This window comes from Clostridium senegalense (assembly GCF_018916625.1).
Taxonomy (GTDB): Bacteria; Bacillota; Clostridia; order Clostridiales; family Clostridiaceae; genus Clostridium_J; species Clostridium_J senegalense.
The window spans coordinates 57672-173014 of record NZ_JAHLNC010000009.1 but is presented as its reverse complement, the minus strand read 5'-3'; the positions used below and the strand labels follow the sequence as shown (position 1 = coordinate 173014).

Here is a 115343-nt window from a genome sequence, read left to right as displayed (position 1 = left end):
TTTTACTACATATTTTTATGTTATATTATTGATTCCATTTTTGCATAATCACTCTACCATGATACCAATAAATAATAAATGTATCAATAAAACTTTATTTTTTTAACCTATATTTTACATTACCTATATAAACACAAAACTACTATAAAGCATGCCTTATAGTAGTTTTGTATATTAATTATCTATATTTATATAATTATTTTTAACTATCTTATCTATAAGATATACAGCAGTTATAAAAATCATTGCCACTATACCACTAAATATAAATGCTTTAGCTGGCCCAAAATTATTTGATATAGTACCTGTAAAAAGGCTCCCTATTGGCGCCACACCTGCAAACAACAAACTATATACACTCATAACCCTTCCTCTATATTCATCTTTTGAATTTAACTGTACTGTAGAATTTGCACTGGTTGAAAAAGTTATATTAAATATTCCTACCAAACTAAGTAGTAAAGCCATAACATATTGTCCTCTATTAATTCCTAAAATGATAAGTAAAAGTGATACTATATATGCTGCAAATAATATAAGCTTAAATTTAGGACCATTTTTACTTTTTGTAGCCATTGTAAGAGCTCCTATTAATGAACCTATTCCTAAAGACGACATTAAAAATCCATACCCCTTGCTTGAAAGTCCTAATATATCAACTGCAAATAATGGAATTAAAACATTATAATTAAAAGCGAATATTCCCATTATGGTTATTAATGAAAAAGTTTTCACAAGATTTCTATTACCTTTTATATATATAAGCCCATCTTTTATTTCTCTTAACATGTTTTTATTCTCATTAATTTTTACAGGTTTTGATTTTATCTTAAAAATACCATAAATAACTGGTATAAATGATACTGCATTTATAATATAACATACCTCTATCCCTGTATAAGCTATTATTATACCAGCTATAGATGGTCCTAAAATTCTAGCTGCATTAAAAACTGAAGAATTTAATGCTATACCATTCATAAGATCTTCCTTTCCAACAAGTTCTATTACAAAAGATTGCCTAGTTGGCATATCTATAGTATTTATACATCCAGTAATCAATGCTATAATAGCCAAATGCCAAAATCTTACTAATCCTGTAAGTACTAAAAATCCCTGTATCACTGCCATTAACATAAGACCTATTTGGGTAAATATAAGTAATTTTCTTTTGGAAAATCTGTCCACTATAACACCTGCAAAAAGTGAAAAAATCATCATTGGGGTAAATTGAAGTGCATTTATAAGACCTAATAAAAAAGAGGTATTTCTATTTGTTATTTCCAGCACCAACCATCCTTGTGTTGTGCTTTGCATCCATGTACCTATTAAAGATACACATTGACCAAACCAAAAATATCTAAAATATTTATGGGTTAAGGCTGGAAATGAGTTAGAAAATTTTAGCTTAATATTTTTTCCTGAATTCATTTTATTGCTCCTTATTAATAGATAAATTTTCAGTCCTTAGTTCCAAATCGTTGAATTTACCTTATATAGATTATAATTCAATAACTATTTTTTAAATCCTTCTTTTAAATTTACATTCTTTCTTAAAATGCACATAATAAAAATCTAGAGATTTACTACTCTAGATTTTTATTATAAAACCACTTATATTTTGTTTATTTTTATCAGTTCTTCACTACAAGTACCTTTTAAATCTATATTATATTCATAAGCCGCCTTTAATGCTGTTTTAAATATGCTACAATCTACTAATTCCTCTTTATTATATTTATGCCTTAGTAATAATTCTTCTAACAAATTGTCATAAAGCTTTCTATAAGCAGTCATTTTGTCAAACTCCATTATATTAATCATAAAATCCATTTTATTATATTTTAATATCTTTGTAGTACGATTTTCTTTATTTATAATAAATTCATATATGTCAGGTTTTCCATAATCCTTATCTGTAAAACATCTAAATTTTATTCCTTTATATTTTTTTTCACAGTATAGTATAAATTCTAGGGGTAGCATTCCATTATTTGTAGATTTTAACAAAATTCTATCTTCTTTTAAATCTTCATAGTATATATTTTTTCCTTCATCAACATTGTTACCCCAATGAATATATCTCCATGCATTAATATCAAACTCTATATTACCTGTTTTATTATTTATATATAAATAATAGTTTATTGGATTATCCTTTTTTATGCCTTTTGGAACTAACCCATTATTTTTACACACTTTTTTTACTAAATCATTACGTACTTTTTTATATACATCTCTTTGCTTTTTATTATATACAAGTCTTAAAACCCTATTATTTAAAAATTTTTTATCTACAATAATTCCTTTTTTATCTTCAATATCTTTTTTAAAAGGCTCTGATATTATATTAGCCAAACTAAATTTTCCATCCTTTTTAAAATCATTATAAAAGTTTTTTAATTTACTTTTATTGCCCGTTATAATTATAGTGTTATCATAACTCATAAAATTCCTCCTAAATATTAATGTATAATATCTATATATTAATGTTTAAATGTAAGTGTTACACACTGAAAAACTTTATATATTTTAAAAATTTAAATTGAAACAAAAAAGAATCTACTTTTAAAATTTTAATACCTGTAGATTCTTTTTTATAGCCTTTTGTAAAAATTATTCCATATTCCTCAACATCTAAATCTTCTATATAATATAAAAATTTTCAACAATAGTTATATCTAAACGCTCTTCGCTTTATTTCTTAAATTGTATAACAGTGCCATTTCACCATAATCTAAATAAACTTTGGTATCATACTCTTCCTTATTTTTTATTTAAAGGAACCGTAAATATATATTATATAAATTTAAGTTTACATATAATATATTAAAAATAAATTTATCTTATACTTATAATTATCTTATTAAACAAAATCTATTTGTGTTAATAAAATGCATTTATTTTGTCATTATATTAATTACTACAATTTCCATATATATTATTTAAAAATAATGACAAAATATATGTATATATACTTTTTAAAATTAACAAATCAAATATTATCTAATAAAGGAGACACATAATGAAAAAGTTTAATAAAATCTTTATAGCCTTCATGTTAACTTTATTTTTGTCTTTTTCAAACATTTTTTTAGTCTTTGCAAATCCATATTATTTTGTAGATGAAGATATGCACACCTTTGAACAATCACCAGATGCAAATGAGCAATTAAAAAATGAATTTCATGTACTTTTAAACGACTTATTTGATCAAAGAAACAAATCAATACTTTCTGGTGATAGCGAAGGCTTAAAAGTTTTTTATGACTTAAATAAAAAAGTTAGTTTATGGGCTTATGAAAGTGAGAATAAAAAAATTGATTATCTTAAAAATTGGTCTGAAAAACAAGCTGTAACATTTAACAATATTCAGTCTTTATTAAAAGTTAGAAAAGTTAAAGAAAAAGAACCTGGAATATACGGTATAGTTTGTTCTGCTACAACTGAATTTGATTATAGCTACATAACTTCTCCTGACATTCATAATAAATTTCGTTTAGGCACTTCACATTATATAAATCTAAAAAAAGAAAATGATAAATATGTTATAACAAAAGAGTGGTATACAGATCCATTTGCAGATTCATTAAATTTAGATAATATAAAGAAATCTGAAGAAATGAAGGAATATATACTTTCAAAAGATTGTCCAGAGATTAATTTAACAGAAAAACTAGAAAAAGCTATTGATTATGCTCATAAATACTGTGGAATAGCTTATGATGATGAGTATAACTTTAAATATAATAAAGAATATACAAACTTCAATCCTCAAGGTGGAGATTGTGCGAATTTTGCTTCTCAAATACTTTATGAAGGTGCTGGATTTAAGAAAAATAAACTTTGGAACTATGAAGGACGAGATGGCTCAAAAGCTTGGGTTAATGCTCAATCATTTAAAAACTATATGATAAATAGTGGGAGAGCTTCTTATATTGCTAAAGGTACTTATGAAGAAATTTATAAAAATGCATACAATCTAAGACCTGGGGATTTTGTAGCATATGAAAAAAACGGAAAAATAGTTCATGTATCAACGGTAACTGGTCTTGACTCTAAAGGCTATCCTCTTGTAACTTGCCATAATACTGATAGACTTCTTGTCCCTTATGACCTTGGTTTTAGTAACTCCAATATAAAATTCCATTTAATAAAAGTTCATTATTAATTGCTATATTTTATTAAAAATACTTAAAATAATAAAAACTAGAAAATTTATTTCTAGTTTTTATTATTTTCTTTATATTCATCTAATGATACTTTAACACATTCCATTAACTTTCTTTGATAGTTTATATCACAAAGCATTCTATCTTCATTCCAATTGCTCATGAAACCCATTTCTAGTATAACAACTGGAACTTGTGACCAATTGAAACCTGTTATATCATTTCTTTCAAAGACTCCATTAACTTTTATTCCTTCATCTTCTAGAGATGCTTTTAGAATATTTCCATAGTCATTACTTTTTTTATATATATTACCTGTATATTTATTAGATTTAGATGGTACTAGTATGGATGCTCCTGTTTTGCCTGAATCATTTAAGCTATCACAATGAATTCTTATAGTCATATCTGCTTCTGCCTTATTAGAAACTTCTGCTCTTTCTGCATTACTTATGTTTACATCATTGGTCTCTCTTGTCATAACCACTTCATACCCATTTTGCTGTAAAATATCTTTTAATATTAATGATGCTTCAAGGTTTACCATATATTCAGCTTTTTTTGTTCCAACCCCTGCAGTTCCAGAAGAAACTCGTGGTTTTTTTTGAGAAGCTCCAGGTCCGATAGATTCACCTTTACTATCGCCTTTTTCTTGGTGTCCTGGATCAATACATACCACAAATTTTTTATCCTTTTCTTCCTGTGCTAAGACTTTTGTATCTTGCTTAAAGTTAAAAGTCAAAACTAAACTAAATAAAATTATAAAACTTAATATTGCTTTAAATCTTCTTCTCATAGTGTCCTCCTTAAAATATTTATACCTTTAAGGTTACCTTAAACACCAATCTTTATTCTTCTTTTAAAGCATAATTATAATTTTAACTCCATTCTTATATTTCTTACAGTCATACCCATATGTTCATAAAACTTTATAGCACTTTCATTAAAATTCCATACTCCAAGTTCCAATGTTTCACCGTTTATTTTTTTTGCAAATTCTACAGCAACATTAAATAGAATTTTGCCTAAACCTTTACCTCTATACTCTTTTTTTATACATAAATCATTCATATAAACAAATTTTTTCTCAACAAGTTCTTTTCTCGATGGGCTTTCCTTAATTTCTAAAATAGTGTAACCCACTAAAATAGATTTATCTTTTTCTAATACGAAAATTTCATAAAGTCCACTTTCTAACAATATATTATAATAATCTTTAACTAAAGGACTATCAACTTTTACATATATATCTGGTCTACCATCTACATGTAAACTATTAAGTTCATTCATTAAAGCATTAACTTCTACATAATCATTTTTAGTTGCTTTTCTAATAACAAAACTCATGATTTTACCATTTAATCATTTTACATGTATATATATCAACTGTATTTCTTCTTATCAACATATAAAATTCCCTTTTTCATTAACATTTTATTGTTTTTTACTTTTTTCATAATTCAATGCTTTTTTAAATAAAAATGACTGTACTGCTGGATAAGTTAAATTCTTAGGTAAAGTGTCAAAAAATTCTATATCTTCAACTTCTAACTTTTCCATTTCATCTAATTCATCTATTTTAGCATAAAATAACTGACCTAAAAATTCATTTTCATCTTCCACTACTGAGCACATACATACTGGAGATATTTGAAATTTTTTAGCTCCAACTGTTTTCATTAACTCTTTTTCTGCATATTTTTCAATATGTTCATTACTTTCATGATATCCACATGGAATTCTCCATGTACTTTCATTTTTATCTTTTATAAAAACCCAGTGGTCTTTATACTTTGCAACTATTGCTGCAAAGGATATTTTTTTGTTGTCTATATGGTGTACATTATAAAATTTAACTTTTGTCATATTCAAAACTCCTTTTACATTAGTTTAAATAGTTTCTCAATATATAGCCTTAAATTTAAGACTATATTAAAGCTTGTCCAAAATAATAACAAACTTATAAGCTTGCTATACTAATTTATAAAACCACCTCTTTATTTTAAATTCTCTTATTTTTATTATTTTAACACAATATTAAGAATTTTAAAAATTTATTTTATAAAAAAAGATTGCTTTATTCAAAAATAAAGCAATCAAAATTAAAGTTATTTTGGGAATTTATATAAACCTTTTAAGGCTTTTTATATATTTAGTATACTACAAATATGCCTTAATAAACATATTTTAAAGAAAATATTCACAAATATTTAAATTTTAGATAATATTCTTTGAATAATATATGAAATTATCTATTTAAAAATTTAATTCATCAATAAATAATTCAAATAATACATTTTAATAATCCTATTGTATCATAATGATTTTAATTTAAAATATCAGCTATATATGTTTCTATAAATAGCCTATGACTTTTAACCATATCCTTTGGCAAGTCATTTATACTAAAAAACTCTAATGCACTTCCCTCATTTTCATTCAATATTAATTTTCCTTGAAAATCATATGTATAATATACTGCGTTAACTAAGTAAAATTCATCTTTATTGGGAAGCTTTAAATGAAATTCTTTTCCTGAAAATATTTTTAAAAACTTTAAATTATCAATCTTTAATCCTGTTTCTTCAAATACTTCTCGTTTACCTGTTTCTTCTAAAGATTCGCCAAGTTCCATTAATCCCCCTGGTAATCCCCATAATTTTTGGGGAGAAATTCTTTTTTGTAATAAAATACTATTATTTTTATCTATAATTAAAACAGAAACCCCATTTAATATAACAGGTTTATGACCAATTAAACTTCTTAACTCTTCTATATACCCCATTTTTACCTCCTGATTATATATTATCCACTTTTTCTTAATGTTTCTTTAAATATCAATATATCACATTACTTGTACATTTTAGACTATTATTTTAAAATAAAACTATAGAAAATGTAAAAACAGAAATTATTTAAATATTCAAAGTATATATTCTATAATATACAGTTTTTAATTAACTATTAAATGTATTTTAAATCTAAATAATAATGGTTGGAGATGATTTTATGGAAAAAGGATATATTCATATTTATACTGGAAATGGTAAAGGAAAAACAACAGCAGCATTAGGTGTTGCTGTAAGGGCAGTATGTGCAGGAAAAAAAGTTTTTTTCGGTCAATTTGTAAAAGGCATGAAATATAATGAAGTAAAATGTGAAGACTATTTACCTAATATAAAATTCAAACAATTTGGTCGCAGATGTTTTATAAATGAAGGTCCTGAAAAAGAGGATATAGATATAGCTATTAATGGTCTAAAAGAAATTGAAGCCATTATCTTAAGTAAAGAATATGATGTAATCGTTATGGATGAAATTACAATAGCATTGTATTTTAAACTATTAAACATAGAAGGTGTTTTAAAAGTACTAAAAAATAAACCCTATGAAACAGAATTAATTTTAACCGGTAGATATGCTCAAAAAGAATTACTAGATATAGCTGATCTTATTACAGAAATGAAAGAAGTTAAACACTATTATTATGATGGTGTTTTATCAAGAGATGGAATAGATAAATAAGTAATAAAAGGTGTCTTAAATTAGATAAGACACCTTTTTTATGTTAAAAATAAATTTAATTAATTGCTTTTTACAGGAAATTGAATTATCTTACATTTTTGTCGTGAAAAATAATTTTCATCATTTAACGAGAATAAGATTTCTTCCATATCTGACAAGTTGTTTATTTTGGTAATATTCTCACTGTCAATTAAGTCTAATTCATCTTCATCTTGAAGAATCTCTATAAGAGTATTTAAATCTAATATCTCTTCAAGACTTTCTCCTGATAATTCCTCATGAAAAAATTTTTCATCTTTTAAATCATCACAATTAGGAATGTAATCAAAAAGTTTTTTTTCTAATGCTTTTTCTTGTATGTTTTTTGAAGAATATCTAATATCTGTTATGAAACCATCTAAGTTTATTAACCATGTTAATGGATTTTTTTCAATATTACTTGGTAGAGTCCACTTAATATCCAACAATGTAATATTTAAAATTTCACAAATCTCATTATACCTTTTTGTTATTGATGAACTTGATACATTAAATATAGAAAATAAATCCTTTACTTTCATATACGGTTTTTCATTAGAATCAAATAAAAAATTAATTTTACCTATAACATATACAATAGCACAAGCCCATACATTAGATTTCCCTCTTAAAACTTTTTTCCAATTTTTTCTACATAAACTTTCCAATAATTTAGAAGAAAAGTTACTATATTCTTCATCTAAATATTTTATAGCAAATTCTTCTATAATTTTTTCTATTTCATAATATCTCTGTTCCGCTTCTTTCGGTATAACCGCCATAAAAATATCTCCTTTTAAAAATACTTCACTATAAAAATGTAAACTATTTATAAGAAAAAATCAAATGTTATATTTTAAATTTAACTTAGCTTACTAATTATTAATAAGTTAAAATATTTTTTAATAACTTTCTTACTCATTCTCTGTAACAAATATTATATTGAATAATTTTAAAGGACACCCCTTAATTTATTATATTATGGGATGCCCTTTTTATTAATACTTTAATATTTTTTTATAAAAATTAATCTTCTTTTGGTGCTTCTGCTACTAACTTTGCTAAATCAACTATTATCGACGGCAAGTTAGAATTAGCTGGATATGCTAAATACCTTCCACACCATACTGGATCAAACTTTTCTTTATATTTTCTTAATCCTTTAAAACTATAAACTTTATTTCCATAAGTAAATACATATCTACCCATTCTTTCTTTTACTTTTGAATACTTATTAACTCCTACATTTGAAAGTGGTGCCATACCTAAATTAAAATATTCATATCCTTCATTTATGGCCCAATTAATAAATGAGTAGAATACAGCATCCATAGTTCCATTAGGAGGATTTGGTATTAATCTCATAAGATCGATACCTACAGTTTTATCATCATAAACTGGCAACAATGTAGCAAAACCTATAATCTCTCCTTCATGTTTCACTACTCCTATTGGTGTTAAACTCATATATTCTTTATTAAACCACCCTAATGAAAATCCCTTTTCTTTTCTGTCTCCAAGCCATTTATCAGATATTTCTTTTAGTTTACTAAAAAACTCATCATCGAAAGGAGGGTTTATCATTTCAAATTCAAAAAGTCCTTTTTCTATCCTATTTTTTATATACCTTAAATCAGCTTTCTTTTTACCATTTAAATTAAAACCTTCTAATTTTACGAAAGCTTCTTCTCCTAACTTAAAGAAATTGTATCCATTTTCATGATATAACGGTAAATTCTCTTCATTTATTTCATAAAATACAGGTGTCATATTGTTTTTATCTGCAAAAGCTCTAAATTCACCAATAGCTTTTTTAAATAAAGATTTATCACCTATTGGATCACCTAATGCTATCATTTTATTATCGTATATTCTAAATCCAATAATAACCTTACTATCTGCAGCATAAAATAAACTCTTATCCTTTAAAAATAATAAATGTGTTTTACAATTTCCATCATATTTTTTTAAAAACTCTTTAAGTTTTTCTAAATCATCATCATTTGCATATTCAAATTCAATTTTCTTAACAGCTAAGAAATGTATTATAAGCACAATAACTAATAAAATTAAAAAATAACTAGTCATCATCTTAGGTGTATACATAAAGTTCTTTACCACTGGCTTATATGGTATAAATGCTAGTGAATTATTTATTACAAAATATATAAACCCATAAAATAAGCTCATTATTAAAACTATTGAAGTGTATAAAATAGCATTTTTAATTTCAAGCGGTGAATTCTCTCTATAAAATCTATCTTTAGATAAATATAATAAAAATGCTATAATTCCTAAAAGACTTGATGCTTCTATATTTAATCCTTTTATAAAAGATAACAATGAACCTAGTATTAAAAGAATTATTGTTACATTATACGCACCTTTTACCTTATCTAATATACCTTTTGATAGTATTATTAAAATAAATCCTATACCTATAACCGTAACTTCAGAGAATTGAAGCATTGGTACACTTAAAAACTTTCTAACTATCCTAACCCTAGCAGGAAAGTTTGGTAATATAGAAGAAAGTATTAAAACTATTCCACTAAAAAATATTAATCCTGATAAAGCTTTTATACCAAACTCATTTATAAGTGCTAAATTATTTTTATTTTTTTTTGACCTTTTAGCATTTAATAACTCACCTACTATTAAGAACATGGATAAAAGCCATGGAATCAAGTAATAAAATATTCTAAAAAGTAACATACCTACTATTATCCCTGAACTACTTATATTAAATAATTTAAAACCATAAATACAAGCTAAATCAAATGAACCTATACCTCCAGGTATAAAACTACAAACACCTATTGTAATTGCTAAGGAAAATACTGCTAAGCTTTCAAAATAAGATGCTTCAGGTGCAAAGTAATGTATTAGTCCTGCAAAAAATATTCCTGCAACTATCCATTCTAAAACTGCTACTAAAACCATTTTCACTTTACTTTTTAATGGCATAGTTATAGCTATGCTATCCTTAAACTTATCTCTTATATATGGAATTTTATCAATACTTAAATATAACGGTATATATAATGATATTAATATGGCTAAAATAACATAAAATTTATTATCTAATTTTACTATAAAATTAAAATTCAATAATATAAGACCTGAAAGTCCTGTAAGAGTTGTCATCCATATAGTGAAGGTCATATTAACAGCTTCTTTTGTTGATACACCTTCCTTTTTATAAAACGCAGTTCTTAACCCACCACCGGCTATTCCACCAGCTCCAATAAAATTATTAGTGGTATTTGACATCCAAGAAATTTTAAATATTTTCTTTTTGTTTACATCTATATTTAATTCTTTACATAAAACTAAATCATATAATGTAGTAACAACTACTGCTATCAGTCCCATTATAAATACTACTAAAATTGTTGAATTTTTTTCTTGCTTTAAAATATGTAACGCTTCAATAAGGTTTAAATTTTTCAGTTCTCCTTTTAATGCAAACAATACTAAAGCTAATACTAAAAAACCTATTACTGCTTTTAAAACAGTAATCTTAGATTTTTCCCAAGTTTCTCTATATTTGTCCAAAAAAATTTCACCCCTAATTCTAAAATATACATATTCATGTATATCAAATAATAATTTAAATTTAAAATATATTATTATAAATATATTATGATAATAAATATACTATCATATTCACATATACATTTAAGTTACAAAAGTGTAATATCTGTATCAAATTAGCTTACACTTCTGTAATTTATGTTTTCAAATTGGTAATTTAAAATATATTTTAATAAAAGTAAAAATTATATGCTTATCTATTGCAGATTTTAAATGTGTATTAATGCCTATATACAGTATATATATATTGTATATATTAGTCAACTTAACTTTTTCTTACATATTTCTTATAAAAACTTAAATTAATTTCCCTATTACCGTTAAATATTTAATTTTATTTATAAAAAAAGATTTTCTAATTAATTTTAGAAAATCCTTTCATAATATATGATTTTAATAAACTTTATTTAGTACTACTCTCATTGATTATGATTTTATTTATATTTAAACTAGTATCTTTTTTTAAATCTTTAAACCCATCTTTACATAATACTAAAGGCTTAGTAATATTATTTAAATCCATTTGAACTACTTTAGCAATTTCACCGCTACTAAGTTCTATATATTCTCCTATATAATAATTACTTATATTATTTATAAATATCTCACATAGACTATAATCAAGCTTTGCTATACTTTCCTCCTGTATTATTTTTAATGCCGTAAAAGGGTCTGTTCTTTTCTTATATGCTCTATTAGAGTTTATAGCATCAAAAACATCTGCTATAGCTATTATTTTTGCAAAACTATGAATTTTATTACCTTTTATGCCTAGAGGATACCCTGAACCATCTATTCTTTCATGATGCATTAATATTCCAAATTTTATATCATCCTTTAAATAAGGCATATCTTTTACTAAATTATAAGATACTATCGGATGGTTTTTAATAATTTTTATTTCTTTCCTTGTAAGATTACCTTTTTTTAAAAGAAGCTCCTGATTCAAGGCATATTTTCCATAATCATGAAGCATAGCAGCTCTCATAAGCAATATTAATTTAGTATCATTAAGATTCATCCACTTTCCTAAAAGTAGCGATAATAATGTTACATTTACAGAATGTGTAAATATACTATCTTCTCCACTTCCATTTAATAATATATTTTTAATCATAATCCGTGGTGAATTTAATTCTTCTAATATTTTTTTACAAAATATAGTTACATCGCTTATATTATTTTTATTAGTAAAATTTAAAGTATTAAATATATTGGTCAATCTATTAGAATATATTTTTATATTTCTTTCTGCCTCTTTCAAACTTTCATTTTCTTTTATGATATCTTTTTCATCTAATTTATAAAACTCTTTAATAAAACTCTTTTCTGTTTTAATTAATATAGGGTTTTCCATATAAACTTCTCTTAATTTTCTAGCTATTTCCTCTGTTATTTTAGTTCCCTTTTTAACTAAAACCATATCATCAACTATTATATCTTCTTTAGTAAAACCATCTAATTTAATTTTATTTTTGTTATCTTGCAAATCCGCAGTATTACTCATATTATCCCCCCATATCTATATTAACTTTATAGCATATTAAAGATATTTATACAATTATTTATATATATCAAATTCCAACAAAATATGAACATAATTATAATACTTATTTTCCATGAAAGTTATTATTATAGAATATAAAAAAACTGTATCAAAGCAAAAATACAACTTGCTTTTGATACAGTTTCTATTACTTAATTTACAAACTACATCCCAACAGAGATCTTAAATAATTCATTTTCCTTATCTTCAATGTATTTGCATAAATCTTTAAAATCTTGAAGCCAATGAATTTTTGAAAGCTCTCTTAAATCTATAACCACTCCTGTTGACTTATGTCTTATAAATTCCATATTATATATTGGCGTAACTACAAAGCCTCTTTTACAATCATATATGCAAGATTCAAATTTATCCCAATTATTTTCAAAATATTTCGTCTTAGCAAAACATAATCTATATAAATGAAAAACCATTCCTAATGTAGATGATTTTTTTGCAAACTTATGACTAAAGCATTCCTGTACAGGATATTTTTCTTGCACTCTCTCCCAATATAATTTTTTATTGGTACTCAACCCGTACTTATCTATTACTTTACACTTTTCTTCCCCTAATTCCTCTCTCATAATTTTTTCTCTTTCAGTGTCGTCTAATGTCCTTAATAAATCATTGTTCAAAGCGAAAACCTCCTAAAAGAAATTAAGAATATCTTTTCTTATCTTAATATTAATAATATTCTAACAATTTTTCCAATAGAAAGTATCTATAGTTATATATAAAACTATTCGATTATTAAATATATAAATCATTATCAACAAAATTTTCATTCTCAAATACATTTATATCATTTTTTGTATTATTATATAATTATTTGACTTTTTATAGTATTATAAACTTATATTACATAATTTAAACTCTTATTTTAACTTAATTATAATTAAACTTTAATATTGGAGGAGAACGTTATGAAATCTTTTTTCCCTAAATTTTTTAGGTATAAAAATAACGGTGATTTAAAAAAGAAAAGCATAAAAAATCAAATACTTTTATTACTTTTACCATTAACTATCGGTGCTATGATTGTTATGGTAGGTATATCTTATACTACAGCTCAAAAAATTTTATTTTCTGAAATTGATGAAAAAATGTCTTATCAAACTAATTCTACAATAGAATTTATTAGCAAACTTTTAGATAGACATGGCCAAATTGCAAGAACATTAGCAAGTTCTGCTAAATCATTTAATGGAGATATAAATGAAAACAATTCCCAAAATCTAGTCAAATCATTTATAGAAACTAATAATGAAACTTTTGGTTCAGGTATATTTTATGAACCGTATTTAATAGATAAAAATACTAAATTTTTATCACATTATGGTTATAAGAAAGATGGACAAGTTCTTTACACAAATGTATACTCCAAAGATGACTATACAAAAGACTACTGGTATAAACTAGGTGCTAGTTCTAAAGGGGATTTAATGTGGTGTGAGCCATATTTAGATGAATATACTAATGTTACTATGTTAACATCAGTATGTCCTATTTTACAAAACAATAAACTTTTAGGAGTTGCAACTGCTGACATTGACCTATCTACTATTCAAAAGACTATATCAGAAATTAAAGTAGGAAAGTTAGGAAGAGCATTCTTATTAACATCAAATGGTACTTATATAGCAGATAAAGATTCATCAAAGGTCTTAAAAATAAATATTAAAGAAGATTCTAACGATAGCCTTAAGACAATTAGTAATAACATATTATCTTCTGAATCTGGTAAATCTTCATTTAAAGATGATAATGGAACAAATATAACATTTTTCTCCACTATTCCTGAAACCAATTGGAAACTTGTTATGTGTATACCAGAATCAGAACTTCTAAATCCACTAAGAGTTTTAGCCTTTAAAATTTTTGTAGCTATGCTTTTTGTTATTATTTTAGTAACTATATGTATAACTAAATTAGCCAATAATCTAAAAGTAAGAATATCTAAGGTCAATTCTTTAGCCGAAGCTATTGCAAATGGTGATTTAACTTATAGAATAGATGTAACATATAATGATGAATTAGGCGATATGTCAAATCATCTTAATAAAATGGGTGATAACTTAAAAACTGTAATCGAAAAAGTATCTATTGGCCTTGAACAAGTTGTTTCTACTTCTGAAGAACTAACTGCTAGTGCTAATGAAACTAAAGAAGCAGCTAATCAAATTTCTATATCTATTCAAGATGTTGCTAATGGTGCTGAAATGCAATCTACATCTTTTATTGAAGCTTCTAAAGAAGGTGAAAAACTTCACCATAGAGTTTCTGATATATCTTCATCTATTTCTTCTGTAAGTGCTGCTTCTAACCTTGCCTATGATAAAGCATTAAGTGGTAATAATGTAGTTACTTCAACCATAACTCATATGAAAGACATTAATACCAAAGTATCTTCTTCAGCTCAAATTGTTAATTCTCTTAATGAAAAGTCAATTGAAATTGGTAATATATTATCTTTAATTTCTAACATAGCATCCCAAACTAATCTTTTGGCTTTAAATGCCGCTATTGAAGCTGCGAGAGCTGGAGAAAAAGGAAAGGGCTTTGCTGTAGTTGCTGATGAAATACGAAAACTTGCTGAACAATCTTCAGATGCAGCTAAAAATATTTCTGTTATAATAAATGAAGTTCAAAATGAAATACAAAATGCTTCATTATCAATGAATGACGGGTGCAAATTTGTAGATGAGGGTATGACTATGGTTTTTGAAGCTGGAAACTCATTTGAAAACATTCTACAGGAAGTTAAATCTATTTCTGAGAGCGTAAATGATTTATCTTTTGCTATGGATAAAGTTTTATCAAGTAGTACTATTATGGTACAATCTGTTATTAATTCTTCAGAAATTTCTACTACAACTTCTGCTAATACTCAGAATGTAGCTGCTTCTAGTGAAGAACAAACTGCTCTTATGAATGAAGTTTCTAATGCTTCAGAACATCTATCTCAAATGGCATGTGAACTTCAATTAGAACTTTCTAAATTTGTACTATAAATAAAAAAACTATATCAACACAAAAGACAGGTTTAATTTATTATCAAAACCTGTCTCTTATTTTAATCAAAATTAATATTATTTTAAAAGTATTCCACCATAATTACTTATAACTACTGCAAATACTACTGAAACTATTGTCATAAGTTTTATTAAAATATTCATAGATGGTCCAGAAGTATCTTTAAATGGATCTCCAACTGTATCCCCTACAACTGCTGCTTTATGCGAATCACTTCCTTTTCCGCCATAAGCTCCACCTTCAATATATTTTTTAGCATTATCCCATGCACCACCAGCATTAGACATAAACATTGCAACCATAACACCAGTTCCTAAAGCTCCTGCAATTGTCCCAGCAAGTGCTTCCGCTCCTAACAAGAATCCAACTGCTAGTGGTATAGCTATTGCTAAAATACCTGGTAGTAACATTTCCTTTAATGCTGCATCTGTTGAAATTTCAACACATTTTGCATAATCTGGCTTTTCAGTTCCTTCCATTATTCCTTTTTTCTCTTTAAATTGACGTCTAACTTCTTCAACCATTTTAGTTGCAGACTTTCCTACTGCCTCCATGGTTAATGCAGCAAATAAAAATGGTACCATACATCCTACTAAAAGTCCTGTAAGTGTCAATGGATTTAATAAATTTATACTTTCTAAATTAACAGCCTGAGCATAAGATGCAAATAAAGCTAATGCTGTTAGTGCTGCCGAACCAATAGCAAAACCTTTACCAATTGCTGCAGTAGTATTTCCAACTGAATCTAATTTATCAGTAATCTCTCTAACTTCCTTTGGCATATCAGCCATTTGTGCAATTCCACCAGCATTATCTGCAATTGGACCATATGCATCTACAGAAATGACCATACCTGATGTTGCAAGCATTCCTACTGCAGCTAACGCAATTCCATATAAACCTAAACTTGCATCTTTTGAACCACCTATTAAGAAATATGATAGTAATACTCCTAATGCAATTATCAAAATAGGTACAACTGTAGATTTCATTCCAATAGCAAGACCAGAAATTATATTTGTAGCTGCTCCTGTTTGAGACTCCTGTGCAATAATTTTTACTGGTTTATAATTATCTGATGTGTAATACTCTGTAATTTTACCTATGAAAACCCCAACTAATATTCCCACTAAAACAGATATAAATGGTTTTATAGTATTTAAAATAGTTTTGCTTAAAATCAACGAAAATATTATCATAAGTACTACAGATACATATAGTCCTAAATTCAATGTTTTCTGTGGATCTTTTCCTTTAGAATATCTAACTATAAATATAGCAATTATTGACGCTATTATACCAGCAACAGACACATATATTGGAAACATAACAGCATTTTTTCCTAGTGATACACTTGCTGCGACTCCAAGAGTTAATGCAGATATTAAAGAACCAACATAGGATTCAAAAAGATCTGCTCCCATTCCTGCTATATCACCTACATTATCCCCTACATTATCAGCTATAACAGCAGGATTTCTTGGGTCATCTTCCGGGATTCCAACTTCTACCTTTCCAACAAGGTCAGCACCTACATCTGCGGCTTTAGTATATATTCCTCCACCTACACGTGCAAAAAGAGCTATTGATGATGCACCTAATCCAAAACCTGTAATATATTCTATTTCTAAGTTGAAAATTAAAGATAACATTGCAATACCTAAAACTCCAAGTCCTACAACAGAAAGTCCCATAACTGTTCCCCCAGAAAAAGCTATGGATAAAGCATCTTCTTTTCCTTTAGTAGCAGCTTGTGCAGTTCGTACATTAGCTTTTACTCCTACTTTCATACCTGCATATCCAGCAGCAATTGAAAATATTGCACCTAATATAAAACTTATAGATGTTTTTATATGAAGAAATACTGCAATAGCAATAGCTACTACTAATATAAATATCCCCAAATATCTATATTCCTTCTTCAAAAATGCCATTGCACCTTCACTTATATGGCCTGCAATCTCCTGCATTTTTTTATTTCCCACTTCTTTTTTTGAAATTTCTTTTGATATAAACATTGCAAAAAGTAAAGTTAACACTGATACTATTATTGCAAAAAATAAAAAAGACATAAAATACCCCCTTTAAGTATCATTTTTCCGTAAAACTATTACTAATAGATTTCATAGTAACTATTACTATTTTCTATAAGTATATATTCTTCTTTTTAAAGTTTTCCCCTTTAACATTTATATAAACTTTTTGTAAACTTTTACACTAAATGTAATTACATTTTATAACATATTTTTCAAGATTAAGTTTAAATTTTCTGAATATTATCTTTTTCTATTTATTATGTTATAATCGTGTGGAGCTAATTGCTAAATTATTTTTAAAATTGAATATTTTTAACTTTTTGGTTTAAATGTGATTAATTTCAATTTATTAAAAGGGAAAAGAGTTTAAATCTCTTACGGTCCAGCCACTGTAATGAAGAGCAAATTTTTATTATACCACTGCAAATTATAAATTTAAGTTTGTGGGAAGGTGAACATTTGTGATGAATCTAAGTCAGGAGACCTGCCAATAAGTTCTAAAGTTGCTTACTAGGATAGGTTAATTTTAATTAAATTTAATACATTACATAATTAGTTGTATGTTTTAAAGTTATTTATTACAGTATCTTATTCTAGGATACTGTTTTTTGTTATAGATTTATTATAATTATTAAATTAAATAATAAAACAAATTTAAAATATTTTTATTATTCTAATTATTGCGTTTATAAATATTAAAATATTTATATATATTAATAAAAAGATTACTTAGGGGGATTTTTTATGAGAAAACAAAAAATTTATTCATTAATTCTAGCAGTATCACTAACTGCATCAATTCTTTCAGGCTGTGGTAATACAAATAAAGCTTCAAAAGAAGTTTCTTCAAATTCTGCTTCTGAGCAAAAAAATTATAAAGAAGTTACTGTAAACAATGATTTACCTTCTGGTAAAGAAGATGAAACTTTTTCTACTGCACCAAAAAAAGCTGTTACACTAAGTGGCTTTACAACAGAAATGCTACTTGCATTAGGGCTTGAGGATTCTATAGCAGGATATTCATTTCAAGACAACGAAGTACTACCTGAATATAAAGACGCACACTCCAAACTTAACAAATTGTCTGATTTAATGCCATCTAAAGAAACATTATTAGGTGTTGAACCTGATTTCATAACTGGATGGATGTCTACCTTTACTGAAAATAATTTTAATAATAAATTTTGCAAAGAAAACAATGTGAAAATTTATGTTCCAAAATGTGAAAGTCCTAATGCAACAATGGAAACTGTCTATGAAGACTTTACTAACCTTGGAAAAATATTTAATGTAGAAAAAAATTCAGAAGATGTTATATCTAAAATGAAAAAGGATATTGAAGCTATATCTTCTAAAATACCAAAAGATACAAAACCTGTTAAAGCATTTGTATATGATTCTGGCACAGATAGTCCTTTTACTGCATGTAACGGTTTGCCTACAGATTTAATAAAGCTTGCTGGTGGTGAAAATATATTTAAAGATGGAGAAAAACCTTGGGCTAAAGTAACTTGGGAAGAAGTTGTTAAACAAAACCCTGAGCAAATAATAGTAATGCAATATAATGCAGCTGATGATGTTGAAGAAAAAATAAACTTTTTAAAAAATCATGATGCATTAAAAGATGTAGATGCTATAAAAAACAATAAAATATTTGTATTAGAGCTTTCAGAAGTAGTTGCTGGTGTTAGAAATCCTGGTGCTATAAAAGCTATGGCGGAAAATTTCCATCCTGAAATATTCAAAAAATAAATTGGAGCGTTTTAAAATGAAAAAATTTAAAATAAACATATATATTATCTACACAGCATTAATATTATTTTTAGTATTTTCTATAATAGTTGCTATTAATGTTGGTTCAGTAGATGTGAGCAGTTCTGAACTTTTCAAAATTATAATTAATAAAACATCTGGAAATGATGTCTTTGATAAAACATGGTCCAATTCTGTAGAAAATATAATTTGGCAGTTAAGATTACCGCGAACTCTTCTTGCTGGAATTGTTGGTGCCGGTCTTGCTCTTTCTGGAGTATTAATGCAGGCTTTAACAAAAAATGTTCTTGCTGATCCATATATACTTGGTATTTCATCCGGTGCATCTACCGGTGCAGTTATAAGTATATTACTTGGAAGTAGTTTAGCTATACCTTTTATGTCTATCCATATAGGTGCATTCATAGGTGCATTATTTTCTTCAATATTAGTATTTGTACTTTCAAGTAAAAAAGGTAAATTTTCATCTTCAAGTTTAGTTCTAACAGGGGTTGCTGTGGCATCAGTATTCTCTGCAATAACAAATTTTATTATATTTAAAGCAGAAGATGTAAGAAAATTATATTCAGTTATGTTTTGGATGACCGGGTCTCTTGCTGGATCTAAATGGGATGATGTGCCTTTAGCATTTTTAGTGCTTATAATTTCATCTATTATATCTTTAGTTATTCATAAAACTCTTGATGCAATGCTTCTAGGCGAAGATGCTGCTATAACTTTAGGTGTTAATATTAAACTTTTTAAAAAAATAATAATTGTAACAAGTACATTACTTACTGGAATTATGGTTTCTTTAAGTGGAATTATAGGCTTTGTTGGTCTTATTATTCCTCATATTTGCAGAACAATTGCAGGTTCTGTACATAAAAAGCTTATTCCTTTAACAGTTCTTTTAGGTTCACTATTTTTAATATGGTCTGATATATTGGGTAGAATGATAGGTTCAACTGAGGAACTTCCTATAGGTGTTGTTACCGCAATCATCGGTGCTCCATTCTTCCTATGGTTATTAAGAAAAAGTAAGTATTCTTTTGGAGGTTAAAATGACTAAGCTACATGTTAAGAATTTAAATTATAAACACATATTAAAAGATATAAATCTTGAAATATCTAAGGGAGATTTTGTAGGAATCATAGGTCCAAATGGTAGTGGAAAATCAACTTTACTTAAAAATATATATAGAGTTTTCACTCCAGATAGTGGTGAGGTTTTACTTAATAATAAAAACATAAAAAAATTATCTCATAAAGATATTGCAAAAGATATGTCAGTAGTGGCACAAGAAAATAGACCAGAATTTGACTTTAATGTGCTTGACATGGTGCTTATCGGAAGATTTGCACATAAAGGCTTATTTCAAGATAATACAAAATCAGATATTTCTTTTGCAGAAAGCTGTCTTGAAAAAGTTGGAATGCTTAAATTTAAAGATAGAAGTTTTTCAAATCTATCCGGTGGTGAAAAGCAAAGAGTTTTAATTGCCAGAGCTCTTGCACAACAAAGTGATTTTATGATTCTAGATGAACCAACCAACCATTTAGATATTGGATACCAGCTGCAAATAATGGATATTATAAAAGCTCAAAATCTAACGGTATTTTCAGCAATACATGATTTAAATATAGCATGCTACTATTGTGATAAAATTTTTGTTATGAAAGATGGTGTTATATTAGATTTTGGAACTCCTGAAGACGTATTAAATGAAAAAATAGTTAAAGAACTTTTTGGACTTAATTGTAGTATTGAAAAAAGTTCTGCTACTAACAAATTAAATATAACCTATATTCCTAATTCTTTCAAAAATGAAGAATTAAAAGTTATTTAGTAAAAGCCTGTGATAATTGAAATCACAGGCTTTTTATATAATTAATACTTTCTTTTAGGATTTTTAGGAAACCAACCTTTTTTTACTCTCTCTTCTTGTTCAATTATTTCATGAATACTCCAAAGACATGAAAAACCTGTTACCCCTAATATAGATGCAATAATATTGTTTTTAACTATTAAAGATATTCCTATAAAAATTAATCCTAATATAAAAAACATTGGCCATATCTTCTTACCAAAATAGTATTCACCCTTAATTACTATTGGATGAAATACTCCAATGATAAAAAAAGCCATTAATCCAATCATAATACCTTGCAAGTTCAAAATCATACCACCTCATAAATTTTTAATACATACTTTTTAATTTTTAGTATGCTTTATAAGTAAATTTAATAAAACATTCTTTTAAAATACTTACATTTATTAATTATACTCCAAAAACAAGTGTTCCTATAATCCAATATATTGCCCACCAAAACAATAATATTGCATTAATTATTATTAGAAAAATTGCTAACTTAGTTTTATGTCTTATGAATCCTATTATTGAAATATTCCTCCAATAAATGCAAAAATACTTGGACCAATAAGAATTAAAATTCCTTCCAATATCGTGACATGAGTTGGTATAAGTTGAATAAATTCATTTACTAAAACTAAGAAAGATAATACTAAAATACCTAAAGACCACTTAGTAAATATACTTTCATACTTCATCTCAATCTCCCTTATTATACTTTAAATAATTTACTTCTAAATAATAATATAATTATATCATATTTACTTTTGCAAAATAAATCTCTGATTCTATTTAATTATATTTGTATTTCTAGAAAATATTATTAATATATTTTAAATTTATAATTTATTTTTAATTTAAAGTAAATTACATAAAAAACTCTATTTTTTATTATTTTTTTAATATATACTGCGCCTATTTTATTTCATGTTTTTTACTTATATGTTATAATCTTTTACAAATGTTGTTTTATTTACAATTTTAAACATGGGGGTTTTTATATTATGAACACAATTAATTTAAATTTTGACTGTAAAGTATTAGACGAAAATAATCCAGATTTAGTTTTTGGTGCAGCTGAATGTCTTGCTGAAACTTTTGCTGGAGTAAAGATAGGCAAATTTACTATCTGTGAGCCTATGGCTAAAATATGTAATTTATCTAAAGAAGATATGATGGAATTTACTACAAATTATATAAAAGACATTGTAAATGATGGTTTATGTGTGGTAGCAGTAGATAGTGATACTAATAAGGTTATTGGAGCTATGGCTTGTGAAAATTACACTCCTAGTAGGAAAGCTTCTTTTGAAATTAAAAATGAATCAATAAACAATATATTTGGTTTTCTTGGAGAATTAGATAAACAATTTTTCACAATTGTAGAAAAAAGATTTGGAAGAAAAATAAGAAAAAATGAATATGTTCGTGGTTCTATGCTAGGGGTTAGAACAGAATTTAACAAAAAATATGTTGCACAAAATATGCTTTCACTTGTAATGGACCAATGTGCAGAAAAAGGATTTAAAGCATTTTTTGTTGAAGCAACAAACTTTAAATCTCAAAAGTTTAATGATCTTTACGGCTTTTATACTGCTAAAGATTTACAAGGTAAACCTATATCTAAAAAATATTGTGACCATAAAATATTCCATCAAATTCCTGAAGATGTTGCTTTAGAATGTTTACTTATGATAAAACCTGTTGAAAATGCTGTTATCCAAGCATTGTGCGTATAGATTATACTAATTATTTTCTATTCTAATCATACATAAATAATATGACCCCTAGAAATACAGAAAGGGGTCATATTATTTTAGGTTATCAATTTTTATAATTAAATTATCATATCATAAATATTTTTATCTAATAGACTATTGACCAAAGTGCTAAAGTTGTTTCTGGTTCCCAACTAACTATAGCTCTATGAGCTTGACGACACTTATATTTATTTCCTCTATAAGTAACTAAATCACCTACTTTATATGTTGTTCCTGGCCTCCATTCACTAACTTTTTCAGTATCTGTACCACCAGTTTGTTTTTTAACTATTAGTGTTCCTTCTTTAAGAGTTGTTTTTTGACCATCCTCTTCTGTTGCGATTATTTTGTATGAGTAATTATAATCAGCCCAAGCTGAGCAATACAATTTAAGTTTAAATGCCCCTTGAGATAAATCATATCCTACATATTTGTTTTGATTATCATTTAAAACACTACGCTCAGCATCTATATATTTTCCACCATTTACGTATAATTCTATATTAGTTATCTTTTTACCACTTAAGCATTCACCTGTTATCTCCATGTCACCTGTTATTGTTTTAGTATCATCAAAATTAACTACATATTTAAGTGGTAACTTTTCTATTTCATCTTCTGAAGTCTTTTCAAGTCCAGTATTAGTGATTTTATAAGTTATACTACTGCCTTTTTCTAATTGTAATTTATTTTCTGTATTTGTTATTAGTAATCTATTATCCGGTTCTCTATGCTTAACTGTAATGTAATCACCTATTTGAATAGGAATATTTTCAACTAAGGCTTCATTTACTTTATTTCCAGTAAAATCTTTTGTATAAACAGTATTTCCTTCACTGTCCCTAATTAAAAGTGATGCATAACTATCTTCAAAATAGTAATGTGGCATAATTCCTTTAATATCAAATTTTGCATTTTTATTAGCTAAGTCTAAACCTAATTCTCCAAAAACGTTATCTGCATAACCTTTAAAAGTAAAATTAAATTTTTCACCTAAATAAGCAGTTTCTTTGTTATCTCCATCGCCAGTTTGTCCATTTATAACAACATTAAAGCTAGCAGTATCTCCTGATACATTTACATTTTGTAAACTTATTCCACTATCCATTCCATTAGATAAAAATAATTCATTGGAATTAATATTTGTCTTGGTATAACCTAAAGCTGCTTTAGATAAATCCCCAACTGCATTTAAAGTTCCATATGGTCTATATAAATATACTTCATCATTTCCACTTGCATTACCTCTTCCTTGGAAAGCTGTGTTTATTCTATATACTAATAAACCTTCGCCTGGTAAATTAGATTCATATAATCTTTCTTTTTTTCTATATTCTACTACAAAATATTCTTTATTTGAATTTGGTGATTTGATAATATAGCTGTTATTATTTGAGTTGCCTATTTTAGATACTGAATATTTTCCTGGTTTATTTATTTCTTGTATATTATCTATCCACTTACCATAATACATTTTCATGTATGTTCCCATTGATTGAGGAATAGATTTAGTTTGGTCCATTACATCCCATGGTCCAACAGCAACTTTACCATCATAATTATAATGATAAAGATCTGGTGCTCCTAATGTATGAAACATTTCATGACTTAAAACACCAATACCATTATCTCCAATAAAATCTTCTAATTGAAAATTGTAAGTATCTATTCTTTTACCATTTATTCTTGCATCTTGATAAAACATATTCCATTTATGAGGCCATAAAAGTGATGACCATCCAGTTGTTGCACCCTTTATAATAAAACAAACATTGTCAACCTTACCATCATTATCTGAATCCACATTTAAATCTTGTGGAATTTGATTTTTAACAGAGTCAACTGCATTTTTAAGTAATGTTTGTTCCCTTATTCCTCTTTCATTGTCTGGAACATTTGCATAATAACTTCTTGGATGACTATCAGTATAACTTAAAACTTTATCACCCTGAGGTTTGGGATAAAAAGTTGTATTAATATCTAATTTATTATAAGACGCTTCCTTATAATAATTATTTAAAGATGCTTGACCTTGCGAGTTAAATTGTCTATCATATGTGGAAAAATTTCTTGTTATTTCATATTGGTCACTAAATTTTATGAAAATAACTATATTATTAAGCTTTCCAATATTTTTTGTACTTTTAGTTGAAACATTTGCATTAAGCATTTCTCTTTGTTTTTCAATTTCATCTTTTGGATATTCTACATCATTTATATTAATTCTGCTATCATTTTCAATATTTTGTAAACTTTCAGTTTTTTCTTTAGTTACCCGTTCTCTTGATGGTAATATTTCATCCTTTACATATTTTCCATAAACATAATATCCTGTCTTTTCATCTTTAAGTATTGCTCTTCCCTTTGAATCATGCAAATAGTTATAAAACTCATCTCCTGATGCATAACACTGAATAACTTGTCCATCTGGTTGTGTTAAATTCACCTCTGCATCCTTCATTGGTGCAGCATTAACCGGTGAATTGCTTGTCCCTAAAACGCTAGCCATTGCAACTAAGGTTGCTAATCCTAGCTTAGATAAAAACCCTTTTTTCATTTTAATCCCCCTCTTTTAGTTCATCACATTTATAACCATACTAAACCTCTCATTTTTTAACGTGGTATAAATATGAATAATTTTTTATTAAAATATTATAACTAATCATTTGTAGTTGACTTGTTATAATAAATTAAACTAATTATATTAAAATCTTTCTTATATCGAAAAATCTGGATCAACTAAATTTTGATATATATTTTCTAGTAAGCTATAGCTTGATATATTATTTTTATCCAATCTTAAAAATTTTAGTTTTTTTAAGTCACTTATAGCTGATATATCACATATTTTGTTACTATCTAATCCTAAACTAATTATTCTACTTTTACCTGAAAGTATAGAAATGTCATTTAATTTATTATTGCTAGCCCAAAGCCCTGTGATTTCATTCATGTTCTCAATTCCTTCTAAAGAAGATATATCATTATTACAAATATTAAGTTCTTTAATCCCCTTAATAGTTGATAATGGTTTTATATTACTAATTTTATTATTGCTAACATCTAAATTAGTTAAATTAACTAATTTTGAAAGAGAATTTAAGTCAGTTATATTGTTGTTTGATACATAAAGTTCTTTTAGATTTAATAAATTTTCAATTCCTTCTAAAGTAGTTATTTCATTGTTACTTATATCTAATCTTTCTAACTTCTTTAAATCTTTAATTATTGATATATCTTTTAAACCACAATCTATAACTTCTAGATTTTTAAGATTTTTTAATGTTGATATAACTTTAAGATCATTTACATTGCAATGTACTATTTTTAAAACTGTGATATTATTTTTTTCATTTAACTGATCTATATCTTCTATACCACTATCAATTATTTCTAATGATGATATTTCATCTAAATTTTTTATATCATTTAAGCTCTTAATATTGTCATTTTTAATAACTGTACTATTTCCTTCTTCATTTACTTCTTCAGTATTTTGAAATTCATTTTCTGATTGTTTTTCTTTAGTTTCAGGCTTATTCTTAGAAAGCTCTTTTTCATTTTTTTTACTATTTTCACCTAAACTTTGTTCTAATTTTACATTTTCATTGCTCTCTGTTTTACTATCTTCTTTTCCTTGATTATATTTATATACTACAACTATAGAGATACTTATAATTGCACAAATTATTATAAAAATTGTACTCTTTTTCATAGCTTCACTTCCTATTTTTATATTTTTCTCCCTTTTATTTTTTGTTATCGTTAGAATCACCTAACACTTTACATTTTTTAAACATATTTTTGAAATAATGTATATTTTTATAGAATATTGTTGAATTTTATCTTTAACTTAATTCTAAATGTATGAATATTATTTTTATTATGAAAGTTATAGTATATTTTTATAAAAAAAATGCAGTGCTATATTTAAGCACTGCATTTTTTTAATCTACAGGTTTTCCATCAAAGTTTGTGTATTCTGTAGGATTTTTTTCATCGCCTCTATTATTTTGATTTTTATGTAGTCTCTGTCTTCTTTCTCCTTTTTGTGGAGAATTATTAGTTTTATTACTTTTAGACATATTATTCACTCCTTATTTTTATAATAAATTATAAAGTTTGAATTAAATAAAATCTACTTTAAAATGCTACATTAAATATTCTACCTAAAAAATTCAAAATAATTCCCTTTTAAGAGTTCCTTTATTTTCATATATAATTTTAATCATACTAAAACTATATTTAAATGCTATATTTGATTCTTTTTCTTCTTTATGCAATAATATTGTTAATTTTGTTTTTGTATGAGAGGTATATATATGGCTTTACTAAGAAAATTATTAGGCTTTTCTGTAGGAACTGCTATTGTTACTATCCTAGGTCTTATTTCAGCACCAATTATAACTAGAGTTATTGATACAACTAATATGGGGCATTTGGCTATGTTTAATACCGCCTTTAATTTAATTTTAGGTTTTGTATTATTAGGTTTAAATCATGCTTATGTTAGATATTATTCAGAAGAAGAACCATCACAAAGAGCTGACTTACTTAAAATTTGTTTAAAAAACCCACTAAAAATCAATTTGGTAATTAGTGTAATTCTTTTAATATTTTATAAACCAATTTCTTTATGGATGGTAAAAAAACAATCACTATTTATAATAGTTTTATTAATAATATACTTATTTTTCGGAATATTATCTACTTTTGCGTTACTAGAAGTAAGAATGAGGCAAAAATCTAAAGTATATTCATTTTTAACTGTAATTTTAAAAGTATCTTATTTATTACTTGTTATTATTTTTTTCTTTATATATAAAAACAATTATTTAACTGTTGTGCTTGCCACAGTATTTTCACAAGTAATACTTACTTTAATTACTTTATTCATTGAAAAAGATGTTTGGTTTAAGAAATCCATTGCTACAAATTCTATTAACAAAAATAAGTTAATTAAATATGGAGCTCCATTTATATTTTCTCAAACTGTTACATCACTTTTTCAATCAATAGATAAAATTTGCATTGACTCATTTACTAATTCAACACAGGTAGGTTTATATAGTGGCGCTACACTTCTTATTGTTCCTTTAACTTTAATTCAAGGTACATTTAATACTTTCTGGACTCCTGTTTCATATGAAAAATATAATAAAAATCCACATAATAAGGACTTTTTTTCGAATATGAATAAAGTAGTATCATTTTCCATGCTAGTTATTTCTATATTAATTATTGCATTTAAAGATTTGATAATATTATTTTTAGGAAAAGATTATAAAGATGCTGTTTTTATTTTTCCATTCTTAGTTTTTATGCCTATAATGAACTGTATTTCAGAGACTACAGTTGTAGGGATTAATTTTAAAAAGAAAACTAAAAATCATATATATATTTCATTAGTTGCAGCAATATCTAATACTATAGGGAATATTATATTAGTTCCTATATATGGAGCAAAAGGTGCTGCAATTTCAACTGGTTTATCCTATATAATATTTTTTATAGCAAGAACATATTTTTCAAATAAATATTATAAAGTAAACTATCATTTAAAAAGATTCTTTATCTCTATAGTATCTATTTATATATTAGCTATATATTCTAGCTTCTATAAATTTAATATAACTATAGCTATTCTTTCATTAATATCTTTATCTATAGTAACAATTTTATATAAAGATGTTGTTTATTTTTTAATTAAAAATATTAAGAAGATAAAAATAAGAAAGTAGCTTGAATTCTTATCAAACTACTTTCTTTTCATCTTTAAATACTTTGAAAAATTACATACATCTATCGCAAGGATCAAACTTTCCACTTTCTTGGATACTTCCTTCATATATAGTCTTACTTCGTGATAATGTTGGGCATCCTGGTGATGAGTGATATGATTTTCCTTTTGGTGTCCAATATACATGAGTTTCATCGCTAATATTATTACTAAGTACCTGTTGTGTTTCTTGTTCCTCTTTTACTTGCTCTTGTTTTGCTATCTCATCTTCTCTTGCTTTTTCTTTTTTTATTCTATCCTCTTCTTCTTTTTTAGCAATAGCAATTTGTTTTTGTTCTTCTTCATATGCAGTTTTTTTAGTATTTATACTGTTCTTAAAATCAAGTACTTGCTTATTCTTATCATCTATAGAGACAGCCTCATTTATTTTACTATATGCCTTATCAAATTCCTTACTATCTAAAAATTTTTTAGCCTCATTTATTTTTATTGGTATTAACTTTTGTTTACAAATTACAATTTTTTCATCCGCATTCTCTTTAATATCTTCTGCTTTTTCATCTATTTCACTTAATTTCTTTAATGCTGAATCAAAATCTTCTTTTTTTATTAAATCTAAACCTTCAGTGTAAATTTTAAATTGATCTTGATTAAACTTAATTATTTTTTGTTTTTCCTTTACTTCATCATTATCTTTTATATTTTTAGCACTATCCAACTGTTTTTTTGCCTCATCATATTTTTTCTCACTTATAAGTTTATCTACTTGAGACATATAATTATTAAATTGCTTTTCCTTATGGCTACTATTAATAATAGAACAACTTATTATTAAAATTATTATTATAGCTATAAGTCCTTTTTTATTCTTCAAAAACACTCTCCCCTTTGTCATAAATATTCCATAAAAATAGTACCTTTTTTTTATGAAATTGTATATAATTTCGACAAAAGTTTCATGTTTTTTTTAATTCTAAACCTTTTTTAATTATTATATTAACTATATTTATATTTTTCAATAAATATAAAATATACTTAGATTAAATTGCTAAATCTCCATATTAATATTTACTTTGAGAAATTTATACTTTTTTTTGCTATTCATAATAACATTTTTAATAAAATTACTTTTCCCATCAGTATAATTATTTCTATCATACTTATATTTTTCAGCCAACATTTTCTTTAAATTACAATATTTCTTTGCAACTTCGTCATGGTTTATTAAGTAGTCTCTAAACAGTATCTTATTATTCCATTCCTCACTATTCCACTGAACAATATGTATATGATGAGTTCTACTATTTTCAGTTCCTCTTACAAAAAAACATCTCTCATTATTAGAAGCCTCTGGTCTATAAATATATACACTTTCCTCTAAAATTTTAATAATATTAGGTAACTCCTTAAAATCTTTTATTCCTATAAGTATATCAATAATAGGTTTTGAGATAATATTGGATATAGCTGTACTTCCAATATGCTGTATATCTACAACATATTTTTTAATTTTTGATAATATTATTTTCTCTTCTATATCATATAATTGTTTCCATTCACTTTTATAATCACTTAACTCTACAGCTCCCCTTTTTAATCCAATCATTTTCTACTCCTTCTCCAAGGCCTATTTCCTTGTAACCATCCATTTTCTCTCCAATATTCTTTATCTGGATTACCATCTGGATAACTATTAATAAATCTTTTAAATATATTAAATAATATTTTTGTTTGTACTGGAATATACTTTTGTTTACACTTCATTGACTTATAAAAAGCATATGATTTCTTTTCTAAAACTTTTTCATACTTATTCTTCTTTTTAATAGACATTTCACTCCAATCTTTTGCCCAAAGATTAAATCCACATTTATATATTTTAGGGATTCCCCAAAATTTCAAACTCCTTGCTATTGGTCTTATCGAGTGTTTTGTCCCTGATCCAGCTGTTGTTGAAATTATAAAAGCTGACTTTGAAAACATTTCTTTTAAAGGCCTATGTGGCATAAAAATACATGCAAAATGATCTAAAAATCCTTTAACTTGTCCACTTTCACTAAGAGAATAAACTGGAGATGCTATAATAATTCCATCTGACTTTTTAAGGGCATATAAAATAGGATGTGTATATTTACTGTGAGGGCAAAATTCTCCACCAAAACTGCCTTCTTCAAAACATCTAAAGCATCCACAACAAAATAATGGTAAATCCTTTGGCAAATAAAAATGAAAAAACTCATTATTTTCAATAGAATTTAACTTTTTTTCTACTATTTCAATAGTCTTTTCAGTATTTCCTTTTCTTTGACTTCCATGTATTATAGTTATTTTCAAAACCTATTTCCTCCTATAGATAATTAATCTTATTCTAATGTATTAATCTTAAAATTTATAATAAGCTTAATTATACTATTTTAGTTATACATTTAATCCTATATAATTTTATAATTAATAAAAGATTTACATGCATCTTCATTTAAATTTAAAATTTTTAAGTAAATCATTTTAAATACTCTAATGCATCTACTAGCTCAAACTCATTATAATCTTCTATAAAATCTCTTAAAATTTTACAATGTCCTGCTCCATATATGATTAATATTTTATCATTTTCCTTAGCAATTTTTTGAAGATTACTAAAAATATATAGATTTCTTCTATACCATTGAACAAGAGAATCTACGCCGTAATAATTACTCCCTGAACCAACTTGATTAGGATACAAATATAAATCACTATGCACATTATTTATATTTGTAGGATCGTTCATTTTTTTAAACATTTCTAATATAGTTAAGTTTTCAAAGTCTTCTTTATCTTCATTACCTAATTTATCAATGACATTCATAAAGTTTTTATAAACTTTTGGTTCATTATTTTTGCAATATTCTAACCATTCCATCGGTAAATTTACCCCTTTATCTAGTGGATAAATCTTTTCATGATTTAAAGCCTTACCTATTCTAAATCCAATTTGAACTACTTCATTTCTCTCCTCTAAAATATTATTTTCTATAACCATTCCACTTTTTAAATATCTAGAGTATATGCTATTTAATTCTTTTTCCTTATCTTTATCTTTTTCAAGTGCTATTTTATTAGGCTTAAATTTTAACAATTTATCTATTAGCTCTTTCAACTCCTCTTGTTTTTTATCACTCATAATATCCCTTGGCTTATTTTCTATCATGTGCTCCCCACAACTACCAAAATGATATGTTCCTAACATAAGGATTTTAGTTTTCATGATACTTCCCCCTTTTTACTATTAGACATAAAATCTAAATTTGTATTAAACTTATTTTACCATATACTTGAATGAAATATATGGAATATTTTCAATATTGTTAACGGATTGTTATTATATAAAAAAACTGTGTAAGAGCTATAAATTTTCACAGTTCTAGTAAATTTTCATTTAGTCATATGAAAAGAAATAATAGACCAAAGATTCGAAGCATATTTTATCTATTATTTATTTGATTATGCCTTAGTTTAAATAATCTTAACTATATAGTTAAACGTATCTATTCTTTCATAACTCAAATTTTTATCAAATTTTCTAAATTCCTTTTTCAAAAAATCAATATTTGTATAATATTCATCTTCTACTTCCTCTATTTGCTCTTTTGTCAAACTTTTCAATACATATCTTTTATCATCTACATCTTTAAACATTAAATCTCCAATAATTATTTTTCCATTATCTTTTAATACCCTAATCATTTCTTCTATAGCTATAACCTTTTCATTTTCATTTAAATGATGAAAAGCATAAGTTGAAACTATAATATCAAAACTCTTATCGCTATATGGTATTTTTAAAAACTCTCCTAATCTTACTTTTAATTTAGGATACTTTTTCTTTGCTATGCTTAACATTTCTCTAGATTGATCTATTCCTACAATATCGCAATTATTTCTTAAAAACTTGCTACTTAAATTTCCTGTTCCTACACCTATTTCTAAAAACTTAAATCCCTTTTTACTATTTTCACTTGCCAAATTATATACCTTGTCTAATATTAAATTATAATTCTTATATACTTTAACTTCTCCTCTATCCTCTACTATAGTCTTATCATAGCTTTTAGCCCAATCATTAAAGTTCCATTTATCTTTCCAATTATTTTTAATATCACTTATTTTATTAGCTCTTTTTATAACATCTAATATATCACTATCTAATCCACATTCCTCCTTCATATAAAGCTTATCCAATATATTCTCTAGTGAATCTCTAACTATAGTCAACCTTTGAATTTCATCATTCACTATTTCCCATTGATCATTAAAATGATTTAAATAATTTTTATTGGTTTTATTTTCTATTATATCTTTTATATCACTAATTGATAAACCTATAGATCTATATAGTAATATCAATTGTAATGTCATTATATCCTCATCATTAAATTTTCTATATTCATTATTACTATCTCTTAATGGTTTTAATAGTCCCTTTTTCTCATAATATCTAATTTTGTTAGTAGTTATATTAAAAATATTTGCAACTTCACTTATACTATAACTATGATTCATAATATCAACACCTTTCATATATAATTTTAAACTTTCACCTTAGACTAAAGTCAACATAAAAAAGTAGGCTTAAGCCTACTTTTCATTCTAAAACAAATATTCTACTTTTATAATTAAAGCATAATCAAATAACACCTGAATCTAATATTGAAAATTCAACTTTATTACAATCAATCTCACCTATAGCTCCATAAGGGATAGTTATCATTGGAGCTGTATGACCAAAATTCATATTATATATTATAGGTAATTCTTTTAATTTTAGTTCTTCATTTATAACTTTTAAAATAATCTTTTTATATTCATCATAATATTTATTGTCATAAGGTTTTCCAAATATTATACCTTTTGCATTTTGAAAGATTCCCTGTGATCCATAATTTCTTAACCAATATTCTAAATATTTCGGCTTTGGCATATCTTCCGATGTTTCAAAAAATATAATTGCATCATTCCATAATTCTTTTTCTGGCCAAAGTTTTGTGCCTTTAATCATTTCTAAAACATCTATACATCCACCAATTAAATTTCCTTTAACTATACCTTCTCCTTGTAAGAGCTCATATCCTTCATTTTTATAAGTATTTCTTTGTTTATATTTATTGCTATGAACCCATGGTAAATAATCACTTGTCCAAATTAGAGATGAATTAATTTTGCCTATAGGTGAATTATCAAATAGCACTTTATAAATCCATTTCTTTGTATAATCAAACATTTTAACATTTTCAGCAAACTCTGCTAAAATTGATGGACCATAAAAACTAGCTATCCCTGCTTTTAAGCATATCATATGTGAGATAGTCGTATCAGAATATCCTATAAAAACCTTAGGATTATTTTTAATAATATCAAAATCTATATAAGGTAAAATCCTTACACTTTCTTCCCCTCCAATACAACTAAAAATCCCTTTTATAGATTTATCTTTAAATGCATTCATTAGGTCTTCTGCTCTTTTTTCAGGATGATTATATAAATATTCACTTCCTTTTAAAGTGCTTTCCATTTCTATAACTTTCAAACCAAATTCTTCTTCTAAACGTTTTTTCCCTTGTTCATATCTCCATAAAATATCACTATCACCTGCTCCACCCCAAGATAAGCTAATAGTTGCTACTTTATCTCCTTTTTTTAATGCTACTGGTTTTATTAATTTCATTTTTAGTCCCCCCATAATTTATATAAATATATAATAACGAATTTATAAGCTTATATAAACATATAAATTAAAATACCATTAACTTTAAATAAAATTATTAGTGTTTATTAAATATTTTTTATTTATTCAAAATAATTTAACTTATATACCACATATTTACATATAAATCAAATTATAATATATCAAAGGAGGATTGATTTAGTTTATTATGAAAAAATATAGTAAGACCACAATTTTAATTATAATTTTATTGATAATCTACTTCATTTTATACTTTTCAAACCCTAAAAATACATCCTTTAATTTGGATACATTCAAAAACCTTTCCACTTCTTCAATAACAAAAATAAGCACTTACTAATTAAAATAGTAAGTGCTATTTTAATTATATTAATATAATATTACTTCTTCTAATATTAATTAAACATTTAAAAGATTAGTTTTTTATCGACTTCAGTATATTTCTACACTTTTTTACCTTTAAATTTTAAACTGAAATATAAAAGTTAACCTATACTACTATACTCTTAATAATGCTTAAATTTAAACCTAAAACAATATTTATAAGCAAATATTATTTAAACTTCATTACATCACTGAATATATTTATATCTTTTAGCAAAACCTAAGTTGTATTTTGTAAATAAAGGAGAGTGTAAAATGAAAAAACTATTATCAATTTTTTTAACATGTATGATTTTAGTATCTTTTTCTTTAGTACCATCTGAAGTTAAAGCTACTATAGATAGTTCTTCTGATAAATTACCTTTTACTCAGTCCATGGCAAATTTTAAAATGGAAGAACAAAGACTTTGGATAGAGCATGTGCTCTGGACTAGAAATTTTATTATTAGCGATTTAGCTTCCCTTGAAGATAAAGACACTGTACTAGATAGACTTTTAAAAAATCAAGATGACATTGGAAATTCTATCAAACCTTACTATGGTGATATAGCTGGAAATAAACTTTCTAAACTTTTAAGAGAACATATTTCTATAGCTGGACAAATTGTTGATGCTGCTAAAGAAGGTAATAGAAGTGATGTGGATAAATATAATACTTTATGGTATGAAAATGCAGATAAAATTGCTGATTTTTTAAGTGCAGCTAATCCCAATTGGTCAAATAAAGAATTAAAAGATATTTTACATATGCATTTAAAATTAACTACTGATGAAGTAGTTGCAAGAATTAATAAAGATTGGAACGCTGATGTTGAAATCTTTGATAAAGGTGAAAAACATATCCTAATCTTATCTGATGTCATTACTAACGGAATTATACAACAATTTCCAAACAAATTTTCAAAATAATAGATAAAAAGGATGCAGAGTAGCATCCTTTTTATCTATTATTAAATATTTTAACAGTAATTTTAATGCGTTATTACTTTTATAATTTCCTGGGAAAAGTTTTATCATGTATATTTTTCCTATTTAAAAAGTTATAAATTTTATCTAAATATTTAAGTTATATAACTATTTTACTATTTTTAACTCTTAACTTAAATATGATAATTTATATAAAATAAAAATCAATACTTTAAATTATCATACTGAAATTTATTTATAACAAATCTCCATACTTTTACTATCAAAATATATTAAATCTCCTTTATCATAATGCCATATAGCCTGTAATCTTGTTGGAGTATTAATCCCTTTAATTTTTTTATAATTTGATGCAACTGCAGACCAATTTTCATAAGAATTAGTGTCTTCAGCAAATCGTTTTGATTGAAAACTTGTCATTTCATAATTTTCATTAAAATAAAATATACCACTAACCTTTATATCATTATCTACTATTGTTGCTTCAACCGTATATTTATCAATTTCTTTATATTTTATGTTTTTTTGTAATGCTAGGCTTGGATGCATTAAACATTCTGAAAGATATGTAACTAATGCCCCTGAATTCATATCATCCCCCTTTTCATTAAACAGGGTAACATTTTTTGCAATAACTCCTTTCATTGAACCTTGTCCATTTTCATAAATATCAATGCCTTGAAATGGTATTTTAAACATTTTTGTATTAATTAAAGCAAATCTACTTGAATTATTTACAAAATCATAAATTGTATAATCAATCTTTAATTTAGGTTTATTTAAACCCATTGAAAAATCAACATTTTTAAAATTAAATATTACTTTTGAAGTTTTTTCTATACCTAAATAACCATTGTTTATAAAATATTTTTGTATTGCTTCTGGTAAAACCCTTAAATCATTCTTAGATATTATTCCTTGTTCATTAGCTTGTTTTTTTTCAACATTATTTATCTTTTTCCAATATTCAGTTTTAACTGGAGAATATGGTATACTTAAATAAATTATTATTCCAATTATTATTAAAATCACAAATAATAAAATCATCTTTAACTTTTTTCTCCTTTTCATATGATTCCTTCTTTCATATAGATATATATTTCGTCACATCACTTCCTTATTATATATCCAAATTTAGTATATTATCTTCAAGTTTTTTCATAATGAAAAACATAGAATTTATTTCATTATCGGTAATATTTCTATATAATTTTTCAATGAATTCTTCTTCTATTTTTTCTCTGCCTTTAAAATAATCAAAACATTTTGGGGTTAAACATACTCTAATAGCTCTATTATCTTCTGAATCTTTTTCTAATTTAATAAAATTATTATTTTCCAAATGCAATGCTAATTTTTTCACGTTTTGTCTGCTACATCCCATAATTTCGGAAACTTGAGTAAGTGTTGGATTTTTAATTTTACTTTGCCCTATTGAAATTAATAAAAGCCATTGTTTCATTGAAATTTCATCAAATAACTTATCTCCTGCATTTTGTAATTTATTTGAAAATAGAAATATAGCTCCAAATATATATGCTTTTTTATTTTCCAAATTATCACCTCCAATTAAGTAACTAGTTACCTATATTTTATAATAAGCTATCATTATTGTCAATTTTTTAATTATATTTTAATTTTTGCAAAAACAAAAATGCGACAGTAATTGCCGCATATTTTAATTGCCATGAAATTTTATCATATCTATCATTATTAAAAGTCCTATTAAAAACAGAGTATATTCTTCATCTATAACTTTTAAATTATATTTATCTCTACCAAGAAAATTAAATTCTTTCTCTATATATCCTATATCTAAATCATTTTTACGTATGGTATATGACCTTCCAAGTATATTTTCACTTTCCATTTCTATATCACCATATATGCCAGATATATTATATTTAGGAATCATAAATTCTTTTTCTATTAATGCAATTTCTTTACCACTTACATTATACATAACGTATTTATGTGCACCTATTCTTATTTTTTGTTCCATATATAATACTCTCTCATCCTTATTAGGAGTATATACATTTATATTTTTACCAATATCAAACTTATCAGCTTCTACTAAGTATATTTCTTTTCCATTCTCATCAAAAACATCAAACTTAGCACCTAATGCAATCAATCTTTCTTTTATAAAATAGCTTTTACTCAATATTATCACCTCACATATAAGTATATATTTTAACATATATTTACTCAACAACTATATTTATTAATATTTCTTAACCATCTATATGACAAAATATTGTGGAAAATAATGTTATAATATTTATATTATTAATATATCAAAATTTTAGGAGGGACATGATGAATTTTAAATTAGATGTTTTGACTGAAGATTCTGCAAAGGAAATTTGCAGTTGGAAATATACTAATGAATATTCTATATAAATATACTAAGGTAAAAAAAAATATATAAACTCTTATATTAATTAAGTTTATATATTTTCGAATATAACAATATGTAAAATTTATTAAATAGTTTTAAATGCTTTTTTGACGTTTTTTTGACGAGCACCATAAAAAACTGTACATAATTACAAATATAATTTGAACTAAAATTATTGAAAGAAATTCTTAAAATAATGTGCTTAATTCAATAAATAAAAATTATCAAAAGTAATGCATAGAAAAATAACAAACTTAAAAAACTAGGGATAATTTAATCCCTAGTTTTTTGATTAATTATTTTAATTTTTCTTTATAAACCATATAATCATTAAGCCATGCTCCAGCTTCATTACAGCATTTTTCGAATTTCTCATAATATTTAAATTCATTTTTATCTAAATATGTTATTCCATTTTTACATGCATCTTTTAATGTAAAGAATGACATAGATAAATTATTTACTGTTTTATACTGATCACTCTCATTATCAAATTGTTTTAATAACCCCTGAAGCTCTAACCAACATTTTTTTAACACTTCATTACTATCCGAAAATGTTTTTTGCATTTGAAGTTTATCATTTGATTGACTTGCTTCCTGAATTGCACTTGGTATCATTGCATATATACCCTCATAAGTTTCTAGTTTTGCTAGCAATTCTTCGTTACTTAAAGTAGTCTCTTCTTGTTTTGATTTCTCTTTTACTGCTTCTTTAGATTCTGCTTTTGTTCCTTCATTTTTAACAACTTGTTTAACAGGTTCTTTTGCTAGTTTAGCTGCTAATTCTGTATTGGTTCTATTACTTAGTGCAAGCCCTAATATCATAATTAATATTAATGCTCCCCCACCTATTGATTTCCCTATCTTTTTAGTTTTAATTCCATTAATTAATAAATCCATCCCCAAAATCAATAATGTTATTGGTAAAAACAGAAATGCTATAATACCAACACTAATTTTGCCTTTCTTGCTTAAGTTTTTAAACTTTTGAATCATAGAATCCTCAATCCCCCATATACTTTATAATTTCAAGAAAATTATACCATAATATCCTAAAAATTTAAAATTACTTTTCTTTTTAATAGGTATAGAAAGTTTAGTTATTCCTTACCCCCAACTTTTTATACTTTAATAAATTCAAACTATAATATCTTTTTAATCTTAATAAATCATTAATTTTATATACAAAAATTTTAGTAATTTCAATGTATATATATTTAAACTATAAATAATCATATTTTTTAAATACTATAAATTTAAAAATCTAGGTATTAACCTATCCCTAGATTTTAATTTAACTGTGAAGGCAACTTTGTAATAAATGTAGAAATAGATTTTTCTCTTCCTCTAATAATATTAAGACTATGCCATGCGGGAAGATGTAATAATTCTTCTATTGTAAAGTTATTGCCTATTTCTTCTTTTAACATTTGAAAATTTTCTTTTTCACATCCACTTAATAACATGAAGTTGCATCCTGTTCCCTTTAATGCTTCCCATAAGTTTTTAAACTGTTTTAAAAATTGGCAAGTAAAAACATATGTTGTTCTAAACTTTCTATCTTCTGCAATGTTCTTAATCATTAAACTGGTGCTATTATCAAGTTGATGTATTTCATCTAACATGATGTGTACAACTTTTCTATCTTCTCTATTTTTAATCATTGCAGCTCTCTTTTGTCCTGCGAGTTTCATTCTGCTCAAAAAGTAAATCATCACTATATCCTTTAATTCATAATCAGTAAAATAATCTTCTGTCATTAATACTAAAACTACTTTATTTTGCTCAAATATATTTACAAAATTAACATTATTTCTATCTATACCTAATAACATTTCTTCTGTCCTACTGTCTCTTAGGAGGGCGTTAAATCTATCTAATACTCTATCTGCTTTATCATTAGTTCCTACTGTTGTTGCCTTTCCATTCTTTCCAACTTTTTTATCATCTAATTTTTCTAAGGTTTCAAATCTGAAATCATCTTCTCTGTAAATATTCATTTCTTTAACTTTATTTACTACTACATATCTAAACCTATAATTAGTTAATAATTTGTAGATAGAATACATATCTGTATAACCTGCTAAAAATGTAAAACTAGCCGCTGCTACTAATATATTTCTCATATTTGCAGTTAGATCTTGAACATCATTTGTATTCACTGTATTTATAAATTTTTCTATCAACATACAGTAATCACTAGCAAATCTTTTGAGGTTTCTTTCATAATCTTCATCATGAGGAATATTGGATATATCTAGTTCTGGATAATCAAATGTAAATCCTTTGCTAAGATCTAATACAACTAAATCTTCTTTCGGTATATGCTTTGCAACTTCCCAAGCATTAGCATTGTTTTCTATATAATCAAAATAAACAATGCAATCTCCACCCTTGTATGCATTATAAACATAGTTCTCAAAGTATTTGCTTTTACCTGCACCTTTTACTGCAACTATTGCTTTACTTAAACATAATAAGTCTTTTATTCTACTCCAATAAGCACTTCCTTTACTACCATAAACATGGCCTAAAGGTATATATCCATCTTGTAGCTCTTTTGTAAGTGGTATCTCTGCAAAACCTAGCCTACTCATGCCAATTTCCTTTTGTAAAGTCACCTGTGGTAATAATAATAAATTCTGTAATTCTGATGGTGTTAATATCATTTTTGAATTGTCTATAGGTCTCCAAAATAACTCTCTATATTTTACTCTATTCATATTATCTTCAGTGGGTTTAACTTTTCTAGCAATTAGTGAATTATCTAAATCTAAACATCCAAAACAATTTTTAAATTGATTTAATATAAACTCTCTACGACTTTCCTCTTTAGCATATACAATACCTCGTATACTTGTTTCAAATCCTTTTTCAGTACCTTTTTCAATCGTTGCACGTTTTAATCCTTTTTCATTTTTTATTATCATCACATCATCATCTGTTGTATCTATTTTTTCTACTCCATCTTTTCCAAATAACATTTCTTCCATGCAATACATAAGCTCTAAAGCTACATCTAATGTTATATTGCCAAAAGTTTTAAATATATCTTTTAGTTTAAAATCAAATTTTTTCGGCATTTTACCACTTTTAAATTTTTTATAAGCTTGATTATAACTTCCCCACCATTCTGTGCTGAGTGGTTGCATTATAACTTGGTATATAAACCTTTCATTATCTTTTAACTGCTTTTTTAAATCTAATATATATTTTAATGGCTCTAATGCTTTATTGGTTGTCTTTAAAGAAAACATAAAGTGTTCTTTATTAACCATTTCTATAACATCCATATTTTTATTTATGTCTATTTCATAGTCCTTTTTATAACTACTAAATTTTATTTTATCTATATATTTACTATAGTTCTTTTGTACTCTATCTAAATTTCTATCTAATAACCGAAATTCTACATTCTTATTTGTTATTTCTATTTCATATATAAAGTTGTTTTGTAAAATTAGTATATCTGATTTTTCTTTACCCTTTACTAAATTTTTAATGCCACTTTTCTTAAATAATTTTTTAAAATGTATTGGTTCCCCCTCTTTCATTAATTCCTCAAGACAAGAAAAATTATATCGCTCAGTATAAGGAATTATATTGTGTAAACTCTTAATAAGATCCTTCATATTAGCATTATTAAGGGTAGCATTAGGTATTATTTTTAATCCACGCATAACAATGTCCTCCTGTATTTTATAATGACATCCTTAATTCAGTTCCTATCATTTCTAAAAGCCCTAAAAGAAATGGTACGAATTGCAATCCTATATATCCCATACAAGCCCATTTAATTATGTCTAACCCTTTACTTTTTTTACCCGTTATAACCATAAGTCCACCACAAATTAGCATTCCATAAGTTATCGGATAACCTAATCCTGCAAGCAATTCTATTATTGGATTAGTAATAGTTCTTATCTTTTGACTAACTTCTACTAAAGGCTCTGCATTTACTAAAACGGTATTAGTTGCACTTATAACCGTAGTAGACATAGCCACTTTATACATTGCTTTAACTTCACTGTCCTTTTCCATTAATTTGATAAACTTACTTTCTATTCTCTTCATTTTTCTTTTGTTAGGAATCTTGTTTTTTATATTGTCAGCATACCTTTTAATATCTTTTTTTATATCTATCTCTTTATTACAAACAACTTTATAATTTTTAACTATTAATATATCTAACATAATAAATGCCTCCCCAAATTTACTTTATTGTAGTAAGAACATATCCCAACACTTGTGTTATGATTGCCACTGTATAAGTTCTAACCCCGTATCTAAGTATTTTCGTTTTCTTAAGTAGTATTAATAATGCTCCTATCATTACTACTACTTTAGCTAATTCTTCTCCTACCATTCCACCTACCATTAAGCCATTTCCTATTGTTGTCAAAGTTATTTCCGTAAACCAGCTTTTAAAATTTTCCCACATACTTTAATGCCCCCCTAAAATATTTATTAATTAATTGGATATACTATTTCATGAGGTGATTTTTAAAATGACTAATAAAAAATTTGAAAATAGATTAAATACAATTTGGATTGGAATCGGCTATGCACTTATAGCAATTGGTGTATTATCTCTAGTTTGTAAATTAATTGTTAATATATAACCAAATCAATCACAATTTTCATTCTTGATGCATATAATTCTATTAGAATTTGTTTTAGACAAAGTCTATCTATTCATATGGATAGGCTTTTTTTATTACTTTTTATTTTCTAGTTGATACTTTTCCATTTAAAAATCTAGTATATCTATTTTTTTATCTGTCTTTTCTATTTTATTATTTTCTTTTGAAGTCCCACTATTTTCTTCAAGTGCTTTTCTTAATAGTCTTTTTATCTCACATGATTTATCTTCCATATTATTTAATAACTCATACAGCTCCAAATCTTTTGTAGTTTCTTTAAAACTAACACTTATCTTTCTAGCCATAACTGTTCACCCACTTTCTTAAATCCCATAACATTATCAAATAATGGATCATCACTTATTATTAGATTTTTAAGCCTATTTTTAAAAGCTCTTTCAAATATTAAACTACCACCACCAGTTAATAATACATATCCTTTAGCTAACTCAAAATTAAGTTGTAGTTCCTTATATATAGAGTTAAAGTGTCGTTGCAATATTGCTTTTATAAAACTCACATCTTGCTGCTCTCCATACAAAAACAAGCCTTCTCTTAAAATATTTTCACCTTCTTCTAATTTAAAGCTCTCAGTAAATTTGCTATTAACTTCATCAACTATATCTGTATAAACATTCATCATTCCTACTGGTATTGTTTTAACCCCTTGTATTCTACTCTCTTTAAATAAACATACATCTGTTGTTCTCCCACCAATATCAACTATAATAAGTTGTTTACTCCCTATTATTTTTTTATTTTCTAAAGACAAGTTATAGTAAGCACTTGCTCCCTCTGGAGCTATCTCTATATCACTTATAATAATGTCTCTTGTCACTCCATCTATTGTTATACTCTTACCTCTATTTCCTTCTATAAGGTCTTTAAGATTATATTTATTCTTCTTATATTGTTGTATTGGAAGTCCTAAGACAACTTGAAATATATTCTCTTTAGAACTTTTAGCTAAAGCAGTAAACAATAATGGTAATGTAGTATCTTTCAAACTCTTATTCCAATCAGTAGAAAACTCACCTTCACCTACATAAATCCTATTTCCTTCATATATAATTTCATTATTGTCTGTAAAACTTTCTATTTCTGAAATTTTACTAAAAAATGATACTCTTTCAGATGTTTTTACTCCAAAGTTACCTAAATCTACTCCAATTAACATACATTTCAGCTCCTTGTTGCTCTCTATGTTATATATCTATGCACCATTGTTCGGAAAGTTTCCTACTTTTAGTAATTTTTTCTTATATTTAATTTTTTTTCGTAAATTCGATATTTAAAAATAAAAAAAGCACCTAATCTTCAAGGTACCAAATTTCTTCTACCTTTCGATTAAGTGCTTTAGCAATAATTAATAATGTTTCTATATTACCTTGTGTTTTATTTGCTTCTATAGTCGAATATGTGCTTTGACTTATTCCAATCATTGCACAAAATTCTTTCTGATTCATAAGAAATTCTCGCATACGAATTTCTTTAAGTTTATTTTTAACCCCCACAATACCACCTCAGTTTATATTATTCGATATTGTGATTTTATTTCCTTTTAAATTATTTATAGTATTATCTACATTTCACTAAGTAACCTATATACGCACATTTGGAAGTTTTTTCGATATCGGTGAAACACTATTCACATTTCACTAAGTAACCTAGATACAGGAGGAGTAAGAAATCCTGATTTAGAAGCTAATCCATTCACATTTCACTAAGTAACCTAGATACCTGAAGATTCTAATTGTTATCACATTGCAATTTACGCATTCACATTTCACTAAGTAACTTAGATACTTTGTACACTTAAAATACTTGCTGTATTCCATATTCCATTCACATTTCACTAAGTAACTTAGATACAAATACGATTAATTTGTAGTTTGAATTTATTGCTAATTCACATTTCACTAAGTAACTTAGATACCCCAAATAGAAATGTTATTATCACTGGGTTTAGAGTATATTAAATTGTAAATTTTGCAGTAAACCTACAATAAGTTTTTCTTAATTTTAATTTATTAGCCTAAAGCCATTGATTTTACTGTATTTGCAGTATTTTTATTACTTAATAGGTTTACTGCAAATTTTAAATATGTGAAATGTCTTGACGGTAACACAGTGTCAAGCCTTTACCCTTTCCGAGTGCCAATTTAGCCTCAGACTTAGGACAGTGAATTGCCCTTAGTTTCGTTACTCAAAAGTATTATAATACATAATTTGTAAGTTGTCTAATATATTTATTCTTTTTTGTTCAACTTATAAAATTCACTTTCCTCTTTTGATTTAATATATTTAGTACTTTTTGCTATATTTCTAGCTGCATTGTAATCAGCATTAAGCTCACATTTACATTTAGGATTCTTGCAAATAAATTTTTCCTGAATTTCTCTTTGTCCTTCTTCATAATTACCACATACACTACAAGTTTGGCTAGTATGATAAGGATCTACATATTTTATTCCTATACCCTCTCTTTTAGCCTTATATTCTATAAATTGTTGAAGTTGATAATAACTCCAATTTCTTAAAACTGACTTTTCTTGAGTTTCTTTTAAGCTTAAAAATTCTAAATTTATTTGACTTGCCTTATTATCTACTGCAAATTTAATTATATTACTACTTATAAAATGATTATATGTTTTTGCAAATTTTTTTTCTTTTTCTTCAAATCGACTTAATGATTGTAATTTTTTATTTCTTCCCCTTCCTCCATTAGCACTTTGTAATTGCTTTTGAAATTTTCTTCTTCTTGATTGCATTTGAGTTCTAACTTTTAAAAAGTCATCTATACTTCCAATAGATTTTTTTATATATTCTACATCATTCAATACTACATATGCAGGTATTTTCATTCCCAAATCTACACCAACAACTCTTCCTTCAACTTTTTCATTTTTATTATTTTCAGGTATATCTAATGTTAAATTCAATATAAGATTATTATTTTTATCAAATTGTAAACTGCTATCACATATTTTATATTCTTCATTAACAACTTTATTCAATGTATGTCTTAATTCTAAAGAATTTTTAATTCTATTACCTAATACTACTTTAAACTCAATACCTTCAATCCATTTAATTTTTATATCTTTATCATCATAATAAAATTTTAAATCTCTACCTCTTGTTAATAATGGAAATGTTCTTTTATAATTTCTTATACTTCTTTCTCCTTTTAATAATCCACTAGTCTTATCTGCTTTTATATCATTTTTTACTCTCTGAGTAATTAAACTTTTATTATCTAAGTGCTGAAATGGAACTTTATCTAATACTTGATATAAGTCATCTATATATTTTTCCTTAAATTCCATTTGTATATCCATTCTTTTAATTTTTGCAACTTTTAATGCTTGCTCTATTTTTATTATGTTATTTTTATATTTAATTATATTAGCTTTTTCATCATCTATTTTGTTTTGATTTTCTAAAATTTTTTCTTCATTAATTTTTTTTGAAGTTTTTATTTTTTCTATCTTTATTTTTATTTTTTCAATATTTAGTTTTGCTTTTTCTACTTTGCTTTCTAACTCTGTTTTCTGTTTTTCAAGGCGTATTTCCAACCCACTCTCATTCATTCTCAATATTTCACCAGTGGCAAGATAAGTCATTCCCATATTTAAACCTCTATATTGATTATATTGTTCATCTCTTATCCATCTATATTTTTCTTTTCTTTCTTCATCAGAGCCTATTACTGTAATTTTTAATTTTCTTGCAATAATCATTAATTATGTTCCTCCACAAATTTTATGTAATAATAAGCTATTCTATAAATTTTATTTATTTCCTTTTGAACACACAAATAAAAGATAGTTTTAAATTTAATCAAACTATGTTTTGTTTAATCATCTATTTTAATTTTTCAATACATTTATACTGTTTTGAAAATATTCTTTTTATAATTAAATTTAATTGATAATCATTTTTATTAAATTGACATATTAAATATCACATTGTAAAATTTAGGTATTAGAATATTATAAAAAGATTAACTTAAGTAGGGGGATTTTTTGAAAAATGAATAAATTCAAGTGGACACTTAGTACTTTATTAGGTACGATTGCTATATTTTTTAGTATAGGATTTATAGCAGTTGGATTAGATTTACCTTTTTTATTTATTGCAGGTTTAGTAATTTCTCCTGTATCTGTAATTCTATTCAATAAAAAATTTAAAGTAAAACCAAAGAAATATTATTCTAGTTTAATTGGTATTGTTTTAGTTTCCTTAATAATTGCAATGATTACAATGCCATCTGATATAAGTAGTAAAAATAAGGTAGCTACTACAAGTAAGCAAAAAGTCGTATCAGAAAGTAACAAGAAAGATGAAGTAAAACAAGAAAAGAAACAGGAGAAAAAAGAAGAACCTAAAAAAGCTGATACACCTTCACCAACTACTACTGAAAATAAATTTGAAGGATATAAGTTAATAAAAGTAGATGGTGGAGATTTATCAGGTCATAGAGAGCCTAATGTTGTTGTAAATATAGGTTTTGGTGATAGAGAATACTATGCTTTTACTAATGAATATGGTCAATTAGTTAAAGTAACTGCTAAAAAGATTATTCTACAAAATGATTCAACAGAACCAGTTAATTCAAAAGGAAGATATTATAATGATGAAGCGAAAGTTCCAGGAACTGAAAGTAAATCTCTAGATGAAGGACATGTAATTGCCGATTCACTTGGTGGAGTTTCAAATGCTTATAATATAACTCCTCAAAACAGTACACTTAATAGACATGGAGATCAAGCTTATATGGAAGATGCTATAAGGAAAGCTGGTGGTTGTACAGATTTTGTTGCAATAATTACTTATCCAGATACAACTACTCAAATTCCAAGTCATTACAGTTATACATACACATTGAATGGTAATGTAATTAATGATGAATTTGATAATATAAATCCAGATGAATATAATGCAACAAATTTAGATTCAAATAACTCAAATGCTAATAGTAGTTCTAATAGTAATGAAAATAGCACAAATAATAATCCAGAAGTGAATACAAATAGTACAGAAAATGTAATTACTGAACCAAGTGAGGGTATAGTATATTGGACACCTAAAGGCAAGAGTTATCATACTACAAGAAGTTGTCCAACATTATCTAGGAGTAAAACTATTTTAGAAGGAACTATTGAAGAGAGTGGGAAAAGTGATCCATGTGATAGATGTCACTAATTATTAAGAATAAAGAGCCAGTATAATTAGATTACTGGCTCTTTATTTATTCATTTCTCTTAATTTTTATTTATTTTATATCTTTAGTTGTATTATGTTTATTTATGTGTTTTCAGATTTACCCCAATAATTCAATATTAAGCTAATGCGACCTATTTAATAATTTCTATTCTTCCAATTTTAGTTGCATCTATTAATACAGACATATCTTCCTCATCATTTAATTCCTCACCTGTACTAATCTTATATATTGAACACTCTTTTAAATATAGTTCTTTATTAGTTAAATTAGGATTGGTAGTATACTTCATCAATTTACCAACATATACAATATCAATATCATCTATATATACTCTTGCCCAGCATCCATTAGGCTGATCTAATGAATAATTCCATACACTAGAATATGGCTCTATATTTGTTTTATATAACTTTTTTCCTAAATAATTCACAGAATTATTTTGTTTCATTCTACATAAGATTATAGATATTAATATCGATACTAATATAACTAAACAATTGTATAATATATTTTTATTACTTATATTTTTAGCATATGAATTAATTAAATTTGAGCTTAAATATACCTTATCATTAGTAATAAATTTAGTAATAACATTGATAAATACATATATAAATTTAGCAGTATAATTAATTATATAACTTAAAATTATGCTTTCTATTATAATACTATGATCCTCATTTTTGCTCTCTTTATGCATATGTGATTTAATTGCAATAGCTATGTATCCTGGAATTATAAATGTAAATAACTGTGGTATTTGATTAATTATCGTATTAATGTCCATATATAATATTATTTTTTACTCCTTTTATGCTTAGGTATACCTGGTTTTTTAGTTTTGGGTTCTGGATTGCTTCCTATATTGCCACTATAAGATAATCTACTTTTTTTCTCTTCTAAATTCTCATTTTTTTTAGACGTATTTTGAAAAATTTTTCTACGTTCCATAATAAATTCCCCCTTGTAAAATTTCAAATTATATTCTGTTCTTAATTTCTATATATAATTTAAAATTCCTCTAAAAAAGTCAGATATAGTAATTCTATATCTGACTTTTTTCATTACCACTTTTCTGTTTTATTTTTAGATGCATGCATTTTATATTCTGTACTATAATTTTTATTTTCTTTTTTTATATTATTCATAGCCTGGTTTTTCATAAAATCTAAAAAATATCTATCAACAGCTTCGTACTTTGATTCATTTAAATTTTTCATATAAATACATCTCCTTATTGTTACTAACTATAATAATTTTCAAAAAAACCTGGATTCAACTGTTTATTAAAATAATATTTTCTTTTTATCCATATAAATCCATCGGTTTTTGATATAAGAGCTACATCTATAGGTCCACCTACTGATTGATTTCCTTCTTCCATTGAAAGCGTTCTCCTAAATGATGTTAAATTTACCAAAGTTTCTGCCATATGTGCTAATTCTTCTTTAGGTGCAACTGCTACAGTTTGAAGCATTGGTCCCCAATATTTTGATGATTTATCCTTTATATTTTCTTCTACTTCTTCTTTTAACTTTTCAAAGCACTTATCAATATAATTGCATTCGCACTCTTGATTTTGTTTTATGGTATCTTTTGTTTTTTCAACTGTCTGCATAATACTATATAACATATTGTCATCTATGCCTGTCATAAATGTATTAATAACATCATCTTGTGCAAAAGGTATAATACTTGCATTTACATCATCATTTATACTTACGTTTCCTCCTAAAGTATACTTTAATTCTCCAAAAAATATTCCTAAAAAATTTATACTTTCAACACTAGGGTAAAGCTCCTTATCTCCATATCCAGCTATAACTATTCCTGATCGTTCACCTTTATTATGCTTTTTAGTTAATATCATTATACATATATCTATAAGCATATTTTTTGCATTATCATGAATGACTCCTATTTTAGACTCTATAATTTCTTTTATATCATTTATGCATTCTTTTCTTATTTCTTTTTCTTTTTCTTTAAATTTTATATCATCCTTAAAGTTAGAATAGATATTATAAATTTCGCTAATAATATTTTCGATTATATTATTAAGCTGATTTTTAATAACTTCCTCATGTATTTTATCATCTTTTAAAACCATTTCATCTTCAATTAACTCCCAGCTTGATTTTATGTTATTATCTATTTGATTAATTAAAGATACTACTTGATACAAATAATAATTTTTGTTATTTGTATTGCTAAAAGATGTTTTTAGATAATTCAAGAAATTTTTGCTATAATCACTTATATATTCAAATGATGTATTTTTCAATTGTTTTCTATATTCTTTTATCAGTATTTCTATAGGGCATCCTAATACTTCAACATTATCATAAATCATTATTCCAACAGGATTATACTTTGATAATGTAAAGATTTTATTGGCAGTATTATAAAACTTTATTCCATTTCCAATCGTAACAGCGCTGTCAGCTGCTAAAGCAACCCCTTGTTTATTTAAAATTCCAACCTCAACTGTCATACCATATCTCCTTTTAAAATGAATTTATACATTAATATGTGTTATAATATAATATTCGTCATTTTTTCCAAAAAAACCTTGTTTAAATATAAAATTAAATTAAATAATAAATATAATCCTTAAGAAATACCTTTAATAATTTAAAATCCTATTCTTTTTAATACTAAGTCTAATGTTTCTTTTCGTGATTTTCCTCTTAGTACAATATTTGATTTAATTCCTGTTAATGCACCTACAGAATAGACACTTCTGCCTATACCTTCTACATACTTAATATGATCTACACATATACAATCTTCTAAATACCAACTTAGTATGTTAGCTATATGTTCATCTGCTGTGCCTTTTGCAAAAACTACACAATTTCTATGAGATTTTATTGGATTATTTTCTATTGATTTTCCTGTTAATCCTTTTACTATTGCATTAGCTACTTTTGCAGCATTATAACTATTCATATCTTCCCTATTATCACAAAAACATACTTCAACTAACATAGCTTCACAGCTTGTATTACCTATTACATATAAATCACTACCATCTTTTATACCACGATTAGTAAATCCTAATGAAACTAAATTATTTAATATGTTATTTGCCTGTTTATAACTCTTACCACCATATGTGAACACTTCTGTACCATGAGCATTTTTATTAAAACGATTAAAATGAATAGATACATAAAAATCTAAATTATTATTGTTTGCTACTGATACTCTTCTACTTAAACTATCATTTAATGATGTACAAGTATCTACTGTACAGTTAATAACTGTGTGGCCTAATTGTTTAAGTTTTGATATTACTAAATTACCAACTTCTCTAGTTAAATCACTTTCTGGTCTTATTCCCACTGCTCCATAATCATAACTTCCTCTATACTGGGTATATGACCACAATCAATCCCTATCTTCATTCTTTATTCACCATCCCTATTATTTTCTTTTATAGCTTGTCTAGTAGAGCTTTGTCCAAAATAAAATGCTATTATCATTGAAAATATAGTTAAAAATTCATTGCTACTTATTCCACCTTTTATTGCAAGAAAACAGAACACTACAGTAGTTAATAATGCTATGATTTTCTTAATCTGCAACATATTCTTTAATTGATTCATCTGCACCATCCCTTTCTATAACAAACCTCTTTGTGCTGCATAAAAAAAGAAGCTTATAAAAGCTCCTATAAGTAATCCTATAAACCATTTCATAACTGTGGTTAATTGTTTTAAGTTTTCACATAGATTTTTTATTTCTGTTTTAAGACTAGCATTATCCTGTTCAAGTTTATCTAATCTATTGGCATGATTATTTAATCTAGTATCATGTGTTTTTAATTGATGTTGTATTAATTCATCATTCATTTTTCCACCACTTTCTTTATAAAATCATATGAATAATAATAACAATATTGTTAATACTAATGATAATCATTTCTTTATTTTTTAGGAGGAATATTTCAATGGAAATATTAGAATATTTATATTTAATTTCAAATACATTCGTTGCATTAATAATAATATTTAAATTTATAAAACCTTATTTTAATAAAAAAAAAACCTTATATGCAATAAATATTAAAAATAACATTGTCATAAATGTCTTATAATAAAAAAATCCAATAAAAAAGACCTGCTTGCTGGTCTATATTTATTGGATTTTATATTTTATTTAATTCATCTTAGTTATCTTTAGCGACGCATATTACTACGTCGCTAAAGAATTACTTTTTTATTAATACACTATATACTATCATCATTAAATGCAGCTAATAATTCATTATATTCTTTATACAGTCTCCATAGACTTGTCATATAAATTTGCATATTAGGATTTTTTATTATATCTCCTCTCCTTAAATTTAAGTGATTATTAAAATTATCCTCTATATCAGTTAATAACGCCATAACATCATCACTTAAATATTCACTTAAAATCATTAATTTTAAAATTATATTTTTACTTTCTTCATGGAAATAATTTAACATCTCAAAATAATTACCAAAACTTTTTTCAAAATCCATTTTACCTAATCTTATATTACAATCAACCTTTACATGTGGATTTATACGCATACAAATATCTATTAAATCTTCTTCTTTTAACTTTTCTAATTCAATATCATTTGGTTCATCGTATTTTAAAATTGTATCTATTAAACTTTCTTCCAACTTATAAAGTGATACTATATTGTTAAATAGATACTTATGAAGTTTTCTTTTTCTTTTATTATTGGGATAATAAATTGTAATTGCATAAAATATATATGATGCAATATAAGCTAAACTAAGATTATTTATTAAATTATATAAATTTTCACCACCCTTAAATATCTCTGGAATGTTAGATGTAAGTATATATGATACTGCTATAATAATAGATGTTAGTAAAAATTTATTTATGGTTTTATTGTTTTTATCTCTAAAAACAATAAAAAATCCATTTTTTCCATTGTTTCTCATATTCTCACCCCTGTTCAATATTACCATACCTAAATGATAATATTAAACACCTTTACCATGTTCTAATATATGATCTTCAATCGCTTGTCTATAAGTTTTATTAGTCTTTGGATTTAACCCTCCATTCATAATTCTTTCTACTGCTATTCTCACCACTACTTTATTGTTATCTATTGTGTAACTTCTTCTATTACTCCACTATGCACCAATATATAATCTTCTACTGCTTTTCTATAATCTGGATTAGTTACATCATCTAATAAAAATTCTCTATCTCTTAAAGGATTTATCCCCTTATTTATTATCCTTTCTGCTATTATTCTTACTATTACCTCATTCACCATTATAAAATACCTCCTAAATCTTTATTTTCCTTTAATAACAATTGATTCTCTAATTCTTCTTTTTCTCTTCTTAATTTTTCTTCTTCTGTTTCTTTTCTTTCTATATATTTATCTATAATTATTAAATCCTTTAATTCAGTTATATTTTTATCTTTAGAAATGTCTATATGATATTCAATAGCTTCATTAAAGTTATTATCATCATAATCATAAGGCAAATCTATAAAATCTATTTCTTCAGGTCTAAGATTATCTGAAAGATATTCTCCTCTCATCTTACCAAAAGTTCCATTTAATATAAATCCTGTTTTTTTATCAAAAATAATTCTTTGACCATACTCTTTTAACATATATTTTTCCTCCTAAAACTTGAAAGCATACCATATATATAATGGTCTATTGATGTTATTTTTTATAGCTACTGGTAGATGAAATCCATTATTATTTATGTGATCACTAGGTAACCACCCACGACTCCAATATAATGCACTTGATTCTGATACATGATAGGATGAATCAGACATTGCTAAGCATGCACCTATATCATTCTTTAATCCTAATTGTTCATTAATATTATCTGAATAATCTTCTCTAAATACTACTGTAGAAGCTACTGCAGATGGATTTGCATAACTCCAACGAGTTTGTAAAACTACTAAATCTGGCTTAAATCCTATACCTGAAACTTGAACAAAATATGCAGACTCACCTGAATACTTTTCTTGATTAGTGGAACATTCTGTAATTCCACTAGCGTATTTTGCACCAGTATCTATACTAGATATTCTATTTATTAAACTGTTTAAGCTTTCAGTTCCACTAGCACTTTGTCCTTTTAAGCTTAAATTACTAGCCATAGTATTTTTTAATGATTGAGTTTTGCTTTTAAGGGTAGAAAACGTGTCTGTATTTACTAGTGGTGAGCCAATAACGTCCACCCAATTCTTTTTACCGTCATTGGCAAATTGAAAAAGTTCTTGTATTGCTGCTTGAACCTCTGTTGCATTCATTCCTGAAATTTTATTTAATTTAACCTTATTAGCTGATAAATCTATATTATCTATGTCCTTCGTTATTTCATCCAAATGCGACTCAACTGATTTGCCATCATTACAATTTATATCCTCTGCTTTTAGAGTTATATCACCAGTTTTTTCATTAACTTTTGTAACTGGAATTTTAATATTATTTATTTTATTATCTAGAACTTCTAAGTCAGATTTTTTAGCAAATATTATTGTTGGGTCTATCTTCAATTGAATATTTTCCGTATTTACAACACATAAAATTAAATCTAACAACAATTCTTTAGTAGAACCATCTGTAATTACTGGTTTGTAAGTTTCAGCACATTTACATATACCAATAAGATTATTTTCATCATCAAAAGCTCCATACTCTCTTATAGTAAATCCACCCACTGTGGCAGGTATCATTAATTCAATATGAATCCAATTCAGATTATCTTTGTCAATTTCAACATGATTTATGTTTCCTTCCCAAACAGTATTTTTTAAATCTGTCTGTTCTTCAGTGGGTTCATAATAAGAACCTCCACCATCACCAACTTTCATTTTAGTAAAATTTATTTTAGTTCCAAAACCAATACTATTAGCTATTTTTGCTTTTCCTATTTTAGTTAGCAAACTATAAAATTTTTCTGCCATTTTTAAGCCTCCTTTGGGTATGTTTTAATATTTTCTAAGCTAGAATGTTGAGCTATAGGTATATATACATTAGCTTTGGAATTTAAATTATTAGGTGTCCATGGATAAACTTTTATAATTTCTCCTGTAAATCCTATTAATGCATTGTATAAGTTAGATTTTGTAACTGATAATAATTTATATTTAATATCTAAATGTGAAGGAACTATTCTTCTTACTTCTTTATACATTGGCTTTAATTCAGTTTTAAAACCATTTTCACTCTTTAAATCAATTCCAATTACATATGGTGCAACACTATCTGAAATGTCACATTTTGCTTTGGTAAAATTATTAATTACACGTTCTATAACTTTAGGATTAGTAGTTACATCTTTAGTTTGTAATTTTGAAATTATTTTAGCCCTTCTCACTTCTATATCTTCACTTAAATTAACAGGAACTTTTAATCTTCTTTCCCAAAATACTAAACCCCACGTTGCAGTTTGAGGAAATAATTGAAGCATTATATCATCTAACTGTTTTTCTACTAAATCTTCTTCACTTCCTATAGCTTCAAAGATAGCTTGCATAATTTCATTTTTCTCATATATAGGTGATACTGAATTAAACATCATATTTCCTTTTTTAGACTTTATCATGATATGTTAGTCACCTCACCTAAAACTGGAACTTGATCCTCTAATTTAATATTATTAACTCCACTATTTATAGTTAATTCTGTATAATCTTCTATTCCTTCAGCCTCTAATATATATGAACCTATTATTGTATTAATAGCATTGTATTTAACTACTCCATTTATCTTTATTTGCTTTAAATATTTAGTTATTTTCTCTTTCAATGTTGGCAATATCATATCTAATGTATAACCTTCTAAGAATATAAACTTAGCACTTATATTAATATTTAACGGTATTAATGTGGCTATTGTAACTATAGCTCCTACTGGTGCTTTACCTCCTCGATTTTCACCTTCTTTTTTATCTGGATAAATATAATCTTTAACATTCTTAATTAATTGTTCTGTTGCAGGTTGCATATTTTTATCTAATACTAGTACCTTTACAGTTTGAGGACCATTCCAAAGCTCAATACAATCAGCATATCCAACTCCATCAACTTCTTTGGCCCATCTTATATAGTCTATATCTGCACCACTTAATCTATCTTCCTGTTCAGCAGCTATAACTCTTTGTCGATAGTGTTCTTCATCTTCAATATCAGTTCCACCTTTAAAGGCCTCTTCATTTGTAATACTCTTTACTCCATTTATAGTAGAAATAAGAACTGTTATAGTATTAGGTAACACATTACCTATAACACCTTTTTTAGTACATTTTGCGTTAACATAAGCAACTTCTGAATCATCAATAATTTTAGTTTCTATAAATTCAAATTCTATAGATTCTTTTTCTGCGGTTGATACTGTACCTGTTAAATCTCCTTTTTTGATTATTGTTCCGTTTTTACCTTCAACTTTTATTGGACCTATAGATTCTGTTGGTGGGTTTTTAAATACTCCCTTACATTCTCCTAAGTACTCAAGATATCTTCCTTCTGCTGTTTCAGGAAACGCCATTCCTAAAATATATTGCATATCTATATTTTTCATTTTTGATATTTCTTCCGCATTAGGTCTAGTTGCATCCCAAAATATATCTCCTTCAATCAAACTTACATTCTTAGGCGCTTTTTTTAACATTCTTTGATGTATATCTTCAACAGTTTCATTCAAACTTAGTACATTTATTTGTTCCATTTAATCACCCCACTTTTTCAGTGTTCGTAAGCATTTTAGTTTGATTATCTAATGTTGTAATCTCATAGAAATAGTAAACTTCGCCATTTCTCCAATCAAAAGAAAAAGAGTCAACACTTTTGGTAAATGGATGAACCATTAAAGCCTCTCGTGTAACTCTCTTAATCTCAAGTTCCATTGCCTTTTTATCTAAGCTTGAACCTATAATATCTTTACCATATAAATCTGAATATGCTGCATACTTATATCTTGCTGTCATTAAAGCTTTCTGACACCATTGTATATAGCTATCAAATTCGTTCAATAATTTAATTGAACCATCTGGATTTTTAATAAACTCCCCAGTTTGAAAGTCAATTGCATAAGTTTTTTTTAGTTTTATTGGTGTATCTTCTTTTAAAGTAACTTCTTCTAGACTTCCATTTGCAAATAAATTAGGCATGCATCTTCACTCTCCCAACTATTACACATTCATTTCCTACTTGTGCAACTAATACTCTATCTCCTACTTTCAGCTTCTTAAGATTAGAAGGGGTTTTAAATCTGTGATTATGAATATGTTCTCCGGACGATTCAGTACTATATTCCTCATTTAAATTTAGATAATCTAAAATCAAATAATCATTGATTTCATACTTGAAATTATCCAATTTTAAACCTGTTGTTGTTAATGTTCCTAAAGTAAGTCCAGTTCCATATAATGCATCCTTAACAAATTTATTTGTTTTAGAATCAAAAACTCTTGCTACTTCTTCAAATATATTGCTATTATTCTCCATAGAATTTCTTTTTAACTCCTTCCCAATCCATTAATGTTAAATCCATACTGCCTTTCCCACCTAGGTTATGTGTAATATCTGTAACGTAATAACGGGTATCATATAAACTAGTTACATCCCCTGCCCTAATAACATTTATGTCTTGTACACAAGATATGTCTATACTATCTTCACCATTATTAAATAATGCATTAGCTTTATTTTGTGCACTCGCATAGTTCTGTATTTTATCATCTTGTACAATTTTTTGTATTGTTCCATAACCTTCAGTATTCTTTTTAAATATTCCTATAATGGGGGACTTAGTATCATCCTTATCATTTTTGCCTAAAGCTTTAACTTGCGTTACTGCACCGCTTAAACTGCTCTTAGGTTGCACATCATCTAAAATACTATCTAACCTATAAACTATACTATTACTTCCTAATTTAATTAGATTTAATTTAGTCTCCATCCTAAATTTGAATAATCCTCCACCATTTTGAGCTGTTTCTTTTAAATCTTTCCACATCATACTGTAAATTGATTCTTTCCTTCTGTCCTTTGTTAATCCTATTTTAGTATTAGCGAATGAACCTATAGGAATATTCCACTCTTTACATAACAATGTCGCCCTTTGAGTAGCAGTTTGACCATTTAAACATAGAAATTCATCTTCGGATTCTTCTATGTAAACAGTCCTTTCTTTACAAGTTATACTCATTTTTTTAGTTTTTTTAGACTTATTTATATCCCAAACTATACCACTAAATATTCTAACTTTATCCTTGCTATTAAAAGCATAATCGTAAAGCTCTATACTCTGTCCCTTAGCAATACCTAAATTTTCAAATTCCTTTGTATTAATAAGTGTTAAATTTAAAGTATATGCTATTCCATCTATACTTTCTTTAAGAGTTCCACTCTCTGCAGTTAATGTAATTTTATATTTATTTCTTAGTATTAATTCCATAACTAAAACCTCTTATTTTGTAACATAATCGGAGCAAATCCAACCGCCATGGTTACCATAGAATACATCTAACCAGTTGCCTTGTGCTCTCCAAACTTTTAATTTAGTTCCATTAGAAACAGAACCTATAATAGAATTATTAGTACCTGGTCCACTTCTAACATTAAGTACATCTGCAGTAACTTTAACTATGTCATCACGATTAAATTTGCTTGATTGAGTAGATCTATTATTTTTAAGAGAACTAGAATTACTAGATTGAGTATTTAGAGTTTCTATTTTAATATCCCTGTGAATTCTAAAAGAAATACTAATATATCTATCTCCTATTTCTCCGCCTCTTTCTTCTACTGTAAATTTTGATATATTAACCAATTCATTAAAATCAAAATCCGTTATTATTAATCTTATAGGAGTATCTGCATCTTTCCATTTATTTAGTAATTCTATAGACTCTTTAGGATCTGGAATATTTCTATATCTACAATAGGACTCATCATATTCAGTAGGAAACAACGTGTCAAATCCTATCTCTGTTATTTTCTTACCTTGTTGAGATATATCTACTTCTCCAAAATCCAAGATGTCTACAGTAATATATCTTTTTTCTTTTTCTATAAATATTTTTTCAAGTGGATTAACAGGAAAATGAAAAGTAGTATTATCTTTTTTTAAATATATATCTATACCATCACATCCTTTTATAACTTATAACTAAAAAAGAACCGCCTAAGCGATTCTTTTAATATTTTACTTTAATTTTAGTGAATTGATTATTTTGAGCTTTCAAGTATATCCTTTTTTAAATTTTCTCTATTTTCTATTATAGGTTTCATCCTGTCTACACTTTCATTATATTGTTTTATTGAATATTCCTCTGGATTTTCTATTGACGTATCTTTATCTGTTAGAACATGTGCACCTGCACTTAAATTTCTAAGACTCTCTATAACTTCATCAAAAACATAAGTGAATTTTTCATTAAAAGTGCCTACATTTTGACGAGCATCACCTAAGTTTTTAATAACTTCTTTTACCCTATCACTATACTCGGTAAGTTCTTTATCAGAATAAGATTTATAATTATTTTTAAATTCACTCGATAATTCAATATAGTTATCTATAGTTTTATCTAAAACATTAAAATAATTTTCAACACCATCTTTTGATATATCTTCAATAACTTCATTATCATTGGATGCTATTTTTTCTACTTTATTTGCACTACTGCATCCTATTAATGATAAAACAAGAAAGCAGCAACATAATACACTAATTATTTTTTTCATATCTTCTCCCCCTCAACTGTAATTGTACCATAAACTTACTTATTTTTTAATATTAAGTAATGCTTCTTTTAACTGTCTAGCAACTTCTTTTGTTGCCTCTGCAATTAATTTGTCTATATCCTCGTTACTACCAACATTTACATTTATATCTCCAAAATTTAGTCCAGCAACTCCTGCAACTTGTGGCTGTGGCGCTTGTGCAACTTGGTACTGTACTTGAGGTTGTTCATATGACATTTTATTATTAACTTGTCGTGCAACTTCCTTTTTCATATCGTTTACTGATTGCATATGATTAAGAATTTTTGTACCCTGTGATAGATATGTCAATGGATTTCCATTATATGAACCAACTATAGGAACTGATTTTCTATCTGATAATTCCCAACCACTCTCGTTTACAGTTGAAAAACCACCTCTAGCTGAATTAGTTCCACTAGCTTTTTTATCAACTTTTCCACCAGTAAAAACTTCTTCAACTTTAGTAATTACTTTCTTTATAAAAGTTATGGTTTTTGATTCAGGTACATTATTAACTGAGCTAGTTACTCCATTTACATCACTTGCAGTTTCATTAGCATTACTATTAAGTGTAACAGTTCTAGATTCTGGTATTTTCAATATTTTATTAATTACATCCTCCATATTTGTAATAGTTCCACTAGCATTACTTTGTATTTCTATAGGTGTTCCATTAACATTCAATATTCCAGTTCTAACTCCATCACTACTTATTTTTATATTATCCAAATTGGCAACAACTTGATTACTAGAGTCTACAATCTGGCCTTTTGCATTTATACTGGCATTACTTAAAACTTTCATTGCTTCTGTTGCTTCAGTATTTAAATCAGTATGTGCTTTACCTAAATTTCTTACTTCATTTGCCATTGACTCTGTATATGCACCGCAATGTCCATTCATTGAATCATACAAACCTACTATTTCTCCACTATTTTCGTCTACTGATACTTGCAAATTTCTCCAGGCTTTTTTAGATGCATCATACAATCTATAGTTACCACTCTTAGTTATTTGTTCTATTCCATCATATGTTTCTTTTATTCTATTCATAACTTTTTGCGATGAAATATCTTTATTACTAAATTCTTCTCCAGTATATTTATTTATTTGACCTTCTAAATTAGGATTTTGCTTATATACCGTATCTAAGTTTGAATTATATAAATCATTTTGTGACTTTATTTTATCAGCTTTAGCTTTTTCTAATTCTGATAAAGAAGATTCTAAGTTTCTTCTCTCTGTAGGATCTATTTTCTTCGACTTATCATTTAATTCAGCCTTAAGGTCATCTATATAAGTATTATATTTGGCTTTTATTTCAACTATTGCATCATCACGTTCTTTCGCTGATTCTTTTAAAAGTTTAGATGCATCTTTTATATCTAATCCTTCCGCTCTAGCCTTAAATTTATTTTTAGCATAATTCATTTCATCTTGATTTCCACCAGTAGCTTCAAGCTCAATCCTTGCTCTTTCCTGTTGTTTTTCTTTTATTTGCCTTATATCTTCATCAAGTAATTTTCCATGATCCGCTATTGCCTTTTCTTTTATATTATATATTTCATCCTGTAGCTTTTGTTCAGCACTTATTTGAGTATCATATTTTTTACTAAAGTAATCTAATGTAGATTGCTCTGACTCACTTATACTCCCATCCTCTGAGAATAAATTGCTTAGGGCAGATTGAGTTTTTTCCTTTTTTTCCTGAATTGTTTTAACAGCATTATCAAACATTTGATTTATTCTATTGTCAAATTCACTTGATTCTTTTTCATCTATTACTCCATCTAAATTTATTTTATTTATAAACAGTTGAAAATCCATTAATGATTTAGTAGATTCCTCTACCTTGCTTTTAAAATCATTTCCTATATTGGAACCAAAATCTTCATATACAAGTCCTAACTTTTGCATTTCTGATTTAGATTTAGTTATGTTCCCATGCATACTATTCATTATCTTTTCAACCGGTCCCAACTCCTCAGCTGTTGTAGATACAGTTTTTTTCATTAAACTGCTATTAGCTTTTACTGCTATTCCAATGGCTCCTATAGTACCAATTATAGTGGCACCTACTGGACTAAATATTGCCGGTAATAGTTTTCCTGCTAGTCCTATGCCTTTTATTCCACCAGCTATTTTTGTAGTTTCTCCTACTATAGCGCCACCTTTAAGTACTTTCGCTAACTTGCTAACGCCACTAATCGTGTTACCTATATTACCTATAGCTGAGAATGCTGAAAATGATATACCTAATCCAGCTATAGTTAGAGCCATTGATTTTATAGTATCTATATGTTTACTTATATAATCAACTGTACTCATAATCTTATCTGATATTGCTGGCATTTTTCCTATAAGCCATGTTATAAATTCTTTTGTATATGGTGCCAATTTAGTAGCTAAGTCAATTTTCATTGTTTCTGCTGCTCCAGAGAGTTCTTCAATTTGTCCTTTTAAGTTATCAAGCCTAGTTTCTGACATTGCCTTTGCTGCTCCATCAGAGTTGTAAATAGCATTAGTTAACTTATTATAATCTGATTCACTTGCATTTATAATACTTAACATACCTGACATTGCTTCTTTTCCGAAGAGATCTGCAGCCGCTGCTGCTTGTGTTGCTTCATCAAGTCCACCCATCTTCTCTCTAAGCATATCAATTACACTTTTCAATGACTTCATTTTGCCATCTGTATCAGTTAAAGATAAGTTATAGTTGTCCATTACTCCAGCCATGGTATCAGTAGGACTTACCATATTTACTATTGCATTTTTTAGAGAAGTACCAGCCATTGACCCTTTAATTCCGCTATTCGCCATTAACCCTAATGCTATACTTGTATCTTCTGCACTATATTTCATTGCACCAGCTGTTGATGCTACATATTTGAATGATTCTCCTAATAAATGTACATTAGTATTTGCATTACTTGAAGCTGATGCTAATATATCGGAAAATTTACCGCTATCACTAGCTTGCATCCCAAATGCTGTTAATGCATCTGTAACTATATCACTAGTCATTGCTAAATCTTCCCCACTAGCTGCTGCTAAGTTCATAATCCCTTCTATACCACCTAGCATTTGGTCTGTTTTCCAACCAGCCATTGCCATATAATTTAGTGCTTCGGCTGATTCTGTTGCACTAAAAACAGATTTTGCTCCCATTTCTTTAGCTTTATCAGTTAATTTAACTAAATCTTCTTTTGTAGTCATACTGGTAGCTTGAACAGTACTCATTGCTGATTCAAACCCTGTGAAAGTTTTCATTGCTGAACCAACACCTAAGCCACCAAGTGCAATACTACCAGCTAATCCAATTGAAATTACTTTCTTTGTTCCTACTTTTAACCAACTATTAATTTTATTTTGGGCTTTATTAATAATTCCACTCGCTTCATCAGTTGCTTTGACTTTTGTAGTAACTGTTTTGTTTAAACTTTCGGCCTTAGATTTTATTTTATCAATCCTGCTTGATGCTTGATCATTAAGTTTTGCACTTGGACTAGCTCTTGCTTTATCCAAAGCTTTCATTTTTTTTTCAGTTTTTTCTGCCATCTTTTCTACTGTAGTAAGTTTAGCTTTAGATTCTTTATCTCCGGTTACATTAATTCCTATACCAATGCGATATATTTCTCTTTTAGCCAGTTAAAATCACCTCCTGGCTTTCTAATGAGCTTTATTTGCTTTTTCTATTTCATAATTAGAAAAGGCGAAGAGCAATTTCTTCGCCATAGTATTTTTGGACATAACAAAGTCAGGGGACATATTATGCTTTACAAATAAATTGTAAAGAGCTGTTATTCTGCCACCTGACTCTATTAGTTTTTTATATCTTCAGCATCCTCAATTTCATCATTGAAGCCACTTAAATCTAATATTTTATTTACTAGATTAGTTATTTCCCCTGCTAACAATTTTCTTCTAATATACTGTTTACCATCACTTACATTTTTACTTTCTAATAATTTAGAATCATTCCAATTTATGTTTGTTGTTGCTCCTACTATTAACCCAGCATCAAACTCAGCACTATTTAATTTTTCTTCCCAAGCACCTTTAACTTTTTTTCTAGTAGAACACTCCTTTCTTATAGCACTTATTTCTTTTTCTGTTAACCCCTTAAGGTCTAATTTAATTTTTAATCTATCTAATATAACTGTTGCTGTTGGTAACTCTTCCTCACCTAATAATTGTTCTAGTATATCATTCTCTTTCATATTTAATATTTGTTCATCTATTTTACTCATATTTTATACCTCCAAATTTTATATTTTATTATTCTGCGACAATAGGATCTAATAATTCATAACCATCAAATACAATAGGTGTATCTTCTTCTACAACGTCTCCACCTTTAAAATTAATGAGATTGATTTTAGTAGCTCTACAGTTTTTAAGCCTTATCCTCTCAAATCCGTATGATTCAGGATCTTCTAAACTTGAAAGTAATTCAAATTTTCTAAATCCTTGTTGAATCATTTTGGATGTAATATGGAAGCCTTTAATATTTCCACTTCCTTTTTTAGCACCGCACTTGTAACCTGTCCAAGTACTCCCACACGTAATAATTTCCTTCATGTCTATTTCAACGTCTGCAGTGCATTCATTAACATGAGATTGCCACTCACCATCAATGAATATTTTTCCGTAAGTTCCATTGCACACTCTTGAAGAATCTAATTGTCCTGCCATTTATATCACTATCCTTTCTATTTCTTTATATAACCAGTTCCATAAATTCTTTTTACAACATCAACATAAGTTGCGTCCCATCTCCAAAAAAATTCATCTGATGCTGCATTTTCTTGAAGCTCTTTATCTACTTCTAATATAAAGTCATTTTTTATAATTCCTATCTTAGCTAAAGTTTCAAAATATTTTTTTAATGCACAAATTATTACTGTTCTACCTGTATCATCATTAGGTACTTTCCCAACATAGTCTTTTCTTTTTAATGAAGTATCACCATCTACAGCATTTAAGAACTTCACGGCTCTAATACTTCCAAATACATCTGATTTATCATCTGGATAATTCTTTAACGTATTAACATCATCTACAATAACTACATCATCATCATCTTTTGAAAAAATAAGAGTTCCACTATTTAATGCACTTTCAATTTCTGATTTAGATAACCTAGGTTCAACATTATCAAATATAGTTATTTCATTGCATAGGCTTTCTCCCAATGATTGACCTGTACCAAGTGCTGCCACATATACAGCGATATCAGCTTGATTATATTTAACTCCCTCATAATCTGCATGACCAAATACATTAACTATATCTTCATGATTAAATTCTTTTGATTTACTATTTGCTTGTTCTAAAGTTTCCTCATCTGGACCACCAACAAATGCTATAATATTTAGTCCTTCATCTTTATTTCTTATAACCCATTGTTTTACACTTGTTTGAAGTGCTGAATCTGTTATTCCATCTAGTGTAAATCCATCAATGTTATATCCCTCAAAAGTAGACATTGCTTCTAAATAATTTTCATTTGTTATTCCAGATATTCCATTATTTCCACCATCAAATCTCACATTTGCTATGTTATTTAATGTTCCTATAGCGTTATCAAGTTTTTTTGCAACAATATAATCATTTTCTACATTGTTATTAATCTTATTAACTATTTCTTCAAGTGTTCCATTTAAGGAAGTTATTAAAAATAATTGCTTAGTTCCTTCAAATAATGCTAAATCTTTTTTATTCTCATCTATTAAGTTATTCTTTATTGTTATATTGAAATCTCTAGTTGTAGGATATTTAGTCTTTAATTCAATTATATTTATTGGATTTTCTTCATTGCTTTTTAATATCAATGTTTTTTCTTTTTCTTTTCCATCTGCTAGCCTATATAAAAGTAATTCTTTTGGATTTCCTAGCAATGCTAATCTACCTAATCTAAAAGCAGTTAAATCCATATTCTCTCCAAATTCTTTTTTTAATTCTTTTTCGGATTTAATAGATACCACTTTTTTTACTGGACCCCAATCCGATTTTACTGGCATTGCTAAAATACCATGTATGCCAGTTCCAATTCTTTCTTCTGCCTTAGTTTTAAAACGATTATAAAACCCTGGTATTTGTGGCCTCTTATTTTCATCCCAATTTCCTGTAGCCATTTATACTACCTTCTTTCCTAAAAATTCTTTTACTTTCTTTTCAAATTCACTTTTAGTAAATTCTTTTTCCTTTGAATTAAATAAAGCACCTGCAACTACTTCTCTTCTGTAGCCAAGTGCTTCACAATTATTTATAAAATCTTGTATTGGATATTTAGTTTCTACCTTAGTTGTTTTTACTTCTACTGTAGTTTCTTTTGCCATATTAATCCTCCTATTCTAATTTACCTCTAACATATATTTTTTCTATAGTAGGCTGTTCCTTTTGCTCTATCATTTTCCTTCTAAAGAATTTAACTGTTAATTGACCCTTAGATAACATATCTGCTTCTCTATCTTCCTGTATACTTTCTATAGTAAGATAACGTTTATCTGCTAAATCTAAAGGTATCTTTAAATCTGTAATAAATTTATCCTCTATAGTGTCTAATAACTTGTTAATCTCATTTTTATTGTTATTAGCTACATGGCAAACTAAAGTCTTATTTTCTTTAATTAAAGCCCCACTAATACGTTCTTTATTCGTATTAGCTACTCTCCAAAGTATAGACGGCACTTGAAAGTTTTGTTTCCAGTTATTTAAGTAAATTGGATAACTAGTTATTTGCTTAGTATAACTTTCTAGAGCATCTAACCAAGTATCTGTATTAACTTCATCTTCTTCATGTAGCGCTATAATACTAAACTTTAATCCTCTAGCTATTGCATTCCACTCTTCATCTATAATGTCTTGTCCTATAGCACCTTCAAACACACAAGTGAAAGTTTCATTTTCTTTTAAGTCTTTAATTACTTTCATATTTAAAGCTTTTATTACTTTTTCAGATAATGAGTCTAACTTTTTAAAAGTAGTTCTTTTCTCATATAACCATATTTCTATAGTTCTTTTAAAACCAACTACCTCTCCATTATCATCATCACTACCTTGTAAAATTACTGCATATGGTTTAACAGTATCTTTATCTGGAACTGTAGGCTCGTAACAACCTTTAAATTCTGGAATATTACTTAACAAATATTCTCTTATTCCTGCCCTCAATTTTTAATCACTCCAATGCTTTACTACATATCCAATGATATTATCTCTATTTTTATCAAAAACTTTTTCAAATGTATGAAATCCTTCTGTACCTGGGTGATGAACAATTTTCATAGGATGTGGTGCACCCTTCCAATACAATCCCTTACTATTTTTAGGAGTTATAATATGAGGTTTACTTCCTTCTTCTAATATCGCTCCATAATCAACTCCATGACTTAAACTTATAGAATAATTATTTATCCCTAGCTGACAACTTCCACTTATGCCTTGTCTTGCATGTGCAGTATTTTTAACTTCACCATCATCACTAGTATCTCTCCACTTAGCTTCATGTTTAGCTTGTGCTTCAAGTTTTTTTGCAATTGAGTTACACAGTGGAATCATACCTAACTTTTTTTTATCTATAAAATCAAATACTTCAAAACCCACATTAATCTATCCTTTCAAGGTCACACTCATAACCACAAACGATTTCTTCTATCACAATTGGATAAGTAGCTTTTATTTTCATATGACCTTCTTTACACTTAAATTCAATTGCCTCTTTAGGGTTAACCTCTAATTCAGCATCTTTATCAGCTATCATTTTATATTTATTCGTACTGTATGAAGTTCCTATAGTTTTAGTATCTATATTAATTTGTGTAGAACTATCATCTAAATAAATAAGAGCCTTGAGGGTTTTTATAGTTTCTACTTCCTCAAAGGCTCCATCAATAATAACTTTTTCAGTATGTTTAATTTCTATTGTTGTTGGATTTAATGCTATTCCTTTATTAATAGCATCTATAATTTTTTTAGCCTTTAATTTAGCCATCAACAACCATCTACCCTTCTCATAGATGTTTTATATCCTGTAGTTTTATTTGGTGTTAAATTAGCCTGTTCTTGTAAATAATCAGTCTGATAAATATTAGCAAGATTATTCCAATAGTCCGGATCAGCATTTTCTATTTCTATTGGTCCTACTTTTATCTTCTTATCTACATTAGCTTTCATAATGCATCCTCGCCAACTGGCTTTAAGAACATTGTTATCATTAACAACTAGTAAATTTTCTAATTCTTCATCAGAAAATACAGGATATTGACTTTCATTAAGATTTATTTTTAATATTTCTAAAGGTGTTAATATCATAACTATTCACCTTCTATTTCAGCATACTTCCTTAATTCCTCTAAATCACATTCCTTAACGTCAAACTCTTCATCGATTTTAATGTGCTTTCCTGAATACTTTATGCATTGTTTTGCTCTTGCTTTAAAAACTTTTTCTTCTACATTTTCATCTTGAATATTTTCTGTAGCTTCTAAATTTTCTGTTTTACCTTTTGCCATAACTTTAACTCTCCCTTCTATCTATAAAACTAAAGAGCAGCCATTCTAAGATAACTGCTCTAATTAATATACTGTTGCAAAGAATACTTCATCTGCTCTATCAAAACTTACAATAGGCATAACTGATACTTTAGTATCTACTGTAACTGGGTCCTCTTTAACCATAGTTGTAACTGCTATTCCTGTGTCAACAATATAGGTATCTAACTTACTTGAACCACTTTGCTTATCGAACTCTTCTGGGGTTGTACCATAAACAGTATTACCCAAAGTTGTTCCACTCATAAGTGTTACTTTACCATCTGCATAATATGGAACTGGTTCAGCACCTTCATATGGAATGTAAGCAGCATCCTCTAAGAATACAACTGTTAATTGAAGTACCTCTTTCACAAATTGAATGTAATTTGCTTGGCTTAGTATTAATGAAGTATTTAAGTTACTATTCTTAATATGATTAGTAATAGCTTTATTAACTAAAAATGTACTATCAAAAGTATTTTCAGTTAATAGTAATGTTTTAGGTTTTGTATATTGGTCTTTCACAATAGATTTTTGCCATACTTTTATATCTCCAATAATATCAGCATCAGGATTAGTCCATTTATCTGTGCCTGTTAATACTTCTCTATGATTAGATGGAACTCCATAATCTACTACAATATCACCATCTTTAGAAGTAAAGTTTAATAATCCATTTTGAATTACTGATGATCTCATTTTTTTAGCTATAATATTAGCACCATCAACCAAGTTAGAATAATCTTCAAACACTTGTCCTAATAAAGAATTTACAAAGTTCTCATTATTTGCTCCTATTGCATTTTGTAGATCTCTTCTAGTTGTTTCATCTATTCCCATACCCTCTTTGAAGAACGGTATTTCTGTTGATTTAACAGTTAAATCTGCACTTAATGCTCTCATTTTTGTATTTGCATCAAAAGTACTCATTCTTAATGCTATTGGCTTTTTCTTGGCACCTTTAGCCATTTCTAATTTTGTTCCACTAACCTTTTTATTTGGAAACAAAGCTTTATCTAGTGTTTGTTCTGCTGGTAACTCTTTAATATAAAGAGCTATGTTTTTTGAGTTAATATAATCTCTTAAATTTGGCATATATAGTTCCTCCTTATTCTCCAAAAATTATTTGTTTTAATGCTGCCATTTCAATTTTTTTAATAGCTTCATCTGAATTAAACTTAACTGCATCTTCATATAAAGCACCATGGACAAATACTGGCACTACTTCTGTAGCATCCTCTGCATTAGAAGTTGGGGACATTGAACCTTTAAAACTAATGTCTTGATATACGACTCCATATACATCTGTAGCACTTGCAGTTGAAGTTACCTTTTTACCATCTTTAGTTATTAGAGTACCTGCTAAAAGCACCTCATTTTCATCTAAAAGTTCTTTAACATCACCTTTTCTAATCTTAACTGGTAATGAAATAAAATGATCCCCTGCTATTAACCTTAATTTATTTTGTTTAGCACCTATTGTGTAGCTTGATTGTCTCATTTGTTATCACTCCTTTATTTTTTATTTAGCAAAATCTGCTAACCCTTTTGTTTTCATAGCTTCTGCCTTTTGTTTGCCTAACTGTGTAGCAAAGCTAGTATTAGTTGGTTCTCCACCTCCATCACCACCTCCTGTTACAAATGAACCAGTACCTTTCTTTTCTTTTTCAAATAAGAAATCATGTGATTTCTGTAATGGTTCTATTTGTTCTTTAAGACCTATAACAGAATCGCCATCAACCTTAAGTTTGTCTTTATCTATAATGGCCATGATTAACTTATTATCTTTGACATTGAAAGCTCCTAAATTTTTTTCTAAAGCATTATTAAAATTAATATCTGCTAACTGTTTCTCATATGTTTCTTTTTGAATTTTATTATCTGTTTCTAGTTTTTCAACCTTTTCTTTTAATCCTTCTGTATCTTTAAATTCTTCTTTAAACTTTGAAATTTGAGTATCTCTTTCTCCAACTTGCTTTTTATATTCCTTAGCCTGTTCATTTACCTGGTCAAATCTAACCTTTGGAATAAATGCACCATTAGATACATCTTCATAGTCTTTATCTCTAAATTCTTTCTGCTTATCTTCTGGAAGTTGTTTAAATAACTCCTCTCCGATAATATCTTTTAATTTTGCCATTGTATTGTTCCTCCTTAATCTCTAATTACAGTTTTTAACGTGCTACTGAAACACGTTAGAGTTCTACTTACTTATTCTTTTACGCCTATAATAAAACTAAAAAGGCGAAAATAAAAAAGAGTAGTGAAAACTACTCAAAATGTTTTTTATATTTATAATTATTTCTTATAACTACTGGATGTAAAGCTTTATTTTTATTAGTTCTAAAACTATAGACAATATCCTCATAGTTGTTTTCACTCAAGAATTCCTCAACTAATTTAATCTTTTTCTTAATAATATGTCTTATTTCCTTATTATAACTTTTAGGAATTCCCCATCCTACAAGAATTTCATCTGCATCTCTTATATACTTTTTTAAAATTTCAATATTAATATCTTCATATTCTTTTTTTGAGTTTATTAATTTTTTTGAATCCGTATTCATGTATGAAAATAAATTTAATATTGTCAGACTTCCAAATCCTCTATTATAAAAATGATTAGTTATATTGGTAACAGTATTATCACTTTCAACTAAACTTGCTTTGCTTGGATTCAACATAATTGCCACTGCATTTGGTTTGTCGCTCCATTTTTTATATAACCTATATCTATAATTATTCCCTTTCCCATCTTTTATACAATCTACTTCAGTGTATATAGTTACTTTTTGAGTTTTAATATCTGATATAATCATAAAAAATCACCCCTAAAATCAATGTACCTTAATTATAATATTTTAATATATAATTTACCAAGTACATAATCTTAATTATAGGTGATTAAAATACTAATACTATAGAAGGTTTATATAATTAACTCGCTTATACATATCTAATTACTTATCCTATCAATCTTCCTATATTGTTATACCGTATTCTTATCCATAGTCTCTAACCATTTATCCAGTTTAGGATTAGGCTTTCCATTGCTCCACTCCTTTAACTCTTTTATAACTTTATCTATATCTTCAATTACATCTTCAAAATAACAGCCACAATTAGGATGTTGCAATGGTACTTCATTAAATTTAAATGTTTTCCCATCATATTCATCACATTCATCTGTTTTCCCATGCATACGAATACTATGTTGTGAACTTAAATGCCACTTAATCCCTTTGCTAAAAGGATTATTTTTAGCATTTTCTATTGTTGTTTCTGCAAAACTATGAGTTATTGAAGTTCTTGCTAATCTTTGTGCTTGATAAGATACTTTAGAACTCATTCCAGAAACTATTGTTTTAGCTTCTGTTCTTCTTAATGGGTTGACATAATTATCTACTTGTTTGGCTAATGTTCTAGCATTAGCACCTCTTAATACATTAACTTTAATTAATGTATCTATATCCTTAGCATTTTTTCTCGTTACATTCCAAATTCTTTTATCTAAAGTAATTCCATCTTTGTAATATTCACCTTGAATGAGCTTAAGTACAGTTTTTCTTGAAGTATTGAAAACCATACTGTTAAACATAGTTGATAAAGCTATGTCGTCTGTAATAGCTTTATAATAAAAATTCTCAACCGTACTTGCAATTTGTGAGCTAGTTTCTATATTAGCCTTTACCATTGCACTTAGTTGAGAGTTTAACTGATTAATATTAACTTCTACTATTTCATTTAACTTCCTTAAATAAGCATCTTGTGATGATGTTCTGCACGTAGCTATATCATTACTTAATTGACTTGCTAATTCCTTATAAAGTCTTAATAATTCTTTTTCCTGAGTTTTATTTAACTTTAAAAACTTCTTTCTAGCTTTTAAAATAGCTTCTTGATAAGTAGTCATGATTAATCACCATTACCACTAGTTTTATTATTTATATCTTCTAAATCTTCATCTAAAGCTTTGTTATATTGATCTGTTTCAGCATTAGTTATTTGAACTTTTTCATCTAATATTTCTTCAAAAGCCTTTTCAGCATCTTCTTCATCACTATATTCTTTAATATAAGATTTTCTACTTCTAACATCTGCTTCTACTTCTTTCATAGCTAAAGTTTTCTTTTCATCTTCATCATTTGGAATAGGATAATTTTGTTTAATTAATTTGGTATATTTTAGATTACTCCAAGCTTTATTAAAAATACCTGGATAGCAAACCGGACCTACTTCAATAATAAAATTGATTAAATATAATAAAGGTCTTTCCCAATCATTAAACTTTTCTTCCATTCTAGCAATTAAATCATTATAAAGATATATCATAGCCTTAGCACTTGGAATATTATTTAAATCACTTATCTTAGGCATATCTAGCGTTTCTTTCATATCACTATCTGCTCTATCAAGATAAGTATTCATTGCTTCACTGCTGCCTATATTATATTCCTGTCTTTGAATAGTAGCTTGCTTACCACTTTCAGCAAGTTCATCTCTAGTTCTTACTGCATGAACTGCGTTAGGAGCTATAGTTAATCTATTTACATCCTCTTCATTAGCATCAATAATAGCTTCTGAACCAAACATCTGAAATCTTAATGCATCCGCAAAGTCTGAATTTCGTCTGTTATATTGATTTTGTGCATCTCTTAAGTCAGTTATATCACTTTCACCAAATGTATTATTTAATTCTCCACCATTACGAATTAACCAACATGGAATAGTAGAAAATCCTGTATCTTGTTCTATTGTTAATTCTTTTTGTAATTCAGTGTTCTTATAGGTTTCTTTTCTATACCAGGCTTGAAGTTCATTACTATTTTCATTAACTTTATAGTAATAAGTATGCAAATAATAAATCTTATCTTTATCCTCTTCCTTATACACATTCATTTCATCTTCTTCAAAGAAAACAGCTTTTAGTAGCTTTCCGTTTTTCTCCTTATAATAAAAATTCTCTATTGATTCATATTTAATGACCAATGGAGAATTTGGGTTAGCTTCTGCTCTAAGTAATACTCTTTTCTTTATGGTAGTTTCTAAGAAAGCTTTTCTAGTATTATTCCAGAAGCTATTATTTTCAAATACATCTTCTATGAACTTTCTTAACTCTTCACAATGCTCTTTATCTCTTAAGTCATCTGCTTTAAATATAAGAGTAGGTTTCTTTCCAAACATCCAACGTGCCTGTTTCTTAAGAAGTGGCTTAACTTTATTACGAATGTCTTGTGTAGTTTTATAATCAACATTATCATCTACTGGCCAGTTTTGACCATATAGTGCTGGATTATCTTTAGCCTTTTCTAAGTCTATAGATTTCCCTTTGTAATAATAATAATCAGTAAATACACGTTTTCTTTCAGATATTTCATTATCTGGTAACTTTAGCAATGTGTCTCTTATAGTTCTTGCTTGTTTTTCCACTAGAATACTGTACCTCCTTTCCTACCATATGGATCAGTAGTTGCCTTTTTTACAACTCCTTTTCCTTTGTTGTATATTTCATTATTATATTTATGTTCTTTAAGGTCTGATACTTCGTAACCATCTAATGCATACCATATTGCTGACAATACGTGTGAATCTATATTAAATTCATCTTCAATAATTTCTCCATTCTTATCAACTGCATATGTTAACTCTTCTAATTCTTCAATAGCATTAGTACAATTATCTGAACATATTATTTTCTTAAACCTTTTAACTTTCTTTGTATATTGTAGTCTTGAACCTGGGAACTTTTTAGCAGCTCTCATATTAAAACCTTCTTGCTTATAATATTTAATAGTTTTAGGTTCTGCTGCATCTGCTCTTATTAATTCTTGTGTTTGTTTAAACTCTGATATTTCTTTAGCCGTATTGTCATCTGTCATATGATTTTTATAATACTCCCAATAAATATAAAGAATTTTATTTTTATCATCTATACAAAGTCTAATTAATGCATTGTATGAAGTTTCAAAACCAAAGTCCATACCAACTTTATATAATGGATTATTAATATTATGCATCAAGTCTAATACTTTATAGTGAGATTTATGTTCAAATTGGGGTAATACCTTTAATCCATTAATACCAAATTGTCCTCTTCTAGCTATTCTCCATAAATCTTTATCATGTGTTTTTAAATCTTCTAACTGATCTATATAAGATTTAGGCAAAAATAAATTATCATCAGCTATTGAATGATGATAATAAGTGTTATTTTTTATAATTATTCTATTTTTATATAATTCTTTATCATCTAAAACAAAGAAATGATTTTTACTATCTATAAAGAAATACTTATAACACCAGTTGCTTTTTGAAACAGGGTTTGTTGTTAAAATCATATGAAGATGTAATGTTGGATGTCTTAATCTACCTAATAACTCTTTAAAACCATCATATTTCACTTCTGAACACTCTTCAATCCATATAATAGATACATTATTAATAGATTTTAATTTTGCCGGCTTATCCATACCTTTAAAAATTATTTTTGAGCCATTAGGAAATCTTATTTGCATAGGTGATGTTTTGCACTTAATTACATCCTCTAGTCCCATTTCAGTTATTATTTCCTCTAATAATGAAAAGCACGAATCTCTAATAGTATCATAAACTTCTCTTACTACTAATGCTGTTCTTTTTTCTTCTAATAGTTTAATTATTAATTTAAAAGCAGTATTGTATGATTTACTAGATCCATAACCACCAACTAAAAAATAAAATTTATAATCCCAATTAAATAAATAATCTTCGAAATGAGGATTAACTTCTCTTACAATAGCCATTAATTGTCGCCCTTTCTTTTGATTACTATTTCTATTGTTTCATCCTTATCTTTACCTTTTATTTTTTCTGTTTCTGCTTTTAATTTGATATTTTGAAGTTTCTTATTCTCTATATCAAGCTTTATCTTTTCTTCATCTGATAGTAAGTTACAATGCTTAGTTAGAAAGTCTAAAGCTTTCATTTTATCAGCAAGTTTAAATTTTATTCCATCCTTACCCTGGCTGACTTCACTTATTAATGTTCCATCTACTCTGATACTTTCATTTGGCTTTACATAACTATATTTTCTAGTCCTTATATTACCCTCTTCATCATACTGTATATTTCCATTTTCATCTCTTATTGCAAATTCCTCTAGCCCAAATGTTACATAATCAGTTATATCTGCAAATGCTATATCAATATACTTCTGTATTACACTTCTACTTAGAAATTCTTTATTGCACTTAGCACCTATTAACTTATCTATTTGTTCCCTTATCTTATCATTTCCTAGCAGTCTAGAACCATTTACCATTGCCGATTCATAAGTACATGTATAAGCTTTTAAGTAAGCTTTAGTTGCATTCATACACTTAACATATAAAACACAAAAGAGCCTTTGCTTATCAGTAAGTTCAGTATTCTCTAACACTTCTTTTACTTCTTCTGCAATTGGCTCTTTTTTTTTATTATTTACTTTTGATTTTGCATTCTTTTTATTTTGTGTGCACACCTTCTCATTTGTGTGCACACCTTCTCTACTCCACTTGTATCTTTGTTTCCAACTCTTAACTGTATTTAAAGACACATTATACTTCTCTGCTATATCCTTATATTTCATTCCAGACATATAATCTTTTTCTGCTAGCTCTTTTATATCTGGACCTCTTATGTCTGCCATATCTACATTGTCACCACCATCTTTTTATATAAATTTTAAAAAGGAACTTAAATAAAGTTCCTTTTAACGAATTAATTCAATTTTTATACTTCTTACTTCTTTATCATTTTCATTTTCATGCATTTCTTCAATTACAGTAAATACATTTGAGTAAGAATAATTTACTATTTGCTTTTCTGAAATTTTACCATCAGCATACTCTATTATAATTTTATATTCACTTGCAGCTGTCTCATAGTCTAATGAATTTATATAGCCCTTATACATTATTATTAAATCTCCTAATCACATACTATTTTTTATATCTATATATTTTCTACAAGTAGTTTGTTTATATATTTCAAATATTTATTATCTGAACCATTGTCATTATCATTTATTAAATTTGATATTATTATTTCAACTATTTTTGCTAAGGTAGCACACTCAATCTGTTTATTTTTCACAATTATTTTTAATGTATAATCTCCATATTTAGTTATATAAACCTCATCAAAATCAATTAAACAATTTTTAATATTTTTAATTGATTTTTTTCTTTCTTTATCATTCATACAAAAATTTATTTTCGAAAATTTATCTGCATTATTACGCCTTTTCTTAACATCTATAAAAAATCCATATTCATTAAATAATGCTCCGATTCTCCCTAATGTCATTAACCCATTTATAAAATTGTATGAATACCCTACGCTTTCACTACCTTCATTTTCCTTTATACCTAATAGAGGGAACTCTGTTTCGTTTAAATATTGAATAATTTCCAATGATTTACTGATAATCCTTGTTGAAGGAAAGTACTTCTCCTCTTCTTCATTTCTATAGCCTTGCGATTCTTTTAATAGTTTCGATGCTTTTTTAAATTGTTCCAACAACCCTATAATTTTTTCAGCATTATGTTGAACACACTCTATCTTATTCATTTAATCCCCTCCTATTAACCATATTACAATATTTATTATAATATAACAATAAAATACATATAAATTTCTAGAAATTTCTTTTAAGGATATTAATTTAATTTGGCGGAAAGTACGGTATTCGAACCCTTGAACCACAAATGTGATTATTAGTTTAGCAAGCTAACTCCTTAACCCATCTCGGACAACTCTCCATATAAGAAAAAGCACCTAGCTTTTTTCTGCTAAATGCTTTAAGGGGATGTAAACCTTAAAACTTTATAATAATATTGTACTATAAAGTTTTTATCATTTTGTTCCATATTCGTTCCGTTTTCGTTCCAATATTTTTACATCTACTCTTTTAGTTTGTTTGAGTTGATTCACTTCCTTTATTATTTTTTATTTCCTCCTCAAGTTCTTTTAATCCTTGTAAAGCATATATGTTAGAGTTTATTTTTCTATCATAATTAACTATATACATTCCCAAAACAATTAATACTACAAGCGAATGCACTATAGCAATAGCTATTTTACTATCTCCCTCAAAACTGCTTAAAATATTGCTTGTAAGCATACCAATTGAAAAAATTGAAATTGTTATAATATATCCAACTGATGGATTTTTGCTACATTCTATTTCTAAATTTAATCTTTTTTTTTCTATATCTATTTTATTTAGATCATCTTTTAATGTATCCCTATAATACTGTTTAATATAGCAAATAAAATCCTGATACTCATCATATTTATCTTTATTATTTTTTTCAAAAACTTTTTTTAATTTTTCTGATTCTCCCATAAATTTTACCCCTTTAAAACTTAATTGAATTTTGTATACATAAATATATTACAATATATTTTAAATATTTACAATAAAATACACATTTTTTAAATGTTCCTTTCTTTTAATACAATTATTTTATTATATTAATCCATATCCTTATGTTATTTATTAATTCTTCTCTTTTTCTATAAGCTGTTGCCTTTGCCATGCTTAAAACTTGTCCTATTTCTTCAAACGACTTTTTATCACCATATTTTAACTCTATAAATCTTTTATTTTCTTCTGATAACATTTCTATATTATTTTTTATATTACTAATTTCTCTTTCAAGTTCTCTTATTTTAACTCTTTTCTTTAACAATTTCTTTCTAACATAAATCCATTCTTTTTCTAACTTATCTATTTCATTTATTAATGCTCGTTCTGCATAACTTGTACAGTTACTTGATGTTTGTACTCTTTCCTCATATGTTATACTTTTAGATTCTTCTTCTATAAATACATTAGTTTCTTGTATATCTTTTCTTATTCTTTCCTTCTGTTGTCCTAAATCTATACACTCTAATTCTAAACATTTTATCTTTTGTTGGTCCTCATAAAATCTATATAACCTACCTTCTGTCTTTTGAAAGATTTTATCATTATTCATACTCTACCTCCTTATTTACACATTATTTTTATATATCCTATTATCAGTTGACTATCAATTGATAATATATTGATACAATTATATTGATAGCCAACCATATTGTTAAATAATTTAACTTGCTCCCAAGCTTTTATATTTTAATTTTGTAGACATTCCACCTCTTAACGAGCATTGTTCCTTATTATAGTCTAATACCTTTTGTACTTGTTCTTTTAACATAGGATTGATAAGATTAATTCTATTTGTAACATCTTTATGAATAGTGCTTTTACTTACTCCAAATATTGCTGCAGTTTCTCTTATAGTTGATTTATTATTTATAATATACTTAGATGCTTTAACTGCTCTTTCCTCAACATCTTTATAATATATCATTTTTGTATTCATCCCCTTTTATCTTTTATCTCTTGGTCTGTTTCTTATCTTTTGTAAATGTTTAGAATATTGCTCCATAATTGTATTTACATCTATTCCTACCTTTTGCAATACTCCAATCCTAGCTTGTACAGTATCCCAAAATTCCTCTATAAGATGATTTTGAGTTATATAGTTTTTATGATATCCATACTCTAACAATGCCATATTAAACTCATTATCTTCCTCTTCAATTTTTGTTATTTGATCTGATATAGATACATTGTCTAGATTTATATTTTTAAGCTCTATCATATCTTCCCTTCCTTTGCTTTATTTTTAATCATCGCTTTTTTTCATCTGACTTGCCTTTCCATAATCAACTCCATGAGCTTTTATTATCTCTAATGCTTGCAAATCAGTAAAACCTTGACTTATAAGTTCTTCAAAATATCTTCTTTCTATCTCAACGGTTACCTTTATCTTTTCAAATATATTATTTAAATCATCCTTTAAGTCTTGCATAGCTTCCTTTTGCTGTATTTTATATAATTCTTTATCAAACTGATTCACTTATACCCTCTCCTATCAAAGTAATCTTTTTTTGAAATATGACGAAAAAAATACCGCCAATTCATTTATGAATACTGCGGTATTTTAATATATTATTTTATATTCATTTTTTAGGTTTTTTTGTCTAAAATTTTATATAATTCACCTTGATATCAATCAAATAGTATATATAAAACTTATTTTCCACAACACTTTTTATATTTTTTGCCACTTCCACACAGACAAGGATCATTACGACCAACCTTTATAGAATATCTTGTAGCATAACGCCTTTCTCGCCATGCAATTTCAACATTCCCTATTTTTTCATGACAAAGTTTATTCCAAATTCCTTCTGGTAATCCTCCATTTTTAAGTGTAGTTTTCCCTACTAGATTATAATCTACAAAACATACAAAATTCTCATTATTAGGGAATAGCTCCTTATTTTTTCGGGAATCCTTTTTGTAAACATTAATGTATAAAGCATCTGCCTCCATTAATCCATGTTTTTTTTTCATTGTTGGCGATGGTGGATTCTTAACAGTCTTTAGCCAATCAATCGCATTAGTAATAATATCTACAATTTCTTTTTTATCTTCAACATCTCCTATGAATAAATGCGCCTTTAGTCGCTTTCTATCATCTACACTTGCATCTTGTATATTATTAATTTTATATTTATCAGTTGTATGATTCGGAAAACAAAAATATTTTACTTCAGTTAAATCTACAACTTCAGTTGAAGCATCAAAAATAATAAAATCATTTCTATTAATTACACTTTTTAATATAATATCAAATCTCTTTTCTTTGTTATACATATCAAGAATCTCTTGCTTTGTATAACGTATCCATCCAGTATTCATTCTAGGATTACTAAAAGAGAACATGTATTGCTCATATTCGTTATAATTTTCAAAAACTAATATAGACATTAACGTTGCAATTTGACTTATATAACCTATATCTGTATTTTGAATCTCTATATCCACATTCAGTTGTTTGTTATTACCAATATCACTGATACTACGACAATAAATACCAGGTATGCTAAGTTGCATTGCAAGTAAAGAAAAAGCTGTATAATCTCTTTTGACAGTATTAATATTTAATAACTCAAGATGTTTGTTAATAAAAATAGACAATCCTAACAATACCCCACTAGCTGTATCAAATGTAGAATCTATTATACTATCAAACTCATATACAGATAGCTCAATACACTTAGAAACATTATCTTCAACATAATAAAAACATAATTTGTCACTAGCTGCATACCTTTTTATTGAAACCTTTCCATGATTTATTGAATTCCTTAAATTCACATTAATATTTTTTGTAATTTCTTTATATCCATTTGCATCCATTACTCTAATCAATTTACCTAGCGTATTTTGGGAAGCATAATCTTTATTTATCACTTTACCTGTCAATAAAGCAATAACTCTAAAAAAATTAGACAAACAACTTTCAAGAATTGCTGTATATGTTGGTAAACGATATAATCGAGTTTTTATTTCTTGAGTTATATTGAAATTACGCAAGTCTAATATTATTTCAGAAAGCTGTAAATATGAATTATAACCTATTAGAAAATACTCAAAAACTTCTTCATCAATTTCTAAAGCCTCACTATAACCATTGTATAAATCTTCTAACAATTCACATACTTCTTTGCAAACAGATATATTCCAATATGAACAAGGATCTGTTGACAATATTTTATCCAAGATATAAAGCATTTCATGACTTACTCCAGTAATAGACAAATCTAAGTTTTCATTAATTTGATTCAATAGCTTGTCTGAATTAAATTGAGAGTAAAACTCATTTTTACAATATTCCACCATATCATTCACAATATCACCCCTAGAAAATTTACATTTACGATTTAATCTCAATTATCATAATAGAAACTTGACATAATCATCAAATTCCTATTTATCTATATGTTTTATCTAAATAATTCCTAATTAAGATTATCCTGTAATCACAAAACAATTATAGCACATTTCGTAAATACCACACTATTCAATTTTCAAAGAACACTTACATCTTACTTTAATCATTACTTACTTTAGATAATTATGACTAAAACTTCTTCTACATATATTTCTTTTACTTCGTATTCTCCATACATGATCCACATACTTAATGACTCTTTATTTATTAATAAATACTCATTATTTTTACTATTTTTCTCTTTTACAAAATAATTTTCTTTTTCACAATAATCTATATAAATTTTTATCATATCAGCATTAAGAATATTTCTTAATTCTTTTAATCTCATTTTTGTAACATCACCTTATAATCAAAGTATGATCTGATTTAACTTACCATCTTATACCACTATATTTTACATTTCACTTTTTTCTTTTCTTAATATTACATTCCTTCTGATAAGCATAAAACTGATCATCTACTTTCTTCTTTCTATTAGCTAAATCCTTAACTATTTTCACTGCTAACTCTTTAGGAGTCATGTTCTTAACCTTCCTTTAACTATTTTTATATTCTGCTCTCAGCCATGTCAGCATTGACCTTAAGGTTTCAATTTCTAGCCTTAAGTTATTTAATGCATCTAGACATACAAAATAACTACTTTCTGCAATATCTCTTTGCAATCTTAATTGTGCAACTTCTTCATCACCTCTAGAAACTTCCATTATAAGAGTTGCAGGATATTTATCTGCTTTAAGTCTTAGTATTTTTTTATTTAGAGCTATCTTATAGTCTCTTTCTGCTTTAGCTTTATTTATTGCTAATCTCTTAAGTTCTGTATTTCCATGTTGTAAAGCTCTCATTGCATCTTCTAATTTTTTTATTATCTCAATGGGATTCATACTATTCTCCTTTTACTGTTTTTCTGCACTAATTTTTTGAAATAACATGCTTGTACTAAAATCATGTAACTTGTCTACAAGCATGTTATAAGCTTATTCATTTATTTAATATGAAAGTTATATACTTACTAATCTCAAATGTCTATTTAGCTATTCTTAAATCAAGTCTTAATTGCTTATCTGCCTTCTTGAGCATAGTAAAATCATCATCTTCAAATTCTTCCATTAAATCTATTAAATTAGGTATTGGACTTAATGTTTTCTCCCAACCATAACCTAATGTTCCTAAAACTTCTTTCCATCCTTTAACATCTGGTTCTCTTAAACTTGTATCATCTATTTGCCTTAAACAAGAATATATGTGTGCTACAACTTGCTCATTGCTACACCTTTCCATCCAAAACTCACGACTTTCAATGATAAACAAATATCCTGTATATTCTGTTAATTGTGATGGAGCTTTTTTTATTCTCATAACCCAATCATTATTATTATTTATTTCACCTGCAACATAATTTGTATCTTCAATAAAAAGTATTTTTTCAACATTAACGCAGCTTAAATCTGTTATTTGTTTCATAAGATTTTGTTTTATTTTTAATGCTATAGGTTGATAAACATAATTCTTAATCCAATATTTTTCTCCGTATTTACCATTATTAAGTTTTGTAACCTTTTGTATTCTTCCATTTCCATTTGATGTGATATATTGAAGATTAAATCCATTACATTCTATATTTTTGACTTCACCAGTAACCTTGTCCACAATTCTTATTTCTTGCATTTTTTATTCTCCCTTCTTTTCTTTTTTAAATCCCAGTAATCTATGAATCCATATTGATCCCCATATTTTAAGCTTCTTGCTACCCAAGTTAATTTTTCATTAGGATAAAAATAATTAAATAATTTGTATCTCATCTCACCTTGTTGTGTAGAAAAGCCTTTAACATCTATTAATTCCTCTGTACCATCTAAATGATATATCCTAAAATCAGGTGTATATGTCATAGCTCTATATGCTTTTCCTTCTTTTTTAAATGAAGGTATTAACGTATATTTAGGTTGTAATTCAAAATTTACTATTTCACCCTTAGCTTTTCTTTTTAATAATGAATCATAATATTTGAATTCATCTATTGAATCAAAAGTTATTCCATCTACAGTTATTTTTTTAGAATTATATTTATTTGCTACCATATTCTCACCACCTATACATTTAAAACTACTTGACTATTGGCACCTTTAATCATAAGGTCTAACTCTCTAGTTGGCCTCCAATTAGAAATTAGTATTTGTCCTTTTTCAAAATCCTTTACTGCAGTATTTTTATAGCTGTTTACTTGCATAACCCTTTTATAATGTCTCCATAACTCTGAAAATGCTTTTTTAGATAATTCCTTATATGCTGGAGCATCTTTTCCCCCTAAAACTTGTACAACTTTTACTCTAGCTTTACTATTAAGCTCTTCTTGTTGTGAATAATCTATAGTCATAGTATCTTCTAACTTTTTAACTCTACTATCTATTTCTACAGTTCTTTCATCTAAAGCGAATATTGCTTGTAACTCTTTGCTTAATTTTAAGGTAGGTTGCTTCAATTTATTCTCCATTTCTTCAAATTTAAGTACATATTCAGCTGTAAATAAAACCCCTTTTTCTCCAGTTAATTTATTTGCTACCATGTCGCAACCTTTCCTACTTAAAAGATAATAAGGATAAACTCTGTTGTTACCATCCACTTTATAGCTAGCACTTATGAAAAAATCATGAGAACGGAAATTTCCGTTTTCTAAATACTTAATATATCCCTTTATACTTTCTAATAGATCACTGTGTCTTTTACCTATTCTTTCAGCAACTTCTCTGCTATCAACTAATAGTTTCCCACCTTGATTTATAACCTTTAATTGATTCATTTCTTGCCTCCTTTGTTTGTATTATTTCATTTATATATATTAATATTAGAATGAATATTTTAGTGAATTTATGTTATATAAACATCTTAATAAACTGTTTTCTATTAACTCCTAATGCCTTACATGATTCATCTAAAGCTTTTGATATGCATGCTGTATATTTCTTACCTGTATTTTCCGATTCTCTTAAAGCTATACTTATTGCTAAATCAATAACTTGTTTTCTCAATTTCATCATCTTACATCACCACCTTTAGAACGGTATGTCGTCATTCGCTGGTGTTAAATCTGCTATAGGTTCCTCTATTCCTCTACCTTGACTATTTACTTGCTTGTCCCACTCAAGAAACTGTACTTCATCTGCTACAACTTCAGTAACATATCTTCTTGTACCATCTTTAGCTTCATAAGAACGAGTCTCTATTCTTCCTGCTATGCCTATCTGCAATCCCTTTTTCATATAATTTGCAGTACTTTCTGCTTGTTTACCCCATACAACAACTGGTATGAAGTCTGCATCTAAATGGCCTTCTCTTTTAAACCTTTTATTAACAGCTACTGTAAAAGTAGTTACAGCTGTTCCTGCACCTGGAGTAAACTTTAACTCTGGGTCTTTGGTTAATCGTCCTATTAAAACCACCTTATTCACTATTTTTCATCCTCTTCAATTATCTTAATAGGTCTCGGTGTGAATAATATTTCCATTTTAGCCTTACCTATGTTTTTATTTACCTTCTCAAATTGCTCTCTAATATTATCATCTAGACAATTTGTTTTAGATATAAGTTTTTCGATTTCAGTATCTTTATAACCAAAACCTTCAACTGTATCTTGAAGTTGTATTGTTCTAACATTTAAATCTACTGTATTTTCTTTAATTCTTTGTATATTATCTCTAGTTATCTCTAACCTTTTACTTATAATTCTACCTTCCACAACTATTACTCCTAGAATCATGCAATTTAAAATTGTTATTGTTAATGTTATCATTACAAATCCACCTTTCCATTAGACATTAGTTGCATATTTAATTTAACTAATATCTTATTTTTCATTCTACTTACTTGTGGTTGTGTAATACCTAATTGTTTACCAACCTCATATTGAGTTCTTTCTTTATAAAATAATCCATATATAATCTTCTTTTCCTTAAAATCTAATTTATTAACTAATTTCTTTAGTTCCTCTTTTTCAATTATTTTTTCTATACTATCTTCTACATTTTCATTTCCTTTAATTAAATCCATTAACTCCAAGTTATGATCATTATTACTCTCAATATTAACTGATTCATTTAAGCTAATATTTTTATTATGTTTTTTCGCATGTCTATGATAATAATTTAAATCATTTGTTATAACTACACCTAAATAAGTGCTAAACTCAATATTTTTAGATATATCATATTTTTTATATGCTTTGACTGTTGCTAAATTTGCTACTTGCACCATTTCATCAAACTCATATTGTTTATACCTTTGAGAAATATGATATATGAATTTTTCAAACTGTTTTAATGTTTCATCTAGTGTAAGCTCTTTAGTCTCATTCTTTATTTTTAACTTCTTTTTCATCTTCATATGCCACCTATTCTATAGGCATATAAAACACTGCATCCTGTGTTATCCTGTCTCCATTTCTTATAAAATCTTTTCTAATTCCATTTATTATGAATCTCTGAATATTATTTAAAATTTCTAATGTCCTCTCCTCTGTTTCATAACAACCTAGTTCTGTATCTGTTGAACCTGTATATCCAATAATTAATTTTCCTACTGCTGCCACTTCAATATATCTCCCCAAATAAGTTTTCTTTTGACTTCTAATCCATATTCCCATTTTTTCCATTCCCCTTTACTTTAATAATTTTTTTAGTATTTCTGTCTTTTCTTTAGCCTTGTCAATTCTTATGCTACCCATAGAATTTTGTATAAGTGTACACATCTCTAGCAATCTATTATAAGTTCTTTCTTTACCTTCTTCACAATCTTTATCGTATCGTCTCTTTAGATTTTCCATAGATAAATTAGTTGTTATTATTAGTGGTTTTCCTTTTCTATACCTACTATCAATCATTTGATACATAATGGCTCTAGACCAAGAAGTATCATTTTCTGTTCCTAAATCATCAATAATAACTAATTCTGCATTATCTAAACAATTTAAAATTTGTTCTGTTCCAGAGTCTCCCCACTTGCTAAAATTTCTCTTTATTCTATCAATTAGCCCTATAGAACTTACACACACAACCGGAATTAATCTATTTAATAACTCATTAGCTATACATCCACTTAAAAATGTTTTACCATTTCCCGGTTCTCCATGTATTAGTAACCCTAAGTTGTCTTTTTTCATATTTCTGAAATTATTTACATATACCATTCCTACTTTAAACATTTGTTCATTACCAATACTATGATTCCAATTTTTAAAAGTAAGTTCTTTAAACTCTTTAGTCATTAAGCTATTGTTAAAAACTTGTTGTAATCTAGTTTGTTTATCTATTACCTCTGACCTAATTCTGTCCCTTTCTGATTGTTCGCTTTTGCACTTACACATAATCGGAACTATATGAACTTTACCTAATAAAACTATTTCTTTTCCTTGAGGTTCGCCACAATTATCACAAATTCTTATATTAATATTAGAACTTAAGTCCAATTCCTTGTTTTTCAAGCTCGTTACTAGCTCCATTACTTTCAACTTCCTCCTTTTTATTTTTAGCTTCATCCCACTTACCTTTATTTTTCCAATTTTCTAGGATTGTTTTTACGAAACTATAATTATGAACACCTTTTGTATCTGAAACTTCTATAGCCTCTAGAACCCATTCAAGTCCATAAATTTCTACATCTGCTGCAAGCTTAGCTACAATATTTGGTGATGATATTCCGAACCCACATTTCTCCAGTCTTATAGCTATATCTGAAAAATTATTATAATTATGATGATGATTTTTATTTATCTCTTTATCTTCATCTATATCTATATCTTTCTCTATACTCTTATCTCTATCTCTTATCTCTTGTCGGACATTGTCCTCAACTGTCTCACTTCCTTTAGACAATTTAGGGACATTGTCCTCTTGCTTGTCTTTATCAGACAAGCTTTTTCTTTGTTTTCTCTTTTTTTCAGCCCATTCAGTTTCACTACCAATCATGTTCTTTATTTCATTCATAAATAAAGCTCCATCATCTAATTTGTCCATAAGTCCAAGCTTCACAAACATATCAATTGCTACCCTTGCAGTATCTACATCTGTATTAGTTATTCTGGAAAGCATTTCCGGCGTATATGGAATAACATTTCTAAACATTAATCTACCTTCTGTAGAAACGCTCTTAAGTAATAATTTAAGATAAAAATTTATATACTTTTCTCCATTAGGTTGCATTTCAATTATTTTTATTTCATCTCTTTCAAAGAAGTTTTCATGTAATTTTAACCAATAATATCTTTTAGCCATATTGCGCTCCTTTGTATAATCTAGCTACAATTGGCAATACTATTTATAACCAAATTGTGCTATAATTTTGTTAGTTAGGTAGCTTGGCAGAGCCACCTAACTTAAAGTTTTTTGTTTTTGACTTGAAGAACTATAAGCCTTTCTAAGTTCTTCAAGTCTATTTAATTCATTTAAATCTTCTTCGCATTTAAAAATCAACCTATCATTTTTATCATCATATTCAATTCTAGTTATATAAGACTCCTCATTTTCTAGATCATAAACCTTAAAATTATATTCATTTAAAGTTTTAATTTGAGAATTTATATTTTCTAATAAAATTTTCAAAGCTATATTTCTCATATTTTCATCTCCTTCCCTTAAACGTGGCTTCCTTCATTAACTACATAATCTGTATTTATAAAAGAATCTCCAAAGCCTAAATTTTCTCCTGGTGTTTTTACTGTCATTACTGTATTATCTTGATTTAAAGCTTCCATTGCTTGTTGAGCTTCTTGTTGTTCTATAGATATAGGCATATATTTTATTAATCTTAAAATTACTGTTTTTAGTGCCATACTCACATAGTGATCAGCCCATGGTCCAAATACTATTCCTTCTTTATTTTTACTCTTAGTAAATTTATCTCTATGTTTGTTCATCTGTGCCTTAGTCATAACTAAGAAACCTGTTCCACCATCTTTTAGTTTGTATGCTGCATAAAAATGTGTAATTTTAGATTCATCATCTTCTCCGCAAGGTACATGCACTAACTTTTCTTCTAATCCATATGCATAATCAAATTTATCTCCTTCATAGACTTCATGTGCTGATATAGTACTAACTTGGCCTGTTCTTCTTATAAGATCTAATGCTCCCTTATAGCCCATTTGAAATTGTGCCTCCATCTTTTTTGTTTTACCATTATAAAATGGAACTATATAGGCATGACCTAGTAAGTTAGGTTCAAGTCCTAAACTTGCACAATTTACTACTGCTCCTACTATTGTTTCAGGGCTACAATTCATTAATTGCGGATTTCTGCTTACTGCATTAAGTCCTATTCTACATAATCTTTCTGGTGTTACATGTTTAGGTACTAAGCTTTGTATAGCCTTAAATTGGTTTGATAATTGCTTTGTTAATATCCCTTGAAAGCTGTTTTCCTGTGTTTGTGCTACCGCTTGTTCCTGTTTTGTTTTAATCGCATTTTTTACATTTGCTGTACTTGCTGTTGCCATCTTTTATTCCTCCTTACTTAATATCAAATTTTCTATATGATGAAGTTTTTGAATACTTCTTAAATAGCTCTGGTTTTTCTGATTTTAGTTTTTTAGAATCTATTGAGATTCTAGAATAAGTTTTCCAAGTAACTTTTCTATCTCCGCATATACCAACTTCATTTTCTTTTAATAAGTCTTTTAATTTGTTCTCACATTCTGAAATTTGAATATCAAACTCTTTTTTTTGACTTGTTAATTCTTTTCTAATTTTTATAAGTTCTAATGCTTCATCTGGAAGATTTATCTGCGTACCTTCTTCACTATTTGGATATAAAGTCTTTAATAACTCTGTTGAAGCATCACTTCCATCAACTAATGGTGCAATTCTTTTAGTTACATTGTTTTCCCAAAAATCTTTAGCTAGATTTAAAAGAATTTCTATCAACTCTTCATCTCTCTCAACATATTTTTGTACATATTTATTTCCACCAATTAATGCTGCGAAATATCCAAATTTAGCTCCAGTAACAAACATATACCATTGAAGTTGAAGCATATATTGTGGTGGAACTTCTTCACCTTCCCATGAAGTTTTAATGTATTCTGAAACTGTTTTAATTTCTAAAATACCTTTTTCACATTTTTCATTTGTTATAAGCCTATCTATGTTACCTAAAGCCCATGGATATTCTTTATGTTTTAAAATTACATTTACCTTTTGAACTTTTAAATTGCAATTTCTTGCTTGAAACTCTTTGGCTATAACATCCTCCATTACTCTTCCCCAGTACATTACTTCATTATCTTCAACTGTTGGTAATTCTCCTGTTTTATCTAAATAAACCTTTATAGGTGTTGAATATTTGCTTACACCTGTTAAGCCACCTAAATCGGTTCCTGTTATTCCTAATTTTCTAGCATCTAACCACTCATCATGGCTTAAATCAGTTACTTTTACCAACATGTCACAATTTAGTCCATAATATCTTTTTACATATTTAGCCCCATCTTTGATTTGCTTTCTTTTTTCACAGATCCATTCATTTAAATTGGATTTATTGCTATGCATTATATTTTCCATTACAACCTCCTAATTTAAATATTTGTTAATAAAATTATTATTGGTAAGAATATTACTAAGCTTATTGGTATTTGCTTTTCTTTTTTTATATCTCTAGCAATTACGTACATTAGAGCTATAAGACTGTATATTAGTAAGATTTGCTTTCCCCAATCTAACACTTCTATTCCCCCTATTTTTTACTTAATCCTCATTCCGATACAACTCCTTAGACTTTGGTGGAGTTTGATTCTTTTACCAAAGCTCAACTTATAAAATATTTTTTTATTTTTAGTCAACTTCTCATATCATTTTGCATAGAATATATTAGGAAGTGTTTTTCTATTTTTAAAAAATAGTTTTAAAATATATAGGCTTAAAAGCCTATATTAAATTCCGATAGCAACTTTTACACTATTTAATTTTTCTCTTAATCTTTCATTCTCTACCTCTAATCTCTCGATCTTCCTCTCCATTCTCCTACGCTCTAGTGGTGATAAAGGATTTATATCTTTAAGCATTTCTATTTTTAAAATTTCATCCATGTAATATCTAGGAACTGGTAAGTTAGGATTCCTAGTTAAAATACCTTTATTTTCATAATTTATAAGTGTATTTGAACTCTCTAAATCCCATCTTGCTGACAATGTATTTCTACTTATCAAAGTCTTATTTTCCATATTAAATACCTCCTTTATTAAATTCTTTATATGAAAATTTACCATTACACTTATAGCATTTAACTTCTATACATAAGCTTCCATAAAGTTTATATCTAAAAATTAAAGCTCCACACCAAGGACATCTAAGTTCTCTAAATTTTATTTGCATTTTACATATGCCTCCTATGAATTTAGTGCCCTCATCCCTAATAAAATTAAATTAAATCTTTTAAATTTGCATTTAAACTTTTATATTCAACAGTTTTTATTGCATCTTCTAAAAGCATCTTTGTAAATATTGCTGTAATTTCTACTCCATCAAATTCATTAGCTATAAGATTTAATATTTTATCTATTGTTTCTTCTCTTTTAACTTTAGTAACAGATACTTTTAAATTTTCCATTTTACTTCCTCCAACAGGATTATTTATTTTTTTGTCGAATATTACCACTTGAAAGGTGGTGATATTCTATGAATATGTCTAATATAAAACATAAAACTGATAAAATTCTCAATATGCATGGTGATGATTTTACAATCAAAAGAAATGATTCAATATCATCAACAGTAAAAGGTTTTTTCTGTACTTCAGAATATCCGAATACTATTCAACTTTCTAGTGATGCAAAAGTTTCTGAAAGCGATTGGATAATTCATAATTCAACTAATAAAAAGTATTTTGTTAAATCTATAAAACCCTTATCTAGCTCAAATTCTATTCTTGGCTGGATGGTAGAATATTTATCAGAATCAGAGTATAAAAAATCAATATCAGAAAAAGATAAATCTACATTTTCAATAGGTGCTATTTATGGTTCTGCTATTGTTGGTAATTATAATAATGCTACTATCAACAATGGTTATAACTTGAGCCAAATTCAATCTATGATTTCTTCTAAACCTGTTGATGACCAAGAAGAATTAAATAAGCTCATTGATAGAGTTAAAATTATAATTGAAGATAACCAACCTGTTAGTAAGGGAACATTTGCTAAATTTTCAGATTTATTAGCTAAACACTCTGATATTGCTATTGCTTTAGGTTCTAGCCTTATGAATTGGCTTTCTAATCATTAATTGTTTCTATTACTTTATGGACAAGCGAACTACTAGTAATTAGCAATACTTCTATACCTTTTAATTTATTTTTTATATCAACTTGACCTTGAACGGGTACTTCTTGAACCTTTCTAATTTCTGTTAATGATTTCATTAATCTATTAGAAATTTCACTAACAATTTCTTCTAAAGTTGGTTGTGCTTGAACTTGACCTTCAAGTACAACTATTCTTTTTTCTAATTCTTCTATCTTGTTTTTCATCTTTACACTCCTCTACTATTTTTAGGTTGATACCCTATTTCTAAAAGCTATAAATACTACAAGCTATTCTTGTATGCTCTAAAATAACATCATATATAGATTTATTCACTTTTACACAGCCTTTCTATATAAGGTTGTAATTCTAGTAACATTCCCATTTTCATATTCAACTTCTAGATGATATGGATAATTCTCATTTCTTAAGTAAATTTCTATTTTATCTTGCAATAGTGGATTAAACCTCACTGAAAACCAGTATCCATTGTTATTTGAATTAAATCTTAATACTACATTTACATCACTTAATTCCATTTCAATATGATTCAAACAAACCATTATAGCTTCTAAATTAGGTTTCCAATCTTCAGTATATAATCCAATTCTGATTGCTAATTCTTCAAGTGTTATAAATCCACTTTTATCTTTTCTTCCTTGAACGTTTTTCACATCAATTTGTGGAATTACAATACCTGCTGATAATAACAATGAGTTTATTACTTTCATTCTCTCTGTATTGCTAACTTGCATTTTAGTCAACATAGAATCCATATAGTCTATTGTTTTATTTACATCTTCTAGCTTCTGTAATGGGCTATTAGGCTTTAATGGTTCTATGGTTATGTTTTGCTTCTTTAAACAATCACTAACCTTAAAATAAGAATTAACTAACTTTCTTTGAACCTCCCATGAAAGTTCATCTTGCATTGGTTTAACCATCATTAGGTATCCTGTTTCTGTGAATATTGGTATATCTTTAGCTCTGCTTACTGCATTTTTCTTTAAATCTTCCTTCACGATTAAATCGTGAACGAATTCATCCCTTTTATTTAAAAGATAATAGTCTTCACCTTCAATTAAATATTTCTGATTATTTCTAAGATTATCTCTTATATTTTGAGTTAGCACCCCGTGTACTTTAGCAATGTCCCACATGGTAACTACTCTTTTGTTGTCATATTCCTTTATTATTAGTTGTTGGTCATTTACTGTTAAAGTTTTATTCAAGTTGTTCTCACCTCTTTAAATAATAGTAATAATTAAATTGTAAATTGAATAATATACCCTGTAGTGGCAATATAGGAGTGTGATCTTATGAGAAAAAATAAATGCTTTACTGATGAACAAATATTTCAATTAGCTCTTAAAATAATGGATAATTATGAACTTAAGCTTTCAGACGAAAATGATGATGATATTGATGTAGTAATCGACTTAACATCAAATTATATGAAAGCTTTTTTGCGAATAATTGACCAAATAAATACTTTCTATAGCTAGATTCCAAATTTTTTAGCCACTACTTTTTTTAAAATAATATATTTATTAATTCTTTGAAACCAACTTTAATTTTTTCTATCGCACTTTGCCTTTCTGCTCTTTTAAACAAAGGTTTTAACTTTTCTAATATTTGTATTGTTTCTTCATCAATAACCGCTTTTCTATTTTCCAAATTTACATCCCCTTTCCTTAATATTTTTTGTTTCACTGGACAAACTAACTATGCGGTGTCTAGTAATCTATTAGTGTCAACACCTAAAGCACTAGCTAATTTTTTAACCACCTGTACTGATGGATTGTTTTTAGCCCCTCTTTGTAACTCATATATATAAGTGAGGGATATACCACTTTTAGCTGATAAGATTTTAAAGTCGATTCCTTTTTCCTCACACATTTTTTTTAGGTTCATGTGGTCACCTCCTTGGTATGATTTTATTTTACACTATAGTGTAATTTTTATGCAAGTTGTTTTTACACCATAGCGTAACTTTGTATCAAAATATCTTTCCTTTTCTTTTATTTGCTCAATATATCTACTACTTTTAAATAATTTATGATAAAATAAATTATGCTATAGCGTAAAATGAGGTGATTATTAAAATGGATATTGGTTTAAAAATTAAAGAGCTTAGAATTTCAAAAGGACTTACACGCAAATCCTTTTCAGAGTTAACTGGGATATCACCTAGTTATATAGAACAAATAGAATCCAGTAAGAAAACACCTACAATAGAAACTTTACTTAAAATAACATCTGCATTTAATCTAACTGTATCTGAACTTATTGGAGAAACTAAACCTAACTTAACTCCAGAACTCAAAACCCTTTTGGACAACGCTAAAGATTTAAGTCCAAAACAACTTGAAAAGCTTACTGAGTTTATAAAGTCTATTAAGTAGGTGGTGTATAATTTGTTTAATATAGGCTCTCGTATCAAAGAACTTAGAACTATAAATAATATAACTTCAAGTGAACTATCTTCCAAAGTAGGATTATCTCAACCACAACTTTCTAGAATTGAAAACAATGTGAATACTGCTACTTTTGATACAGTTTTTAAAATCTGTGAAATATTCGATATATCACTAACTGATTTTTTTAATGATAGTTCAACTGATTTAATTCCTGCACATTTCAAGGAATTTATTGAACAAAACAAGAACTTAACACCAGAGCAACTAGAAGCACTTTCAGTTTTCATTAAGACACTTAAATAGGTGTCTTTTTTTATTTAAGCTATAAATTCTTACACTTGATTTAACCAACCCATCAAGAAGTTTCCATTGTTCCACTTAATCTTTTTTATAAACCAATTAATGCTCTAGAATATAAACTTGATTCTATATTCTTCACACTTATAAATGTATTTCTAAGCTCCAGTTCATACTTTTTTCTATTAAGACATATATGTTTTAAATACTCCTCACCTAAAATGTAAATTGTTATAGGCATATACTTAAAATTTGATAAAACCATATTCTTAAAGAAAAGTTGTCTTAATCTTTTCTCAATAGCATATTCATAAAATATTTTTACTTTATTCTTTTCAATACAACTCATAGCTCCCTCTACTAGATAATTTGAAATTATATAACTTAAAATTCTTTGAGTATCTGTATTGTTTTCTAGAATAAATTGAAATTGCTTTTTTGCATTTTCAGTAACGTCACTTTCACAAATAACTAATGCTTTATCTAACAAATCTACTGCTAATTCATCTTGATTCATTAATGCATCTTCTATTTGTTCTAAAATTTTTTTAGAATTCATTGCCATTTTCACCTCTCTTTCCATTGACTACTTTTCTTTATAAGGGTACAAACTATAATTAACCTGTATTATTTTTAGTTGTTTTAAAAACAACTTTTTCATTAAAAAAAATATTATCTATTTCTTCTGGAGTCAATTTTAATATTTCTTTCAATATAGATACTTCTATGCAATTAAATGGAGTTAGCCCATTTTCTTTTCTACTTAAGGAAGATTTAGTAACTCCTAATAATTTTGAAAGCTTTTCTTGTGTATATCCTTTTCTAATTCTAGCAGCTTTAAATTCATTAGTATTCATATTTACCTCCTTTCAGTTGCTTTTCGGTAAACTTTATATTTATATAATATTGCTTTTGAAACAACTTGTCAATACCTTTTTCAAAAAAAGTTTCTCTTTAAACAACTTTAATTTATTTTATCGCAACTTGAGATAAAATATACATTAGGAGGTGATTATTTTATGTCAACCTTTGGTGAACGCTTAAAAGAATTAAGAAAAGAACATAGATTAACGCAGCAAGAATTAGCTGATAATTTTTATTTAAACAAAAGTTCTATATCTAGATATGAAAAAAACCAACAACTTCCAGAAAATGATTTATTACAAAAAATTGCAGACTTTTTTAATGTATCTATAGATTATTTACTTGGAAGAACTGACTTGCTCAAATCTGATACTAAGATAATAAAAAATACTCAATGGGAACCAAAATTAACATCAAAAGATAAAATAGATATAGAAAAAGAAGCAAAAAAAATGATTGAAAATATGGATAAAGCTAATGTAGTAGAGTTTTGTGGAAATGTAGCTGATGAAGAAGATAAAGAATATCTTAGGTTAGCTTATGAAAAATTTTTAACAGATGTAAGAATATATAATAAACAAAAATATACACCTAAAAAGTATAAACAAAATGATAAAGAAAATTAATTTATAAATTAATTTTCTTTATTTGTATAACTAAAACATTGTTAGGGTTAATAGGCATTTTTGGGGGGAATAGCATTGAGAAGTAATATAAAACGAGAGGTTCAAAACTTAATTAAAAAATATAATACAAATAATCCATTCGAAATATCGGAAAAACTTGAAATTTGGATATATGAAGTAGACTTAGGTAATGTAACTGCTCATTATATTTATGAAAAAAGAAAAAAAGTTTTTTTTATAAATCAAAACCTAACTTGTAATGAAAAAATGTTTGCTTGTGCACATGAACTTGGACATGCAGTGCTGCATAGCAAACATAATAAATATTTTAATATTTCATGTACTTTATTTAATAATGAAAAACATGAAATACAAGCAAATGCCTTTGCAGCTGAATTATTGATAGATGATGACTTAATATATAACTATAAGAATTATAGTTTAGAAACTATATCTAAATGTGAGGATATACATCCTTTATTTTTAGAGCTTAAATTTAACAAATAATATCTTTTAATATCTTTGCCTATATTCGAGAGCCTTAGAGCACCAACCCTATAACAAATCCCCTTGCCCTATATATATTAAGTAGGGCATTTTTTAATATTTTCTGAAAACAACTTAATATTATTAAAAACAAAATGGTGTAGATTGTAAATTATGATTAGTAGAATAAATTTCTAGTTAAATTATAGACTAATAAAATATATACTTATTATAAGATAAAACCTATCAAAACAATACACAATAGATGAGGAGTGATAAGATTGGATTACAATATAACTTATAGACAAAAGGACAAGGGCTGGCAATTTATAATAAGTTATAAGGTTAAAGGTAAATGGAAGCAAAAATCTAGGCAAGGCTTTAGTACTAAGAAGGAAGCAAAACCTGCAGCTGAAAAGATGCTTTTAGAATTAAAGGAAAATGAAAATTTAAATGCTGAGTTACGTGACATAACTTTTGCAGAATTTAAAGATATGTATATGGAACATATTAAATTACATATGCAAGGCAATACTATTGCTGCATACAACGCAGCCTTAAAACACTTCAGAAATTTGGATAATACAGAAATGAATAAAATCACAAATATAGATGTTCAAAATTGTATAGATAATATGATAAAAATTAACTTATCATATGGGGCTATAAAAACTTATACTACTAGAATAAAAACACTATTTAATAGTGCTGCAAATAAATATAATGTTATATCAAAGTCACCGGCTGTTAATGTTGAACTAAAAGTAAAAAAAGAACAATCTAATAAAAAAGCACTAACCGAATCTGAATTAAAGGATTTAATAAACAGGACTAAAAATTTTAAATATAAAGCTATTTTTGCCTTAGCTGGAATGTGTGGACTTAGAGCTGGCGAAATACTTGGATTACAATGGAATAACGTTAATTTTAAGGACAATATTATAAAGATAGATTTTCAATGGAAAAAATTAGATAATGGTACGATTGGGTTTGGAGAATTAAAGTCTAAAAATTCTTATAGAACTATTCCTATGCCTTCTTATGTAAAAGAGTTATTGTTAGATTGGGTAAAATATTCACCTATTGATGAAACTAACCGTGTGTTTTTGTATAAAAGTATAAGTACTCCATTAAATTCATTTTCTAGAACTATGAGAACATTAGGTTATAATATAACTATACATGAATTAAGACATACATATGCAACTACTCTAATTTCTAATGGATTAGATTTTAAAACTGTAGCAACTTTAATGGGGCATGATGTGCGCGAGACAATGAATACTTATTCTCATGTTACAAACGATATGATGAACAATGCAATAAGCTTAATTAATAAAATTTTTTAAAATTTATTTTTGACGAATCGTTTGACGAACCTAATATAAACATCGTTTAAATCGCTGTTTTGAAGCATTTATAAGTTAATAGATGAATATTCTATATATAACTATCCAAGTTGGAGTAAAATGTGTAATGAAAATTGGGGTATTACAAATGAAGAAAAAAGAAAATCTGAATTTAATTCTATCATTGATGAACTTAATAATTTATGTGGCCATATAAGATTAGTAAATAGAAATGACTATATTATTATAGGCATTGGACTCAAACCTTCTTTATGTGGAAAAGGTTTTGGAGCTATAATAATGGAATTAGTAAAAGACAAATGCAAGTATAAATATCCGAACAAACCTATTATTTTACAAGTTCGTTCATTTAATAAAAGAGCAATAAAATGTTACACTAAAACAGGTTTTAATATAATAGATACTTATAAAACTAAAACCCCTCTTGGCAATGGAGAATTTGTTAAAATGAAATATACATTTTATAATGACTGTCACTAAATTAATGTACTATACTGTAATTTATATAATGACCGTCACTAAAAAATATACTAAATACACACTTTTAAATTTAAAGTTCAAACTTAAATATAATAATGCACAAAAACACTCTAAATTTTTATTTATTTAAATATTTTATCTACTTACAATAATCATTTATAAAACTATTGATACCATAATTTGTTTCTTTAATAGCATGTCCATTTTAAATACTGATTAAATTTTAAAATTATTAAGCTTTTAAAATTTAATTTATTCAAATAGATATTAAAAAAAGTGCCCGTTTTAACATCATCAGATTATTTGAAATGTTCCTTGTTAAATATTATAACTGGCACTTTTGTTAAATACTAATAAATAATAATGACCGTCACTAAATAGAAACTATACTTATTTAACTTTATTAACTATCATATTTTTAATTTATGAAAATCTACCTTTACTTATATTTAAGGTTTGTACATATTCTTATTTAATTTTATAAAGCTCTTTTTATATTTTTTTAATTTTATTTATATTACATATTTTTCTTTTTCCATGAACTTTTTAAATATATTACTATAGTTGCTATTACATCTTATAAGTTCTATTCCATAATTGGTTAGAGTACATACTCTACTTGTTGTTATTCCCCCCAACACCTTTCCTATCTTAAGAGAACTTATACCACATAGTGATGTAGCCATTAAAGCAAATAATGCTCTTAATTCTTTATTATAACTTCTATTTTTTATTAATAAATCTTCTACTTCTAACCCTATTTCTTCTACTATAAACTGAGCCAACTTACTGACAGAAAAATTTCTTTTCAATATCTCTCTATTATTTACATACTCTACATTTTTAAATTCCATATCTAATTTTATTTCTAATTCTTTGAATTTATTATTTTGAATATTCATAGTATCGTTAAATAGTTTTATATAATCTTTTACTGCAAAGTATTTAAATCTATTTAGTATACTCAATATAAATTCACTATCTACTATATCAAATTCATCTATACCTCCTGAATATGCTTTTATACTTGAAAACTTGTAAGTTTCAGGGGTATTTCTATATCCTACAATGTCCTTTGGATTTCTGTGAATATATAATGATGCTGCAATTAAATACCCATCACTTTCTATTATTGTACTTTCAAATCTTTCTTTATATAACGATCCATTTGAATCATGTTCTTTGTTATAATACTTTGAATATCTTTCCTTCACACTTTTCATAATAACTGATATATCTGTACCATATGAATCCACTATAAGATGTACATAAGTATCCATTAAGCAATAAGCATATACTTTAAATTTATATTTTTGTATACTTTCAGATAATTTTTCCATAAACATTTTTTTATCATATTCATTGTTAAATAATGGTTTTGATTTGCATCCTATTATTCTTACATGGTATATAGCATTTTCTGTTTTTTCCCTTTCAATTCTAGCCAAAACTAAATTCACTCCTATTAATAAATAATTGTCCTTATTTAAAGCTTTGACAATATAAAAATAGTTAATCAAAATCGTAATTATAGAATATATTTATTAAAAGTTATTAAATTTAATGACTGTCACTAATTAAAATTAAAAAAGACACTTAATAACTTATTATTTTGTGTCTTCTTATAATTATTTATTATTAAGTTTTTTTATTTTCCAATCTTTATATCTTACGGCAATATATACAACTAAAGCTCCAAATATAATTGCATAACAATGACTTTTTATCATAATAATATCCCCCACTATAAACTTCATATCTTTATCAAAACATTTATATACAAATACTTATCTTCTAATTTAGATGTAATATTACCTCCTAATTTTTCCACAAGTGATTTAGTTATGGCTAATCCTAACCCAGTATTCTGCCCTGTTCTCATCCTATCCCTTGTAAAAAATCTATCAAACATATGTGATGCATCATACAGTGTCAATTCTGGTGCATAATTTTTAAACTCAACATCTATATATTCATCCTTTCTTTTTAAAGAAATGCTAACTTCTCCTTTAGAGTGTTTTAAGATGTTTTGAATCAAGTTAATAAAAATCCGATTTATTGCATTTTTGTCTGATATAACACACTCTACTTTTTCATCTATATTTATATTAGGTTCTAATCCCTTCGATATAAAATCCTCATAAAACTCTGATATTATCTCACATAAAATATTGCTAACATTAATTTTTTCATAATTAAAATTATATTCATTAGCTTGTAATCTAGATAAATCATAAAAGCTAGTTATTAACATTTGTAATGAATTAGCTCTTTTTTCAATTATATTTATATAATCATTTTTTTCTTCCTTTGATATATCTTCATCTTTAATTAACTGAATATATCCTTTAATAGATGTAAGTGGAGTTCTTAAATCATGTGACATGTTTGCAATAGCTTGCCTTAATTCCACCTCTAGTTCTTTATAGTTTCTTTCTAATTGTTGTTTTAATTTTAAACAACTATTTATTTCTATAGCCAATTCTTCAATATACTTATCAGAAACAGAGATTTTAATTTTTTCATTAGTATCACTTGAATTTATTTTATTAAGATTTTTTTTTATATTTCTAATTTCTTTTCTGTTTAGAAAAAGTTTTAAACTTGTAATACTCAATAATGCAATAAGAATTACTATTAATATATAATGCATCAATTAACCCTTTCTTTATTTAATTTCTTGTTTTCTGAAAATTTTCATACCAATTAAACTAAATACTATTGTATATACAGCCCCTATTAACGCTATACTTATCATTTCACTATTAATACTTTCCATTATTTGAAGCTTAGATAGTTGCGATGTAAGTAATAACTTGTATACATAAATGAAACTCTTTGAAACTTTATATTCCAAATATAATATAATTTGACGAAAATTCAATACAATAATATATAAAATTGCTAATAGAAAATCTTTTTTACAAAATAACATTAATATATTTACAAGAGCTATGCCTCCTAAATATAAAGGTAATCCAACTAAAAACTTAGCTAATAATAGCAATAAACTTGCATTTGAATAGCCTTCATAAGGAATTGTAAATGTGTATATACATGTTATAAAAGTTATCAAACACACTATACAAATTATTATAAAAATTATACTCTCTATAATTATTTTACCTAAAAATATTTTTTCTTTACTTAATCCATAAGAAGCTATGTTCTTTAAAGTTCCTTCTTTAAATTCTTCTAAAAATATTGATGTAAGTATTACTACAAATATCAATATCCCTGCTAAAAACTCATTAGCAATACTTATAAGCACACCTCTAGCTTCCATAGGAGCATTATCTGAAACAACTAAAAAAATAAATACTATTAAAGACATAATAATTAAAGAACTTACATATAATAACGGTCTTCTTAACCATTTGTACATCTCTGCTTTTATATAATTAAACATGTTCTTTTCCCCCTACTAAATCAATGAAATAGTTTTCCAAATTAGCGCCTAACCTTTCTAACGAATAGACCATTACTCCATTTTCAACTAATAACTTATTTATAATTTCTGGTTCATCTAAATGAGTGTAAATCTTTATATTATTCTCAGGTAACACTTCATATTCTTTACATCCAACTTTTTCTTCCAATATAGCTGATGTTTTTTCTGTGTCATTAACTTTAATAGCTAAACATGTTCTACATTTTTCATTCATTTCTTTAGCTGAAATTTCTTCAATTAACATTCCATTATCAATAAATCCAAAGCATGTAGCTAATTGTGCAACTTCTCCTAGTATGTGACTTGATATAAGTATAGTTGTATTTTTAAGTTTATTAAGCTTTAAAAGTATTTCTCTAATCTCTACAATTCCCATAGGATCTAACCCATTAGTAGGTTCATCTAAAACAAGAAAATCTGGATCTCCCATGATAGCTAAAGCGATTCCCAATCTTTGCTTCATACCTAAAGAGAATTTTTTAAATTTCTTATTTCCTACATCCTTTAATCCTACTAATTCTAATGATTCTTTTACAACTTCTTTTTCTACAATACCTCTTTGAATTCTATAATATTCTAAATTTTGCTCAGCAGTAAAATAAGGATAAAATTTTGGAGTTTCAACAATTGAACCTACACGAGAGAGCTCTTTTAATTTTTCTTTTGTAGAGGTTTTTGAAAACAATTCTATTTCCCCATCAGTTTCATCTATTAAAGATAATATAAGTCTTATTATAGTGGTTTTTCCTGCTCCATTTTTTCCAATAAGCCCATATATATCACCTTTTTTAATATTCATATTAACATTATTAACTACAATATTGTTTTTATATCGTTTAGTTAAATTTCTTGTAGCCAAAATAGTTTCTTCCATTTAACTCACCCTTTCTTAAATCTCTATGTGTCTATAATAAAATAAAATGGTCAAGATAAGTTAAAGAAAATATTAAGAATTTATAAAGTTACTCTCCAAGTTTAAAACCTATTCCCCAAACTGTTTTTATATATTCATTTCTATTATCTACTACTGATATTTTAGATCTTATATTACTTATATGTACATTTATAGTTTTATCATCACCTAAGAAATCGTCATTCCAAATTTTTTCAAATAAGTTTGCTCTAGTAAATACCTTCTTAGGATGACTTAAAAGTAACTCTAAGATAGAAAACTCCTTAGCTGTTAATGCTATCTTTTCTCCTTTTACTTTTACTTCTACTAAATCTTTATCTAAAACTAACTCTTTATAAATTAAAGGTTCATTACTTTCTTTTACACTATTAAATTTAGTATATCTTCTTAGCTGTGCTTGTACTCTTGCTAAAACCTCATTTATATCAAAAGGTTTACATATAAAATCATCTGCTCCTAATTTAAGTAAATTTATTTTATCATCTTGAGATTTTTTTGCTGATATAACTATAACTGGCATATTTTTAGTTTCTCTAATATATGAAATAAGTTCTTCTCCTGTCATTCCTGGCAACATTAAATCTAATATTATAAGTTTGAAATCTTCCATATTTATATATAACTTACCTTCTGTTCCGGAATAAGCTGATTTCACATTATATCCTTCTTTTACAAGAATTTTTCTTATAATTCTATTTATATCTTCATCATCTTCTACAACTAAAATATTTATATCTCTATCCATCTTCAATACCTCCATTAAAAATTTCATACAATAATTATACAATATTTTTTATATTAATAAAATTTTATTATAATCTCACCTTATTACAATGCCATCTTTATACTATTATATAAAGAAAAAAATGTATTAATCTCATTAGTACATTTTTTATTATAACTTTAAATTTGCTATTACTTTCAAAATATCATTATTTCTTATCTTTAAATAAAAATATCGTAAAATTCATCACTGAATAAATACGATATCTTTATAACTTAACAATCTATTTATTTTCTATTAGTTGTTTCAAAAGATAATAACGTTTACTCGTTGCAGGATATTCATCTAATTTTAAAACTTCTTTATATCCTAACTTCAGATAAAACTCCCTAGCTTTTAAACTGAAAGTATCAAGAAATGCATATTTACATCCCCTCACTATAGCTTCCGCCTCAAGAGTTTTCAACAACTTAGAACCAATTTTTCTGCCTCTAAACTTTTCATCAACCCACAGCAATGACATTTCTAACCAATTACCGTTGATTTGTGCTATAATACCACCTATTTTATTATTATTTTTATTTTTAACAAAAATAGCTAAAGGCTTGGCTGCTTTTATTCCTAGATTAGAGCAATTATACTTTTTTAAATTACTTTCGATTCCATTAATATCACTTTCCCTTGGAATATCAGTTATTACAAATCTCATAAACCCTCCACCTTAAAACACATGTTCTTATAATCTTTATCTAATAATAATTCCGTTTCCTTCTAACAAAAATTCCATGTCTTATCATTACAATCTAACCTCTCACCTTAAATTACTATCTATTTTTTGACATTATTCATAATTTACAGCATATTTAATCGTTTACTTAGTTTATTAAATACATTCTAAAAAGTTAAATTTTAGGCTTGATTCACATATAACCAGTACAATTAGATATTATATTTTTCCACAGCTAATTGTGGTATGAAAAAGTACTTTTCAAAAAGCTCTCTTGTAAATACCACTACTAAATATGAATCATATGTTATAACTATACTTTTTTTATAAATGTACACATATTAAATGTCTATCTAATATATTACTTAACCAATTATATATAACTGAAATTTCTCCTCTATTTTCATAATATATGAGATATAACATTTGTTAAATCTTCATTCCAACATTTATAATTCAACTATACATACATTTTTATCTTACCTGTTTTTTACTAGTTGTTTCATAAAATAATGACGTTTACTATTTATCGGATAATCTTCCAGCGTGAAAACTTCTTTATATCCTAACTTTAAATAGAAGTCTCTTGCTTGAAAACTAAAAGTATCAAGGAATGAATACCTACAACCTCTTATTATGGCCTCTGCTTCAACATTTTTTAATAACTTTGAACCAATTTTCTTATATCTAATCTTTTCATCTATCCATAATGAAGATATTTCTAACCAATTACCGTGAGTTTTCCCTATAATGCCGCCTATTATATTTTCATTTTCATCATTAACAAAAATGGCTAGTGGTTTAACATTTTTTTCTTCTATATGTGAAAGATTATATTCTATTAAATTATTTAATACTATATCAACATCTTGATCTTTTGGGTTATCTGTCATTGTATATTTCATAATAATTATCACCTTTCTTCTTATTAACACTTGATTAATACATAATAAAAATATGCAAAAATTCATTACTGTTCTTTTATTTTTCAATTATATGCTTTTTCTTATAAGAAGTTTCATTTTTTTAAATTCTATCAATTTCAATATTTTTTATAATAAAATTATATTACCTTTTTAGCATGCTCAAGATAAATAAATCTCATTTCACTGATTTACACTCTATCTATAAGAATCACGCTTTTTCACTTAGGAATTTTATATATAACATTTTCTTTATATTTTCATATCCTTTTCATATCCTACAAAATAATTACAAATTTATTAAAAAAATTATTCATTATTATTATTTATTACAAATATTTTTTTCCAATTATATTATATTTCTACACTTAATATTTTTAACTGTTTATTTTTTACAATTATACCACAATTATATCACAATTCTAAATTTTTTTAATATTCTATCAATATTATTTTTTTATATTTATTATTCTCTTTCAAACCAATTCACTATTTTATATTTTTCAAATCCTAAACTAGTTGCTAATTTCATAGATTCCTCATTATCTTCTTCAATATGGACAAATGGAATTTTATTTTTATTACGAACTTTATTTATTAAATCTATAGTGATATCATGAGCATACCCATTATTCCTATATTGGGGCAAAACATTCAGAAATCCTATAGCACCATCATCCTGTGTAATTGCCCATCCTACTGGTTTATCCATATGACGTATACAAGAATTTACACCTTTAGTTATTCTATTAATTATATAATCAATAGATATGACATCCTTATAATCTGAATTTTCATATATAAACTTAGCATCATCAATATTTAGTTTATCCATAATATTTTTAGGCTCATTTATATTTATTTCATTTTTTAATACTAATTTCATAGTAGATAATCTCCACTTAATTTTATATCCTTCAATTAAAATAGGCATCATCCATTCTTCCACTGCTGCAAAATTTTTATCATCATAATCTATTTTGCTTTTTATTCTTTTTAATTCATCTATTGATTTTAAACTCATATAAACCCACTTTTTATCACTGTTACCTTTAACTATAACTGATTCTCCTATTTGTTCTATATAGATTATTGGATAATTTTCAATAAAATTTATAACATTTATATTTTTAATTTTATCTTTATATAAAAATTTCAATACATCCTTTATATCACTCATTTTTTATTCCCCATACAATTAATTTATTTTTAATACAATTTTATTTAGAGTATTAAGTTTCTATAAATATATATACTTATACAAGTTTAATGACTGTCACTATAAAATCTTAGATATAATAAAAACACCTAATAAATTTCCTAATAAGCGTTTTATATATTTAGTTCATCATATATAATTTAATATTTCCTTTATATTTGGTATTTTCACATGTGGTACTATTTCTAATTTAGCATCATTAATTATATCCTTATTTAACCATATGGTTTTCATACCTAATTCTAAAGCAGGTTTAATATCACTTTCTAAATTATCCCCAACCATTATTGCTTCTTTAGGTGAAATTCCCATTTGTTTTATAGCTGATTCAAAAATTTTTTTATTAGGTTTTCCTATTCTCAATGAATAGCTAAAAGTAAAGTTATCTACTAATTCATAAATTTTTGCCTTTGAAAAACACTCCTTCATAACCTCATCATAATAACAAGTATTGGATATAACACCTATTTTATAACCTTTTTCTTTTATACTTTTTAAAGTTTCATATATATTATCTTCGAACCTAACTTGCTCTCTATATTCTTTGTAAAAACAATGAATTGCTTGTATACATTGTTCTAAACTAAAAGTCAAATCATATTTTTTAAGAAACTCATTAAAAAAGCTTTCAATTGGATATTCTATTCTTTTAATTTTTCTATCTTTTATTCCATCCATCCAAATTCTATAAAAATTATTTTTCACATCTTCAAATGTAATACTTTCATGAAATCTGTTTAAATACTCAGTTAAATAAACTAAACCTTTCATGTCTTTCTCATCATCTGATTGTCCATAATGAAAATGTAATAAAGTATTTCCCATATCAAAAAATATTACCTTAATATTTTTCATAAATTCCTCCATTAACAATAAAATCTATATAATAAATTTAAATTATCTATTTTTCTTTAAATTTATTATATATCCAACTAATAATCCTATAAACGTACCAAGACTTATAAATAAACCAATATTATTAAAAATCACTCCAAATGTTAATCCTATACACATTCCACATGATATGCAAATACATATCCAATCTTCTTCTTTTTTTGTAATATCTTCTTTTTACTTATCTTCATCCATTTTATATCTTCTTCTATTTTAATTTTTTATAAATTATATTTTATATGTTTTTGTTTAAATTCAGTGTATCAATAAATCTTAAAATACATTATACTTTTACTTTTTACTTGTCTATATATTTTATTTCAGTATCCAATAAGGAATAAATATGACTTCCATACCAATTATTATTTAATAATCTAACTGCTCTACATGTTCCCTCTTTTTTCATTCCTATTTTCATCATAACTTTTTCTGAATTAGTATTTTTATCATTACATAACGCTTGTATCCTATGAGCATTTAATTTATTGAATCCAAATTTCATCAATGCTTTTGCTGCTTCTGGAGCATACCCCTTACCAATGTGATCTATATGAATATCCCAACCGATCTCCCATTCTCTAATAGAGTGATCTATCTCCCAAAACCCTAGCTTTCCTACTGGCTGAAAGTCAGGTAACTTTGTAATAACCAAATAGTATCTATTTCTTGGTATTTTATTTATGCATTTAAGTATTTTAGAAAATTTTTCATCAATTTCTTCTTTTGTAGGTATGGTATCTGATTCAAATTTTTGGATAAATTCGCTAGTTTCTAGTTCAAAAAAGAAATCATAATCCTCTGCTACAAATTCTCTTAAACATAATCTATCAGTAAATATATTCATATTTTCCACCTCTTCTATTTCAATCCTTATCTTAAAACTCAAAAAATTTCATGTACTAAATATTTATCAAATTTTTTATATACATAATTCATTTAGACTTTTAATTTACATATATTAAATTTAATTATAAATTATGGTTTTAGAAAATTATATCATACTTATATGGATTTCAAGTTAGCTTTTTAAATTATTTATTCCAAGACCTAATAACTAAAGTATTTATATATATTAATGAAAACTTAAAATTTTATATGTAATTTTTTATGACCATCCATAAATTAAAACATTTTAGCATTTTCCCCCTATAAATACTAGCTATACTAACCTATTAACATTTGTTGTAGGCAATTTAAAACTACTTAAATAACAAAAATAGTTGAAAACACTGATTATAAAAAGTATATTTATACATAGAAGAATAATATTGGAAAGTTTTATGTTATTTAAAGTATTTATAATTTTTTATATAATTTAATATAAAATGACCAAAGGAGGTATATGGGTATGTACAATATAATGCTCGTGGAGGATGATGTAAAACTTGGTACATTGATGAAAAACCACATTGAAAAATATGGTTATGAAGTATGTGTAGTAAATGACTTTTTAAATATAAAAGGAGAATTTATAAAAAATGATCCACAGATTGTTCTTATGGATATCAATCTTCCTTTCTATGATGGCTTTTACTGGTGTCGAGATATAAGAACACTTTCTAATGTACCCATTATTTTTATATCTTCACGAGAATCAGATATGGACCAAGTTATGGCAATAGAAAATGGTGGTGATGACTATATAACAAAACCATTCTCCTATGATCTTTTGATGGCAAAAATAAAAAGCGTTATAAGAAGAGTTTATGGCAGTTATTCTGAAAGTACTAACAATGAAATGTTTGAAGTTAATGGATTATTTATTTATATAAATCAAAACGTTGTAGAGTTTAATAAAAAAAACATAGAATTAAGCAAAAAAGAATTTCAGCTTTTATATTGCTTACTTAAAAATGTAAATAAAATTGTTTCAAGAGAAACTTTACTTGAAGTATTATGGAATGATGTAGATTTTGTAGATGATAACACTTTATCTGTTAATATTACAAGATTAAGAAAACGATTAGAAGAATTAGATATTATAGATGTAATTGAAACAAAAAGAGGACAAGGATATAGAATAATAGATAATTGGAAAATTTAATTTTGTGGGTAGGTGACAAATATGAAATTAAAAGATTTTTTAAAAGATAGAATAGGATATGCACTTATTTACTTTGTAAGTACATCAATAGTTATTTTAATAATGTATTTAACTTTAATTATTAACAAAATAAACCTTCCTAAAACTAATATATTCTATGCCTTTTTAGTTTCAGCAGTATTGTTTATAATCTTTTTATTATATGATTATTTTAAAAATAAATCTTTTTACATCCAATTGAGCCTTATGATTAATTCAAAGGATGAATTAGATTACATGTTAAACTTAGATTGTACTGGAACAATAGAACAACGATTATATAGAAATCTTCTTTTAAAAGTATATAAGATATATGGTGATAAGATTGGAAAATATGAAGAAGAACGTAAGCAATACCTATATTTTACTAATCAATGGGTACATCAGATAAAAACCCCTGTATCTGTAATAAATCTTATCCTTCAAGATCAAAAAAACGAAGAATACAGATCAATATTTGATAGTCTAGCAGAGGAAAATGAAAAAATATCTCATTGCATTGAAATGATGCTTTATAACACTCGACTTAATGAGTTTAATTTAGATTTTAATGTAGAAAGTTTTAATATTATATCTATTGTCAGAAATGTAATTAATCATAATAAAAAATCATTGATACGCAATTTTATATTTCCTAAAATTATTGGCGATGAAGATATTATTGTAGAAACAGATAAAAAATGGCTTTTCTTTGTGATAAATCAAATTTTTGTTAATGCCATAAAATATTCTAAAGATAGCCAAAAAGATAAAAAATATATAACCTTTAAAATAAACCAAGAATCAACAAAAGTTATTTTATCCGTTGCAGACAATGGTATTGGTATTCCTCCTCAAGACCTAAGCAGAATATTTAATGCTTTCTTTACAGGTAAAAACGGGAGAAAAATTGCTGAATCAACTGGTATGGGTATGTACTTATCCAAAAAAATATGTGATGAGCTTGGACATGATTTACTTGTTGAATCCCAAGAAAACCAAGGTACAACTTTTTCTATTGTTTTTCATACTGGTAAAAACATGTTTAAACTATAATCTTTCAATATTGTAAGACTAAAGTATGGCATGAAAGGGAAATCGATACCTTGATTTTCCTATTTTTTTTATAATAAATATAGAGGTTATCACAAAATTTAATTACTTTAAAATAAGCTTATATATTTTAATAGATAACTTATCAATATGAAAAATAGAAAGGAAGTTTAAAATATGTCTGTATTAAAAGGTGTTAACATAACTAAAATATACGGAAGTAATAAAGGTGGTTTGACTGTAAAAGCCCTTGATAGATTCAATATAAATATAGAAAAAGGAGAATTTGTTGGTGTAATGGGACCTTCTGGTAGTGGAAAAAGCACTTTATTAAATATTCTTGCGACTATAGATACAGCGTCTTCAGGAGAATTGCTTATAAATGGTACAAATCCCACTGAGCTAGATGAAAAAAATATTGCCTTATTTAGAAGAAGAGAATTAGGATTTATATTTCAAGATTTTAATCTTTTAGATTCCTTATCTATCAAAGAAAATATTATACTCCCATTAGTACTAGATAAAATTAAGTTAAAAGATATAGAACAAAGAGTTGATGAAATTTCTTCACTTTTAGGAATAAAAAATATCTTGCATAAAAAACCTTATGAAACATCTGGTGGGCAACAACAAAGGTCAGCCTGTGCAAGAGCTCTTATCCATAACCCCTCTATAATTCTTGCAGATGAACCTACAGGAAATTTGGATTCAAAATCTTCTCTAGATGTAATGGAGTCTTTAAACAATTTAAATAATAAAGAAAATGCTACAATTATGATGGTTACTCATGATCCTTTTGCTGCAAGTTTTTGCAAAAGAATTATAATGATTAAAGATGGAAAACAGTTTTTAGAAATTGTACGCGGTGGCAGCAGAGAATTATTTTTCAAAGAAATTATTGATTCATTGTCTATGTTAGGAGGAAAATATAATGACCTTGCGTAGTATTGCTTATAAAAATATTAAAGGTAACTTAAATAAATATATAATGTACTATTTAAGTAATACTTTAGTTGTTATGATATTTTTTATATTTGCAAATTTTATATTTAATCCTGAAGTTAAAAATATAAAAACTATGGGTAACTTAGGACTACTATCAATACAAATAATGTATCTTTGCGAATTTATAATATTAACATTTACTGTAGTATTTACTCTGTATTCAATATCAACCTTTTTAAAATCAAGAGCAAAAGAATTTGGACTACTTTCAATGTTTGGACTTACTAAAAGTGAAATAAGAAACTATATTATGTTTGAAAACTTAATAGTTTCTCTAGCTTCTATAGCAACAGGGATTGTATTTGGAGCATTATTCTCAAAGTTATTTTTCATGGCAATTTCTGCTATTTTAAAGCTTAATTTAGAAATACCATTTTCTATATCTACTAAGGCCCTTATTATAACTTTAGTATGTTTCATTATATTATTTCAATTGATTGGATTTGTAGCAAGTCATAAGGTAAAAAATAATAACATAATAGAACTTCTAAAAGGCTCAAGGATAGCAAAGCCTTCCCCAGAGTTTTCTAAATATAAAGCGATTTTATCTATAATACTTATTTTTCTAGGCTATATTATAGCTGCATCATCAAGTACTTTAATAATTTTAACTATGTTCCCTATTTTAATTCTTGTAGTTACAGGAACTTATTTATTGTATTCTCAATTCAGTGTATATTTTACAAATAAGTTGCAAGAAAACAAGTTAATTTATTATAAAGGTATTAATATGATAACTTTATCTCAAATTATATATAAATTGAAAGATAATGCAAAAATATTATTTATTGTATCGATACTAAGTAGTGTTACTTTAACAGCATCATCCTGTATATATTCTTTGCAAAAAAGTATGCAAAAGGAAATTCAACTAAACTCTCCCCAAGATATAAGTTTTATTGAAAGTGGATTAAATTCTCATGATATAATAATACCTGAAGAAATTGAGTCTATATTAAATTCTAGTGACCATAATATAATTTTTAAAAGTAAAGTTATTTTAATTAAAGCTTTAAATACAGATAATTCTATGAATAATGGTTTTAGTAACAAGAAAGATTTTTACATTATGTCTAATAGTGAATATAACATATTAGCTACTGAATTTGGAAAAACTCCACTTAATCTTAATTACGATGATATAGTTATACATTCCTATAGCAACATGAATCCTAAAAATGAAAAATTATTTTCAAATATAAAATCTTTAAACTTAGATATAGAAGGATTCAATGAAAAATTTAAGATTAAAGATGAAATTATTGGAGGAATTATAAATTCTGATGAGAAAAATGCAAATATAGCTATAATTAACGATAGTAATTATGAGAAAATCTTAAATAGAATTCCTGATGAAAGTAAATATGTTTACTATGGCTACAATATAAATGATTGGATAAATTCATCAGATATCGTATCACAAATTAAATCTATGGTTCCTAAAGACAAAGAAACTATGTTTAACGAAAGAGTACTCGGATTTCTCACATTTATGAACGGGATGTCACTATTTTTCTTTATAGGAACGTTCATTGCAATATTATTTTTTATAGCCACAGGAAGTATATTGTATTTTAAAATGTTTACTGAAATTCAAAAAGACAAACAAGAATTTATCTCTCTTAAAAAAATGGGGATGTCAAAGGATGAAGTAAAAACTATTATAAGTATTCAATGCTTTATAATGTTTTTCTTACCTTTTGTAGTAGCCTTTAGCCACACAGCCTTTGCTATAAAATCATTAAGTAATCTTCTTGGTGAAAGTTTGAGCATATATTTATTAACTATAGTAGCCATATACCTACTACTTCAAACCAGTTACTATTTCTTTTCAAAATCAATATATACAAAGCAAATTAATAATTGGGAATTATAATTTTTAAAGTTAACTTATAATCATATCCATTATTTAATCTTTATTAATTCTATAAAATATAAAACACCGTATAATTAAAATCTAATAATGCGGTGTTTTATTAATAATTAAGATTATTATTCCTCTATAAATTGTATTAGTTCTTTATTAAACTTCTCCTTCTGATCATAAAACAATCCATGTCCACTACTTTCAAATGCTATAAGTTTTGAGTTTCTAATACCTTGATTTTGAGCTTGAGCTAATGGAAAAAGACAAACCTTATCATGAATACCGTGCAATATTAATGTTGGAACATTTATTTTTTCCAAATCAGAAAATAACCCTTCTTCATTTAACCATGAATTAGCTACTGATGCCGTAGACCATCCTGCAGCTTCCAACCCTAATTGGAAAAACCAATCTGAAAAAGCTTCAGTTATGTGTTGAAAGAAAAACATATTTCCAAAATCTCTTAACATCTTAGGTCTATCATCATAGGTTCCCTTAATTATGTCATCTACATCTTTTTTTTCTAATCCATATGGAAAATATGATCTTTTTATTAGACTTGGTGCTGCTGCTGCGAAAAGCGCAAGCTTAGACACACTTGCTTCATTGTGTCTAGCCATATACCTTATAGCAATTGCTCCGCCTGTAGAATGTCCGGACAATATAACATTTTTTAAGTCTAAAGCTTCAATTACAGCCTTAACATCATCTGCTAATCTATTGTAGTCATACCCTGTAAAAGGTTTATCCGATTTGCCAAATCCTCTTTGATCTATACCTATGCATCTATACCCCATTTTAGGAAGTTGATCAAATTGATATTCAAATAGTTTATGACTTCCAGGCCAACCATGTAAAAATACAATTGTCTTTTTACCTTTTGGATTAAGATCTTCCACATAAATATTTATATTTTCTTCTACCTCAACATAATATCCCACTCAAATACCTCTCTTAATAACTATTTTTCATTAACATTTTATTCCACCAAATCAAATAGGTGAATTCAAAATAGAATTTATATTAAAATCATATATTTTACTCTTTTAATCAATAACCTCTTAAATAAATTAAGGGAGATCATTTATGATCTCCCTAGAAATTGATACAATATAAACATTCTCTTAAACCACATCATTAAATAAAAATTCACATGTATTTTACAACATTTATAATATTTTAAATATTTTTAGTATTACTTTTACCTTTTATTTAAAAATTATTTGTGTAGTAATCCTTCTTCAGTTTGTTCAAACATTATTGATTTTTCAGAAGGTCTAAAAGTTCCAGTATTCTCATCTCTTCCTTGTAGTAAATATTTTGCATCTTCCTTACCAACACTTTCAGAAGCAAGTTTGCTTAATTCCCCTATTTCACCATCTTTAAGTCTATTAATTATTAACCCAATCTTAGTATCTTCAAAATCTTTTAGCATAGCTACATCCCCAGCACTATCTCCTGCTACAAGAATAGGTCCATAACCTTTTTCAGAAGCTAAAAATCTTTTTATTGTTTTAGTCTTTCCTGCTCCTTGAGTTTGATCATATCCCTCTTTAAATTCAGGAACTATAACATTATCCTTTCTTTGAAGCTCCATAGCCATTATATTTTGCTCTGGTACATTATATTTATACTTAGGGTTAGAAGCAAATGTTTTAACAATATCAACAAAACTTGCACTGCACACGTATACATCTATTCCATTTTCCATTAATGTATTGTATAAATTTTGTTGTTCTTCTAAAGTTCTTAATCCACTATTATAAGAAACTGATACAACCCCTGCTTTGCCTGGTAATTCTTCAGGACTTGTTAAACTTTTTACCCCTATTTTTTCATTTAATGCATTATCAATACCTTTTTCTGCTAATTCTTTAACTTCATTTTCATTCATTCCTGCAAATAAATATGTAACCCAAGGATAACTTATATCTGCTGAAAATGTTTTTCCTATAGAATCATATAAATATCTTGTTTTAGCAATAAAATCTTTATATTCTGAAGTTTTTTTCATATCTTCAAGAGTTTTATCACCTTTCATTCCTTTATAATTTTCATAAATAAATTTATAATCTGAATCTATATCTTCAGCTATTAAATCTATATTTACAGGTTGTCCATCTTT

General features: G+C 26.5%; 136 protein-coding genes, 1 tRNA gene, 1 pseudogene, 1 CRISPR repeat array and 1 riboswitch (1 of these 140 only partly in view). Of the genes and pseudogenes, 22 read left to right on the top strand and 116 right to left on the bottom strand.

Annotated elements, in window-relative coordinates; all coding sequences use genetic code 11:
• Window positions 1-174: 174 nt before the first annotated feature.
• The gene (locus KQI36_RS14885) at window positions 175-1431 is read right to left on the bottom strand and encodes an MFS transporter (protein ID WP_216451568.1); all 1257 of its coding nucleotides are present in this window, start codon (window positions 1429-1431) and stop codon (window positions 175-177) included.
• Between the two features lie 183 nt (window positions 1432-1614).
• Window positions 1615-2448 (bottom strand): hypothetical protein, encoded by an 834-nt coding sequence (locus KQI36_RS14880; RefSeq protein ID WP_216451567.1) that lies wholly within the window; start codon window positions 2446-2448, stop codon window positions 1615-1617.
• A 577-nt stretch (window positions 2449-3025) separates the two neighbouring features.
• Between KQI36_RS14880 and KQI36_RS14875 the strand changes: the two genes are divergently transcribed.
• A complete protein-coding gene (locus KQI36_RS14875) occupies window positions 3026-4171 on the top strand; it encodes an amidase domain-containing protein (RefSeq protein WP_216451566.1) in 1146 nt (381 codons plus the stop codon).
• A 53-nt stretch (window positions 4172-4224) separates the two neighbouring features.
• On the opposite strand, the gene KQI36_RS14870 is transcribed toward KQI36_RS14875, so the two are convergent.
• From KQI36_RS14870 to KQI36_RS14855, 4 genes are all read right to left on the bottom strand, one after another.
• Window positions 4225-4968 carry an N-acetylmuramoyl-L-alanine amidase gene (locus KQI36_RS14870; RefSeq protein ID WP_216451565.1) on the bottom strand — a complete coding sequence of 248 codons (744 nt, stop codon included), beginning with the start codon at window positions 4966-4968 and terminating at the stop codon, window positions 4225-4227.
• A gap of 74 nt (window positions 4969-5042) precedes the next feature.
• Complete coding sequence (locus tag KQI36_RS14865; RefSeq protein WP_216451564.1) at window positions 5043-5519, bottom strand: GNAT family N-acetyltransferase; 477 nt, start codon at window positions 5517-5519, stop codon at window positions 5043-5045.
• An 87-nt stretch (window positions 5520-5606) separates the two neighbouring features.
• Window positions 5607-6038, bottom strand: coding sequence for an NUDIX hydrolase (locus KQI36_RS14860; RefSeq protein ID WP_216451563.1), 432 nt, complete (start codon window positions 6036-6038; stop codon window positions 5607-5609).
• Between the two features lie 460 nt (window positions 6039-6498).
• Window positions 6499-6957 (bottom strand): NUDIX hydrolase, encoded by a 459-nt coding sequence (locus KQI36_RS14855; protein ID WP_216451562.1) that lies wholly within the window; start codon window positions 6955-6957, stop codon window positions 6499-6501.
• 224 nt (window positions 6958-7181) lie between these two features.
• Between KQI36_RS14855 and KQI36_RS14850 the strand changes: the two genes are divergently transcribed.
• Window positions 7182-7697 carry a cob(I)yrinic acid a,c-diamide adenosyltransferase gene (locus KQI36_RS14850; RefSeq protein WP_216451561.1) on the top strand — a complete coding sequence of 172 codons (516 nt, stop codon included), beginning with the start codon at window positions 7182-7184 and terminating at the stop codon, window positions 7695-7697.
• A 59-nt stretch (window positions 7698-7756) separates the two neighbouring features.
• Here KQI36_RS14850 and KQI36_RS14845 read toward each other — a convergent pair whose 3' ends face one another.
• The 4 genes from KQI36_RS14845 to KQI36_RS14830 all read right to left on the bottom strand — a co-directional run bounded on the left by KQI36_RS14845 (window position 7757) and on the right by KQI36_RS14830 (window position 13496).
• Window positions 7757-8497 carry a DUF6398 domain-containing protein gene (locus KQI36_RS14845; RefSeq protein ID WP_216451560.1) on the bottom strand — a complete coding sequence of 247 codons (741 nt, stop codon included), beginning with the start codon at window positions 8495-8497 and terminating at the stop codon, window positions 7757-7759.
• 244 nt (window positions 8498-8741) lie between these two features.
• Window positions 8742-11273, bottom strand: a complete 2532-nt coding sequence (gene mprF / locus KQI36_RS14840; RefSeq protein WP_216451559.1) for a bifunctional lysylphosphatidylglycerol flippase/synthetase MprF — start codon at window positions 11271-11273, stop codon at window positions 8742-8744.
• Window positions 11274-11715: 442 nt separating this feature from the next.
• Entirely contained in the window at window positions 11716-12819 is a 1104-nt protein-coding gene (locus KQI36_RS17785) for an HD-GYP domain-containing protein (RefSeq protein WP_244991612.1), read from the bottom strand.
• A 203-nt stretch (window positions 12820-13022) separates the two neighbouring features.
• A complete protein-coding gene (locus tag KQI36_RS14830) occupies window positions 13023-13496 on the bottom strand; it encodes a hypothetical protein (RefSeq protein ID WP_216451558.1) in 474 nt (157 codons plus the stop codon).
• 288 nt (window positions 13497-13784) lie between these two features.
• On the opposite strand from KQI36_RS14830, the gene KQI36_RS14825 reads away from it, so the two are divergent.
• Complete coding sequence (locus KQI36_RS14825; RefSeq protein ID WP_216451557.1) at window positions 13785-15872, top strand: methyl-accepting chemotaxis protein; 2088 nt, start codon at window positions 13785-13787, stop codon at window positions 15870-15872.
• A gap of 78 nt (window positions 15873-15950) precedes the next feature.
• Here KQI36_RS14825 and KQI36_RS14820 read toward each other — a convergent pair whose 3' ends face one another.
• The gene (locus KQI36_RS14820; RefSeq protein ID WP_216451556.1) at window positions 15951-17966 is read right to left on the bottom strand and encodes a sodium-translocating pyrophosphatase; all 2016 of its coding nucleotides are present in this window, start codon (window positions 17964-17966) and stop codon (window positions 15951-15953) included.
• A gap of 268 nt (window positions 17967-18234) precedes the next feature.
• Window positions 18235-18436, top strand: a riboswitch (cobalamin riboswitch).
• Between the two features lie 238 nt (window positions 18437-18674).
• Here KQI36_RS14820 and KQI36_RS14815 point away from each other — a divergent pair.
• The 3 genes from KQI36_RS14815 to KQI36_RS14805 are packed head-to-tail and all read left to right on the top strand — an operon-like array spanning window position 18675 to window position 21532.
• Window positions 18675-19682, top strand: a complete 1008-nt coding sequence (locus tag KQI36_RS14815; RefSeq protein WP_216451555.1) for an ABC transporter substrate-binding protein — start codon at window positions 18675-18677, stop codon at window positions 19680-19682.
• Between the two features lie 16 nt (window positions 19683-19698).
• The gene (locus tag KQI36_RS14810; protein ID WP_216451554.1) at window positions 19699-20745 is read left to right on the top strand and encodes a FecCD family ABC transporter permease; all 1047 of its coding nucleotides are present in this window, start codon (window positions 19699-19701) and stop codon (window positions 20743-20745) included.
• Between the two features lies 1 nt (window position 20746).
• A complete protein-coding gene (locus tag KQI36_RS14805; RefSeq protein ID WP_216451553.1) occupies window positions 20747-21532 on the top strand; it encodes an ABC transporter ATP-binding protein in 786 nt (261 codons plus the stop codon).
• A gap of 41 nt (window positions 21533-21573) precedes the next feature.
• Here KQI36_RS14805 and KQI36_RS14800 read toward each other — a convergent pair whose 3' ends face one another.
• Both KQI36_RS14800 and KQI36_RS14795 read right to left on the bottom strand, forming a co-directional pair.
• On the bottom strand, window positions 21574-21861 hold the full coding sequence (locus KQI36_RS14800) for a DUF4491 family protein (protein ID WP_216451552.1): 288 nt from the start codon (window positions 21859-21861) through the stop codon (window positions 21574-21576).
• A 219-nt stretch (window positions 21862-22080) separates the two neighbouring features.
• On the bottom strand, window positions 22081-22254 hold the full coding sequence (locus KQI36_RS14795) for a hypothetical protein (RefSeq protein ID WP_216451551.1): 174 nt from the start codon (window positions 22252-22254) through the stop codon (window positions 22081-22083).
• Between the two features lie 306 nt (window positions 22255-22560).
• On the opposite strand from KQI36_RS14795, the gene KQI36_RS14790 reads away from it, so the two are divergent.
• The gene (locus KQI36_RS14790) at window positions 22561-23295 is read left to right on the top strand and encodes a hypothetical protein (protein WP_216451550.1); all 735 of its coding nucleotides are present in this window, start codon (window positions 22561-22563) and stop codon (window positions 23293-23295) included.
• Between the two features lie 127 nt (window positions 23296-23422).
• Here the strand turns inward: KQI36_RS14790 and KQI36_RS14785 are convergent, their stop codons facing one another.
• The 3 genes from KQI36_RS14785 to KQI36_RS14775 form a co-directional block, all read right to left on the bottom strand.
• Window positions 23423-25873, bottom strand: a complete 2451-nt coding sequence (locus KQI36_RS14785; RefSeq protein ID WP_216451549.1) for a M6 family metalloprotease domain-containing protein — start codon at window positions 25871-25873, stop codon at window positions 23423-23425.
• Between the two features lie 159 nt (window positions 25874-26032).
• Window positions 26033-27031 carry a leucine-rich repeat domain-containing protein gene (locus KQI36_RS14780; protein WP_216451548.1) on the bottom strand — a complete coding sequence of 333 codons (999 nt, stop codon included), beginning with the start codon at window positions 27029-27031 and terminating at the stop codon, window positions 26033-26035.
• Window positions 27032-27263: 232 nt separating this feature from the next.
• Window positions 27264-27401: a clostri-philic family protein gene (locus tag KQI36_RS14775; protein ID WP_216451547.1), complete on the bottom strand. Its 138-nt coding sequence runs from the start codon at window positions 27399-27401 to the stop codon at window positions 27264-27266.
• A 237-nt stretch (window positions 27402-27638) separates the two neighbouring features.
• On the opposite strand from KQI36_RS14775, the gene KQI36_RS14770 reads away from it, so the two are divergent.
• Window positions 27639-29057 carry an oligosaccharide flippase family protein gene (locus KQI36_RS14770; RefSeq protein ID WP_216451546.1) on the top strand — a complete coding sequence of 473 codons (1419 nt, stop codon included), beginning with the start codon at window positions 27639-27641 and terminating at the stop codon, window positions 29055-29057.
• 51 nt (window positions 29058-29108) lie between these two features.
• Here the strand turns inward: KQI36_RS14770 and KQI36_RS14765 are convergent, their stop codons facing one another.
• From KQI36_RS14765 to KQI36_RS14740, 6 genes are all read right to left on the bottom strand, one after another.
• On the bottom strand, window positions 29109-29930 hold the full coding sequence (locus tag KQI36_RS14765) for a hypothetical protein (protein ID WP_216451545.1): 822 nt from the start codon (window positions 29928-29930) through the stop codon (window positions 29109-29111).
• A gap of 174 nt (window positions 29931-30104) precedes the next feature.
• A complete protein-coding gene (locus tag KQI36_RS14760; protein ID WP_216451544.1) occupies window positions 30105-30662 on the bottom strand; it encodes a GrpB family protein in 558 nt (185 codons plus the stop codon).
• Window positions 30659-31390, bottom strand: coding sequence for a flavodoxin family protein (locus tag KQI36_RS14755; protein WP_216451543.1), 732 nt, complete (start codon window positions 31388-31390; stop codon window positions 30659-30661). The genes KQI36_RS14760 and KQI36_RS14755 overlap by 4 nt, the downstream gene beginning before the upstream one ends.
• 166 nt (window positions 31391-31556) lie before the next feature.
• Window positions 31557-32303, bottom strand: coding sequence for a DUF5694 domain-containing protein (locus tag KQI36_RS14750; protein WP_216451542.1), 747 nt, complete (start codon window positions 32301-32303; stop codon window positions 31557-31559).
• A gap of 248 nt (window positions 32304-32551) precedes the next feature.
• Entirely contained in the window at window positions 32552-33598 is a 1047-nt protein-coding gene (locus tag KQI36_RS14745) for a MerR family transcriptional regulator (RefSeq protein ID WP_216451541.1), read from the bottom strand.
• A 124-nt stretch (window positions 33599-33722) separates the two neighbouring features.
• Window positions 33723-34760 (bottom strand): S66 family peptidase, encoded by a 1038-nt coding sequence (locus KQI36_RS14740; RefSeq protein ID WP_216451540.1) that lies wholly within the window; start codon window positions 34758-34760, stop codon window positions 33723-33725.
• A 660-nt stretch (window positions 34761-35420) separates the two neighbouring features.
• On the opposite strand from KQI36_RS14740, the gene KQI36_RS14735 reads away from it, so the two are divergent.
• Complete coding sequence (locus tag KQI36_RS14735; protein WP_216451539.1) at window positions 35421-36074, top strand: glycosyltransferase; 654 nt, start codon at window positions 35421-35423, stop codon at window positions 36072-36074.
• Between the two features lie 249 nt (window positions 36075-36323).
• Here the strand turns inward: KQI36_RS14735 and KQI36_RS14730 are convergent, their stop codons facing one another.
• From KQI36_RS14730 to KQI36_RS14680, 11 genes are all read right to left on the bottom strand, one after another.
• Window positions 36324-37163 (bottom strand): DUF6544 family protein, encoded by an 840-nt coding sequence (locus tag KQI36_RS14730; RefSeq protein WP_216451538.1) that lies wholly within the window; start codon window positions 37161-37163, stop codon window positions 36324-36326.
• 49 nt (window positions 37164-37212) lie between these two features.
• Window positions 37213-37647 carry a MarR family winged helix-turn-helix transcriptional regulator gene (locus KQI36_RS14725; RefSeq protein ID WP_010295730.1) on the bottom strand — a complete coding sequence of 145 codons (435 nt, stop codon included), beginning with the start codon at window positions 37645-37647 and terminating at the stop codon, window positions 37213-37215.
• A gap of 123 nt (window positions 37648-37770) precedes the next feature.
• Complete coding sequence (locus tag KQI36_RS14720) at window positions 37771-38268, bottom strand: LURP-one-related/scramblase family protein (RefSeq protein ID WP_342357397.1); 498 nt, start codon at window positions 38266-38268, stop codon at window positions 37771-37773.
• A 524-nt stretch (window positions 38269-38792) separates the two neighbouring features.
• Window positions 38793-39494, bottom strand: a complete 702-nt coding sequence (locus KQI36_RS14715; RefSeq protein WP_216451536.1) for a hypothetical protein — start codon at window positions 39492-39494, stop codon at window positions 38793-38795.
• Between the two features lie 293 nt (window positions 39495-39787).
• Entirely contained in the window at window positions 39788-42178 is a 2391-nt protein-coding gene (locus tag KQI36_RS14710; RefSeq protein ID WP_216451535.1) for a hypothetical protein, read from the bottom strand.
• A gap of 19 nt (window positions 42179-42197) precedes the next feature.
• Window positions 42198-42692 carry a pilin gene (locus KQI36_RS14705; RefSeq protein WP_216451534.1) on the bottom strand — a complete coding sequence of 165 codons (495 nt, stop codon included), beginning with the start codon at window positions 42690-42692 and terminating at the stop codon, window positions 42198-42200.
• Between the two features lie 19 nt (window positions 42693-42711).
• The gene (locus KQI36_RS14700) at window positions 42712-42939 is read right to left on the bottom strand and encodes a hypothetical protein (RefSeq protein ID WP_216451533.1); all 228 of its coding nucleotides are present in this window, start codon (window positions 42937-42939) and stop codon (window positions 42712-42714) included.
• 309 nt (window positions 42940-43248) lie between these two features.
• On the bottom strand, window positions 43249-43446 hold the full coding sequence (locus KQI36_RS14695; protein ID WP_216451532.1) for a circadian clock-controlled protein: 198 nt from the start codon (window positions 43444-43446) through the stop codon (window positions 43249-43251).
• The gene (locus tag KQI36_RS14690; RefSeq protein ID WP_216451531.1) at window positions 43431-44318 is read right to left on the bottom strand and encodes a ParM/StbA family protein; all 888 of its coding nucleotides are present in this window, start codon (window positions 44316-44318) and stop codon (window positions 43431-43433) included. The genes KQI36_RS14695 and KQI36_RS14690 overlap by 16 nt, the downstream gene beginning before the upstream one ends.
• A 133-nt stretch (window positions 44319-44451) precedes the next feature.
• A complete protein-coding gene (locus tag KQI36_RS14685) occupies window positions 44452-44655 on the bottom strand; it encodes a helix-turn-helix transcriptional regulator (protein ID WP_342357395.1) in 204 nt (67 codons plus the stop codon).
• A 66-nt stretch (window positions 44656-44721) separates the two neighbouring features.
• Window positions 44722-45077: a CRISPR direct-repeat array (repeat unit 29 nt; unit sequence ATTCACATTTCACTAAGTAACTTAGATAC).
• Window positions 45078-45390: 313 nt separating this feature from the next.
• Window positions 45391-46884 carry an RNA-guided endonuclease TnpB family protein gene (locus tag KQI36_RS14680; protein WP_216451530.1) on the bottom strand — a complete coding sequence of 498 codons (1494 nt, stop codon included), beginning with the start codon at window positions 46882-46884 and terminating at the stop codon, window positions 45391-45393.
• A 292-nt stretch (window positions 46885-47176) separates the two neighbouring features.
• Here KQI36_RS14680 and KQI36_RS17780 point away from each other — a divergent pair, with 292 nt between their 5' ends.
• Entirely contained in the window at window positions 47177-48349 is a 1173-nt protein-coding gene (locus tag KQI36_RS17780) for a DNA/RNA non-specific endonuclease (protein WP_244991611.1), read from the top strand.
• Between the two features lie 152 nt (window positions 48350-48501).
• Here the strand turns inward: KQI36_RS17780 and KQI36_RS14665 are convergent, their stop codons facing one another.
• From KQI36_RS14665 to KQI36_RS14350, 64 genes and pseudogenes are all read right to left on the bottom strand, one after another.
• The gene (locus KQI36_RS14665; RefSeq protein ID WP_216451529.1) at window positions 48502-49158 is read right to left on the bottom strand and encodes a DUF6338 family protein; all 657 of its coding nucleotides are present in this window, start codon (window positions 49156-49158) and stop codon (window positions 48502-48504) included.
• Window positions 49159-49166: 8 nt separating this feature from the next.
• Window positions 49167-49322, bottom strand: coding sequence for a hypothetical protein (locus KQI36_RS14660; RefSeq protein ID WP_216451528.1), 156 nt, complete (start codon window positions 49320-49322; stop codon window positions 49167-49169).
• Window positions 49323-49435: 113 nt separating this feature from the next.
• Window positions 49436-49591, bottom strand: coding sequence for a hypothetical protein (locus tag KQI36_RS14655; protein WP_216451527.1), 156 nt, complete (start codon window positions 49589-49591; stop codon window positions 49436-49438).
• 23 nt (window positions 49592-49614) lie between these two features.
• A complete protein-coding gene (locus tag KQI36_RS14650) occupies window positions 49615-50865 on the bottom strand; it encodes a hypothetical protein (RefSeq protein WP_216451526.1) in 1251 nt (416 codons plus the stop codon).
• 383 nt (window positions 50866-51248) lie between these two features.
• Window positions 51249-51781: pseudogene (locus KQI36_RS14645) on the bottom strand (N-acetylmuramoyl-L-alanine amidase); the annotation flags it as partial.
• A 3-nt stretch (window positions 51782-51784) separates the two neighbouring features.
• Window positions 51785-51982, bottom strand: coding sequence for a hypothetical protein (locus KQI36_RS14640; protein WP_216451525.1), 198 nt, complete (start codon window positions 51980-51982; stop codon window positions 51785-51787).
• A gap of 15 nt (window positions 51983-51997) precedes the next feature.
• Entirely contained in the window at window positions 51998-52228 is a 231-nt protein-coding gene (locus KQI36_RS14635) for a hemolysin XhlA family protein (protein WP_216451524.1), read from the bottom strand.
• A gap of 378 nt (window positions 52229-52606) precedes the next feature.
• A complete protein-coding gene (locus KQI36_RS14630) occupies window positions 52607-53326 on the bottom strand; it encodes a hypothetical protein (RefSeq protein WP_216451523.1) in 720 nt (239 codons plus the stop codon).
• Window positions 53327-53496: 170 nt separating this feature from the next.
• Window positions 53497-53670: a hypothetical protein gene (locus KQI36_RS14625; RefSeq protein WP_216451522.1), complete on the bottom strand. Its 174-nt coding sequence runs from the start codon at window positions 53668-53670 to the stop codon at window positions 53497-53499.
• Window positions 53670-54020, bottom strand: a complete 351-nt coding sequence (locus KQI36_RS14620) for a hypothetical protein (RefSeq protein WP_216451521.1) — start codon at window positions 54018-54020, stop codon at window positions 53670-53672. Before KQI36_RS14620 ends, KQI36_RS14625 begins: the two co-directional genes overlap by 1 nt.
• A gap of 12 nt (window positions 54021-54032) precedes the next feature.
• Window positions 54033-55337, bottom strand: a complete 1305-nt coding sequence (locus tag KQI36_RS17775; RefSeq protein ID WP_244991610.1) for a phage tail protein — start codon at window positions 55335-55337, stop codon at window positions 54033-54035.
• Window positions 55338-55339: 2 nt separating this feature from the next.
• Window positions 55340-55978 carry a putative phage tail protein gene (locus tag KQI36_RS14610; RefSeq protein WP_216451520.1) on the bottom strand — a complete coding sequence of 213 codons (639 nt, stop codon included), beginning with the start codon at window positions 55976-55978 and terminating at the stop codon, window positions 55340-55342.
• Window positions 55975-57099, bottom strand: a complete 1125-nt coding sequence (locus tag KQI36_RS14605; RefSeq protein WP_216451519.1) for a baseplate J/gp47 family protein — start codon at window positions 57097-57099, stop codon at window positions 55975-55977. The genes KQI36_RS14610 and KQI36_RS14605 overlap by 4 nt, the downstream gene beginning before the upstream one ends.
• Before the next feature lie 4 nt (window positions 57100-57103).
• The gene (locus KQI36_RS14600; protein ID WP_216451518.1) at window positions 57104-57541 is read right to left on the bottom strand and encodes a DUF2634 domain-containing protein; all 438 of its coding nucleotides are present in this window, start codon (window positions 57539-57541) and stop codon (window positions 57104-57106) included.
• On the bottom strand, window positions 57534-57878 hold the full coding sequence (locus tag KQI36_RS14595) for a hypothetical protein (RefSeq protein WP_216451517.1): 345 nt from the start codon (window positions 57876-57878) through the stop codon (window positions 57534-57536). The genes KQI36_RS14600 and KQI36_RS14595 overlap by 8 nt, the downstream gene beginning before the upstream one ends.
• Window positions 57868-58830: an XkdQ/YqbQ family protein gene (locus KQI36_RS14590; RefSeq protein WP_216451516.1), complete on the bottom strand. Its 963-nt coding sequence runs from the start codon at window positions 58828-58830 to the stop codon at window positions 57868-57870. The genes KQI36_RS14595 and KQI36_RS14590 overlap by 11 nt, the downstream gene beginning before the upstream one ends.
• 12 nt (window positions 58831-58842) lie before the next feature.
• Window positions 58843-59412 (bottom strand): SH3 domain-containing protein, encoded by a 570-nt coding sequence (locus tag KQI36_RS14585; RefSeq protein WP_244991609.1) that lies wholly within the window; start codon window positions 59410-59412, stop codon window positions 58843-58845.
• A 191-nt stretch (window positions 59413-59603) separates the two neighbouring features.
• Window positions 59604-60119 carry a hypothetical protein gene (locus KQI36_RS14580; RefSeq protein WP_216451515.1) on the bottom strand — a complete coding sequence of 172 codons (516 nt, stop codon included), beginning with the start codon at window positions 60117-60119 and terminating at the stop codon, window positions 59604-59606.
• Between the two features lie 39 nt (window positions 60120-60158).
• Complete coding sequence (locus KQI36_RS14575; RefSeq protein ID WP_216451514.1) at window positions 60159-63701, bottom strand: phage tail tape measure protein; 3543 nt, start codon at window positions 63699-63701, stop codon at window positions 60159-60161.
• A 263-nt stretch (window positions 63702-63964) separates the two neighbouring features.
• Window positions 63965-64393: a phage tail assembly chaperone gene (locus KQI36_RS14570; protein ID WP_216451513.1), complete on the bottom strand. Its 429-nt coding sequence runs from the start codon at window positions 64391-64393 to the stop codon at window positions 63965-63967.
• Window positions 64394-64421: 28 nt separating this feature from the next.
• On the bottom strand, window positions 64422-64838 hold the full coding sequence (locus KQI36_RS14565; RefSeq protein ID WP_216451512.1) for a phage tail tube protein: 417 nt from the start codon (window positions 64836-64838) through the stop codon (window positions 64422-64424).
• 17 nt (window positions 64839-64855) lie between these two features.
• Window positions 64856-66280 (bottom strand): phage tail sheath family protein, encoded by a 1425-nt coding sequence (locus tag KQI36_RS14560; protein WP_216451511.1) that lies wholly within the window; start codon window positions 66278-66280, stop codon window positions 64856-64858.
• Window positions 66281-66484: a YqzN/YkzM domain-containing protein gene (locus KQI36_RS14555; protein ID WP_216451510.1), complete on the bottom strand. Its 204-nt coding sequence runs from the start codon at window positions 66482-66484 to the stop codon at window positions 66281-66283. It abuts the gene before it with no gap.
• Between the two features lie 10 nt (window positions 66485-66494).
• Window positions 66495-67319: a DUF6838 family protein gene (locus tag KQI36_RS14550; protein ID WP_216451509.1), complete on the bottom strand. Its 825-nt coding sequence runs from the start codon at window positions 67317-67319 to the stop codon at window positions 66495-66497.
• A gap of 3 nt (window positions 67320-67322) precedes the next feature.
• Complete coding sequence (locus tag KQI36_RS14545; RefSeq protein ID WP_342357394.1) at window positions 67323-67751, bottom strand: hypothetical protein; 429 nt, start codon at window positions 67749-67751, stop codon at window positions 67323-67325.
• A gap of 1 nt (window position 67752) precedes the next feature.
• The gene (locus KQI36_RS14540) at window positions 67753-68139 is read right to left on the bottom strand and encodes a hypothetical protein (protein ID WP_216451508.1); all 387 of its coding nucleotides are present in this window, start codon (window positions 68137-68139) and stop codon (window positions 67753-67755) included.
• On the bottom strand, window positions 68139-68459 hold the full coding sequence (locus KQI36_RS14535) for a hypothetical protein (RefSeq protein WP_216451507.1): 321 nt from the start codon (window positions 68457-68459) through the stop codon (window positions 68139-68141). Before KQI36_RS14535 ends, KQI36_RS14540 begins: the two co-directional genes overlap by 1 nt.
• Window positions 68460-68461: 2 nt before the next feature.
• The gene (locus tag KQI36_RS14530) at window positions 68462-68659 is read right to left on the bottom strand and encodes a DUF7210 family protein (RefSeq protein ID WP_216451506.1); all 198 of its coding nucleotides are present in this window, start codon (window positions 68657-68659) and stop codon (window positions 68462-68464) included.
• A 63-nt stretch (window positions 68660-68722) separates the two neighbouring features.
• On the bottom strand, window positions 68723-69775 hold the full coding sequence (locus tag KQI36_RS14525) for a major capsid protein (RefSeq protein WP_216451505.1): 1053 nt from the start codon (window positions 69773-69775) through the stop codon (window positions 68723-68725).
• Window positions 69776-69788: 13 nt separating this feature from the next.
• Entirely contained in the window at window positions 69789-70181 is a 393-nt protein-coding gene (locus tag KQI36_RS14520; RefSeq protein ID WP_216451504.1) for a hypothetical protein, read from the bottom strand.
• Window positions 70182-70202: 21 nt separating this feature from the next.
• A complete protein-coding gene (locus KQI36_RS14515) occupies window positions 70203-70820 on the bottom strand; it encodes a phage scaffolding protein (RefSeq protein ID WP_216451503.1) in 618 nt (205 codons plus the stop codon).
• 130 nt (window positions 70821-70950) lie between these two features.
• Window positions 70951-71499, bottom strand: a complete 549-nt coding sequence (locus tag KQI36_RS14510; RefSeq protein WP_216451502.1) for a DUF1643 domain-containing protein — start codon at window positions 71497-71499, stop codon at window positions 70951-70953.
• A gap of 170 nt (window positions 71500-71669) precedes the next feature.
• Window positions 71670-72593, bottom strand: coding sequence for a structural protein (locus KQI36_RS14505; protein WP_216451501.1), 924 nt, complete (start codon window positions 72591-72593; stop codon window positions 71670-71672).
• Window positions 72594-72595: 2 nt separating this feature from the next.
• Window positions 72596-74110 carry a phage portal protein gene (locus KQI36_RS14500; protein WP_216451500.1) on the bottom strand — a complete coding sequence of 505 codons (1515 nt, stop codon included), beginning with the start codon at window positions 74108-74110 and terminating at the stop codon, window positions 72596-72598.
• Window positions 74110-75462, bottom strand: a complete 1353-nt coding sequence (locus tag KQI36_RS14495) for a PBSX family phage terminase large subunit (protein ID WP_216451499.1) — start codon at window positions 75460-75462, stop codon at window positions 74110-74112. The genes KQI36_RS14500 and KQI36_RS14495 overlap by 1 nt, the downstream gene beginning before the upstream one ends.
• Window positions 75462-76346: a terminase small subunit gene (locus KQI36_RS14490; protein WP_216451498.1), complete on the bottom strand. Its 885-nt coding sequence runs from the start codon at window positions 76344-76346 to the stop codon at window positions 75462-75464. Before KQI36_RS14490 ends, KQI36_RS14495 begins: the two co-directional genes overlap by 1 nt.
• A gap of 63 nt (window positions 76347-76409) precedes the next feature.
• Complete coding sequence (locus KQI36_RS14485) at window positions 76410-76613, bottom strand: hypothetical protein (protein ID WP_216451497.1); 204 nt, start codon at window positions 76611-76613, stop codon at window positions 76410-76412.
• A 38-nt stretch (window positions 76614-76651) separates the two neighbouring features.
• Window positions 76652-77269 carry a hypothetical protein gene (locus tag KQI36_RS14480; protein WP_216451496.1) on the bottom strand — a complete coding sequence of 206 codons (618 nt, stop codon included), beginning with the start codon at window positions 77267-77269 and terminating at the stop codon, window positions 76652-76654.
• Window positions 77270-77369: 100 nt separating this feature from the next.
• Window positions 77370-77460, bottom strand: a tRNA-Ser gene (locus tag KQI36_RS14475).
• Between the two features lie 149 nt (window positions 77461-77609).
• Window positions 77610-78047 carry a hypothetical protein gene (locus KQI36_RS14470; RefSeq protein ID WP_216451495.1) on the bottom strand — a complete coding sequence of 146 codons (438 nt, stop codon included), beginning with the start codon at window positions 78045-78047 and terminating at the stop codon, window positions 77610-77612.
• Between the two features lie 115 nt (window positions 78048-78162).
• On the bottom strand, window positions 78163-78681 hold the full coding sequence (locus KQI36_RS14465) for a hypothetical protein (RefSeq protein ID WP_216451494.1): 519 nt from the start codon (window positions 78679-78681) through the stop codon (window positions 78163-78165).
• 111 nt (window positions 78682-78792) lie between these two features.
• Window positions 78793-79056, bottom strand: a complete 264-nt coding sequence (locus tag KQI36_RS14460; RefSeq protein ID WP_216451493.1) for a sporulation transcriptional regulator SpoIIID — start codon at window positions 79054-79056, stop codon at window positions 78793-78795.
• Window positions 79057-79074: 18 nt separating this feature from the next.
• Window positions 79075-79350, bottom strand: coding sequence for a hypothetical protein (locus tag KQI36_RS14455; RefSeq protein WP_216451492.1), 276 nt, complete (start codon window positions 79348-79350; stop codon window positions 79075-79077).
• A gap of 24 nt (window positions 79351-79374) precedes the next feature.
• Window positions 79375-79608: a hypothetical protein gene (locus KQI36_RS14450; protein WP_216451491.1), complete on the bottom strand. Its 234-nt coding sequence runs from the start codon at window positions 79606-79608 to the stop codon at window positions 79375-79377.
• Between the two features lie 176 nt (window positions 79609-79784).
• Window positions 79785-81440: an SEC-C metal-binding domain-containing protein gene (locus tag KQI36_RS17870; protein ID WP_280527039.1), complete on the bottom strand. Its 1656-nt coding sequence runs from the start codon at window positions 81438-81440 to the stop codon at window positions 79785-79787.
• A gap of 227 nt (window positions 81441-81667) precedes the next feature.
• Window positions 81668-81883, bottom strand: coding sequence for a hypothetical protein (locus KQI36_RS14440; RefSeq protein ID WP_216451490.1), 216 nt, complete (start codon window positions 81881-81883; stop codon window positions 81668-81670).
• Between the two features lie 208 nt (window positions 81884-82091).
• Window positions 82092-82436 (bottom strand): hypothetical protein, encoded by a 345-nt coding sequence (locus KQI36_RS14435; protein WP_216451489.1) that lies wholly within the window; start codon window positions 82434-82436, stop codon window positions 82092-82094.
• 142 nt (window positions 82437-82578) lie between these two features.
• Window positions 82579-83220: a putative metallopeptidase gene (locus KQI36_RS14430; protein WP_216451488.1), complete on the bottom strand. Its 642-nt coding sequence runs from the start codon at window positions 83218-83220 to the stop codon at window positions 82579-82581.
• A complete protein-coding gene (locus KQI36_RS14425; protein WP_216451487.1) occupies window positions 83208-83633 on the bottom strand; it encodes a DUF1064 domain-containing protein in 426 nt (141 codons plus the stop codon). The genes KQI36_RS14430 and KQI36_RS14425 overlap by 13 nt, the downstream gene beginning before the upstream one ends.
• Before the next feature lie 11 nt (window positions 83634-83644).
• Window positions 83645-84352 (bottom strand): ORF6C domain-containing protein, encoded by a 708-nt coding sequence (locus tag KQI36_RS14420; RefSeq protein WP_216451486.1) that lies wholly within the window; start codon window positions 84350-84352, stop codon window positions 83645-83647.
• Between the two features lie 73 nt (window positions 84353-84425).
• Complete coding sequence (locus tag KQI36_RS14415) at window positions 84426-84590, bottom strand: hypothetical protein (protein WP_216451485.1); 165 nt, start codon at window positions 84588-84590, stop codon at window positions 84426-84428.
• 15 nt (window positions 84591-84605) lie between these two features.
• A complete protein-coding gene (locus KQI36_RS14410; RefSeq protein ID WP_216451484.1) occupies window positions 84606-85001 on the bottom strand; it encodes a single-stranded DNA-binding protein in 396 nt (131 codons plus the stop codon).
• On the bottom strand, window positions 85001-85342 hold the full coding sequence (locus KQI36_RS14405) for a hypothetical protein (protein ID WP_216451483.1): 342 nt from the start codon (window positions 85340-85342) through the stop codon (window positions 85001-85003). Before KQI36_RS14405 ends, KQI36_RS14410 begins: the two co-directional genes overlap by 1 nt.
• A complete protein-coding gene (locus KQI36_RS14400; protein ID WP_216451482.1) occupies window positions 85342-85926 on the bottom strand; it encodes a sigma-70 family RNA polymerase sigma factor in 585 nt (194 codons plus the stop codon). Before KQI36_RS14400 ends, KQI36_RS14405 begins: the two co-directional genes overlap by 1 nt.
• 13 nt (window positions 85927-85939) lie before the next feature.
• Complete coding sequence (locus tag KQI36_RS14395) at window positions 85940-86191, bottom strand: hypothetical protein (protein ID WP_216451481.1); 252 nt, start codon at window positions 86189-86191, stop codon at window positions 85940-85942.
• Between the two features lie 15 nt (window positions 86192-86206).
• A complete protein-coding gene (locus KQI36_RS14390; RefSeq protein WP_244991608.1) occupies window positions 86207-87046 on the bottom strand; it encodes an ATP-binding protein in 840 nt (279 codons plus the stop codon).
• Window positions 86997-87818, bottom strand: coding sequence for a phage replisome organizer N-terminal domain-containing protein (locus tag KQI36_RS14385; protein WP_216451480.1), 822 nt, complete (start codon window positions 87816-87818; stop codon window positions 86997-86999). The genes KQI36_RS14390 and KQI36_RS14385 overlap by 50 nt, the downstream gene beginning before the upstream one ends.
• 96 nt (window positions 87819-87914) lie before the next feature.
• Window positions 87915-88160: a hypothetical protein gene (locus KQI36_RS14380; protein ID WP_216451479.1), complete on the bottom strand. Its 246-nt coding sequence runs from the start codon at window positions 88158-88160 to the stop codon at window positions 87915-87917.
• 17 nt (window positions 88161-88177) lie between these two features.
• Window positions 88178-89038: a recombinase RecT gene (locus tag KQI36_RS14375; protein WP_216451478.1), complete on the bottom strand. Its 861-nt coding sequence runs from the start codon at window positions 89036-89038 to the stop codon at window positions 88178-88180.
• A gap of 13 nt (window positions 89039-89051) precedes the next feature.
• A complete protein-coding gene (locus KQI36_RS14370) occupies window positions 89052-90101 on the bottom strand; it encodes a YqaJ viral recombinase family nuclease (protein ID WP_244991607.1) in 1050 nt (349 codons plus the stop codon).
• Between the two features lie 14 nt (window positions 90102-90115).
• On the bottom strand, window positions 90116-90262 hold the full coding sequence (locus tag KQI36_RS14365; RefSeq protein ID WP_216451477.1) for a hypothetical protein: 147 nt from the start codon (window positions 90260-90262) through the stop codon (window positions 90116-90118).
• 207 nt (window positions 90263-90469) lie between these two features.
• Entirely contained in the window at window positions 90470-90760 is a 291-nt protein-coding gene (locus KQI36_RS14360) for a transcription factor (RefSeq protein WP_216451476.1), read from the bottom strand.
• Between the two features lies 1 nt (window position 90761).
• Window positions 90762-90911 carry a hypothetical protein gene (locus KQI36_RS14355; RefSeq protein WP_216451475.1) on the bottom strand — a complete coding sequence of 50 codons (150 nt, stop codon included), beginning with the start codon at window positions 90909-90911 and terminating at the stop codon, window positions 90762-90764.
• Between the two features lie 46 nt (window positions 90912-90957).
• Complete coding sequence (locus KQI36_RS14350) at window positions 90958-91146, bottom strand: hypothetical protein (protein ID WP_216451474.1); 189 nt, start codon at window positions 91144-91146, stop codon at window positions 90958-90960.
• Between the two features lie 68 nt (window positions 91147-91214).
• On the opposite strand from KQI36_RS14350, the gene KQI36_RS14345 reads away from it, so the two are divergent.
• Window positions 91215-91820: a hypothetical protein gene (locus KQI36_RS14345; RefSeq protein WP_216451473.1), complete on the top strand. Its 606-nt coding sequence runs from the start codon at window positions 91215-91217 to the stop codon at window positions 91818-91820.
• Here the strand turns inward: KQI36_RS14345 and KQI36_RS14340 are convergent.
• Window positions 91810-92064, bottom strand: coding sequence for a hypothetical protein (locus KQI36_RS14340; RefSeq protein WP_216451472.1), 255 nt, complete (start codon window positions 92062-92064; stop codon window positions 91810-91812). The two genes, KQI36_RS14345 and KQI36_RS14340, sit on opposite strands and share 11 nt — an antisense overlap.
• Before the next feature lie 111 nt (window positions 92065-92175).
• Window positions 92176-93069 (bottom strand): ORF6N domain-containing protein, encoded by an 894-nt coding sequence (locus KQI36_RS14335; protein ID WP_216451471.1) that lies wholly within the window; start codon window positions 93067-93069, stop codon window positions 92176-92178.
• 87 nt (window positions 93070-93156) lie between these two features.
• On the opposite strand from KQI36_RS14335, the gene KQI36_RS14330 reads away from it, so the two are divergent.
• A complete protein-coding gene (locus tag KQI36_RS14330) occupies window positions 93157-93342 on the top strand; it encodes a hypothetical protein (protein ID WP_216451470.1) in 186 nt (61 codons plus the stop codon).
• A 28-nt stretch (window positions 93343-93370) separates the two neighbouring features.
• Here KQI36_RS14330 and KQI36_RS14325 read toward each other — a convergent pair whose 3' ends face one another.
• Both KQI36_RS14325 and KQI36_RS14320 read right to left on the bottom strand, forming a co-directional pair.
• Window positions 93371-93514 carry a hypothetical protein gene (locus KQI36_RS14325; protein WP_216451469.1) on the bottom strand — a complete coding sequence of 48 codons (144 nt, stop codon included), beginning with the start codon at window positions 93512-93514 and terminating at the stop codon, window positions 93371-93373.
• A 48-nt stretch (window positions 93515-93562) separates the two neighbouring features.
• The gene (locus KQI36_RS14320) at window positions 93563-93751 is read right to left on the bottom strand and encodes a helix-turn-helix domain-containing protein (protein WP_216451468.1); all 189 of its coding nucleotides are present in this window, start codon (window positions 93749-93751) and stop codon (window positions 93563-93565) included.
• Window positions 93752-93942: 191 nt separating this feature from the next.
• On the opposite strand from KQI36_RS14320, the gene KQI36_RS14315 reads away from it, so the two are divergent.
• Window positions 93943-94242: a helix-turn-helix domain-containing protein gene (locus tag KQI36_RS14315; protein WP_216451467.1), complete on the top strand. Its 300-nt coding sequence runs from the start codon at window positions 93943-93945 to the stop codon at window positions 94240-94242.
• A 3-nt stretch (window positions 94243-94245) separates the two neighbouring features.
• Window positions 94246-94560: a helix-turn-helix domain-containing protein gene (locus KQI36_RS14310; RefSeq protein ID WP_342357393.1), complete on the top strand. Its 315-nt coding sequence runs from the start codon at window positions 94246-94248 to the stop codon at window positions 94558-94560.
• Between the two features lie 85 nt (window positions 94561-94645).
• On the opposite strand, the gene KQI36_RS14305 is transcribed toward KQI36_RS14310, so the two are convergent.
• Window positions 94646-95113, bottom strand: coding sequence for a hypothetical protein (locus KQI36_RS14305; protein ID WP_216451465.1), 468 nt, complete (start codon window positions 95111-95113; stop codon window positions 94646-94648).
• Window positions 95114-95171: 58 nt separating this feature from the next.
• Entirely contained in the window at window positions 95172-95411 is a 240-nt protein-coding gene (locus KQI36_RS14300; protein WP_216451463.1) for a helix-turn-helix domain-containing protein, read from the bottom strand.
• 162 nt (window positions 95412-95573) lie between these two features.
• On the opposite strand from KQI36_RS14300, the gene KQI36_RS14295 reads away from it, so the two are divergent.
• The 4 genes from KQI36_RS14295 to KQI36_RS14280 all read left to right on the top strand — a co-directional run bounded on the left by KQI36_RS14295 (window position 95574) and on the right by KQI36_RS14280 (window position 98380).
• Window positions 95574-96044 carry a helix-turn-helix domain-containing protein gene (locus tag KQI36_RS14295; protein WP_216451461.1) on the top strand — a complete coding sequence of 157 codons (471 nt, stop codon included), beginning with the start codon at window positions 95574-95576 and terminating at the stop codon, window positions 96042-96044.
• Window positions 96045-96119: 75 nt separating this feature from the next.
• Window positions 96120-96551, top strand: a complete 432-nt coding sequence (locus tag KQI36_RS14290; protein ID WP_216451460.1) for an ImmA/IrrE family metallo-endopeptidase — start codon at window positions 96120-96122, stop codon at window positions 96549-96551.
• 260 nt (window positions 96552-96811) lie between these two features.
• Entirely contained in the window at window positions 96812-97879 is a 1068-nt protein-coding gene (locus KQI36_RS14285) for a site-specific integrase (RefSeq protein ID WP_216451458.1), read from the top strand.
• Between the two features lie 66 nt (window positions 97880-97945).
• Complete coding sequence (locus KQI36_RS14280; RefSeq protein ID WP_342357396.1) at window positions 97946-98380, top strand: GNAT family N-acetyltransferase; 435 nt, start codon at window positions 97946-97948, stop codon at window positions 98378-98380.
• A 512-nt stretch (window positions 98381-98892) separates the two neighbouring features.
• Here KQI36_RS14280 and KQI36_RS14275 read toward each other — a convergent pair.
• The 11 genes from KQI36_RS14275 to KQI36_RS14230 form a co-directional block, all read right to left on the bottom strand.
• Complete coding sequence (locus KQI36_RS14275) at window positions 98893-99828, bottom strand: transposase (RefSeq protein WP_216451454.1); 936 nt, start codon at window positions 99826-99828, stop codon at window positions 98893-98895.
• Window positions 99829-100133: 305 nt separating this feature from the next.
• On the bottom strand, window positions 100134-101033 hold the full coding sequence (locus KQI36_RS14270; protein WP_244991606.1) for a sensor histidine kinase: 900 nt from the start codon (window positions 101031-101033) through the stop codon (window positions 100134-100136).
• Window positions 101034-101048: 15 nt separating this feature from the next.
• Window positions 101049-101789, bottom strand: coding sequence for an ABC transporter permease (locus KQI36_RS14265; RefSeq protein ID WP_216451452.1), 741 nt, complete (start codon window positions 101787-101789; stop codon window positions 101049-101051).
• Window positions 101782-102705 (bottom strand): ATP-binding cassette domain-containing protein, encoded by a 924-nt coding sequence (locus KQI36_RS14260; protein ID WP_216451450.1) that lies wholly within the window; start codon window positions 102703-102705, stop codon window positions 101782-101784. The genes KQI36_RS14265 and KQI36_RS14260 overlap by 8 nt, the downstream gene beginning before the upstream one ends.
• 88 nt (window positions 102706-102793) lie before the next feature.
• The gene (locus tag KQI36_RS14255; RefSeq protein WP_010295744.1) at window positions 102794-103489 is read right to left on the bottom strand and encodes a response regulator transcription factor; all 696 of its coding nucleotides are present in this window, start codon (window positions 103487-103489) and stop codon (window positions 102794-102796) included.
• 262 nt (window positions 103490-103751) lie between these two features.
• Entirely contained in the window at window positions 103752-104177 is a 426-nt protein-coding gene (locus KQI36_RS14250; RefSeq protein ID WP_216451448.1) for a GNAT family N-acetyltransferase, read from the bottom strand.
• 497 nt (window positions 104178-104674) lie between these two features.
• On the bottom strand, window positions 104675-105100 hold the full coding sequence (locus KQI36_RS14245; RefSeq protein WP_216451446.1) for a GNAT family N-acetyltransferase: 426 nt from the start codon (window positions 105098-105100) through the stop codon (window positions 104675-104677).
• 484 nt (window positions 105101-105584) lie between these two features.
• Entirely contained in the window at window positions 105585-106298 is a 714-nt protein-coding gene (locus KQI36_RS14240; RefSeq protein WP_244991604.1) for a GNAT family N-acetyltransferase, read from the bottom strand.
• Window positions 106299-106466: 168 nt separating this feature from the next.
• On the bottom strand, window positions 106467-107192 hold the full coding sequence (locus tag KQI36_RS14235; protein ID WP_216451445.1) for an HAD family hydrolase: 726 nt from the start codon (window positions 107190-107192) through the stop codon (window positions 106467-106469).
• A gap of 42 nt (window positions 107193-107234) precedes the next feature.
• Window positions 107235-107363: a glycine zipper domain-containing protein gene (locus KQI36_RS18000; RefSeq protein ID WP_483400431.1), complete on the bottom strand. Its 129-nt coding sequence runs from the start codon at window positions 107361-107363 to the stop codon at window positions 107235-107237.
• Between the two features lie 166 nt (window positions 107364-107529).
• On the bottom strand, window positions 107530-108075 hold the full coding sequence (locus KQI36_RS14230) for a GNAT family N-acetyltransferase (RefSeq protein WP_216451443.1): 546 nt from the start codon (window positions 108073-108075) through the stop codon (window positions 107530-107532).
• A 504-nt stretch (window positions 108076-108579) separates the two neighbouring features.
• Here KQI36_RS14230 and KQI36_RS14225 point away from each other — a divergent pair.
• From KQI36_RS14225 to KQI36_RS14210, 4 genes are all read left to right on the top strand, one after another.
• Window positions 108580-109275, top strand: a complete 696-nt coding sequence (locus KQI36_RS14225) for a response regulator transcription factor (protein ID WP_216451441.1) — start codon at window positions 108580-108582, stop codon at window positions 109273-109275.
• A 21-nt stretch (window positions 109276-109296) separates the two neighbouring features.
• The gene (locus tag KQI36_RS14220; RefSeq protein WP_216451439.1) at window positions 109297-110349 is read left to right on the top strand and encodes a sensor histidine kinase; all 1053 of its coding nucleotides are present in this window, start codon (window positions 109297-109299) and stop codon (window positions 110347-110349) included.
• A gap of 174 nt (window positions 110350-110523) precedes the next feature.
• Window positions 110524-111291, top strand: a complete 768-nt coding sequence (locus KQI36_RS14215; protein ID WP_216451438.1) for an ABC transporter ATP-binding protein — start codon at window positions 110524-110526, stop codon at window positions 111289-111291.
• The gene (locus tag KQI36_RS14210) at window positions 111278-113227 is read left to right on the top strand and encodes an FtsX-like permease family protein (protein ID WP_216451437.1); all 1950 of its coding nucleotides are present in this window, start codon (window positions 111278-111280) and stop codon (window positions 113225-113227) included. Before KQI36_RS14215 ends, KQI36_RS14210 begins: the two co-directional genes overlap by 14 nt.
• A 116-nt stretch (window positions 113228-113343) precedes the next feature.
• Here the strand turns inward: KQI36_RS14210 and KQI36_RS14205 are convergent, their stop codons facing one another.
• Both KQI36_RS14205 and KQI36_RS14200 read right to left on the bottom strand, forming a co-directional pair.
• Window positions 113344-114159 (bottom strand): alpha/beta fold hydrolase, encoded by an 816-nt coding sequence (locus KQI36_RS14205; RefSeq protein ID WP_216451436.1) that lies wholly within the window; start codon window positions 114157-114159, stop codon window positions 113344-113346.
• Window positions 114160-114437: 278 nt separating this feature from the next.
• Window positions 114438-115343, bottom strand: the 3' portion of a protein-coding gene (locus KQI36_RS14200) for an HAD family hydrolase (protein WP_244991603.1). Its footprint extends 408 nt past the window's final position; only the last 906 of its 1314 coding nucleotides appear in the window; its start codon lies beyond the right edge, outside the window; it ends in the stop codon at window positions 114438-114440.

Bases quoted from the DNA above. Each gene is read 5' to 3' on its own strand.
- KQI36_RS14885 (WP_216451568.1), bottom strand. From the start codon at position 1,431: ATGAATTCAGGAAAAAATATTAAGCTAAAATTTTCTAACTCATTTCCA.
- KQI36_RS14880 (WP_216451567.1), bottom strand. From the start codon at position 2,448: ATGAGTTATGATAACACTATAATTATAACGGGCAATAAAAGTAAATTA.
- KQI36_RS14875 (WP_216451566.1), top strand. From the start codon at position 3,026: ATGAAAAAGTTTAATAAAATCTTTATAGCCTTCATGTTAACTTTATTT.
- KQI36_RS14870 (WP_216451565.1), bottom strand. From the start codon at position 4,968: ATGAGAAGAAGATTTAAAGCAATATTAAGTTTTATAATTTTATTTAGT.
- KQI36_RS14865 (WP_216451564.1), bottom strand. From the start codon at position 5,519: ATGAGTTTTGTTATTAGAAAAGCAACTAAAAATGATTATGTAGAAGTT.
- KQI36_RS14860 (WP_216451563.1), bottom strand. From the start codon at position 6,038: ATGACAAAAGTTAAATTTTATAATGTACACCATATAGACAACAAAAAA.
- KQI36_RS14855 (WP_216451562.1), bottom strand. From the start codon at position 6,957: ATGGGGTATATAGAAGAGTTAAGAAGTTTAATTGGTCATAAACCTGTT.
- KQI36_RS14850 (WP_216451561.1), top strand. From the start codon at position 7,182: ATGGAAAAAGGATATATTCATATTTATACTGGAAATGGTAAAGGAAAA.
- KQI36_RS14845 (WP_216451560.1), bottom strand. From the start codon at position 8,497: ATGGCGGTTATACCGAAAGAAGCGGAACAGAGATATTATGAAATAGAA.
- KQI36_RS17785 (WP_244991612.1), bottom strand. From the start codon at position 12,819: ATGAGTAATACTGCGGATTTGCAAGATAACAAAAATAAAATTAAATTA.
- KQI36_RS14825 (WP_216451557.1), top strand. From the start codon at position 13,785: ATGAAATCTTTTTTCCCTAAATTTTTTAGGTATAAAAATAACGGTGAT.
- KQI36_RS14820 (WP_216451556.1), bottom strand. From the start codon at position 17,966: ATGTCTTTTTTATTTTTTGCAATAATAGTATCAGTGTTAACTTTACTT.
- KQI36_RS14815 (WP_216451555.1), top strand. From the start codon at position 18,675: ATGAGAAAACAAAAAATTTATTCATTAATTCTAGCAGTATCACTAACT.
- KQI36_RS14810 (WP_216451554.1), top strand. From the start codon at position 19,699: ATGAAAAAATTTAAAATAAACATATATATTATCTACACAGCATTAATA.
- KQI36_RS14805 (WP_216451553.1), top strand. From the start codon at position 20,747: ATGACTAAGCTACATGTTAAGAATTTAAATTATAAACACATATTAAAA.
- KQI36_RS14795 (WP_216451551.1), bottom strand. From the start codon at position 22,254: ATGAAGTATGAAAGTATATTTACTAAGTGGTCTTTAGGTATTTTAGTA.
- KQI36_RS14790 (WP_216451550.1), top strand. From the start codon at position 22,561: ATGAACACAATTAATTTAAATTTTGACTGTAAAGTATTAGACGAAAAT.
- KQI36_RS14785 (WP_216451549.1), bottom strand. From the start codon at position 25,873: ATGAAAAAAGGGTTTTTATCTAAGCTAGGATTAGCAACCTTAGTTGCA.
- KQI36_RS14780 (WP_216451548.1), bottom strand. From the start codon at position 27,031: ATGAAAAAGAGTACAATTTTTATAATAATTTGTGCAATTATAAGTATC.
- KQI36_RS14775 (WP_216451547.1), bottom strand. From the start codon at position 27,401: ATGTCTAAAAGTAATAAAACTAATAATTCTCCACAAAAAGGAGAAAGA.
- KQI36_RS14770 (WP_216451546.1), top strand. From the start codon at position 27,639: ATGGCTTTACTAAGAAAATTATTAGGCTTTTCTGTAGGAACTGCTATT.
- KQI36_RS14760 (WP_216451544.1), bottom strand. From the start codon at position 30,662: ATGATTGGATTAAAAAGGGGAGCTGTAGAGTTAAGTGATTATAAAAGT.
- KQI36_RS14750 (WP_216451542.1), bottom strand. From the start codon at position 32,303: ATGAAAACTAAAATCCTTATGTTAGGAACATATCATTTTGGTAGTTGT.
- KQI36_RS14745 (WP_216451541.1), bottom strand. From the start codon at position 33,598: ATGAATCATAGTTATAGTATAAGTGAAGTTGCAAATATTTTTAATATA.
- KQI36_RS14740 (WP_216451540.1), bottom strand. From the start codon at position 34,760: ATGAAATTAATAAAACCAGTAGCATTAAAAAAAGGAGATAAAGTAGCA.
- KQI36_RS14735 (WP_216451539.1), top strand. From the start codon at position 35,421: ATGAAAAAACTATTATCAATTTTTTTAACATGTATGATTTTAGTATCT.
- KQI36_RS14730 (WP_216451538.1), bottom strand. From the start codon at position 37,163: ATGAAAAGGAGAAAAAAGTTAAAGATGATTTTATTATTTGTGATTTTA.
- KQI36_RS14715 (WP_216451536.1), bottom strand. From the start codon at position 39,494: ATGATTCAAAAGTTTAAAAACTTAAGCAAGAAAGGCAAAATTAGTGTT.
- KQI36_RS14710 (WP_216451535.1), bottom strand. From the start codon at position 42,178: ATGCGTGGATTAAAAATAATACCTAATGCTACCCTTAATAATGCTAAT.
- KQI36_RS14705 (WP_216451534.1), bottom strand. From the start codon at position 42,692: ATGTTAGATATATTAATAGTTAAAAATTATAAAGTTGTTTGTAATAAA.
- KQI36_RS14700 (WP_216451533.1), bottom strand. From the start codon at position 42,939: ATGTGGGAAAATTTTAAAAGCTGGTTTACGGAAATAACTTTGACAACA.
- KQI36_RS14695 (WP_216451532.1), bottom strand. From the start codon at position 43,446: ATGGCTAGAAAGATAAGTGTTAGTTTTAAAGAAACTACAAAAGATTTG.
- KQI36_RS14690 (WP_216451531.1), bottom strand. From the start codon at position 44,318: ATGTTAATTGGAGTAGATTTAGGTAACTTTGGAGTAAAAACATCTGAA.
- KQI36_RS14680 (WP_216451530.1), bottom strand. From the start codon at position 46,884: ATGATTATTGCAAGAAAATTAAAAATTACAGTAATAGGCTCTGATGAA.
- KQI36_RS17780 (WP_244991611.1), top strand. From the start codon at position 47,177: ATGAATAAATTCAAGTGGACACTTAGTACTTTATTAGGTACGATTGCT.
- KQI36_RS14665 (WP_216451529.1), bottom strand. From the start codon at position 49,158: ATGGACATTAATACGATAATTAATCAAATACCACAGTTATTTACATTT.
- KQI36_RS14660 (WP_216451528.1), bottom strand. From the start codon at position 49,322: ATGGAACGTAGAAAAATTTTTCAAAATACGTCTAAAAAAAATGAGAAT.
- KQI36_RS14655 (WP_216451527.1), bottom strand. From the start codon at position 49,591: ATGAAAAATTTAAATGAATCAAAGTACGAAGCTGTTGATAGATATTTT.
- KQI36_RS14650 (WP_216451526.1), bottom strand. From the start codon at position 50,865: ATGACAGTTGAGGTTGGAATTTTAAATAAACAAGGGGTTGCTTTAGCA.
- KQI36_RS14640 (WP_216451525.1), bottom strand. From the start codon at position 51,982: ATGAATCAATTAAAGAATATGTTGCAGATTAAGAAAATCATAGCATTA.
- KQI36_RS14635 (WP_216451524.1), bottom strand. From the start codon at position 52,228: ATGAATGATGAATTAATACAACATCAATTAAAAACACATGATACTAGA.
- KQI36_RS14630 (WP_216451523.1), bottom strand. From the start codon at position 53,326: ATGAGAAACAATGGAAAAAATGGATTTTTTATTGTTTTTAGAGATAAA.
- KQI36_RS14625 (WP_216451522.1), bottom strand. From the start codon at position 53,670: ATGGTGAATGAGGTAATAGTAAGAATAATAGCAGAAAGGATAATAAAT.
- KQI36_RS14620 (WP_216451521.1), bottom strand. From the start codon at position 54,020: ATGTTAAAAGAGTATGGTCAAAGAATTATTTTTGATAAAAAAACAGGA.
- KQI36_RS17775 (WP_244991610.1), bottom strand. From the start codon at position 55,337: ATGGCAGAAAAATTTTATAGTTTGCTAACTAAAATAGGAAAAGCAAAA.
- KQI36_RS14610 (WP_216451520.1), bottom strand. From the start codon at position 55,978: ATGATAAAGTCTAAAAAAGGAAATATGATGTTTAATTCAGTATCACCT.
- KQI36_RS14605 (WP_216451519.1), bottom strand. From the start codon at position 57,099: ATGGAACAAATAAATGTACTAAGTTTGAATGAAACTGTTGAAGATATA.
- KQI36_RS14600 (WP_216451518.1), bottom strand. From the start codon at position 57,541: ATGCCTAATTTATTTGCAAATGGAAGTCTAGAAGAAGTTACTTTAAAA.
- KQI36_RS14595 (WP_216451517.1), bottom strand. From the start codon at position 57,878: ATGGAGAATAATAGCAATATATTTGAAGAAGTAGCAAGAGTTTTTGAT.
- KQI36_RS14590 (WP_216451516.1), bottom strand. From the start codon at position 58,830: ATGGAATTAATACTAAGAAATAAATATAAAATTACATTAACTGCAGAG.
- KQI36_RS14580 (WP_216451515.1), bottom strand. From the start codon at position 60,119: ATGAAAAAAATAATTAGTGTATTATGTTGCTGCTTTCTTGTTTTATCA.
- KQI36_RS14575 (WP_216451514.1), bottom strand. From the start codon at position 63,701: ATGGCAGAAAAAACTGAAAAAAAAATGAAAGCTTTGGATAAAGCAAGA.
- KQI36_RS14570 (WP_216451513.1), bottom strand. From the start codon at position 64,393: ATGAGTAAAATAGATGAACAAATATTAAATATGAAAGAGAATGATATA.
- KQI36_RS14565 (WP_216451512.1), bottom strand. From the start codon at position 64,838: ATGGCAGGACAATTAGATTCTTCAAGAGTGTGCAATGGAACTTACGGA.
- KQI36_RS14560 (WP_216451511.1), bottom strand. From the start codon at position 66,280: ATGGCTACAGGAAATTGGGATGAAAATAAGAGGCCACAAATACCAGGG.
- KQI36_RS14555 (WP_216451510.1), bottom strand. From the start codon at position 66,484: ATGGCAAAAGAAACTACAGTAGAAGTAAAAACAACTAAGGTAGAAACT.
- KQI36_RS14540 (WP_216451508.1), bottom strand. From the start codon at position 68,139: ATGGCTAAATTAAAGGCTAAAAAAATTATAGATGCTATTAATAAAGGA.
- KQI36_RS14535 (WP_216451507.1), bottom strand. From the start codon at position 68,459: ATGATATTAACACCTTTAGAAATATTAAAAATAAATCTTAATGAAAGT.
- KQI36_RS14530 (WP_216451506.1), bottom strand. From the start codon at position 68,659: ATGGCAAAAGGTAAAACAGAAAATTTAGAAGCTACAGAAAATATTCAA.
- KQI36_RS14525 (WP_216451505.1), bottom strand. From the start codon at position 69,775: ATGCCAAATTTAAGAGATTATATTAACTCAAAAAACATAGCTCTTTAT.
- KQI36_RS14520 (WP_216451504.1), bottom strand. From the start codon at position 70,181: ATGAGACAATCAAGCTACACAATAGGTGCTAAACAAAATAAATTAAGG.
- KQI36_RS14515 (WP_216451503.1), bottom strand. From the start codon at position 70,820: ATGGCAAAATTAAAAGATATTATCGGAGAGGAGTTATTTAAACAACTT.
- KQI36_RS14510 (WP_216451502.1), bottom strand. From the start codon at position 71,499: ATGATTATATCAGATATTAAAACTCAAAAAGTAACTATATACACTGAA.
- KQI36_RS14505 (WP_216451501.1), bottom strand. From the start codon at position 72,593: ATGACTACTTATCAAGAAGCTATTTTAAAAGCTAGAAAGAAGTTTTTA.
- KQI36_RS14495 (WP_216451499.1), bottom strand. From the start codon at position 75,462: ATGGCTATTGTAAGAGAAGTTAATCCTCATTTCGAAGATTATTTATTT.
- KQI36_RS14490 (WP_216451498.1), bottom strand. From the start codon at position 76,346: ATGGCAGACATAAGAGGTCCAGATATAAAAGAGCTAGCAGAAAAAGAT.
- KQI36_RS14485 (WP_216451497.1), bottom strand. From the start codon at position 76,613: ATGTATAAGGGCTATATAAATTCATTAGACTATGAGACAGCTGCAAGT.
- KQI36_RS14480 (WP_216451496.1), bottom strand. From the start codon at position 77,269: ATGAATAAGATAGAGTGTGTTCAACATAATGCTGAAAAAATTATAGGG.
- KQI36_RS14470 (WP_216451495.1), bottom strand. From the start codon at position 78,047: ATGGGAGAATCAGAAAAATTAAAAAAAGTTTTTGAAAAAAATAATAAA.
- KQI36_RS14465 (WP_216451494.1), bottom strand. From the start codon at position 78,681: ATGAATAATGATAAAATCTTTCAAAAGACAGAAGGTAGGTTATATAGA.
- KQI36_RS14460 (WP_216451493.1), bottom strand. From the start codon at position 79,056: ATGATATATTATAAAGATGTTGAGGAAAGAGCAGTTAAAGCATCTAAG.
- KQI36_RS14455 (WP_216451492.1), bottom strand. From the start codon at position 79,350: ATGATAGAGCTTAAAAATATAAATCTAGACAATGTATCTATATCAGAT.
- KQI36_RS17870 (WP_280527039.1), bottom strand. From the start codon at position 81,440: ATGGTGGAATATTGTAAAAATGAGTTTTACTCTCAATTTAATTCAGAC.
- KQI36_RS14440 (WP_216451490.1), bottom strand. From the start codon at position 81,883: ATGAGATTAAAAGAATTAAGAAATATTCTTAATGCTGATATGATAAAA.
- KQI36_RS14435 (WP_216451489.1), bottom strand. From the start codon at position 82,436: ATGAATCCCATTGAGATAATAAAAAAATTAGAAGATGCAATGAGAGCT.
- KQI36_RS14430 (WP_216451488.1), bottom strand. From the start codon at position 83,220: ATGCAAGAAATAAGAATTGTGGACAAGGTTACTGGTGAAGTCAAAAAT.
- KQI36_RS14425 (WP_216451487.1), bottom strand. From the start codon at position 83,633: ATGGTAGCAAATAAATATAATTCTAAAAAAATAACTGTAGATGGAATA.
- KQI36_RS14420 (WP_216451486.1), bottom strand. From the start codon at position 84,352: ATGAATCAATTAAAGGTTATAAATCAAGGTGGGAAACTATTAGTTGAT.
- KQI36_RS14415 (WP_216451485.1), bottom strand. From the start codon at position 84,590: ATGATGAAATTGAGAAAACAAGTTATTGATTTAGCAATAAGTATAGCT.
- KQI36_RS14405 (WP_216451483.1), bottom strand. From the start codon at position 85,342: ATGATAACATTAACAATAACAATTTTAAATTGCATGATTCTAGGAGTA.
- KQI36_RS14400 (WP_216451482.1), bottom strand. From the start codon at position 85,926: ATGAAAAAGAAGTTAAAAATAAAGAATGAGACTAAAGAGCTTACACTA.
- KQI36_RS14395 (WP_216451481.1), bottom strand. From the start codon at position 86,191: ATGGGAATATGGATTAGAAGTCAAAAGAAAACTTATTTGGGGAGATAT.
- KQI36_RS14390 (WP_244991608.1), bottom strand. From the start codon at position 87,046: ATGGAGCTAGTAACGAGCTTGAAAAACAAGGAATTGGACTTAAGTTCT.
- KQI36_RS14385 (WP_216451480.1), bottom strand. From the start codon at position 87,818: ATGGCTAAAAGATATTATTGGTTAAAATTACATGAAAACTTCTTTGAA.
- KQI36_RS14380 (WP_216451479.1), bottom strand. From the start codon at position 88,160: ATGAGAAATATAGCTTTGAAAATTTTATTAGAAAATATAAATTCTCAA.
- KQI36_RS14375 (WP_216451478.1), bottom strand. From the start codon at position 89,038: ATGGCAACAGCAAGTACAGCAAATGTAAAAAATGCGATTAAAACAAAA.
- KQI36_RS14370 (WP_244991607.1), bottom strand. From the start codon at position 90,101: ATGGAAAATATAATGCATAGCAATAAATCCAATTTAAATGAATGGATC.
- KQI36_RS14360 (WP_216451476.1), bottom strand. From the start codon at position 90,760: ATGGAAAATAAGACTTTGATAAGTAGAAATACATTGTCAGCAAGATGG.
- KQI36_RS14355 (WP_216451475.1), bottom strand. From the start codon at position 90,911: ATGCAAATAAAATTTAGAGAACTTAGATGTCCTTGGTGTGGAGCTTTA.
- KQI36_RS14350 (WP_216451474.1), bottom strand. From the start codon at position 91,146: ATGGAAAATTTAAAAGTATCTGTTACTAAAGTTAAAAGAGAAGAAACA.
- KQI36_RS14345 (WP_216451473.1), top strand. From the start codon at position 91,215: ATGAATATGTCTAATATAAAACATAAAACTGATAAAATTCTCAATATG.
- KQI36_RS14340 (WP_216451472.1), bottom strand. From the start codon at position 92,064: ATGAAAAACAAGATAGAAGAATTAGAAAAAAGAATAGTTGTACTTGAA.
- KQI36_RS14330 (WP_216451470.1), top strand. From the start codon at position 93,157: ATGAGAAAAAATAAATGCTTTACTGATGAACAAATATTTCAATTAGCT.
- KQI36_RS14320 (WP_216451468.1), bottom strand. From the start codon at position 93,751: ATGAACCTAAAAAAAATGTGTGAGGAAAAAGGAATCGACTTTAAAATC.
- KQI36_RS14315 (WP_216451467.1), top strand. From the start codon at position 93,943: ATGGATATTGGTTTAAAAATTAAAGAGCTTAGAATTTCAAAAGGACTT.
- KQI36_RS14305 (WP_216451465.1), bottom strand. From the start codon at position 95,113: ATGAATTCTAAAAAAATTTTAGAACAAATAGAAGATGCATTAATGAAT.
- KQI36_RS14300 (WP_216451463.1), bottom strand. From the start codon at position 95,411: ATGAATACTAATGAATTTAAAGCTGCTAGAATTAGAAAAGGATATACA.
- KQI36_RS14295 (WP_216451461.1), top strand. From the start codon at position 95,574: ATGTCAACCTTTGGTGAACGCTTAAAAGAATTAAGAAAAGAACATAGA.
- KQI36_RS14270 (WP_244991606.1), bottom strand. From the start codon at position 101,033: ATGCATTATATATTAATAGTAATTCTTATTGCATTATTGAGTATTACA.
- KQI36_RS14265 (WP_216451452.1), bottom strand. From the start codon at position 101,789: ATGTTTAATTATATAAAAGCAGAGATGTACAAATGGTTAAGAAGACCG.
- KQI36_RS14260 (WP_216451450.1), bottom strand. From the start codon at position 102,705: ATGGAAGAAACTATTTTGGCTACAAGAAATTTAACTAAACGATATAAA.
- KQI36_RS14255 (WP_010295744.1), bottom strand. From the start codon at position 103,489: ATGGATAGAGATATAAATATTTTAGTTGTAGAAGATGATGAAGATATA.
- KQI36_RS14250 (WP_216451448.1), bottom strand. From the start codon at position 104,177: ATGAGATTTGTAATAACTGATATTCCAAGGGAAAGTGATATTAATGGA.
- KQI36_RS14245 (WP_216451446.1), bottom strand. From the start codon at position 105,100: ATGAAATATACAATGACAGATAACCCAAAAGATCAAGATGTTGATATA.
- KQI36_RS14240 (WP_244991604.1), bottom strand. From the start codon at position 106,298: ATGAGTGATATAAAGGATGTATTGAAATTTTTATATAAAGATAAAATT.
- KQI36_RS14235 (WP_216451445.1), bottom strand. From the start codon at position 107,192: ATGAAAAATATTAAGGTAATATTTTTTGATATGGGAAATACTTTATTA.
- KQI36_RS14230 (WP_216451443.1), bottom strand. From the start codon at position 108,075: ATGAATATATTTACTGATAGATTATGTTTAAGAGAATTTGTAGCAGAG.
- KQI36_RS14225 (WP_216451441.1), top strand. From the start codon at position 108,580: ATGTACAATATAATGCTCGTGGAGGATGATGTAAAACTTGGTACATTG.
- KQI36_RS14220 (WP_216451439.1), top strand. From the start codon at position 109,297: ATGAAATTAAAAGATTTTTTAAAAGATAGAATAGGATATGCACTTATT.
- KQI36_RS14215 (WP_216451438.1), top strand. From the start codon at position 110,524: ATGTCTGTATTAAAAGGTGTTAACATAACTAAAATATACGGAAGTAAT.
- KQI36_RS14210 (WP_216451437.1), top strand. From the start codon at position 111,278: ATGACCTTGCGTAGTATTGCTTATAAAAATATTAAAGGTAACTTAAAT.